The sequence below is a fragment of the Candidatus Carsonella ruddii HC isolate Thao2000 genome (assembly GCF_000287275.1).
Genome location: NC_018416.1, coordinates 57,672 through 166,163, shown reverse-complemented (window position 1 = coordinate 166,163; position 108,492 = coordinate 57,672). Strand labels below are relative to the sequence as shown.

The following is a 108,492-nucleotide window of genomic DNA, read 5'->3' as shown; positions in this document are numbered from 1 at the left end:
ATGTTTTTATTAAAAAAATATAACTTTGAAATAAATAAAAATATTTTAGAAATAAAAAAAAATTATTTAATTTTTATTAAAAAAATAAAAAATAAAATTTTTTTTAAAAAAAAAAAAAAAAAAAATAAAAATTTAATTTTATCATATTTTTGTTCATTTTGTTTTCATAAAAAATTTAATTATTTATTATTTTTGAATTTTAATTTTTTTAATAAAGATTTTGTTTTTTATAAAAAATATTTTTTTAATATTTTATATGAAAAAGATACTTTTATTATTAATTGTTATAAAAATATATTTTTTTTAAAATACTTTATTCAAATAATTAATTATAAATTACATTTTAAAAAATTTTTTTTATTTAATAAATTTTATTCTATTTTTTTTAAAAAAAATTTAATTTTTAATTATAATAAAAGTAATGTTTTTTTTAAAAAAATAAAAAAAGTTAATTTTGTTTTTTTTTATTTAAATTTGAAAAAATACAAAAAAAAATTATACTTTTTTTTTAAAATAAATATAAAAATTATTATTTTTGTTTTTAATAATTTTTTTTTTATTAAAAAAATAAGAAAAAATATTTATGTTAAAACTAAAATTTTTTATAAAATAGGAGAAGATTTTTCTTCTTATATAAAATTTATATATTTAAAAAAAAAATTTATTAATAATAAAATAAAAATTAATTATTGTTTAAAGAATAAAATAATTAAAATTAATACAATTAATAAAAGCGTTTTTAATGAAAAATATTTAAAAATATTTCATTTATTAGAAATCACATTGTAAAACTGTTTTTTTTTTTTTTTATATTTTTAATATAATTATATAAATAAATGTTTTTACAATAATAAAATATGTCAACAGGAACAGTAAAATGGTTTAATGATACAAAAGGATTTGGATTTATATCACCAGATGATGGTGGAGATGATTTATTTGTTCATTTTTCAGAAATTAAATTAGAAGGTTTTAAATCTTTACAAGATGGGCAAAGAGTAAATTTTGAAGTTACTCAAGGTAAAAAAGGCTTACAAGCTTCTAATGTAAAAATTATATAATTTTTGCCTATAGTGTTCTATAGGTTAATTAATTATATAATTTTATTTAATAATATATTATTATAAAATAATATTTTATTAAAATTTATATTTTTTTTTAATAAAATAAAATTAATATTTTTTTTAATTAAATAATAATTTAAAATAAAATAATAAGAAAAAAAAATTACTTTAGAAGTTTCTAAATTATTAAAATTTTTTTTATAAAATCTTTTATTTTTTTTTTTTGAAATTTTAAAATTTTTTAAAAATATAATATTATTAAATTTAATTTTATAAAAATAATTTATTATTTTTTTAAAAAATTTAAAATAATTATTTAAATAATTTTTTTTATTTTTAAAATTAAAAAAATTTTTAATTATATATAATTTAATATAATATTTTAAAAAAAAAATATACAATATATATAAAAAATTTTTTTTATTATTAAGGAAAAAATATTTTTTATATTTAATGTTAAATAATTTTAAATTATTATTTTTTTTAATTTTTATTTTCAAATTTATAATTTTTAATTTAAAATAAATATTAAAAAAAATATTTTTTTTAAAAATTTTTCTTTTAATAAAATTTTTTAACATATTAAATTAATAATTTTTTCTGAAATTTTTTTCAAAATATTTATAATTTTTATTCTATTATAATTATTGTTAAAATAAAATTCATCTAATAAATTGAATATATTTGTAATTTTTACATATAAATAATAAGAAATTAAAAAATTTTTTTTTTTTAAATTTAAATAACACAAAAAAAATAAAAAAATCATTTTTTTAAAATTTATTTTTAAAAATAAATTATTAATAGCATTAAATTTTTCATAAATAAAATTTATTATTTTATTTTTTTTTATTCTTTCTAAACCATAAGTAATTTCTAAAATTGGATTATACAATTTTTTATTTCCAAAATAATTAAATAATGTTATTTGACTAATTTCTATATTTAAAAATAAACATTCATATCCAATTCCTTTTGCTCCTAAAAGAGGTGATTTCCAGTTATCTTTTTTAAAAATAATTTTATTTAAATAAAAAATTGATTCTTTATATAAATTTAAAAAATTAATTGATATTGGATTACAAATAACTTGTATTTGTTTATGTATTGAAAGTTTATTTTTTTTTTTTATATAAGAATCAAATTGTCTATAACAATCTTGAATAAAAAATAAGTAAAAATAATTATTTTTTAATAAAAATTTAACATTTAATAAATTATATGTTGCTGCACCTGAAAAATTATTTTTACAATATATTTTTAAATAAAATTTATTTTTCCAATAAAAAAAAATTTTATTAATTATATTCATATTTTACCAAAAAAACAAAAATTAACTTTTCCATATATTGATATAAATTTTTTAATAAAAATAGTATAACATTCTCCTCCGATAGAATTTATTTTATAATTATTTTTTAATAATTTTTTTTTTATACAAAAAGAAGAACTAATTATTCCTGATCCACATGAATATGTTTCACCTACACCTCTTTCAAAAATTCTAATAAAAAAATTATTTTTGTTTAATAATTTTAAAAATTCAATATTATAACAATCACCGAAATATTTTTTTATTTTTATATAAATTTTTTTTAAATAAATAGAATTAATGTTTTTTATAAATAATATAATATGTAAATTTATTAAATTAACAAAATAAACTTTTAAAAAAAAATTTTTTATTTTAATAAATAAAAATTTAATTTTTGAAATTTTATAAATCGTGTAAATATTTTTACTTTTAAAAGAATAAATATAATTTTTTTTTAATTTAAAATTTAAAAAAAAATTTTTTTTTTTAATTAAAAAAAACCAAGACAAACATCTTATACCGTTTCCACAATTTAATGCTTCTGAAAAATTATTATTAAAAATTTTTATATTTATTATATAATTAATAAAATTTATATTTTTTATAATTAAAATTTGATCACAGTTTAAATTTACTTTATTTAATATTTTTTTAAAAAAAATTATTTGTTTATTTTTAAAAAAAACTAAAAAATTATTACCACAAGCATGAATTTTAAAAAAATTATTCATAATTATTTATTAAATTTTTAAATTTTTCTTTTTTAAAAATTATTTTTATTTTATTATTACAAATAATTACTTCAAAAATTTTTTTTTTTGAATTATAATTGTTACTCATTGTTTTACAATAACTTCCCATTGAATAAAATATTAATAAAGAATTATTTTTTACTTTTATTTTTTTACTTAAAAATTTATCACTTGATTCACATATTGGACCAAAAAAAAATGATGTATTTTTACCTAAATTTAAAGATTCAATTTTATGAAATGAATTATACAAAGAAGGTCTTAAAACATCATTCATTCCTAATTTGTTAATACAAAAAAAAATTTTTTTATAAAATTTTATATAATTTGATTTAGAAATAATAACACATGAATTACAAAAAATATATCTTCCAATTTCAATAATAATTTTAGTTTTTAAATTATATTTTTTAATTAATAAATATATTTGATTATAATATTTATAAAAATTAATAATATTTTTATTAAAATAATAATTAACGCCTAACCCACCACCTATATCTAAATATTTATATTTTTTATTTATATATAAAATATTAATTAATTTCAATAATTTTTTTAAAGGGTTTATTTTTGTTAATTGTGATCCAATATGAAAATCATATCCTAAAATATTAAATTTTAATATTTTATTTAAATAAAATAAATTTTTTAAATGAAATAAATTAATACCAAATTTATTTAAATTGGTTCCAGTAGTTATTTTTTTATGAGTTTTTGCATCAATATTAGGATTAATTCTAATCATTATATTAATATTTTTTTTATATTTTTTTTTTAAATAATATAATTTTAAAATTTCTTGAATTGATTCTATATTAATACTAAATATTTTTAAATTTAAAGAAATTAAAATTTCTGATAAATTTTTACCACTACCAGAAAAAACAATAAATGGTTTTTTTTTTGAAATTAAAATTATTTTTTTTAATTCTTCAATTGATACAATATCAAATTTAAAAAAAAAATTATTTATTAATTTTAATAAAAAAATATTATCATTAGATTTTACAGAATAAAAAAAAAAAAATTTTAATTTTTTTATAAAAAAAAAGTTAAAAATTATTTTTTTATAATTATAAATATATAAAGGTAAATCAATTTTTTCTAAAAAAAAATTTAATTTTACTTTATCAAAAAAAATATTTTTTTTATATTCAATCATTAAATTTTAAAATTATATTATTTAAAAAAAATTTTGCTCTTTGTATAGCTTTTATTACTTGTTTTGGGTTAGTAAACCCATAAAAATTATTTTTATTTATAGAACCTTCTATTGAAATATAATAAAAAATATCATTTTGAAATAAATAATTTATTGATTTTAATTCTTTTAATGAAATATTAAAAAAATTTATTTTATTTTTTTTACAATAAATTTCGCAATTTTTAAAAATTAAATAAGAATTTTCAAAATTTAAACCTTTTTTAATTAAATAACTTATTATATCATTTTTAACACAATAATTTTCTAACATATATATATAAATATATCTTTTATTAAATTTTAAAATGGGTAAAATAATTCTAAAATAATTTAAAATACTTTTAATTGTATAAATATTATCAAACAAACTTTCTTTATCTTCTTGATAATTGTTATAAGAAATAGATTGAGATTGTAATATTGTTAATATATTTATAGAATTTCCATAAATTCTACCTATTTTTGATTTTATTAATTCTAAAATATTTATTTTATTATATATTATATTATTGTAAAAAATAGATAATTCTGATAAAATTATAAATTTATTTTTTTCGTTATTAAAAAATATTAAATCTTCGCAAATTTTTGATAAATGTATTATTAAATTATTACAAAAAAAAAAAAAAAAAATTATATAATCCTTATTATTTACTGAATCAATATAATTTTCTGTTAAATATTTAAAATTTAATATTTTTTTAAATATATGTTTATTTATATTATAACTATAATTAGTTAAAAAATTTATATCTATAAATAAATTATTGCAATTTTTTTTACAATTTAATAAATTATCATGATCTCTTTTAAACATTTCATTCCATGATAACAAATAATGACCTATTGTGATTGGAATATTTTTATTTATATAAATTAATCCTAATAAAGGTATATCGAAAAATTTTTCTGATAAAAAAATTATACATTTTCTAATAAAGATTAATAGAATATTAATTTTATTTATTTCTTCTTTTAACATTATTTTTATAACAATATTTTGAAAATTTTTATTTTTTTTAAAATAAATTTTATTTCCTAAATCACCATTAAACTTTATTATTTCATTTTCTATAAATAAATGTATATTTTCAATATTTAAATTAAATTTTTTTTTTATTAAATACAAAGAATTTAATAATTGTTTTTTTTCTAAATTATTTATATAATTTATTAAATATAAACTTTTAATATATGAAGTAATTACTTTTATTTCATAATTAAATAAAAAAATATTAGTATTAAATAAATTTAAATGTACTTTTATATTAAAATTAATTTTTGAAAAAAAATTTTTCATTTTATTATTATATTATAATAATCTAAAATTAAAATTCCAAATAAATGATCTATTTCATGTTGAATACATCTTGAAATTAAATTATTAAAAATTTTTTTTTTAACAATATTATATAAATTTATATATTTTAATAATATTTTTTCTGGTCTAATCATGCTTGAATAAAAATTAGGAATTGATAAACATCCTTCATTACTAATAGTACATAATTTACTTTTTTTTAAAATTAATGGATTTATTATAATTATAGGTTTATTTTTTTTTATACTTAAAATAATAATCATATTGTTAATATTTAATTGTCTTGAAGATATACCTATTCCATTTTTTTTATACATAATAATTATCATTTGTTTAATAAAATATAATTTTTTTATTTTATTATAATTTAATTTTTTTTTACAATTAATTCTTAATCTTTTATCATTAATTTTAATAATTTTAAACATATTTTTTTATAAAAAAATGTAATAATTTATAAAAAAAATTTTTTTTATATTTTAGAATTTTATTTTTATATAAAATTAAATTTATTATTTTATAATAAGCTGCTGTTCCGCAAGAAATAATTTTTTTTGAATTATTTATTTTATTAAAATTAATATTTAATTTAAAAATTTTTTTTTTAAATTTTAAAAAATATAAAAAAAAAAATTTATTTATTCCAGGTAATATATTTTTATTATTAGGAGATAATATTAATTTTTTTTTATAAATTATAAAATTAGAAGTACCAATTTCTTCAAAAAAAAAATTATTTACATGTATATAATCATCAAAATTATATTTTTTAATATAATAATTATTAATTATATTAATAATATAGTTACTTCCTATTTTATAATTTCCGTAATTATCTATTATTCTTTTAGAAAAAACAGATTTTATATTTAAAAAAATATTTTTAGTAAATAAAGGAGTACAAAATATTGTTAAAAAAAATTTTTCTGAAGTTTTTACACCAATATTTTTACTAATTCCTAAAATAAGAGGTCTTAAATATAAGTAACCTATTTTAATATTAGGAATATATTTAAAATTTAATATAGATAAAATTTTTATTATATTTATAAAATAAAATAAATTTATAATAGGAGACATTATTAATTTACAACTTTTTTGAAATCTGTTTGAATTTATATTAATTTTTTTTATTTTTATTTTTTTTTTTTTTAAACAAACTTTTATTCCTTCAAAACATTGTTGAGAATAATTAATACATGTTGCTCCTTCATTTATATTTATATTATTATTTTTTATAAAAAAACCTAAACACCATTTTTTTTTCCAAATTTTAATAAATCTATATTTTAATTTTTTATATTCAAATTTTTTCATTTATAAAAAAATTTTTTTAAATAATTTTTATAACTTTTTGTTTTTTTTATAATTTTTTTTTTATTTTTTCTTAAAATTAATATTTTTATAATATAATTATAAATATTTATTATAAAAAATTTATTTTTTATATAATTATTTTCTAAAATTAAAATTTTTTTATAAAAAAAATTTTCTGTTTTTTCTAAAAATAAATTTGATAAATCATTATTATAACTAAAAAATGAAAAATTATTAAAATCGATTAAACTTGTAATAAAATTACCATTAATTAAAATATTATCTTTAAATATATCATTATGAGAAAATATTTTTGAATTATGTTTATTAATTATAAAAAATTTAATAAAATTTTTATTTTTAAATAAAAATAATTTCAAAATATTTTTTATTTTGTTTTTTATTTTTAATTTTGAAATTATAAAAGATAATTTTAAACAAATATTAAATTTTGTAAAAAAAAACATAACACCATTTATTTTTTTATATAATAAAACATTTTTATGATTAAAAATTATCTTAGTTATATAATTAAAATTATTTTGTATAATTTTTATATTATTTAAAAAAAAATTATTAATAATAGAAAAAAAAAAGGTATTTTTTTTTTGAAATAAAAAAAAATTTTTACTATTAGTTCCAAATAAAATTTTTTTTATTTTATTAATAAAAAAATGTTTTTTAAAAATCATATAAAAATAATAAATAAAATACATTTTTTAGGATTAAATAGAATTTTAGAAAATAAACTATTACTAAACACTATTTATTTAGTTTTAATAATTTTAGTATTTATATTAATAATATTTAATTATATATATAAAAATAAAAAAAATACAATTTTTTTAGTTGATTCATTAATAATAGAAAATATAGTTTGGATTTTTCCAACTATAATAATATTATTATTAAGCATTTATACTATTAAAAGTTGTTTTTTTTTAAACCCTTTTAAAAATATCTATTTAAATATAAAACCTTTAATAGTTGAATGTATTTCTTTAAATTGGAAATGGTGTTTTATTTTTCCAAAACAAAAAATTTTAACAATTAATGAAATTTGTTTACCAATTTGTGTTCCAATAAAAATATATTTATTATCTAATAATGTAATGAATTCTTTATGTATTCCAAAAATTGGTTATCAAATGTATTGTATGAATAATTGTATTAATTATTTTTATTTTATAATATTAAAACATGGTTTAGCACATGGTTTAAATACAAATTATAATGGTATAGGTTATAATTATATGAGATTTAATTTATTTTTTGTTATTAAAAAAACATTTTTTGAATGGGTTAAAAATATTAACAAGTCTTTATTTATAAATATTTTATTTTTTAATAAAATTATAAAAGAAGGTTATTTAAATTTTTCTAAATTTTTTAATATAAGAAACAATAAAATTTTTTTTTCAATAATAAAAAAAAAATGATTTTAGGAAGATTAAATTTTAATGTAATTCCAATTAAAGAAAGTATAATTGTTGGTTTAATCATTATTATTATAATAATAATAGGAATTTTTTTTCCTTTTTTAATTTCTTTTAAAAAAAAAATTAAAAAATATTTTATTTCGTATGATCATAAAAAAATAGGTAAATTATATTTGATTATTTCTTTTATAATGTTAATAAGAGGATTTACAGATGCTGTAATGATGAGATTACAACAAATTTTAAGTTATAATCATAATGGATATTTATCTTTAAATCATTATAGTCAAATTTTTACAGCTCATGGTGTGATCATGATTTTTTTTGTTGCAATGCCATTTATGATAGGAATAATGAACATTATTATTCCTCTTCAAATAGGTTCAATAGATGTAGCATTTCCATCCTTAAATTTATTAAGTTTTTGGTTAACTTTTTTTTCTATAATATTAATTAATATTTCTTTATTATTTGGAGAATTCTCGAAAATAGGATGGTTATCATACCCACCATTATCAGAAATTACATTTAGTCCATGGGTTGGAGTTGATTATTGGATTTGGAGTTTACAAATATCAGGTATTTCAACATTATTAACATCAATAAATTTTATTACAACTATAATTAAATGTAGAAAAAAAAATATTACTTTTTTTAAATTACCAATATTTATATGGACTTGTTTTTGTTCTAATATATTAATTTTAATTTCATTTCCAATATTAAATATATTAATTACATTATTATTTTTAGATAGAAATTTTAATTTTCATTTTTTTTCAGCATTTTATGGTGGACAACAAATATTATATTTAAATTTAATTTGGGCTTGGGGGCATCCTGAAGTATATATATTAATTCTTCCTTCATTTGGAATTTTTACAGAAATATTATCAAATATTTGTAAAAAAACTATATTTTCTTATAATTCTTTAATATATGCAACAATATCAATAACAATATTATCATTTATAGTTTGGCTTCATCATTTTTTTACAATGGGTTCTGGGTATAGTAATAATATTTTTTTTAGTATATCAACAATGATTATTGCAATTCCAACAGGTGTTAAGATTTTTAATTGGATTTTTACTATATTATATAGTAAGAATAAATCTTCTCCATTATTTTTTTGGTTTATATCTTTTATAATTATATTTTCAATTGGTGGTTTTTCGGGGATTATTTTATCTATACCTAATTTAGATTACATATTTCATAATTCAATGTTTTTAATTGCGCATTTTCATTCTGTTATAATAGGTGGTGTTTTATTTGGTTATTTAGCAGGTTTAAATTATTGGTTTCCAATAATATTTAATAAACAAAATTATAATTTTTTATCATACATTAATATTTTTTTTTGGTTTATTGGAGTTATATTAACTTTTTTTCCATTTTATTTATTAGGATATTTAGGAATGTATAGAAGAAATTCTATTTCCTACAATTTAAATTGGTATAAATTATTATTATTATCTTTTATAGGAAGTATTTTTATATTAATTTCTATAATAACACAAATTATAAATTTATTATTTAATAAAAAAAATTTATCATTAAATAATTATGAACAATTATTTATAAATAATCATATATTAAATAATAATAATTTTTTTTATAAAAAATATTTTTTAAAAAATTATTTTTTTAAAACAAAACATAAAGAAAGTTATTATCCTTTTTTAATTTCTTTTATTTTATTTCTTTTTTCTTTTTTTATTATTTGGTGGATTTGGAAATTTGTTTTAATTTCATTTTTATTTTTAATAATTTTAATAATTTTATACTTATATGAATAATATTAATAAAAATATTTTAGGATTTTGGTTATATTTAATTAGTGATTGTATAATTTTTTCAATATTATTTATTTCATATTTAAATTCAAATGATTTTTTTTATAAACATATAATATATAATTATAGAATTATTTTAATAGAAACAATAATATTATTAATTTGTAGTTATTTATCTATTTTAATAATGAAAAAAAAAAAAATTAAATATTGTTATTTAAATTTAATATTTTCAATATTATTTTTATTAATAGAGTTTAAAGATATATATCATTTAAATTATATAAATATAAATTATAAAACAAATAATTTTTTGTCAAATTATTTTTTTATAATTTTTTTTCATGGAATTCATGTTATAATTTCAATTTTAATATGTATAAATTTAATTATTTTAAAAAAAAATAAAAAAAAATTTAAATTAATCAATATTTATTATTCTTTATTTTGGCATTTTATTCACATTGTTTGGTTATGTTTAATTTTTATAATTTACATAAAAAAATAATTTTTAAAGAGAAAATTTTTCTTTTATCATCTTTATTAACGATTTTTTTTTATTTTTATAAAAATATAATTAATTTTTTTTTTATAATTCATTTTTTTATTCAAATAATATATTTTTTAAAAATAAATTCTTTTAAAAAAAAAATAAATATTATTATTATTTTATTTTTTTTTTTTATATTTTTTATATTGTTTTTAGGAATAAAATGGATTTTAATTAATTCATTAAAATAACGCTATTTTTTAATATATATTTTTTTGAAAAAGATAAAATTTTTCTTTTTATTTTTAGAAGGGATTCCTGAGTGGTCAAAAGGAACAGACTGTAAATCTGCTGCGAAAGCTTCAGAGGTTCGAATCCTCTTCCCTTCAATTTTCGCGAAAGTAGTTTATTGGTAAAATATTATCCTTCCAAGTTAATGTAAAGGGTTCGATTCCCTTTTTTCGCTATTATTTTTTTTAAGTCAATAACTTAAAGGTAAAGTAATAATTTCCAAAATTATAAATAGAGGTTCAATTCCTCTTTGACTTGAAATAACTTAAAAATAAATGATTATTAAATGTAAATTAAAATTATTATTAAAACCAGGTAAAGCAACACCAACACCACCTATCGCTCCAATATTAGGTCAATATGGTATAAATTTAATGAATTTTTGTACAAAATTTAATAATTTATCTAAAAATATAAAATTAGAAATAATTCATGTTAAAATAATATTATTTAATAATTTAAATTATGAAATAATTTTAGGAAATGAATCTTTAACTAAAAATATTAAAAATTTTTTAAATATAGAAAAATTTTCTAATAAACCAAAATTAGAAAATAAACATTTTATTGATTTTGATAAAATAAATATTATTTCTTTAAATAGAAATAATTTTGAAAAAAAAAAAATATCATCTGTTAGAAAAATGGTATTAGGAACATTAATTAGTGTTGGTATTAATTATGAATAATATAAATGAAATTATTAATTTATTATTTAATAAATTAATTAAATTTAATGAATCTATAGATATAAATATAAATATAATAAATAAAAAAAAAAATTTTTTTAGTTATATTATAAATTTAGATTATTCTATTAATTGTAATAAAAAATTTTTATTTTTAACAAATTTTAATAAAATTGAAAATAATATGTATTTTGGAGAATTGTATTTTGAAAAATTTTTAAAAAAAGAAATTTTTTTTGATAAAATATATTACAATAATAGTTATGAAAAATATATAATAAACAATAATTTACAAAAAAAATTTTCTAAAAAAAAATTTTTATTAAATAATTATAAAAGTAAAATAAACGAAATTAATTCCAATTTATTAAAAATAGTTATAAATAAAAATAATTTTATTAATTTTAAAATTGGTAATATAAAATTTAATAAAAATATGATCAAAATTAATGTAATAAATTCACTTAATTCTATTAAAAAAATATTATTTCTTAATAATATTATTATAAAAAATATATATATAAGTACAACAATGGGAAAAGGATATTTAATAAAATGAATAATTTTTTTATAAAATATAATAATTTAAATATATTATTAAAAAATAATTATTCTTTTATATGTTATGATATGGAAAAAGTAAATTATTCTTTAATTAATTTAATAAAAAATAATTTAAATATAAAAGTAATTTATTTAAATAAAAAATTATTAAAACATTTTAATATAAAATATTCTAATAATTTATATTTATTATTGATACAAAATAATTGTATAAAAGTTCAAAATAGTATAATATATATTTTTAATCTATTAAAAAAACAACCTTCTTATATTATTTATAAAAATATAAAATTAAAAAAAATACCAATTTCAGAAATTTCAAAATTATCAAAACAAAATTTAATTTTAGAAATTATAAATTTTTTTAAAATTAAAATTACAAAATTAATAAATTTATTAAAAAAATATGGAAAAAACATTAATTGAAAATATTTTAGATTTAATTTCTAAATTAAATTTAATAGAATTAAGCGATTTAATTTTAAAAATGGAAAAAAAATTTAATTTAAGTTCTAATATTGAAAAACAAGAAGAAAAAAAAAATAATTTTAGTATTTTTTTAAAAGAAATAGGAGATAAAAAAATTAATTTAATTAAACTTATTAAAGAATTAACAAATTTAAGTTTAAAAGAATCTAAAGATTTAATAGAAAAAAAAGATGCTTTAATAAAAAGTAATTTAAATAAAGAAGAATGTGATTCTATGGTTAAAAAAATAGTTGGATTAGGTGCTAAGGTGGAAATTAAATGATAAATATTTTTAACTTTAATAGATATTGTTTATCTAAAAAGTTTTTTTTTCATGAATGTTTTAAACCTTACTTAGTTCATATTCAAATAAATTCTTTTAATAATTTTTTAAAATATAATAAAAAAAATTATTCTATAAAAAATATAATAAAAAAAAATTTTCCAATTATTAATAAAAAAAAAGAAATTTTTTTAAAATTAAATAAAATTTATATTAAAAAACCTTTTTATAAAGAAGAATATTGTATTAAAAGAAATATACATTATTATACAATAATTTTTATAAATTTTAAAATTTATTTTATAAAAGAAAAAAAAATTTTTAATAAAAAATATAAATTAGGTTATATACCATATTTAACTAATAAAGGAAATTTTATTATTAACGGAACAAATAGAGTTTTAATTTCTCAATTTTTTAAATGTTATGGTATTTATTTTTTTAATAATAAAAAAAAATATTGTAAAATAATTCCTTATTATGGTAATTGGATAGAAATTTTTTATGATAAAAAATTTTTTTTTGTTTTTGATAAAAAAATTTTTTTTTTAATAAAAAATTTATTAATTAGTTTAGGGTTAAATAAAAAATTTTTTTTTAATTATTTTTTTTTTAATATAAAAATAAAAATTATAAAAGGAAAAAAAAAAAAATTTTTTATTATAAATAAAAAATTTTTTTTTTACAAAAAATATAGAAAATATTTTTGTTTTTCAATTAAAAAAATAAAAAATTATTATTTAGGAAATAATTTAAAATTAAAAAAAATAAAATTAAAAAAATTTATTTTAATCAATATAAAATTATTAAATTTAATATTATTAAATAAATTTTTATTTATTAATTTTATAATTTTAAAAAAAAAAATGGAATATAATATTGTTGAATTTTATAAAGATTATTTTTTTGAATTTGAAGATAATAATTTTTTAAATAAAAAAGGAAAATTTTTTAATTTTTTTAAAAAAATTTTTTATCATAAAAAATTTAATTTTTCTTTAATAGGCGTTAAAAGAATTAATAAATTATTTAATTTTAATAAAATAAATATTTTTACAATATTAGAAATTATTAAAAAATATTTGAAATTTTTAAAATTTGATATATTAGAAGATAGTTTAGATAGTTTAGAGAATAAATTAGTATTTAATTCTGGAAAATTATTATCTATTAAATTTGAAAAAAGTTTTAATAAAATATTAAAAAATATAAAATATAAAATTAAAAATTTTAATCATATAAATGATTTAGAAATTTTAATTGATTATAATATTATTACTATAGAATTAAGAGATTATTTTTGTAATAATGAATTATCACAATTTTTAGATCAAAATAATCCTTTATCAGAAATATCACATTTAAGAAAAATTTCATTAATTGGTAATAATATTAAAAAAGAAAATTGTGGTTTTGAAATAAGAGATTTACATATTTCTCATTATTGTAAAATTTGTCCAATTGATACACCTGAAGGTCATAATATAGGATTAATTAACTCTTTTTCTTTTTATTCAAAAATAAACAAATATAATTTAGTATCAACTATATATAAAATTTGTATTATAGGAAAAATTTTTGGTTTAATGTATTTAGATTATAAAGAAGAAAAATTAAAAAATATTTCTAATTTTTTATCAACTATAAAAACTATATATGGAGAAATTTTTATTAAACCATTTTTAAATATTAGAAAAAAAAATCATTTTAAAAAAAAAAAATTTTTTTTCGTTGATTTAATAGAAATTTCTGGAGATCAGATTTTTTCTTTAGGAGCATCTTTAATACCTTTTTTAGAAAATAATGATGCAAATAGATGTTTAATGGGGAGTAATATGCAAAGACAAGCCGTACCTTTATTTATATCAGACAATCCTATAATAGGTACAGGGAATGAGTTAGTTATTGGTAATAATTCTAATTATAATATTAATAGTCATATTAATGGTTTTGTTTTATATTTAGATAATAATTATATTATTATAAAAAATAAATATAAATTAATAAAATACAAAATAAAAAAATTTATTAGAACTAATCAAAATACTTCAATTATACAAAGACCTGTTATAAATTTAGGTAATAATATATTAAAAGGAGATTTATTAGTTTGTAGTAATGTTACTAATAATGGTGAAATTAGTTTAGGAAGAAATTTAAAAGTAGCTTTTATGAGTTGGTATGGGTATAATTTTGAAGATTCTATATTAATATCTAATAATATAATTAAAAAAAATATTTTTTGTTCTTTTCATATTTATGAATATATTTGTGTTTTAAAATATAATGAAAATGGTATTGATATAATTTCAAATGAAGTTTTTAATAAAGAACAAATATTAAATAATAAGATTAAATTTGGAATAATAAAAATTGGTGAATTTGTTAAATCAAAAGAAGTTTTAATTGGGAAAATGTGTCCTAGAAAAAAACAAAATTTTTCTCCTGAAGAAAAATTATTTAAAATAGTTTTTTCTGATAACAATTTTAATTATTATGAACAACCTTTATGTTTACCTAAAAATATTAATGGAACTGTTTTAAGTATTGATGATTTAAAATTATATTCTTTTGATAAAAATATTTTTAAAATTTTAGATATTGAACAAATTTGTTATTTAACAAAAAATTTAAATAATTGTTTTTATGAATTATTTTTTTGTTTGATAAATAATATTTTTAATTTTTTATATAATAATAAAGTTTTATTAAATAAAAAAATTTTTATTTTTAATAAAAATAATTTAAATATTTTATTAAATTTAAAATGTTTTAATAAAAAAAATAATTTTAAATTAAAAATTTTTAAAAAAATTATTTTTAATGTTGTTTTCATTAAAAAAAAAAATTTTAAAATATTAAAAAATAATATTTTAAATTATGAAGATTTTGATAAAAATATAATTAGAATAATTAAAATAAAAATAATTACAAAAAAAAATTTAAAAATTGGAGATAAAATGTCTGGTAGACATGGTAATAAAGGAGTTTTATCAAACATTATTGATAGCATTAATATGCCTTATGATAAGTTTGGAAATCAAATAGATTTAATTTTAAATCCTTTAGGAATACCTTCTAGAATGAATGTAGGTCAATTAATAGAAGTTTATTTAGGTTCTGCTATTCAAGAAATAAAAAATTTTTTTAAAAAAATAAATTTTATAAATTTTTCATTTTATAAATTAAAAATGATGTTAAAGTTAATTTTTAAAATTATATTCAATAAAAATATTAATACTTTTAATTATAATAATAATGATTGTTATATTATGTTTATTAAATTTAAGAAAAAAATTTCAATTTGTGTTCATAATTTTAAAAAATTAGAAGATATTGTAATTAAAAAAATTATTAATAAATTAAATTTTTCAAAAAATGGAAAAATAATTTTATTTGATGGTATAACAGGAATAAGATTCATTAAAAATATAAGTGTTGGAAATATATATTTTATGAAATTAAATCATTTAGTTTCAGATAAAATTTATGCTAGATCTATTGGTCCTTATTCAATAATAACTCAACAACCATTAGGAGGAAAATCAAATTTTGGTGGTCAAAGATTAGGAGAAATGGAAGTATGGGCATTAGAAGCATATGGCGCCGCTCATATATTAAAAGAAATGTTAACAGTAAAATCTGATGATTTAATAGGAAGAACTCTAATTTATAAAAACATTATGAACGGAATAGAAAATGTAGAGTCAGGAATTCCTGAATCATTTCAAATATTAATTAAAGAAATACAATCATTATGTTTTGATATAAAAATTATATAAAAAATGAAAAATATTTCAATTAAAATAGCTTCACCTAATAAAATTATTAATTGGTCATATGGTGAAATAAAAAATTCTAATTATATTGATTACAAAAATTTAAAACCTGAAATTAATGGATTATTTTGTTTAAAAATATTTAGTATATATAATATATGTTGTGATAAAAAAAAATGTGAATGTAATAAAAATAATAAATTTTTAAATTTAAAAAAATCTCATTCTTCTTATAGATTTGGTCATTTAAAATTAAATTATCCTATTATTCATATATGGTTTTTAAAAACTATATCTAATAATATTACTAATGTTATAAATATTAATAATAAAATTTTAGATAAAATAATATCATTTAAAATTAAAATTGTTATTAAATCTTTTAGTAAAAAATTTAAAAAATATTCAATTTTATTAAATAATAAAAAAAAATATAATGTTTATTGTTTAACTGGAGTTAAGGCTTTAGAAAAATTATTATCAGATAATGAAATTTTATTAGATTGTAAAATAATTAAAAAAAAAATCATTAATTGTAATTCTATATATAAATTATTTATTTATTTACAAAAAATAAATAAAATATATATATTTTATTTATCTGGAAATAAACCAAATTGGTTTTGTATAAAAATTTTACCTATAGTATCTCCTAAAATTAGACCTTTAATTCCTTTAAGTATTGGAAAATTTGCAACTTCAGATTTAAATGAATTATATAGAAAAATAATAAATAGAAATTTAAGATTAAGAAATATAAAATTATTAGGTATTCCTAAACAAATTTTAATTAATGAGAGAATTTTATTACAAGAATCAATTAATGCTTTATTTGATAATGAAAAAATTGAAAACCCAATTTTAACTTCTTCAAAAAGAATATTAAAATCATTTTCAAGTTCTATTAAAGGTAAATATGGTAGATTTAGACAAAATCTTTTAGGAAAAAGAGTTGATTTTTCTGCTAGAAGTGTTATATCAGTAGATCCTAATTTATTTTTGTATCAATGTAGTATACCTATTATAATTGCATTAGAATTATTTAAACCTTTTATTTATTTTGAATTAAAAAAAAAAAAATTAATTTCAAATATAAATTTTATTGATGATTATTATAAAAATAATAAAAAAAAAATTATAAAAATTTTAAAAAAAATTTGTAATAAAAAATCCATTCTTTTAAATAGAGCTCCTACTTTACATAGAATGGGATTTCAATCATTTAAAATTTTATTATCTCAAGATAAAACAATAAAATTACATCCTTTAGTTTGTTTAAGTTATAATGCAGATTTTGATGGTGATCAAATGGCAATACATTTACCTTTAACTATTAATTCTCAAATTGAATCTAATTATTTATTATTATCTATAAATAATATAATATCACCATCTAACGGTGAACCTATAATTATTCCAACTCAAGATATTGTTATGGGAATTTATTGTTTAACTTTAAATTATAATTATAAAGAAATATTTTTTTTTAACATTCATGAAGTATTAAATTATTTTAATATAAATAATAATAATTTTTTAAAAAATATTATTTTAAAAATAAATAAAAAAAGAATTAAAACTACTGTTGGTAGAGTTATTTTTTATTATTCATTATTAAAAGATATAAATATTAAATTTTTAAATAAAAAATTAAAAAAAAAAAATCTATCATATATAATTAAATATTATTTTGATTTTTTTAATTTAAAAAAAACTATTAAAATTTTAGATAAAATAAAAAAAATTGGTTTTTTTTTTTCTACATTTTTTGGTATTTCTATAAGTTATTATGATTTAATTTCAATTAAAACAAATTTTTGTATATTAAAAATAATAAAAAAAATAAAAATAAAAAAAAATATTTTTAATATAATAAATACTATAGAAATTTTGTTTTTAAATTTGTTAATTAAAAAAATTTCCCCAAAAAAAAATAAAAATATAAATAATTTATTTATTATGTTAGATTCTGGTTCAAGAGGAAGTATGCTTCAAATAAAACAAATACTTGCTTTTAGAGGATTTTTTTCAAAATCAAATGGTGATATAATAATAGATCCTATTTTAGATAATTTAAAAAATGGATTAACAATGAAAAATTATTTCATTTCTTCTTTTGGAGCAAGAAAAGGTTTAACCGATACTTCATTAAAAACTGCAAATTCAGGATATTTAACTAGAAAATTAATAGATGTTTTACAAGATGTTGTTATTTATAAAATGAATTGCAATACAAAAATAGGTATAAAAATATTAATATTTAATTATAAAAAAATGCATTTATTATATAAAAAAATTTATGGAAGAGTTTTAATAAATGACATTATAATAAATAATAAATTAATAATTAAAAAAAATACATTTATTAATAATAAAATTTTATTTTTAATTATTAAAAAAAATATAAAAAAAATTTTTATTAGAAGTTCTATATATTGTATATCTTTAAGAGGAGTTTGTTGTTTTTGTTATGGATCTGATTTATCAACTAATAATATTGTTCAAATTGGTGTACCAATAGGTATTATAGCAGCGCAATCTATAGGAGAACCTGGAACTCAATTAACTATGAGAACTTTTCATACTGGTGGAGTTGCAAGCATTAGTTTTAATAATTTTTATTTATCAAATAAATATTTTGGTTATGTTATATATAAAAATTGTAAATGTTTATTAAATATAAAAAGTGAAATTTTAATATTAAATAATAAAAGTAGTATTAATATTATTAATAATAATAAAAATGAAATTTATAAATTATTATATGGAGAAAAAATTTTAATAAGAAATGGAATATTTATAAAAAAAAAAATTAAAATTAAAAAATTAGAAAATATTTTTTGTATATTTTCAGAAAATTTTGGGTATTTTTTTTTTAATGATATTTTAAAAAAATTTTTTCATGAAACAGATCAAAAATATTATTATAAAACATTAAAAAAAACAATTTTTTATATAAAAAATAAAAATAAAATAAAAAAATATTTTATTCCTAAAGATTTTTTTATTATAAAAGAAAAATTTGATTTTATTATGCCTGGAGATATAATTGCAAAAATTCAAATTATTTTAAAATTAAAATCTAGTATAATAGGAGGTTTACCTAGATTAAGTGAATTATTTGAAGCTAGAACACCTAAAAAAAAATCTTTATTATGTGAAATAGATGGTTATGTTAAAATTAATAATTTTAAAAAATATGTTATTATTAATATTATTACAAAATATAATTTTTATAAACAATACTTTTTAGAAAATTTTAGAAAAATTTTAGTAAATAATGGAGATTATGTTAAAATAGGAGATATAATCTCTGATGGAAAACCAGATTTAAACGATATTATTAAATTAATAGGAATTGAATATTTAATAAATTATTTTATTAAAGAAATTAATGATATTTATCAACCTCAAGGTATATATATAAATGATAAACATATAGAACTTGTTTTAAAACAAATGATAAAAAAAGTAAGAATTCTTTATTCTGGAGATTGTTTTTTTATTCAAAATGATATTTTATATTTAGAAGATGTTTTAACAGAAAATATTAATACTTTAAAATTTTCAAAAAAAATTTCACTTTATGAAAGAGTTGTTTTTGGAATAACAAAAGTTTCTTTAGATTCATCATCATTTTTTTCTGCAGCATCTTTTCAAGAAACATCAAAAATTTTAATTGATTCTGCAATTAGAAATAGAATTGATTATTTATTAGGATTAAAAGAAAATGTTGTAATAGGAAGATTAATTCCTGCAGGTACTGGTTTAATTAATCATATATATTTTTTAAAAAATAATTTAGAAATTAACAATAAGAAAAAAAATTTAAAATTTTATATAAAAAATGACTTTAAATCAAATAATTAGAATTGGAAGAAAAAAATCAAAAAAAAAAATAAAAACACCTGCTTTAGAATTTTCACCTCAAAAAAAAGGTGTTTGTATTAAAGTTTATACAACAACACCTAAAAAACCTAATTCAGCATTAAGAAAAGTATGTAGAGTTAAATTGTCAAATAAAAATGAAATTACTGTTTATATTCCAGGAGAAGGACATAATTTACAAGAACATTCTAATATTTTAGTTAGAGGAGGTAGAGTTAAAGATTTACCTGGTGTAAAATATCATGCAATAAGAAATGTATATGATTTATCTGAAGTTACAAATAGAAAAAAATCAAGATCAAAATATGGAACAAAAAAATGTCTAGAAAAAAAAGATATTTAAAAACAATAATTTTTACAGACCCTCGTTATGGAAGTTATTTAATATCAAAATTTATAAATTATATAATGAAAAACGGAAAAAAACAAATAGCGCAAAAAATTTTTTATTATAGTATAAATTTAATTTCTATAAAATTAAAAAAAAAATGTTTTTTTTTACTTAAAAAAATTTTGTTTAATGTTATTCCTTTATTTGAAATAAAAAAAAAAAAAATTGGTGGTGTAAATTATAATATTCCTTTTAAAATTAATTTAAAAAGAGGTTTAATGTTTGCTATGAAATGGATAATTATTAATGCAAAAAAAAGAAATGAGAATGGTTTTAAAAATAAATTAGTTGGTGAATTTATTGATACTTATTATAATAATTCATCTTCTATAAAACAAAAAGAAAATATTATTAAAATATCTGAACAAAATAAAGCATATTCTAATTTTAAATTATGAATAATTTATTATATTTTAGAAACATAGGTATTATAGCTCATGTTGATGCTGGAAAAACAACTACTACTGAAAGAATTTTATTTTATTCTGGTATATCTCATAAAATTGGAGAAGTTCATCATGGAAATACTGTTACTGATTGGATGCCTCAAGAACAAGAAAGAGGAATTACTATAACTTCTGCTTCAGTAACAATATATTGGAATTTAAATAATATTAATTATAATATAAATATAATAGATACACCAGGTCATGTTGATTTTACTATTGAAGTGGAAAGATCTTTAAGAGTTTTAGATGGTGCAATTATTGTAATTTGTGCATCATCAGGGATTCAACCTCAAACTGAAACTGTTTGGAATCAATCTCAAAAACATAAAATACCAAAAATAATTTTTGTTAATAAAATGGATAGGGTTGGTGCAAATTATGAAAAATGTATTATAAGTATTAAAAATAAATTTAATTGTAATTTATTACCTATAAATATAAATATTGGAGAAGAAGAAAATTTTTCTGGATTTATAAATTTAATAAATATGAAATTTTATAATTGGGACAATAATGTTTTATGCATTAAAAATATTGATGAAAATCAAAAATCATTATTTAATAAAAATAGAGATTTTTTATTAGAAACTTTATCAAATAATGATGATACTTTTTTAGAAAAATATATAAATAATAATTTTAATGTTAATGATATTATAATTTCTATAAGAAAATTAGTTTTAAATAATAAAATTATACCTATAATGTGTGGAACTTCTTTAAAAAATAAAGGTATTGAATTTTTATTAGATTCGATTTGTAACTTTTTACCTTCTCCATATGATGTAAAAATTAAAGATTGCAATAATGATAATTTTAATATTGATAAAAATAAAAAATTTTTATCTTTATTATTTAAAATATATAATGATCCATTTTTAGGATCTTTATCTTTTATAAGAATTTATTCAGGTACAATAAAAGTTGGAGAAATTATATATAATTCTACAAAAAAAATAAAAGAAAAAATTTTTAGAATTTTAAGAATGTTTGCAAATACAAAAAAAGATTTACAAGAAGCAAGTGCTGGTGATATTGTAGTAATAGTAGGATTAAAAGAGTCTTCTACTGGAGATACATTAATTTCAATTGGAGAAAATTTACAATTAGAAAAAATTTCTATACCTATACCAGTAATTTCAATTTCTATAGAACCCATTATTAAAAATGAACAAGAGAAATTAATAAATTTATTACATAAGTATTGTAAAGAAGATCCTTCATTATTATTAAATATTAATAATTCTACAGGAGAAACAATATTATCTGGTATGGGGGAATTACATTTAGAAATAATTGTTGATAGAATCAAAAAGGAAAATAATTTAAAAACTAAAATTAGCAAACCTAAAGTTTCTTATAAAGAAAGTATTAAAAAAGTTGTAATTCAAGAAGGTAAATATATTAAACAATCTGGTGGAAAAGGACAATATGGTCATGTTGTATTAAAAATAGAACCTATTTTATTTGAAAATAAAGAAAATTTTATATTTAAATCAGAAATTATAGGTGGTTCAGTTCCAAAAGAATATTTTACTCCTATCGAAAAAGGAATAATTCAACAATTGTTGCAAGGTGTTATATTAGGATACCCTGTAATAAAAATTAAAGTATCATTAATAGATGGATCATTTCATTCAGTTGATTCAAGTGAATATGCGTTTAAAAATGCAGCAATGATTTCAATTAAAGAAGGTTTAAAAAAAGCAAATTCTTATGTATTAGAACCAATAATGAAAGTAGAAATTAATACTCCAAATGAATATTTAGGTATAATTGTTTCAGATATTAATAAAAAAAGAGGAATAATTAATAACGTTTTAGACTATAATAATTTTAAAATTATCAATTCACTTGTTCCTTTAAGAGAATTATTTGGTTATTCAACTGAATTAAGATCTAATACTAAAGGTAGAGCAAGTTATAATATGGAATTTCATAATTATAATGAACTTCCAAATTATATAATTGAAAAAATTAAAGAATAATATGGCTAAAGTTAAATTTAATAGAAATAAAGTACATATAAATGTTGGAACAATTGGTCATGTAGATCATGGTAAAACTACATTAACAGCAGCTTTAACTAAAATTTCATCAGAAATATATGGTTGTGAAAGTAGAGCTTTTGATAGTATAGATAATGCCCCAGAAGAAAAAGAAAGAGGTATTACTATTTCTACTTCACATGTAGAATATGAATCTGAAAATAGACATTATGCTCATGTTGATTGTCCAGGTCATGCTGATTATATAAAAAATATGATTACTGGTGCAGCACAAATGGATGGTGCTATTTTAGTATGTTCTGCTGTTGATGGACCTATGCCACAAACTAGAGAACATATTTTATTAGCAAGACAAGTAGGTGTTCCTAATATAGTTGTTTTTTTAAATAAAGCAGATTGTGTTCAAGATAAAGAATTGCTTGATTTAGTTGAAATGGAAATTAGAGAATTATTATCAGAATATGATTATGATGGAAATAATACTCCAATTATTATTGGATCAGCTTTATTAGCATTAGAAGGAAAAAATGATAATAATTTAGGAATTGATTCAATTAAAAAATTATTAAATACATTAGATAAATATATTGATTTACCTAATAGAATTATTGATAAACCATTTTTAATGCCTATAGAAGATGTTTTTTCTATTTCAGGAAGAGGAACAGTTGTTACAGGAAAAGTTGAAAGAGGTGTTATAAAAAATGGAGAAGAGATTGAAATAGTTGGAATAAAAGATTCTATTAAAACAACAATTACTGGAATTGAAATGTTTAAAAAAACTTTAGATGAAGGTATAGCTGGTGAAAATATTGGTATTTTATTAAGAAGTATTAAAAGAGAAGATGTTGAAAGAGGACAAGTAATAGCAAAAGTTGGAAGTGTTAAATCTTATACAGATTTTGAATGTGAAGTTTATATATTATCTAAAGAAGAAGGTGGTAGACATACACCTTTTTTTAATGGATATAAACCTCAATTTTATTTTAGAACAACTGATGTTACAGGAATTTGTAAATTACCAGAAAATATTGAAATGGTTATGCCTGGAGATAATGTTAAATTGAAAGTTAATTTATTATCATCTATAGCTATTGAAAATGGTTTACGTTTTGCTATTAGAGAAGGAGGAAAAACTGTTGGTGCAGGTATAATAATAAATATATTATGATAAAAATTACTTTAAAATCTCATTTTATAATTGAAATAAATTCTTTTTTATATTTTTTTATAAAAAATTTAAAAAAAAAATATATATATATAGGTCCTTTTTTTATGCCTAAAAAAATAGAAAAATTTACAATTTTAGTATCTCCTCATGTTGATAAAAATGCTAGAGATCAAATTCAAATTAATTATTTTAAAGTTATTTTTTATATTAAAAATTTTGATATTAATTTATTAAATTTTTTAATTAAAAATAAAAATATTGATGGAGTTGAAATTAATTATTTTTTTTTATGATATTTTTAAATAAAGGCACAAAACATTTTTTTTATAAAAAAAAAATTTTTTTATTTAATATTATAAAGTATATAAATTATAATAATTTTTTTTTAAATTTTAATTTTAAAAATATGTTAATAAATTCAATTAGTAAAGGAAAAGGTTTTCAAGGTGTTATAAAAAGATGGAATTTTAGAACAAAAGATAAATCTCATGGCTGTTCATTATCTTATAGAACAATGGGATCAACAGGTCAATGTCAAGATCCAGGTAGAGTATTAAAAGGAAAAAAAATGCCAGGAAGAATGGGGTTTAAAAAAATTAGTATTTATATAAATTTTTTTTTAAGAAAAAAAAATTTTTTTTTTATAAAAAAAATATTACCTGGAAAAAAAAATGATTATTTAAACGTTAAAATAATATGAAATTACCTATATTTTCAAAAAAACCTTATTTTTTATATATATATAAAAATATAATTAATATTGATTTTATATATAAATTTATAAAAATAAAAAAAAAAATTGTTTTTAAAAAAAATAAAAGATTAATTAGAGGTAGTGGAATTAAACCGTGGCCTCAAAAAGGAACTGGTAGAGCTAGAGCAGGAGATAAAAAATCTCCAATTTGGAGAGGTGGAGGTGTTACTTTTTCTAATTATGTACTTCCAAAAATAATAAAAAAAAAATATATATTAAAAAGTTTATTTTTTTTATTTTTAATAAATAATAATATATATATTTATGAAAAAAAAAATTTATTTTTTTTAATTTTGTTAAAAAATAAAAATAATTTGTTTTTTGATATAAATAATTTTTTTTTTATTAAAAATATTAATAAAATTAATAATAAAGATTTTTTTTTATTTAAAAATTTTTTTTTTAGTATTGAATCAATAATATTTTTAATAAATAATATTTTAAATGAAAAATAAAACTTTTTTTTGTTTTAAAAAAAAATCAGGTAGAAGTCATGGTAAAATTTCTGTTAGACATAAAGGAGGTGCTCATAAAAAAGTATATATAAAAGTAGATTTTTTTAGAAAAAAAGATAATATTTTAGCTAAAATAATTAATTTTATTTATGACCCTTATAGAAATGTAAAATTAGCTTTATTAAATTATATAGATGGTGAAAAGAAATATATAATAAAAACAAACGAATTAAAAATTAATTCTTTTATAATATCTAGTAAAAATAATATAAATTTATTTAATGGTAATAACACATTAATAAAAAATATTAATATAGGAACAATAATTAATTGTATAGAAAAATTTCCTAATTCTGGTGCAATTTTTTCTAGAAGTTCTGGAGTTGGAAGTCAATTAATATTTAAAGATAATAATTATGCTATAATAAAATTACCTTCTAATAAAAAAATTAAATTATCTTTAAATTGTAGAGCGACAATTGGAAAAATATATAATGAAAATAAAAAAAAATATTATAAAGCTGGTCAAAAGAGATGGAAAGGGGTAAGACCAACTGTAAGAGGAGTAGCAATGAATCCTGTAGATCATCCTTTAGGAGGAGGAGAAGGGAAAACTAGTGGAGGAAGACATCCTTGTTCACCATTTGGTCAAAAATCTAAAGGTTTAAAAACTAAAAAATGACAAGATCAATTAAAAAAGGTTTTTTTATTCATAAATCTGTTTATAAAAATTTTAATAAAAAAGAATTTAAAACTTGGTCTAGAAATTCTACTATAATTCCAGATATGATAGATAATTCTATTTTAGTACATAATGGTAAAAAATTTATAAAAATTTATATAAATGAAGATATGATAGGACATAAATTAGGTGAATTTTCACTTACAAGAAATTTTAAATCTCATACAAAAAAAAATAAAAAAAAAAATGCAAAATAATTTTATTTTTAGAAATATTCCTATTTCATATAGAAAAATGTATTTTTACTCAAAAATTTTATCAAATAAACCAATTTTATATTATTATAAATTATATTTTCATAAAAAAATAGATTTTTATTTAATTAAAATTTCAAATACAATTATTAATTCTTGTAAAACAAGTAATATTTTTATTAAAAATTTTTTCGTTGGTAAAGGAAAAATAATTAAAAAAATTAATTTCAGAGCAAAAGGTAGAATAAATTTTTTAGAAAAAAAATTTTGTAATATAAAAATTATTATTTTATATGGGTAAAAAAATACATCCAATTTTTTTTAGATTAGGGAAATCTTCATATTATCATAGTTTTTGGTTTATTAATAAAAAAAAATATTTTTTTTTTTTAAAAATTGATATTTTAATAAGAGAAATTATAAAAAAAAACTTTTTTTTTATTAATATAATTGATATTGATATAATTATTTCAAATTTTCTAAAATTAAATATTTATTTTAATGATTTATTAAAAATAGAAAATTTTGTTTTTTTTATGGATCCAATAATTTTAGAAATTTCTAAAATTTTAAAAAAAAATATAATAATAAATTTTATTTTAGAAGAAAATGTTAATTCTAAATCATTATCTTATTTAATAATTAATCAAATAAATAATAAATCTTCTTTAAAACGTATAATAAAAAAAGAGATTTTAAAATTATTAAATAAATTTAATGGTTGTAAAATACAAATAAGTGGTAGATTAGAAGGTGTTGATATTGCTAGAAAAGAATGGTATTTATTTGGTAGTATCCCTTTACACACTATAAGAAATAATATTGATTATTATTTTAATGAAACAATTACTCAATATGGTATTTTAGGTATTAAAATTTGGATATTTAAAAAAAAATATGAAACAAAAACCTAATCAATTAAAATTTTTAAAATATCAAAAAAAAAGAAATATTGGTAATTCTTATAAAAGAAATTATCTTATTTTTGGAAATTATGGTTTAAAATCAATTGAAAATGGTTTTTTAAATTTTAAACAAATTGAATCAGCAAGAAAATCTTTAATACATAATTTTAATAATAATAATTTAATTTTAATAAGAATATTTCCTGATAAAGTTTTAACAAAAAAACCATTAGAAGTTAGAATGGGGAAAGGGAAAGGGGCAATACATGATTGGGTGTCAGTTATAAAACCTGGAATAATAATTTTTGAAATTAAATCTTTAAATTTTGAAATTGTTAAAAAAGCATTTTTTAGCGCATCACAAAAACTTTCTATAAAAACTGAAATTTGTTATGAATAATTTATATGGTAGAGTAATTAAAAAAAATAAAAAAAAAATAATTGTAATAATAAAAAAAAATTTTATTTTACCTGTTTATAAAAAAAAAATTTTTTATTATTCTAAAGTATCAGTTTATGATATGTATAATGAAAGTAATTTAGGAGATTTAATTTTAATTAAAAAAACTAGACCATTATCAAAAACAACTTTTTGGATATTATCAAAAATTATTGAAAAAATAAGATTAATATGATTCAAGAACAAACTTTATTAAAAATTATTGATAATAGTGGTGCTAGAGTTGCAAAATGTATAAAAATTTTAAAAGGGTCAAAAAAAATATATGCAAAAATTGGTGATTTAATAAAAGTTGTTGTTAAAAATTCTAATATTAACTCTAAAATTAAAAAAGGACAAATTTTTAAAGCTATAATTGTTAGAACAAAATTTCCTTTTAAGAGAAATGATGGCACATCATTATCTTTTAACGATAATGCTATTATTTTGTTAAATAATCAAAATCAAATGATAGGAACTAGAGTTTTTGGTGTTCTTGCTAAAGAAATAAAAAATGTTTATTTTAATAAATTAATTTCATTATCTAATGAATTAGTATGAAATTGTATAAAAATAAAATTAATTTATTTTTAAAAAAAAATAATTATTTTGATGTAAATTTAAAAAAAATAATAATTCATTCTGGATTGGCAAAAAATAATAATAATAAAAATTATTTAAAAAATGCTTTTGATACTATAAAATTTATTTCTGGTCAAAAACCAATATTTTCCAAAATAAAAAAATCTATTTCAAATTTTAAATCTAAAATAGGTGAAATAGGGGGTGTTTATACAACTTTAAGAAAAACAAAAATGTGGGATTTTTATCATAAATTAATTTCTATTGTAATTCCAAGAATTAAAGAATTTAAAGGTTTTAATATTAAATCTTTAGATAGATTTGGAAATTTTAATTTAGGAATTAAAGATGTTAATGTTTTTCCTGATTATTTAAATGATTTTAAAATTGGTATAAATATTAATTTAATTATAAAAAATTTATATAAAAATTATAAAGAATTTTACGAAATTATTAATTTTCCTATCAAATAATTTTATGGCTAAAAAAAGTTTAATTTTAAAAAATATAAATATTTATAAAAATAGTTTATTATATGTAAATGTTATAAAACAAATAAAAAAAAAAATAAATATTTTAAAAAATTTATTTAAATTATCAAAAATAAAAAAAAAAAATTTTTTTATAAAATTTAATAATAGATGTTATATTAGTGGTAGAAGAAGAAGTTATTATAATAAATTTTCTTTAAATAGAAATTTTATTAGAAAAATTGGTTATATAGGAAATATAGTAGGATTAGAAAAATCTAGTTGGTAATGAAAAAATATTATGATAATATAAATAGAATTTTTAATTCTTATAATTCTGGTAAAAAAATAAGTTTATGTAATTATTCTAATTTTACTATGTTAATATTTAATATTTTTTATGAAAATAATATATTAGAAAATTATTTTTTATTGATAGTTAAAAAAAAAAAATTTATAATTGTTTTAATAAAAAATATTTTTTTTTTTAAATTTTTTTCTAAACCTTCAAAAAAATATTTTATTAAAAATAAAGAAATAAATTTTTATTTTTTAAATTTAGGAATAGGAATTATTAATACTAATTATGGTTTAATGACAATTAAAGAAAGTAAAAAATTAGGAATAGGTGGTGTATTATTATTTATTTTATTATGAAAATTATAAATATTAATAACAAAATTTTAATTAAAAACAATTATTTATATTTAAAAAATAAATACTATTGTTTTATTAAAATACCAAATTTCATAAAAATAAAATTTATTAATAATTTTTTATTTATAAACTCAATTTATTATAATAAAAGCATAGAAATTACTTTTGAAAAAATAATAAAAAATTTATTATTAGGAATAAATAATTTTTGGTATATTGAAATTTTAATTTCAGGAATTGGTTATAAAATTTATTTAGAAAAAAATAAAATTTTTTTAAACTTAGGATTTACTAAAGCTAAAAATTTTATTATACCAAATTATATAAATATTGAATTAAAAAAAGAAAAAATTATTTTAAAATCTGTTTTTAAAGATAAATTAGGAGAATTTTCTTTTAAAATTTTAAAATCAAAAAAATTTGATCCTTATAAAAAAAAAGGTATTTTTATTGAAAATAAAGTAATTTTAAAAAAATCATCTAAAAAAAAACAATGAAAATAATATTAAAAAAAACAAATAAAAATTATTTTATTTATTTTATTAATAATAATAAATTAATATATTTTATAAAAAATAAAAAAAAAGATTTTTCTTATTTTTTTCAAAAAATAAAAAATATTTATTTTTTTTTTAAAAAAAAAGTAAAAAAAATAATTGGAAATTATAAAAATAAATTTAAAATAATTATAAATTTTTTTTATGAAAGATAGATTAATTAAAATACACAGAGTTACAAAAGTAGTAAAAGGAGGAAGAATTTTCTCTTATACTTCTACATCAATATGTGGTAATAAAAAAAATTTAATAGGTTTTGGAAGAGGTAAATCAAAAGAAGTTTTAGAATCTATTAAAAAATCATATTTAAAATCTAGAAATAATATATTTAAAATTAATATAAAAAAAGAAACAATTCCTTATTGTTTATATGCAAAACATTCTGCAACTAAAATAATTTTAATACCAGCTTCTAAAATAATCGGTTTAATAGCAAATTTTATTGTTAAACAAGTATTAATGTTTTCTGGAATTAAAAGTATTTTTTCTAAAATTCATGGATCTCATAATAGTATAAACACAACAATATGTGTTATTAAAGCTCTTAATTATTTAAAATGAATTTAATTTTTTTAAATTTTTTTAATAAAAAAAAAAAAAGAAAAGGAAGAGGGATTTCTTCTGGAAATGGTAAAACTTGTGGAAGAGGTCATAAAGGACAAACTTCTAGATCAGGTTATAATATACCTAATTTATTTGAAGGTGGACAAACAACTTTTTTTAAAAATAAACCAAAATTAAAAAAAAAAAAAAATATAAAAAAAAAAAAAATATATATTATTTATGAAAATAAAAAGTTCAATTAAAAAAATTTGTAATAAATGTATTATAATAAAAAGAAAAAGAAAAGTTTTTGTTTTTTGTTATTATAAAAAACATAAACAAAAACAATTATGAATTATACAATTTGTGGGGTTAAAATTTTAGAAAAAAAAAATATTTTATATAGTTTAACTAAAATTTATGGAATAGGAATAAAATTATCAAAAAAAATTTGTGAAAAATTAAAAATAGATAATAAAAAAAAAACTTTTAACTTAAAAGAAAGTGAATTTATTTTATTAAATAATTTTATTAAAAAAATAATTATTGAAAATGATTTAAAATTATTAATAAAAGAAAATCTAAAAAGAATTTTGAATTTAAACAATTATAAAAGTTATAGACATAAAAAAAAGTTACCTTGTAGAGGACAAAGAACTAAAACAAATGCAAAAACTAGAAAAAAAATGAATCATGAAAAAATATAATAATTTTCAAGGAATTATTTATATATATTCTACTTTTAATAATACAATATCTACATTAACAGATTTAAATGGAAATACAATTAGTTGGATATCATCAGGTGTTTTAGGATTTAAAGGACCAAAAAAAAATACTTCTTTAGCATCACAATCTATTAGTGAAAAAATTTCTTTTTTTGCTATTAATAAAAATATTAAAATTGTTGATATATATATAAAAGGTATTAGTATAGGTAAAGAAATTTTATTAAGAATAATAAATAATTGTGGTATCTATATTAGAAGTATTACAGATATAACTCCATTACCACATAATGGATGTAGAAAAAAAAAAAGAAGAAGAGTCTAATGAAAATTAAAAAAAATAAAATATGTAGAAGAGAGGGAGATAATTTTGAATTTTTTACAGAAAAAAAATTTTTTTCAAAAACAAGATCATTGTTAACTCCTGGAGAGCATGGTATAGAAAAGGGTAAAATTTCTGATTATGGAATGTTATTAAGAATTAAACAAAAAATAAAAAGATATTATATTTTAACAGAAAAAAAATTTAAATTAATTTATAAAAAAATTTCTAAAAAATTTTTTTATTGTGAAGATTTAGTTAATTTTTTAGAAAGAAGATTAGATAATATATTATATAGAATGAATTTTTCATTATCAAGAAAAAATTCTAGGCAAAAAATTTTACATGGATTTGTTTATGTTAATTTTAAAAAAATAAAATTTTCATCATTTATATTATCTCCAGGAGATAATATTTATATAGAAAATTTTTTAAAATTAAAATTTTTTTACGATTATAAAAATTTTTTTAATTTTAATTGGATATATTGTGATTATTTTAATGGTTTTGGAATAATGAAAAATTTACCTAATTATTTTAAATTTAATTTTAATAAAAATATTATTTTAGATATATATAAATGAATGAGTTTAAAAAAAAATTATTTTTAATAAATAAAATTAGTTATAAAAAAATAAATTTTAATAGAACAATTATTAAAATTGAACCTTTTTTTAATTCTTATTGTGATTCTTTAGGAAATTTTATTAGAAGAAATATTTTTTTAACAAATTATAATTATCAAATTTCTTTTATAAAAATTTATAATATAAATTCTGAATTTTCAAGTTTAAAAGGTGTAAAAGAAAGTGTGCAAGAGATAATTATTAATATAAAAAAAATTATTTTTAAAATTGATGATAATTATATAGCTTATTTAATAATTAAAAAAAAAGGTCCATGTGTTGTTAAAGCTAAAGATATTTTTTCAGATAAAAAAATTTTTATATTTAATCCTAATATAGTAATTGCTAATGTTACTAAAGAAATAACTTTTTTTTTAATTATGAAATGTAATTATTCTGGAATAAAATTAAATTCTAATTTTAATAATTTTTTTTTTAATTCTAAAATAATAAAAATAATAAATAATAACAATATAATTAAAAATATAAATTATTTTATACATCAAAAAATTATTAACAAAAAATTAAAAATATTATTTATAGATATAGAAACAAATGGTTCTGAATTAGCAGAAACTTGTTTTAAAAATTGTATATTTTATTTAAAAAAATATTTTTATTTATTATTTTCAATTATAAATATAAAAAAAAAGAAAAAGATTAAAGAGAGTAATTTTCTTTATATAAATCCTATAATGATAAGATCAGTTGATAATTTAGAGTTAAGTATAAAAACTTCAAATATATTAAAAAAAAATAATATATTTTTAATAGGAGATTTGATAAAATTATCAGAAAATATTTTATTAAATTTAAAAAATATGACAAAAAGTGTTTATTTAGAAATATTATCAGCATTAAAAAATAAAAAATTAACATTAAATGTAAAAATTGATTATGAAATACAATTTTAATTTTTTTAAAAAAGAATGTATAAAAAATATAATTAAATATGGAAAAATAAAAAGTAATTATAAAAGATTAAAAAAAGTTTTTTTTTTTTTAAATTGTTATTTAATTAAATATTTTAATAAAAATATAAAAACTTATTTAGTAAAATTATATTATAAAAAAGGTGATAATACTTTATTGGGAGAATTTGGTGTTTTATTTTTTTATAAAAAAAAATTTTTAAAATGAAAAATACAAATTTAATTTTTAAAATAAATAAAAAAATTTATTTTTGTGAGAAAAATAATTATTTAATTATTGATTATTTAAATTTTAATATAGGGAAAAAAATATTATTAAAAAATGTTATTTATTGTTTTGATAAAAAAATTTTTTTTAATAATTACGGATTAAATTATAATGTTTGTATTATTATTTTAAAACATTTTTATATTAAATCATTATCAATTAAAAAAAAAAAAAGAAAAAATATTATTAAAAAAAACACAACTTATAAAAAAAAAAGTTTAATTTATATACAAAATATTATTTAATATGGCTCAAAAAAAAGCAGGTGGTAGTTCAAAAAACGGTAGAGATTCTAATTCAAAAAGATTAGGAGTAAAAGTTTATAATAATAATTATGTAATTAAAGGTTCTATTATAATAAAACAAAATGGTTTAAAATTTAATTCTGGTGAAAATACTTATTATTCAAAAAATTATAGCATTCATTCATTAATTAATGGTATAGTTATTTTTTATAAAAAAAAAAATAAAATTTTTATAGAAGTAAAAAATGTTTATTAGTAAAAAAATTTTATTAAAAAGCGGAAATGGTGGAAATGGTAATATTAGTTATTTAATATTAAATAATAAATTTTATGCTAATGGTGGTAATGGTGGTAATGGTGGAGATGTTTATTTATTTTTTAATAATAATTTTAAATTATTAAATATTAATTTGTATATAGCAAAAAATGGTTTAAATGGAAAAAATAAATTAAAAAAAGGAAAAAAAGGAGAAGATGCTATATTAAATTTTCCTATAGGAGGTTATTTAGAATATTGCAAAAAAAAAATATATATAGTTAAAAATAATTATTTTATAAAAATTTTAAAAGGAGGAAAAGGTGGATTAGGAAATTATTTTTATAAAAATTTTTATAATTCTAAAATAGCAAATTATGGTCAAAAAGGTAAAATTATTTTTATTAAATTTTGTTTTTTTTTTTTTTTAAAGAAATGTTTTATAAATATTAATTTTAATTTTTTTAATATTAACAATTTTTTTTATAAAAATAATTTTATTTCAAAAATATATATTTTTTTTATAAATTTATTATTTTTTAAAATTTTATTTAAAATAATAAAATTTTTTTTATATTTTTTATATTTAAAAAATTTTAATTATAATAATTATTGGTTAATAATTGATGGTATAGAAAATATTAATTTTTTAAAAATTATTAAAATTAAATTATTAAATACGATTTATTTTTTATTATCAAGTATTTTTTATATAGGTGTAAAAAAATTTTTTCATTATATTAAATTATGGAAAAATTCTTAATAAAAAAATTTTTTAGAAAAATTGATAAAAATAAAGTAAATATTGATAAAATATATTCTTTTATTGATAAAAATAAAAAAATTAAAAAAAATAAATCTTCTAAATTAAAATCTAAATTTTCAAAATTATGTTAAATTTACCAAAAAAAATATATTTTATGAAAGCAAATATAAAAAATAAAAAAATTATTTTTAATAATTATTTTTTATTAAATAATAAAATAATAAATATATTTTTATTAGATGGTCCACCATTTGCAAATGGTGATTTTCATATAGGACATATTTTAAATAAAACTATTAAAGATATATTAATTAAAAATTTTATTATAAACAAATATTTATTATTATCAAATAATGGATCAGATTGTCATGGATTACCAATTGAACAATTAAATAAAAATAACTTTTTGTTTTTTTTAAATTGTAAAAAAATTGTATGTAAAAATATATTATTACAAAAAAACAATTTAAAAAATTTTTTATTTTTAAATTATTATTATAAATATAATACTATGGAACCCAAATACGAATCTTTACAATATAATTACTTTAATTATCTACTTATAAAAAATGTTATTATTGTTGAAAAAATTCCTATTTTATGGTGTTTTAAATGTATATCTTCTTTATCATATTCAGAAATATTATATAAAAAAATAAATTCTTATTCTTATTATATAAAAATTAAATTTGAAATTTATTACATAATTATATGGACTACAACTATATGGTCGATAATAAATAATCAAGCTATTTTTTTTAAAAATAATCAAATATATATTATTTTTAAAACTAAAAAAAATTTTTTAATTTTTTCAAAAATATTATTTTATAAATTGATAAAAAAATTAAAAATTAAAGGAAAAATTTTTTCATTTTTGTCAGGAATTTTTTTTTATAATAAAAAATATAATTTATTTTTTAAAAAAATAATAAATTATTATAAAAAAAAAAATTATTTTTTAAATAATAATTATATAGATTTAAATATTGGTACAGGTTTTATCCATTGTTCTCCTTCAAATGGTGTAGAAGATTATGAATTTTATAAAAAAAAAAATATAGTAAATTTTTTTAATAAAAAATATTTTATAAATTGTTTAAAATTATTTGATAATATAAATTTATTTTATTATAGCAAAATTATTTATTTATTTTTAAAAAAAAGAAAAATATTAATTTTTAAAGAAAAAATAATACATAATTTTATGTTTTGTTGGAGACATAAAAATCCAATATTTTTTTATTTAAGTAAACAAATATTTATAAATTTAAATTTTTGTTTTAAAAAAATAAACATAAAAAATATAATAATAAATTTAATTAAAAAAATAATTTTTTTTCCAAAATTTATTAAAAAAAATTTAATTAATATGATATATAATAGAAATAATTGGTGTATTTCTAGACAAAGATATTGGGGGGTGCCAATAATTTTAGATAATTTAAAAATTTCTTTATATAAAAATATTACAAAAACTTTTTCTTCACATATAATTTTTTATTTAGAAAAAAAATATAATATATTTGATGTATGGTTAGATTCTTCTATTATTTCATTATTATTTAAAAATAAAATTATTATAGAAGGTAAAGATCAAATTAGAGGATGGTATCAATCTTTAATTATTATTAATTTATTAATTTTTTTTTCTATTAACATTAAAAAAATAATTTCTCATAATTTTTGTATTGATAAAAATGGAAATAAATTATCAAAATCTTCAAAAAATTATAAAAGTTTAAATTTTATATTAAAAAATAATAGTAGTGAAATCATAAAATTATATCTATTAGAACATGATTTTAAAAAAAATATTATTTTTGAAAATAATAATATAAAAAACAGTTCTTTTACTTATATTATTATAAGAAATTTTATAAAATTTTTAATAAATAATTTTTATGAATTTAATTTTAATAAAATTTTTTTTTTAATATTTGATTATTGGATAATTTATAAAAAAAATTTAATAGAAAAAAAAATAAAAAAAATTTTATTGAATTTTAATTTTTATCAAACAATAAAAATTATAAAATTATTTATTAATTTTATAAACTTAAATTATTTTAATTATTTAAAAAATAATATTTATATATGCAAGAAATTTTCTTTTATTAGAAACAGTGGTTTATTTACTATCTTTAATATATTATCTTTTTTAAAAAAAAATTTATTTCCAATATTAATTCTTACTTCTAAAGAATTAAATATTTATGAATTAAATTTATCATTTTTAAAAAATAACTTTTCTTTTTTTTTAAAAATTAAAAATTTTATTAATAAAAAAATTTTTTTTTTTAAAAAATTTAACATATTAAATAAATCTAAAAATAATTTTATATTGTTTTATAAAAAAATATCTTTTTTAAATTATTATTGGAAATGGTTTACTTATAATTTTTATTTTAAAAAAAAAAATATATATAATTATTGTGATTTATCAAAAAATTATATTTTTAAAAAAGATTTTTTTAAAAAAAAAAAAATTTGTAATTTTTGTTTAATAAATATATTTCATAATTATGAAGAATTAAAATTTTATGTATAATTAAAATTTTATATTATGACAAGAATATAATTATATTAAATAAACCATTCGGTATAGAAATAAATAAAATAATAAAAAATATAAATTTTAAAAAAAAATTATTTAAAAATATATTTTATAATTACAAAGAATTTAATTTTTTATGCAAAATATTAAAATTTTATATTATGACAAGAATATAATTATATTAAATAAACCATTCGGTATAGAAATAAATAAAATAATAAAAAATATAAATTTTAAAAAAAAATTATTTAAAAATATATTTTATAATTACAAAGAATTTAATTTTTTATGCAAAATATTAAAATTTTATATTATGACAAGAATATAATTATATTAAATAAACCATTCGGTATAGAAATAAATAAAATAATAAAAAAAAAAACTAATAATAATTTACCAAATAATGGTTTATTAAACAGATTAGATAAATATACTTCTGGTATTATAACAATTGCTAGAAATAATTTATTTTATTTTTATTATAAAAAATTATTATTATCAAATTACATTAAAAAAAAATATATCGTTTTCACAGAAAAAAAATTTTTTAAAGGATTTATTAATTTATCTATTAAAAAAAAAAAAAATATTTTAATTAAAAAAAATTATAAAAAAAGTTTATCCTTTTATAAAATTATTAAAAAAAATAATAATAATAATTTTTTATATATTTACATAAAAACAGGAAGAACACATCAAATTAGAAAACATTTATATCATTCTAAAATTTTTATAAAAAATGACTTTTATTTAAAAAAAAAAAAAAATACTTTTTTAAATAATCTTCATTTTAAAACTATTTCTTTTTTTTATCCTTTTATTATGAAAAATTTTTCTTTATCTTGTAATTTAACAAAAGAAATAAAAAAAAATTTTCTTATAAATTTTTTAAAATGAAAATTTCTTCTTCAAGATCTATTATTGAATCATTATTATATGAAAATGTAGAATTTATATTTGGTTATCCAGGAGGGGCAGTTTTACATATATATGATGAAATATTTAAATCAGGAATAAAACATATTTTAGTTAGACATGAACAAGCAGCGGTTCATTTAGCTGATGGATATTCAAGATCTTCTAATAAAATAGGAGTTGTGTTAGTAACATCTGGACCTGGTTATACAAATTGTATTACAGGGATATCAACTTCTAATTTTGATAATTCTTCTATTGTAATATTATGTGGTCAAGTAATTAAAAAATTAATTTCTCAAAATTCTTTTCAAGAATTAGATAATATGAATATTTCTTCTACTATAGTAAAAAATTTTTTTTCATTAAATTGTTATTTTAATATACAATATTTATTATCTAATTCATTTAAAATTTCTAAATTAAAAAAAGGTCCTGTTATTATAGATTTTCCTAAAAATTTAACAAATAATGATTTAAAAATAAGAAATAAATATCCTTATTTAAAAAAAAATTTTTTTAAAAAATATTTAATTAATATTATTTTTAATTTTAAAAGACCGATTTTTATTATTGGTGGAGGTATTAAAAATAATTTTAATAAAAATATATTTGATTATTTTATAAAATTTATAAAAATTCCATTTATTTCTTCTTTTATGGGGTTAGGTGGATTTAATTATAAAAATTTATATTATCTAGGATGGTTAGGTATGCATGGTGATGCTTGTGTTAATAATATTATACATTTTTCTGATTTTATAATTTGTATAGGAACAAGATTAGATGATAGAATAACAAATACAAATAATTTATTTTCTCCGTATGCAAAAATAATACATATTGATAATGATAAAAATTCTATTTCTAAAACTATTTTTTGTGATAAATTTTATATATTAGATTTAATAAATTTTATAAAAAAAAATATTAAAAAAAAAAATATTTTATTATGGTGGAAATTTATAATTTTTTTAAAAAAATTTTTTAAAAAAAAATATAAAAATGATTTTAATTTTTGTAAACCTCAACAAATAATAGAATTAATTTTTTTTTTAAGTAAAGGAAAAATGTTTATTTCCACAGATGTTGGACAACATCAAATGTTTACTGCAAAATATTATAATTTTAATTATAAATGCTTTATATCATCAGGAGGATTAGGGACAATGGGTTTTGGGTTTCCTGCTTCAATAGGAATAAAATTTGCAAATAAGAATAAAAAAGTTTTATTAATTACTGGTGAAGGAAGTTTTCAAATGATGATGCAAGAATTATCAACATGTAAACAATATAAAATAAATATAATTATAATTAATTTAAATAATCAAAGTTTAGGTATGGTTAAACAATGGCAAGAATTAAATTATAATAATAGATATTCTAATTCATACATAAATTCTTTACCAAATTTTAATAAATTAATCAATTCTTATAAATTTTATTCATTTAGTTTTTGTAATTTAAAAAAATTTTATTATTTATTTAGTAAAATATTATTTATTGATATATTTTGTTTTATTAATGTTTATATTAATCAAAAAGAAAATGTATTTCCAATACAAATTTTTAATAAATCTATGTGTGAATTTATTAGTTTTTTTTCTATTAAAAAATATGATAAAAAATTTAATTTTAGTTATTTATAATAAAATCAATAACGCAAATAATTTTTTTAATTATTTAACTCAAATAAATATAAAAATTAAAATATTAAAAATTAAAAATTTTTACAAAAATAATATTAAAATTTTAATTTTAAAAGATTCTTTTTATAAAATCAATCAATTTATAAAATCTTTATCTAAATGTTTATTTATAAAAAAAATATTTTCTTATAATAAAATAAAAATAATAAAATATAATAAAATTTTAATAAATAATGTAAAATTTTTTAAAAATTTTATTTTAATATTATATATAAAAAAATATATTTTTTTTTTTAATTTAAAAAAAAACAATTATGTTAAAAGTATAATGAATATTTTTAACAAAAATTTATATATTTAATGTTTTACGATAAAGATTGTGATAAAAATTTATTAAAAAATAAAATAGTTACCGTTATTGGATACGGATCTCAAGGACATGCTCAAGCACAAAATTTAAAAGATTCTGGAATTAAAACTTTTGTTTGTTTAAAAGAAAATTCTAAAAAAATAAATAAAGCAATAGAGGATGGATTTGAAGTTATAAATATTGATAAAACAATATTAATTTCAGATATTATTGTTATTTTAATTCCAGATGAAGATCAAAGAGAATTATATTATAATTATATAGAAAAAAAAATAAATTCAAATAAAACTATTATTTTTTCTCATGGTTTTAATATTCATTATAAACAAATAATACCAAGAAATGATCTAAATATAATTTTAGTAGCTCCTAAAGCTCCGGGTCATACAGTTAGATCAACTTTTGTTGAAGGAAGTGGTGTTCCTTCTTTAATTGGTATATATCAAGATTACAATAAAAATTCATTAAGAATTGCATTATCTTATGCAATGTGTATTGGAAGTGGAAGAGTGGGTATTATTGCTACAAATTTTAAAGAAGAAACAGAAACGGATTTATTTGGTGAACAAGCAGTTTTATGTGGTGGGGTTAGTTCATTAATTATATGTGGTTTTGAAACATTAGTTGAATCAGGATATTCACCTGATTTAGCATATTTTGAATGTTTACATGAAATGAAATTAATTGTTGATTTAATTTATGAAGGTGGTATTAAAAATATGAGATTTTCTATATCTAATACAGCAGAATATGGTGATTATTATGTTTTAAATAATTTTTATTATTCTATATTTAAAAAAAAAATGAAAAAAATTTTAAAAAATATTCAAAATGGAGATTTTTCTAAAAGTTTTATATTAGATAAAAATAGTAATTTTATTAAATTAAATTTATTTAAAAATTATTATTCTAATCATTTAATAGAAATAGTAGGTAATAAAATTAGATCTTTATTTAATTGGAAACATAAAAAAATAATTAATTAATTTATTTTTTTTGCGAAAATTGGATTTGAACCAATGTCCTTCGGATTATGAGCCCGACGAGCTACCAACTGCTCTACTTCGCAAATAATTAAATTATGTTGCAATATTTTTTTTTAAAATAATAAAAATATATGGTAGTTATCAGATTATCAAAAGTAAAAAAAAAAATTTTTTTTATTAATGTTATTTATAAAAAAAAATCAGTATTTGGAAATATTTTAAAAAGATTAGGATATTATGATCCTTTTATTAATTATGGAAAAAGTTTTTTTATAAATTATAAATTATTATTTTTCTATGTTAAAAATGGAGCAAAAATTAGTAAAAGAATTTATTTTTTTTTAAAAAAATGATTTTAATAAATAATATTTTGTTTAAAAAATACTTAATTATTAATTACAAAAATAATAATTTTTTTTTTATTGTAATAAATTTCAGTTTTAAATTTATTATTTTTAAAAAAAATATTATTTTTAAAAATAAAATTATATATATTGCAAATTTTAATTTTAAAAAAAAATATAATTTATGGAAATTATAAAAAAAAATAATAACGTAATTATTACTTATATAATAAATAATAAAATAAACATTTTTTTTGGAAAAATTAAAAAAATAAAAAAAATAACTTTTCAAATAATAAAAAAAAATCAAGAAATTATAATTAAAAAAATTTTTTTTGTAAAAAATCCTAATTTTATATCATTTAAAAAACAATAAATATGAATTTTTCAATTTTTGGTCTAGGAAATGTAGGTAGTGTTTTTTATAATAATTTTAGTAAAAAAAATAATTTTTTAACATTTTCAAAAAATAATAAGTTTAATTGTAATATTAATAATAATAGTAATAATTATATAAATTTATTTAAAAATAATCATTTATTTATAGAATTAATTGGAAATATTGAAATTTCAATAGAAATTATTTTAAATTCTATAAAAAAAAATAATAATTTTATTACTGCTAATAAAGATTTAATATCTAAATATATATTTTTAATTAATTTTTTATTTAAAAAAAATAAATTAAAAACTTATTATGAAGCATCTACATGTGGTGTTATTCCAATAATAAAATTATTAAATAATTTTTACTTTAAAGATAAATTTTTATATTTATTTGGAGTTTTAAATGGAACTTGTAATTATATATTAAGTAATATTAAAAATATAAATTTTTTAAATTTAATAAAAATTTCAATTAAAAAAGGAATAGCGGAAAAACAATATTCAAATGATATATTTGGAATAGATACAGTTTTTAAAACTTCTATCATAATATCAAAAATAAATAATTATAATATTTTTTATTACAATATATATTTAGAAAGTATTTTTAATATAAATAAATTTGTAAGAAAAATTTTTTATTATAAAAAATTTATTTCTTATTATTATAATTTAAATAATTATATATTTTTAAATATTTCTTTATTTTTTTTAAAAAACAAAATATTAAAATATATAAATAATTCATATAATTTTTTAATTTTAAACGGAATTTATTCAAAAAAAACTTTATTATTAGCAAATGGAGCTGGAGGATTACCAACATCATATTCAGTTTTTAGTAATTTACATTATTCTTTTAAAAAAAATTTTTTTTTAAAAAAAAAATGTAATAATATTATTATTATAAATAAAAATTTTTTTTGTTTTAATTTTTTATTAAAAATTAATTTTTGTTATAATATTTTTTATTATTTATTTATTTTAAAAATTATTTATTTAAAAATATATTATAAAAAATATATTTTAATAAAAACAAAAAAAACTTATTATAAAAAAATATTGTTTTTTTTATATTTTTTTAAAAACAAAAAATTTTTTTTTAATAAAATATTATAATGTATTATAACAGTATAAATAATAAATTAAATATTAAACAATTTTGTAATATTTTTTTTTCTAATATACCAAAAAATAAAACTTTGTTTTTTCCTTTTAAATTACCATTTTTTAATAATAAATATTTAAATTATTTAAAAAAATTAAATTATGTTAATTTTTCTTTTGAAATTTCAAAATTATTTTTAAATAATATATCTGATGAAGATCTTTATAAAATTTTATATAATAGTTATAACAATAAAAAATTTATAAAATTAGAAAAAATTAGTAACGAAAATCATTTATTAAATTTAAATAATGGATTTACTTTAACTTTTAAAGATATAGCAATGATTCCTCTGTCAAATTTAATAAATTATTTTTCTTTTAAAAATAAAAAAAAATTTATTATTTTTTGTGCAACATCAGGTGATACAGGTGCATCAGCAAATAATTCTTTTAAAAATATTAAAAATGTTAAAATTTTTACATTTTATCCGTTTAATATGGTTTCAAATATTCAAAGAAAACAAATGAGTACTTTAATTTCTAAAAATATTTTAAATTATTCAATAATTGGAAATTTTGATATTAGTCAATATTTTGTTAAAAAAATATTTGAAAATATTAAAAATAATGAAAAAATTTTTTTATTATCTGTAAATTCTATTAATTGGTTTAGAATTATAATGCAATTAATATATTATTGTTATATTTCTATTAAAAATTATAATGAAAAAAAATTTAATTTTATTATCCCTTCAGGAAATTTTGGTAATGCTCTATCTGCTTATTTATCAAAAAAAATAGGTTTCCCTATAAATAAAATTATACCTTGTACAAATGATAATTTTTATTTAGATAATTATATTAAAAATAATAAAATTGAAAATATTCTTTTAAAAAGAACTATTTCTCCATCAATTGATATATCTATTCCTTCAAATTTTATTAGATTAATTAATAAAAATTTTTTTAAAAAAAAAATTATAAATGAAATTAATAATGATATATTTTCTGATAAAATTTATAATAAACATATTATAAATTCTATAGAATATTTTTATCAAAAATATAATAAAATTTATGATCCACATACGATTACTTCAATAAGTTCTTTTTATAAAGATAATAATGATAATAACAATAACAATAATAAAATAGTTGTATCAACATCTTATCCTATAAAATTTATTTTTTCGATAAAAAAAATTATTCCAAATATTAAAATTAAATTTAATATTAAAAAAATTTTTTCTTTAAAAGAAAAATATAAATTATTTTCTCAAAATTTTTTAGTTTTAATAAATTCTATAAAAAAAAATATAAATGTATAATGAATTAATTAACAATAATTATATTAAAAAAAAATTTATTGAAAATTTAATAAAAAATAACGAAGATTTAATAAATAGTAAATTTAATTTAAATTTAAAAGTATACGATAAATATAATTGTTATATAGAAATATATCAAAATGTTGGTGGTATAGAAACTCATCAATTAATAAAAATTTTCACTGATTTTTATTTAAAATGGTTAAATAAACAAGATTTAAATACATATTTAATTTTCAAAGAAATTAGTGATTTTGGTTATAAAAAAACTTTAATTTATATAAAAGAAAAATTTTCTTTTTTTTTGTTAAAAAATGAATCTGGTATTCATAGAATTATAAGAAAAAATCCTTTATTAAATAGCAATAAAGTACAAACATCATATTTAAATATTAAAATAATACCAGAATTAATAGAAATTAATGAAAATTTAAATAAAAAAGAAATAATAGTAGAGTCTTTTAGATCAAGTGGATCTGGGGGACAACATGTTAATAACACAAATTCTGCTATAAGAATAACTCATATCCCAACTAATATAATTGTTAATTGTCAATTTGAAAGATCTCAAAATAAAAATAAAATTAATGCATTTAAAATATTAAATTATAAGTTATTATTAAAAAAAAAATTAGAATTTAAAAATTTTTTAAAAAATATTAATGATAATAAAAAATATATTAAAACTTATTATTATAATAATAATTTAATTATAGATCATATTAATAATAAAAAATACAATTTATTTGAATATTTTAAATTAAATATTGATTTTTTAAATTTATGATAATAAATTTTAAAAATTACAAAATAATATATGGTAAAGTTATTAGAATAAAAGAACCTTTTTTAGAAATAAAAGATTATTCAGGTAAAATTCAAATTTACTCAAAAAAAAAATTTTTTTTAGGAGATATAATATTAGTTTACGGAAAAATAAAAAAAACTAAAAAAAAATCTTATTATATTTTACCATTTTTTATAAAATTAATTATAAAAAATTTAAATTATATTAATAGTAATTATTATTTTAAAAAAAATTTTTGTATATATAATTTTTTTAATAATTATTTTAAAAAATTTATGTTTATTTTTGCTAATTCTAATAATATCTGCAAATATAAATCAAATTCAAATTCTAATATATTTAAAACATATATTTTTTGTAAAAAAAAATTTTTTTTTTTAAAAATTTCTCCTGAATTTTATATTAAAAAAATATTATCTAATAATTATAATAGAATATTTGATATAACAAAATGTTATAGAAATGAAGGTTGTTCAAATATACATTATTTTGAATTTAATATGTTAGAATATTATTCTTTAAATTTTAATTTTAAAAATTCTATTTTTTTTTTAGAAAAAATAATAAAAAATTTATTTTTATGTATGAATAAATTTAATGTAGAAATTTATAATTTTATTTTTAATATAAATACTTTATTTAAAAAAATATCTTTAATTGAAATTATATATATTTTTTTTTTAAAAAAAAAATTTTTGTTTAAAAAAAAATTTTTTTTTATTTATTGTTTATTTAAATGTTATAATTTAAAAAATTATTTTTTGTCAAATATTTTTTTTAAAATTTTTGATAAAAAAATAAAAAAAAAAAAATATTTTCCATATTTTTTATTATTTTTTCCTAGAAATAATAGTCCTTTAACAAAAATTTTTAATTTAAATATAAATTTTTTAAAAAGATTTGAATTATATATTTCTAATATTGAAATTTCTAATGGATTTGAAGAATTAAATGATTATTTTTTACAAAAAAAAAATTTATATAAAAAAAATAAAGATTTTTTGTTAAAATTAAAAAATGGTTTTAATTATACTAATGGTGTTGGAATTGGTATAGATAGAATATCTATGATTTTATATAAAATAAAACATATTAAAAAAATTTTTAATGAATAATTATTTATTAAATTTAAATTATTATATTTTTAATAAAGAAATTTTTTTTAATAAAATAATATTTAATAATATTAAAAAAATAAAATTTAATAATGAATTAAATATTATTTATTATTATAATAATTTAAAAAATACTTTAATTTATTATAATCCATTTTATGGTATAAAAATTAATTCTTTATTAGAAAGTATAAAAAAAAATAACAATAATAATAATAAAAAATATTATAATGAAATATTTCTTTATAGAAATTTTAAAGAATATGTTATACCTTATAAAGATTTAACTTATATATTTAATTTATCTATTGAAACATTAAGAAAAATATTAAAAAAAAATGTCTAATATTTGTATTTTAACAAAAAAAAAAAAAAATTTAAATAATAAAATTTCACATTCAAATATAAAAAGTAAAAGTTTTAATAAAATTAATTTTAAAAATATTTTTATTTGGATTAAAAAAAATTTTAAAAATTTAAAAATATCAACAAAATCTATAAAAATTATTAAAAAATGTATATTTTAATAAAATTAAAAAGTAGTAAAAGTTATTTTTTTTATTTAAAAAAAAAAAATAAAAAAAATAATAAAAAAATAAGTTTATTAAAATTTGATCCTATTATTAAAAAAAGAATTATATTTAATGAAGAAAAAATATGATTTTGTTAGGTATTAATTCTAGTGGAATTGTTCATTTTGGTAATTATTTAAGTTTAATTAAACCAGTAATAAATTATAATTTAAAAAGAATTTTTTTAGCAGATCTTCATTGTTTATCTAAAAAAATTTCTTTTAAAAAAATTTTAAATAATAAAATATTAATAATTTTAACATTTTTAAGTTTTTTTAAAAATATTTATTTTTATCAATCTTATAATTTAAATATAATTAAATTATTTTGGTTAATTTTATGTTTTTATAATAAAAATAAAGTAAAATTTTTTAATATTTTAAATAATAAAAAATATTTTTCTTTAGGAAAAATTTGTTATCCTTTATTAATGACATCAGATATTATAAATAATAATAATAAATTTTTGTTTGTTGGGTTAGATCAAATTCAACATATAGAAATTTATAAAAAAATTATAAAAAAAATAAATAATTTTTTAAATATAAAAATTTTAAAAAAATGTATTTTTATAATTAATAATAAAATAATATATAGTTATGATAAAAAAAAAATGTCTAAATCTAATAAAAATGATTTATTTATTTTTTCTAATTTAAAAGAAATTGATTTTTTTTTAAAAAAATTTAAAAACACAAAAAAAAAAAAAAAATCAGTTTTAAATTTTATTTTAAATATTATTAATAATAATTATATTATAAATTTTTTTTATAAAAATAATAAAAATATGTTTATAAATAAAATAAAAGAAATTTTATTTTTTTATTTTTTACCATTTAAAAAAATATTTCATTATAATATTAAAAATCTAAATTTTATTGTTAAAAAAATTAATTTTTTTAATAATTATAATAAACAAATTATTAATAATAATTGTAGTATTTTATATAATAAAATTAATTTATAATGTTAACTTTATTTTATTATTAAATAAATAAAAATTTAATTGAAATAAATTATTTATAATAATTAAAAAAGTTTTTATGAGTTTGATCATAGCTCAGATTGAACGCTAGCGACAAGCCTAACACATGCAAGTTGTGCGAATTATTTTATTAAAAAAAGTAATTAGCAGCGAACGGGTGAGTAATGTATAAGAATCTACCTTTTAGTATTTTGAAAAGTATATAGAAATGTATAGTAATTCAATATATATCCTAATGGATAAAGTATGAGATAGTCATACGCTAATAGAAGAGCTTATATCGAATTAGTTAGTTGTTAAAGTAAAGGTTTAACAAGACCATGATTCGTAGTTGATCTTAGAGGATGAACAACCACATTGGGACTGAGACACGGCCCAAACTTTTAAGGAAGGCAGCAGTGGGGAATATTGGACAATGAGCGAAAGCTTGATCCAGCTATGTCGCGTGTGTGAAGAAGGCCTTAGGGTTGTAAATCACTTTCAGCAAAGTAAGAAGAAAAAATTAAATAATATTTTATTTTTTTTGACGTTTTTTGTAAAAGAAGCACCGGCTAACTTCGTGCCAGCAGCCGCGGTAATACGAGGGGTGCAAGCGTTAATCGGAATTATTGGGCGTAAAGGGTGTGCAGGTTGTTTTTAAAAATTAATTTTTAAATATATTAAAGTAATTTAATATGGAAATTAATACTTATAAACTTGAGTATAAAAGAAGAAATTAGAATTTCAAGAGTAGCAGTGAAATGCTTAGATATTTGAAAGAATACTAGTGGCGAAGGCGTATTTCTATTTTATTACTGACACTAATACACGAAAGCATGGGGAGCAAACAGGATTAGATACCCTGGTAGTCCATGCAGTAAACGATGTCAACTATTTATTAAATATCATAATAATTAATTTTATGTAAAAAAATTATGTATTTTTAGTGAAAAAGCTAACGCGTTAAGTTGACCGCCTGGGGATTACGGCCGCAAGGTTAAAACTCAAATGAATTGACGGGGGCTCGCACAAGCGGTGGAGCATGTGGTTTAATTCGATACAACACGAAAAATCTTACCTACTTTTGACATCCAAAGAATTTATTAGAAATAATAACGCTTTTAAAGCTTTGAGACAGGTGCTGCATGGCTGTCGTCAGCTCGTGTTGTGAAATGTTGGGTTAAGTCCTATAACGAGCGCAACCCTTATCTTATTTTACTAAAATTATCTTAGAACTAATAAGAAACTGCCAATGATAAATTGGAGGAAGGTGAGGACGACGTCAAGTCATCATGGCCCTTATAAGTAGGGCTACACACGTGCTACAATGAGTATAACAAAAAGTATACGCTATATGGTAACATAATGCTAATCTTATAAAAATATTCTTAGTTCGGATTGAAATCTGTAACTCGATTTCATGAAGTTGGAATCGCTAGTAATCGTAAATCAGAATGTTACGGTGAATACGTTCTCGAGCCTTGTACACACCGCCCGTCACACCATGGAAGTAACTTGTATCATAAGTAATTTTATTATTACAACGGTATGATTTATAACTGGGGTGAAGTCGTAACAAGGTAGCTGTAGGGGAACCTGTGGCTGGATAAAAATATATATTTCTAAAAAAATAATTAATTCTTGATTATTGAAATTATAGTTTTAAAAAAAAAAATGTATATAATGGATGTCTTGGTAACTATAGGCGATGAAAGACGCTAAAATGCGATAATCTTTAATGGTATCTGAATGGGGCAACCTACTAATGCAATATTAGTGTATAGTTTTACGCAAACTGGATGAACTGAAACATCTAAGTAATCCAAGGAAAAGAAATCAAATGAGATTCCCATAGTAGTGGCGAGCGAAATGGGAATAGCCCAAAAAAAAAAAAAAAAAAAAAATTATAATTTTGAATAATTTACAAAAAAAGTAATAGTCTTTTTTATTTTTTTAAATTTTTTTTATTATGAGTATGTTTAGACACGTGAAATCTTAACAGAAGAAAGGGGGACCATCCTCTAAGGCTAAATACTAATAGTTAACCGATAGTGAACTAGTACCGTGAGGGAAAGATGAAATAGAACCTTTTATTAGGAGTGAAATAGAACCTGAAATTATATACATAATAGCAATAGAAGCTGAAAAGTAACTATATACCTTTTGTATAATGGGTCAGCGACTTATATTTTTAAGCAAGCTTAACTTAGGTAGGCATAGAGAAATCAAGTCTGAAAGGGCGAAAGTTTAAAAATATAGACCCGAAACCGAGCGATCTATCCATAAACAGGTTGAAGGTAAAATAAAAATTACTGGAGGACCGAACTGGTTTCTGTTGCAAAAGATTCAGATGATTTGTGGATAGGGGTGAAAGGCTAATCAAGCTCGGAGATAGCTGGTTCTCCTCGAAAGCTATTTAGGTAGCGTCTTATAAATATAAATTAATGGTAAAGCACTGTATTGATTAGGAATTTCTGAATCATAACAAACTATGAATATTAATTTATTTATTATAGGAAACACACAATGGGTGATAACATCAATTGTGGAAAGGGAAACAACCCAGATCATAAATTAAGGTCCCAAAATCTTATTTAAGTGGAAAATGAATTTTATAATCCTTTACAATCAAAAGGTGGGCTTAGAAGCAGCCATCCTTTAAAGAAAGCGTAATAGCTCATTGATATAGATGATAAATTCAAAAAATTTAACGGGGCTAAAATAAGTACCGAAATTATGAACATTATTTTTGTGGTAGAGGAGCGTTGTGTAAATCAAAGAAGATTTATTAAAAAAAAAATAAATTGGAGATATCACAAGTGCGAATGCTGACATAAGTAACAATAAAAAGTGTGAAAATCACTTTCGCCGAAAAATTAAGGTTTTCTATTCAACGATGATCGAAATAGAGTTAGTCGTAACCTAAGATGAGGTTGAAAAACGTAATCGATGGAAAAAAGATTGATATTTCTTTACCATTAATATTGTGATGAAATGTTTCGATAAGTTTTTTAAATCTAGTAAAGGAAAATTAGATTAATAATAAAAAAAATTATAACCAAGTAAATCTAGTTATATTATTTAATTATTTAATAAAATATTAATAAAATTATATCGACAAGAAAAGTTTCTAACATAAAAAATATTAATGTACGTACCGTAATCCGACACAGGTAATTAAGTAGAAAATACTAAGGCGTGTGAGATAATCTAAGTGAAGGAACTAGGCAAAATAGTATCGTAACTTCTGGAGAAGATACACTAGAATATTTATAAATTCTTTATAAAGAACTAGTCTAAGATGTAAGGTGGCTGCAACTGTTTATTAAAAACACAGCACTCTGCTAACGTGTAAACGGATGTATAGGGTGTGACGCCTGCCCGGTGCTGGTAGGTTAATAAAGAATGTTAATTTAAAAAATAAAGCATTTAATAAAAGCCCCAGTAAACGGCGGCCGTAACTATAACGGTCCAAAGGTAGCGAAATTCCTTGTCGGGTAAGTTCCGACCTGCACGAATGGCGTAATGATGGCCACGCTGTCTCCATTTAGAACTCAGTGAAATTGAATTTGCTGTGAAGATGCAGTGTATCTACGGCTAGACGGAAAGACCCCGTGAACCTTTACTATAACTTCACATAGAATATTGGGAATTTTTGTGTAGGATAGCTGGGAGATGATAATCTATAAATGCTAGTTTATAAGTAGTCAACCTTGAAATACCAGTCTAAAATTTTTGATATTCTAATATATAATGTAATCCATTATGTAAAAAATGTGTAGTGGGTAGTTTGACTGGGGCGGTCTCCTCCTAAAAAGTAACGGAGGAGTACAAAGGTACTCTCAATACGTTTGGAAATCGTATGTTGAGCATAAGAGCATATGAGTGCTTAACTGTAAGATAGACATATCAAACAGATACGAAAGTAGGTTCTAGTGATCCGATAATTCTGTATGGAAAGGTTATCGCTCAACGAATAAAAGGTACTCCGGGGATAACAGGCTAATATTGCCCAAGAGTTCATATCGACGGCAATGTTTGGCACCTCGATGTCGGCTCATCACATCCTGGAGCTGGAGTTGGTTCCAAGGGTATGGCTGTTCGCCATTTAAAGTGGTACGCGAGCTGGGTTTAGAACGTCGTGAGACAGTTCGGTCCCTATCTACCGTAGATTAAGAGATTTTGAAAGAATCTGTTTTTAGTACGAGAGGACCAAAATGGTCAAACCACTGGTGTTCCGATTGTTATACCAATAGCATAGTCGGTTAACTAAGTTTGAAATGATAACTACTGAATGCATATAAGTAGGAAGCATATCTTAAAATAAATCTCCAAAGAGTATGTTGCTCTTCTTAAAATAACTTAAAGAACATAAGTTTGATAGATATGATGTGTAAAAACAGCAATGTTTTAGCTAACATATACTAATTTATTATGAGTTTTAAAACTATATTTTTAAATAATAATATCTAATTATTATAGCAAAGTAAGAAACACGTGATCTCTTTCCGAACTCAATTTGTGAAATTATTTTGCGCTTATGGTAGCATTTAATGTGAGAGTAAGAAATAATTAGATAATTTTTTTATAAAAAAAATAATAATGAATATTTTAACATTTTTAAAAAAAAATACAAAAATATCTATAGATAGCGCTGATATAAATTTAATTAAAAATTATAATTTTGATTCAATAACTAGTAATCCAAGTTTAATATTATCTTCAATAATAAATAAATCATATAATTTAATTTTAAAAAAATTTTTTTTAAATTTTAATAAAAATATTTTATTAGATTCCGATGAATCTATTAGTTTTTATGATAATTTATTAATATATATAATTTGTAATTTAATAAAATTTATAAATGATAAAATTTCAATAGAAATACCAGCAAGAATTTCATATAATTATAATAAAATTATAATTTATTCTAAAAAAATTATATATTTATGTGATTTTTTTGGTATTGAAAAAAATAAAATATTAATAAAAATTCCAGCAACAGATTCTGGAATTAAAGCAGCATCAAAATTAAAAATTTTTGGTATTGAATGTAATTTAACTCTTATTTTTGATATGAATCAAGTTAAAAAATGTTTTGATAATAATATATATATAATTTCTCCTTTTGTTGGAAGAATAAGTGATAGTTTATATTGTAAATATGATTCAGGAGTAAACTTTGTAAAAAATATATACAATTATAAAAAAAAATATAATTATAAAACAAAAATTATGGCGGCAAGTTTTAGAAATTTAAATCAAATTATAAATTTATCATTTTGTGATTATATAACAATTTCTCCTATTTTTTTTAATAAATTAATAATGAAAAATATAAATTTTAATATAATTAAAAATAATAAATTTGATTGTTTTAATTTAAATTTTTTAAATAAAATTTCTTCTAAACTTTTATTAAATGGAATAAAACAATTTGATAATGACCATAATAAAATGATAAATTTATTATCTTTTTTAATTAATAATTTTAATTAATTTTTATAGGGATATTATTATAATTCCAATCATATGAACAAAGAGTATTTTCATTTGTATTTATAAAATTCAACATTTTTATTTTTTTTATTATTTCAATAATAGATCTACCAATATTTATATCAATAATTTCTATACTTCTAATTATTAAATTAGGATCAATAATAATTGTTGCTCTCAAAGAATTTCCATCTTTTTTATTTAAAATATTAAAATTTTTTGAAATATTATGGTTAAAATCAGATATAAAAGGAAAATTTATAAATTTTAATTCATCAATCCATTTTTTATGTGTATAATGACTATCTGTTGATATAGCATAAATATTAGTATTATTAATTTTAAATTCATTAATATTTTTTGAAATATCTTTTAATTCTATTGGACATATAAAAGAAAAAGAATAAGGAAAAAAAAAAAAAACATTCCATTTATTTTTTAAATCTTTTTCTTTTAATTCATAAAATTTCTTTTTATAATATGAAATATTTTTAAATGGTTTTATTCTTGTATTTAACATATAATATTTTTTTAATTTTAAAAAATATTTCAAAATAATTTTTTTTTTTTATAATTATAAATTTATTTTTTATTTTTATTATAAAAATATTTTTAATAACAATGTTTTTTATATAAAAATTAATTAAAAAATTCCATTCTTTTGATAATATAAAATTTTTTATAGGAAATAAAATTTTTGTTAAATAAATAAATATTTTTTTTGAAAAAAAATTTTTTTTTATTTTTTTTTTTTTTTCAAAATTAAAATTTTTTAAATAAAATATTAAAATTTTTTTTTTATTTTTATAATAATTATATATATTTATTTTATTATTTAAATAATTTTCTTTTTTTAAAATTAAAAAAGATTTTTTATTATTAATATTAAAAATTTTATTATCATTAAAAATATTTTTTATTAAAACAATTCTAATTTTATTAATATTTTTTTTAATTTTATTAAAATTAATAATATTATTAGTTTTAGAAATTTTTTTATTAAATTTATCTTTAATTAATCCATGAATAATAATTTTTTTAATTAAAATATTTTTTTTTAATAATGTATTTATAATAATCATTTTTATCAACCAATAAAAAATAATATCAAATCCAGATAAAATTAAATCTAATTTTTTATTATGTTTTATATAATTAAATATAATCCAAAATGAAGAATTAAACCATGTATCAAAAACATCTTTTATTTTAAAAAAAATAATATCTCTATTTTTTTTATATAAATAAACATTTTTATTATTATCAACAAAAATTGGAATTCTTGTACCCCAATTAATTTGTCTTGAAATACACCAATTATCTATATTTTTTATCCAAACAAAAAAAATTTTTTTATATTTATTAGAACAAATATAAATTTTTTTTATTATTTTTTTTAAAAAAATTATATTTTTTATTTTAAAATACCATTGATCAAATATTTTATTTTTTATAATTTTTTTATTGTATAAATATTTATAAGAATAATATTTTTTAATAGATATAATATAATTATTTTTTTTTAAATAACAAAAAATATTTTTTTTAATTTTTTTTTTATAAAAAAAAATTTTTTTCTTAGTTCTAATAAAAAAATTTTTTTTAATTTTATAAAAATTTATTTTTTTATTTTTTAATATTATTTTTTGTTTGTTTTTAAAAAATATTAAATAATCAAAATTATTTATATTAGGTGAAATGTTTAATATTTTATTTTTTAAACAATAATAACTTATAATAAAATTTATTTTAATTTTAAAAGGAGATAATAAAAAAAAATTTTTTTTATTTTTTATATTTAAATATAAAAAAGTATTATATAATAAAGATTTTAAATTTGATGTTTTTGAAATTAAAAAAAAATTTTTTTTTTTATATTTTAAAAAAAAATTTGTTTTATAAAAAATTTTTTTTTTTATTTCAAAATCAGATATAATTTTTTTTTTATAAAAATTTTTATGTTGTTTTTTTATAAAAATTAATTTTTTTTTATAAAAAAAATAAAAAAATTTTTTAATATAATTTTCATATTTTTTATTAATTGTAAATTCAATATTTTTATTTATTATATAAAAATTTATAAATTTTAATTGATAAAAAAATTTTTTTTCTAATTTTTTTTTTTTTTTTTTAATTATATTTTTTTTTTTAAATTTTATTAAAGCAGATATTCCTGCATGATCAAAACCAAATATATATTTTATTTTATAACTTAATAAAATTTTATATTTTATAATTATATCAATAATAAAATATTGAAAGAAATGCCCAATATGCATTTCTCCAGTTATATTAGGAGGTGGAAGAACAATTTTAAAAATTTTTTTTTTACAAAAATTATGAATATTGAACATATAAAAAAAATTGAATGCTTATCAACTGGTTCTTTAAACTTAGATAATGTTTTAGGATTAGGTGGTTTACCTTATGGAAGAATAATTGAAATTTTTGGTCAAGAATCATCGGGAAAATCAACATTATCGTTTTCTATAATAAAAGAAGCACAAAAGGTTGGGGATATATGCGCATATATAGATGTTGAACATTGTATAGATTTAAATTATTTAGAAAATTTAGGAATAAATATAAATAAATTATTAATATTTCAACCTAATAATGGAGAACATGTTTTTGAAATTTGTTATAAATTAATAAATACAAAAATGATAAATATAATTATTATTGATTCTATAGCTGCTATTGTATCTCAAAATGAAATAAATTTTTCAGATAATTGTATAGGATCTCATGCAAGATTAATTTCAAAAGGTTTAAAAAAATTAATTTCTATTATTAGAAAAAATAATATTTTATTTTTATTAATTAATCAAGTAAGAACAAAAATAAATAATTTTTTTTCTAAAGAAATTTCTACAGGAGGTAATGCAATTAAATTTTATTCATCTATTAGAATTGAATTAAAAAAAATAGGTTTTTTAAAAAATGAAAATAATATTATTGGTCAAGAAGTTAAAATTATTATATTAAAAAATAAATTATCTAAACCATATAGAGAAACAAAAATACAAATAATATTTGGATATGGTATTTATAAAATAAATGAGATTTTTAATTTTTCTATTAAATTTAAGATATTTAAAAAATATAAAAATAAATTTTTATTTGAAAATACTTATTTTGATAAAAAAGAAATTATTAAAAAATTATTATTAGAAAAATATTTTTATAAAAAAATAGAAAATTTAATTAAAAAATGTTTAATTTTATAAAATATTTTAATATTTATAATTTTTTAATAATTGGAACACAGAATGTTATTTCAAAAAATAATAGTTTATTATTTAATAATTCTGGTTTTTCATCAATTAAAAAATTATTAATAAATAATAACAATAATATTGTTTCTTATCAATATTGTATAAGATTAAAAGGTATTTTTAATGATTTAAAATATAATAATGATGGTATACATCAAACTTCTTTTTTAATGTTAGGAGTTTTTAAAAAAAATAAAAATTTATTTAAATTATTATTTTTATCATTAAATTATATTTATTATATAAAAAAAATAAAAAAAAATAAAATTTTTTTTACTGTTAATAAAAATGATTATTTTAATATAATAATTTTATTATTATGTAAAATTAATGTAAAAAAAATTATTTTTACAAAAAAAAATATATGGAAAATTAATAAAAAAGGTTATTTAGGGTTTTGTATAGAAATATATATACTTAAAAATAAAAATTTAATTGAAATTTGGAATTTTGTTGACATTAAATTTATAAAATTTAATAAAATAATAAAATTAAAAAATAATATAATTGATTCTGGTTTAGGGTACAATAGAATTTGTAATTTTAAAATTTATAATTTAAGATTAAATGATATTTGTAATACTATATATTTAATAATAAATAATATTTGTTTAAATTTTACAAAAAATCATATTTTTATTTTAAACAAATTAATTAAAATTATTATTAAAATAATCTTAATAAAAAAAATAAGTATTTTTAAAATATTTATTTTATTTTTTTTAATTAAAAAAAAATTTTTTTTTAAAAACAATATTTTTTATTTTTTAAATTATATTATTAAAAAAGAATTTTTTTTTTTATTAAATATAAAAAAAATTAATATAAAAAAAATAAATATTAAAACATTAAAAAATATGAATGAGACATTTGGTATACCATATAATTATATTTATAAAATTATAAAAAATATTTATAAATGATAATAATTCAAAAATTTGGAGGTACTTCTGTAGGTTCAAAACAAAGAATTAAATTTTTAAAAAATATAATAAAAAAATATAAAAATTTAAAAATATACACTGTAATGGTTTTATCTGCTATGAGTGGAGAAACTTCGAAAATGGTATTTTTAGCTAGATATTTTTTTTATAAAAAAATTAAAGAATTAGATTGTTTATTATGTGTAGGAGAACAAATAAGTATTTCTTTATTTAGTATATTATTAAATAGTATAAATATTGATTCTAAACCATTAACAAGTATACAAATTTGTTTATTAACAAATAATGATTATAATAACGCTAGAATAATTTGTATTAAAAATTTTTTATTAATAATTAAAAATTTAAAAAAAAATAAAATACCAGTATTAGCTGGTTTTCAAGGAGTAACAAAATCTGGTAATTTTACTACTTTAGGAAGAGGTGGATCAGATACATCTGCTGTAGTTATTACTTTATATTCAAATGCAAAAGAATGTCAAATTTATTCTGATGTAGAATCAGTATTTTTTTCAGATCCAAGAATTTGCAAAAATATAAAAATGGATTTTGCTTCTTTTGAAACAATGTTAGAACTTTCTAGTTTAGGATCTAAAATATTATTTGTTAGATGTGTTGAAATAGCAAGAAAATATAATGTTAACATTAGAGTATTATCTTCTTTTTTAAAAAATAAAGGAACTTTAATTTCAAATAAAAAATATTTTTCTAATTCTATGGAAAGAGTATTAATATCAGGGATAACTCATTCTAATAATGAATCAAAAATAACTGTAAAAAATATTCCAAATACATACGGAGTATCATCTAAAATATTAGGACCATTAATTTCTAATAATATTTGTATTGATATGGTTGTTTATAATTCTGTAATTGGTGAAAAAAAAACAAATTTTACATTTTTAATTGAAAATAAATTTTTAAAAAAATCTATTTATTTAATAAATAAACATATAATTTTAAAATTAGGAGGAAAAATAGAGTTTGAAAGTTCAATTACTAAAATCTCAATTGTAGGAATTGGTTTAAGAACTCATAATAATGTTATAGATAAAATTTTATTTTGTACTTCAAAGCTTCAAGTTAATATTATTTTAATTTCCACTTCTGAAACTAAAATTTCTATATTAATTAAAGATTTTGATACAATTTTATTAATAAAAGAATTATATTCTTTATTTAATTATAATAATATGTTTAGGAGAAATGGTCGAGTGGCTTAAGACACTCCTCTGCTAAAGGAGTATATTTATTTATCGTAGGTTCGAATCCTACTTTCTCTATTATATTTGTAACTCATCGGATAGAGTTTTTGATTACGAATCAAAATGAAAAAGGTTCAATTCCTTTCAAATATAATAAATAATTTAAAATTTTTGTTTTTTTATTAATATTTTTTATATTAAATAAAAATTTTTTAGGAATAAACACCCAATTCTTTAATAATTTAAAGATTATATCTACAACTATTGATGCTCCTGGTGATGCACCCATTAAAAATGCAATTTTTTTATTTTTATTAAAAATAATTTTTGTTCCAAATGTTAATTTTAAAATTTTTTTTTTTTTTAAAATTTGTAACCTTTTACCTGCTTTTTTAATATAACTTTTTTTTAACAATTTTGTAAAATTAAATAAATCAAATATTTTTTTTTTTTTAGTTTTAAAATTTTCTTTAATTAAATAATTTATTATTGAATAATTTTTAATAGTAAAAAAAATAAAATTTAATATAAATTTTAAATTTATATTTTTAAAAATAGTTTTATTATTATTAACTAGTACTTTAAATGTTAAACCTGCAAATGGACCAAATAAAATTTTCTTTTCATTAAAAATAGTTCTTATATCTAAATGTGGAATACTCATTGGTGGATTATTTTTTAAAGTTTCGCTATAAATTTTTAAATTATGTTTAATTATATTACTTTTTTTTTCATTTATTAACCAACTACCGTTGACTGGTAATTCAAAATATTTTCTAGATATAAATTTATTAAATTTTTTTAAAAGTAATAAAGTACTTCCTCCAGCACAAACAAATATATAATCTACTATTATTTTAAATTTTTTTAATTTAAAAAATTCAATTAAAAAAAAATTTTTAATTTTTTTAATTTTTTCAATATTGCAAAAAAAATATAAATTAATATATTTTTTTTTTGTTAAAAAATAAAATATTTTTTTTGATAAATATTGATAATTGATATCAAACCCATTTTTATAATAAGTAATACTATAATTTTTTTTTATTTTTTTTTTTTTAATTAAAAGTGGAAATATTTTATTTAAAATGAATATATTATTTGTAAATTTAATAGATTTATTATAAAATCTAATTTTTTTAAAAATGTTTTTTAATTTATTATTTTTTTTTAAAAAAAAAAATGATACATGTGGGGTATTAGAAATTATTTTTTTAAAATTAAATAAATTAAAAATTTTTATCCAAGAAAAAAAATTCTTTGTTAAATTAAATTTACAATAAATTCTAATATTTTTTTTAATAAAATAATTATTATTAATTATATAAACGTAATTATTTTCACACATTCCTGAATGTCCAGTACCAGCATTATTAATTGCTTTAGAATTTTCTAAAGAAATATTATTATTTGTTTCAAATACTAAAATTTTATTTTTTTTATTTAATAAATATAACATTAAATTTGTTATAGCACTGATTATACCAGAACCAATTATAGCTATATTATATAACATTTTTTTAATTTTAAAATTTGTCTTTTTTTTAAGAAAAGTATATAAAATATGTAAACAGGGTTGTTAGCTCAGACTGGTAGAGCACTTGGCTTTTAACCAATTGGTCATAGGTTCAAATCCTATACAACTCATATATTAATATAAAATATGTTTAATATAGTAGCGTTAATAACTCCATATAAAAAAAATCATAATATAGATTGGTTAAATTTAAATTTTCTTATAAATTTTCATATAAATAACAAAATTAATTTAATATTATTATTAGGTACAACCGGTGAAGGTCATAATTTTGATATTTTAATGTTTTTTAATATAATAATTTTTGTTAAAAAATTTAAAATAAAATTTATTTTTAATATATTTGATGTTAATATAAAATTAATTTTTAAAAAAATTTTTTTTTTAAAAAAAAATTTTTTTTTTATAATTTTAATATCAATTCCAAAATATATATTACCAAATAATGTTAGCATATTTAAATATTGTAAATCAATAAATAAATTTGGTATAAAAATTATATTTTATAATATTCCTAAAAGAAATTCAAAAAAAATTTCTTTTTTATTATTTAAAAAATTAATAAAAAAAAAATTTTTTTTTTATATTAAAAATTCTAATAATAATATAATTAATAATATTTTTTTTAAAAAAAATAAAATATTAATATTATTTGGAGAAGATAAAAATTTATTTTTTAGATCTTTTTTTTTTGGAACTATATCTGTATATAATAATTTATTACCAAAAATTTTTTTTAAATTAAATAAAAATATTATTTTATATTTTAAAAAAAATAATTTTGAAATAAATCCAATTTTAATAAAATTTTTTTTATCTAAAAGTTTTTTAATAAAAGGTATATTTAATAATTTATTATTTGGAATAAATCCTTTTTTTTTTACCCAAAGTCAGACTTGAACTGACACGTTTATAAAACCAGGGATTTTAAGTCCCTTGCGTCTACCATTCCGCCATATGGGCAAAAAAAAAATAAAATAAAACCAAAACTGGAATCGAACCAGTTTATATGGGTTTGCAACCCACTACATAACCAATATGTTATTTGGTTACAAAATAAAAATATATTATTTATAATTTGTCAATATGAATAAAAAAAAAATTGTATTAGCATATTCTGGAGGGTTAGATACTTCTGTTATAGTTAAATGGTTACAAAAAAATAAATTTGAAGTTATTACTTTTACAGCAGATATTGGTCAAGGAGAAGAAGTAATTTTTGCAAAACATAAAGCTAAAAAAATGAATGTTAAAAGAATATATATCAAAAATTTAAAAAATGAATTTATTAAAAATTATATATTTCCATATTTAAGATCTAGTATAGAATATGAAAATTTTTATTTATTAGGAACTGCATTATCTAGACCTTTAATTTCAAAAGAATTAATGAAAATATCATATTATGAAAAAACAAATTATGTAGCACACGGATCTACTGGAAAAGGTAATGATCAAATTAGATTTGAATTAGGATTTAAATATTTTAACCCAAATATAAATATAATAGCTCCTTGGAGAGTATGGGATATTAATACTAGAGATAAATTATTAAATTTTTGTATAGAAAATAATATTAATATAAATAAAAAAACAAAAAAATTTTCTATAGATAAAAATATTTTTCATAATTCTTATGAAGGAGGTGATTTAGAAAATATTTTTTTTGAACCAGAAGAAAATATGTGGGAAAATACATTATCTAATCAAATTAGTATAGATTATCCTATATATTTTACATTAACATTTAAAAATGGAGATTTAATAAAATTAAATAATAATTTTTATAATATAGAAGAATTATATTTAAAATTAAATAAACTAGGTTCCATTTCTGGTATTGGAAGAATTGATATAATAGAAAATAGATATATTGGAATAAAATCAAGAGGATGTTACGAATCACCTGGTGCTACTATAATAATGTTTGCTCGTAAACATTTAGAAGATTTAGTTTTAGATAAAAAAATATTTGATTTAAAAAAAAAAATTTCTTATGATTATTCATTATTAGTATATAATGGATATTGGTGGTCACCTGAAAGAATTATGCTTCAAAATATTATTGATTATACACAAAAATATGTTAACGGTGTTATAAAATTAAAAATTTATAAAGGTGTTATTACTATTATAAATAGATTTTCTAATAATTCATTATATAATTCTAAGAATTCTTCTTTTAATGAAATTTCAGAAAAATTTTCACAATTTGATTCTAGTGGTTTTATAAATATTAATAGTTTAAGAATAATTATTTAATGCAATTATTTTTACAATTAATTTTACAATAATTACATATATTACATTTAAAAAAAATTTTTTTTTTTTTAATAAATATTTTATCTTTTGGGCAAAAAATAATACAATAATTACATTTTATACAATTTAAAGTTTTTTTTTTAATATTATATAATAAAAAATTTTTAACTTTCATATTTTTTTTATTTTAAAAAAAGTATTATTTTTAAATATTTTTTTTTTTATTTTTTTGTTCAAAATTTTTAAAAAAAAATTAATTATTTTTATATATATAAAAAATATTTTTGAATTATAATTATAAATTAAAAAAAAATTTTTATTTTTCCAAAATTTATTTAAATCAATAATTTTATTTATTTTATAAATAATGTTTAAATTATTTTTAATTATATTATTTAAATTAATTTTTTTTAATAAAAATAAATTAAATTTATTTTCTTTAAAAAAAAAAAAATCACTTATTTTATTATCAAAAAAAAGAAAAAATTTTTTTATTCTAAAATAAAAGTTTATTATTTTATTTAAAAAAATTTTTTTATAAAATAATTTTATATTATTTATATCTAAATTTATATCTTTTATATCATTTTTTAAGTTTATTAAAAAAAAAAATTTAATTAAATTTTTGTTTAATATTGGGATTTTAATTTTACTTGATTTTGATATTTTTTTATTATAATTTATAAAACCATGTAAAAAAATTTTACTTTTATTAAAATTTAATATTTTTAATATTATATTAAATATTTTATGAAAATAAATAATATCTTTACCAATAAAATTTGTAATTTTTTTAAATTTATTTAAAAATAAAATATTATTAGAAATATAACTTATAATAGCATCATACCATACATAAAAATATGTTTTATTTTTTGATATAACACGAATACCACAATAAATTTGATTTCTAGTAAAATCCCAATCATTAAAAATATAATTTTTAAAAAAATAACTATTAATACGTTTAATAATAATATTTTTAAATTTTTTTATTTTAAAATAAAATATATTTTTATTACATTTTATACAAAAAAAAAATTCAATTTCAATTTTACATATTTTACATATTTTTTTTATGTATTTATCAGGGATAAAAAAATTTTTTTTTTTATTAAAAAATCTAAAAATAGATTTATTATAAATTTTATTATTATCACATAAATATATAAAAATCCAATTTGTAATTCTTTTATTAATAAAAGTATTTGTTTTTTTTTGAGAAAAAAAAAAATTGAAATATTTAATTTTTTTTTTATTTAAAAATTCTATTTTTAAAATATTATTTTTTTTTATTAAACCATGACAATCTAATCCTGTAAAAATTTTACATTTAAAATATTTTTTTAATAAAATATAGTATATATTAGAAATATACATTTCATAAATATGTCCAACGTGTAATATATTATTAATATATGGTAATGCTATTGTAATTAACATTTTTGATAACAATATTTTTTATTTTTATCATTAGAAAAGTTAAAAACCTTTAATTTATATTTTTATAAAAATAGGGTTTATAACTCAATGGTTAGAGTATAGGACTCATAATCCTCTAGTTGTAGGTTCAACTCCTACTAAACCCAAAAAAATAATGAATTTTAATAGAATAGCTATTACACCAAGTGGTGTACCTCATTTAGGTAATATTTATATTTTTTTTATTAATTATATTTTAAAAAATAAAATTTTAAATAATTTATTTTTAAGGATTGATGATACTAACAAAAAAAATAATAAAAATATAAATATATTTTTTATTATAAAAAATTTAAAAAAAAATGGTATTTTTTTTAAAAAAATATTAAAACAAACTAATTTTATAAATTATTATATAAAAAAAAATTTTTTTAAAAAAAAAAATTGTTATAAAAAAATATTTATTAATAATAAAATAAAAAAAAAAAATTTATCTTATTCAATAAATATTATTATTAATAATTCTAAAATTTTTTTTTTTGATAATAATTTTAAATTATTAAAATATAAAATTTTTTTTCATAATTTTGTTTTTATTAGATCTAATATGATACCAATTTATCATTATTCATCAATAATAGATGATAATTATAATAATGTAAACTTAATTTTAAGAGGGAAAGAATGGTTAAATCAAATTCCTTTTCAATTAAATTTAATTAAAAAAATAAAATTAAAAATTAATTTTCATCATATTTCTAATATAAATAATTTAAATAATAAAAAATTATCTAAAAGAAATTGTTCAAAAAATACATTAAATAATATTTTTTTTTTTAAAAAAAATAAATTAATGTTTTTTAACAATAAAGATTATAAATTTATATCATTAGAAAAAAAAAAAAAAACAAAAACAAAAATAAACAATTATATTATGATAAATTTATTATATTTTATAAAAAACATAAATATAGAAAATTTTTCTTTATTTTTAAAATCAAAAATATTATATTTAAAAGATGCAAAAATAGAAATAAATTTTTCAAATTTAAATTTTTTTAGTAAAATTTTTAAAAATTTAAAAGAATTAGATTTAAACAATAAAATTTTATTATTTATAAATAATATTAAAAAATATGAATTTATATGAATATGAATCTAAAAAAATATTAAAAAAATTTAATTTTTTAATATTAAATTCTTATTTAACAAAAAAAATATTTTTTATAAAAAATAAAATATATAAAATACAAGTACATTCTGGTTATAGAAAAAAAAATAACGGTGTTATTTTAATAAAAAATTATAATCAATGTTATTTTTTTTTTAAAAAATGGAAAAATTCTTTTTTATTTAAAAAAAAAATAAAAAATTTTTTAATAGAAGATTATTTATTATATGAAAAAGAATTATATATAACTTTTTATATAAATTATAATTTAATAAATTTTATTATTTCTCATAAAGGTGGAATTGATATTGAAAATGAATTAAAATTAAATTTTTTAAAATTAAAATTTAATTATTTGATTATTAATTATTCTATATTTGATTATTTATCAAATTTTAATTTTAAAAATTCTATAATAAAAAAAATAATTAAAATAATTTATAAATTATATAAATTTATTATATTAAATGATATAAATTTAATAGAAATTAATCCATTAGTTATTAAAAACAATAGTTTATTTATATTAGATTGCAAAGTAATTTTAAATAAAAAAAAAAATATTTTTTTTTCTGATAAAATTTCTAATTTATTAAAAATTAATTATATTCAATTAAAAGGAAAAATTTGTTGTATTGTTAATGGTGCTGGTTTAGCATTAAATACATTAGATTTATTTAATTATTATAATGAAAATTGTTTTAATTTTTTAGATTTAAGTGGAAAAATAAAAAAATATAATTTATTCATTTTATTTAATTTTTTAATAACAAAAAAAATATTAATTTTATTTATAAATATATTTGGTGGGATTGTTTCTTGTAAAAAAATTCTTTTTTCTATTTTAAATTTAATGTATTTTGATTTTAAATTTAAATTAATAATAAAATTAGAAGGAATGTTTTCTAATTATTCAAAAAAAATTTTAATTAAATATAAAAATTTAATAATAATTGAAGAATTTATAAAATGTATTAAAAATAGTATAATTTTTTTAAATGTTAAATAAAATTCTTTCATGTGGTTTAACAGGAAATTTTGGATATTTTCATACAAAAATTTCAATTTTATATGGTACTAAAATTGTAAGTGGTGTAAATTATAAAAAAAAAGGACATTTATGTTTAAATTTACCTATATATTCTTCTTCTTTTAAATCAATAAAAACAACAAAATGTAAAATTTCAATAATTTTTATACCATCTTATTATTGTAAAAATATTATTATTGAAAATATTTATTCTGGAATAAAAATTATTATATGTATATCAGAAGATATAAATATTTTTGATATGTTAAAAATAAAATTTTTTTGTCAAAAATATAAAATTTTATTTATAGGTCCTAATTCTCCAGGAATTGTTATTCCTTTTTATAATATTAGACTTGGAATTTTTCCAATTAAAAATATTAAAATAGGGGAATTATTTATTCTTTCTAGATCTGGTACTTTATCTTATAAAGCAATAAAAGTAGCAAATAAATTAAAAATAGGTCAATCTATATGTTTAGGAATAGGAGGAGATTTAATTATAGGATTTAATATAAAAAAATTTTTTCCTTATTTTATAAAATTAAATTTAACAAAAAAAATTTTAATAATTGGTGAAATAGGTAGTGAATTAGAAAGTCAATTTTTAAAATATAAAAAAATAAAAATTTTTTTTTTAATTTCTGGTATTTTTTCTCCGTTAAAAAAAAAAATGGGTCATGCAGGAGCAATAAATAATAAATTAAATGATATATTAAAAAAAATAAAAAAAATTAAAAAAAAATTTTTAATTTTAAATAATTTAAATGAAATTATTTTAATAAAATAGAAATTTCATCCATAGATATAATAATTTTTTTAATAAATAGAAAAGTAAATTTTAAGTTTTTTAAATTTATTTTTTTTATTTTTTTTATAAATTTTTTATTATAAAATAAATTAAAAAAAAAAAAAGAAATATTATTTATTAAAAATTTTTCAATAGGATAATAATTTCCTATTTTAAACCATAAAATTTTAGAAATATTTGGTATAATTGGGTATAACCAATAAATTATAATTTCTAATTGTTTAATTGAATTATTGTTAAATAAAATTTTATTTATAATTGACATTATATTATGTATTTTTTTTATATTTAATATATTTTTAATACTAATAATTTCTTTATTGTTTTTAATATTTAAAATAATTAAATTATTTATTTTTAATATAAATTTTTTATAAATTAAAAAATTATTTATATTCCAAATAATATTTTTATTTATTGGTTTTTGTGTTATAATTAATAATCTTAAAATATCTGATCCATAATTATTTATTATTAATAACGGATTAATCCCATTTTTTTTTGATTTTGACATTTTTTCTACTTTTAAAAAATAACTTTTTTTATTTTTTTTACAAAAAATTTTTTTATTATTTTTTATTTTATAATAAACATTATTTAATATCAATCCTTGATTGATTAAATTAAATATTATTTTTTTATTATTCAAAATTTGAAAATCATAAAAAATTAAATTAATAACTCTTAAATACAATAAATGTATATTTGCATGCTCTTCTCCACCAACATAATATTTAATAGGAAACCAATCATTTTTTTTAATATTATTTATATTTTTTGTTTTAAAATAATTTAAATAATACCATGATGATTGAAAAAAAGTATCTATAGTTGATTTTGATTTAAATTTTCTATTTTTATTTTTTTTAAAAAAAAATGGAGACCCCCATAATCTATATCTTTCAAAAGCCCAATTTTTTAAGTTACTATTTTTAATTAAAAAAATTCTTTTTTTATTTATATATAAATTTATTTTTTTTTTTGAAAAAAAAATATTTTCTAATTCAAAATTAGTAATTATTATTTTTTTATTTTTTTTTTCAATATTATTAAAAAAAAAAATTTTTATTTTGTAAATTTTCTTAAAAATATTTTTTATTTTTAAAAATAAAATTTTATTATTTAAAATAAAATTAATATTTTTTATATTTAAATAATTTTTATTATAATTTAAATATAAAAAGTTTATTTTTTTTAAAAAATATAATTTTATATTAATCCATTTTTTTTGAATTTTTTTTATTTTATTAGACCATTTAATTTTTTTTAAATTAAAAATTAATCTTTTAGTATATTTTTTTATATTAATAAACCAAGTAAAAATTTTTTTTTTTTCAGCAATTAAACCTGATCTCCAACAAATATTATTATTTATTTGTTCATTTGATAAAATACATCCTTCTTCATTATCCCAATATATTTTTTCAAAATTTTTATATAAAAGATTATTTTTTAAAAATAATATTAAAATTAAAAATTCCCATTTATAAAAATTAAAATCACATGTTAAAAATTCAAAATTTTTATTTATATTTATACTTAAATTTTTAATTTGTTTTCTCATTAATTTAATATTTGATAAAGTCCATTTTAATGGAGAAAGATTATTTTTTTTTGAAGCATTTTCTGCAGGTAAACCGAATGAATCCCAAGCTATTGGGTGTAATACTGTTTTTTTTTCTAAAAATTTAATTCTATTTATTATATCAGTTAAAACATAATTTCTAACATGACCTAAATGTAATTTTCCACTAGGATAAGGAAACATTGGTAATATAAAAATTTTATTTTTATTATTTTTATTTATGATTTTATTATTTATTTTTTTTTCTATAAAATAAGGATTTTTAAAATATTTCATTTATTTTATTTTCTAGTATAGAATTATGATTTATTTTTATAAAATGTTTAAAACTGTGTTTAATTAGAGGTAATCTGCATTTATGAATTAATAATAATAAATTATTTTTATTATTTTTATAAAATAAATTTTTTTTTATTTTAAAATAATATAATATTTTATTTTTAATAATAATAAATAATTTAATTTTTTTTTTTATTTTAAAATTAATAAAAAAAAATATTTTATATTTACTAAATATATTAATATATATTTTCATATATTCCTAAAAAAAAATTTTTTTTATGTTTTATAATTTTTATATTTATAAAATTTCCTATTATAGTATAGTCATAAAATTCAAAAAATACTAATTTAAAATTATCCATTTTTCCAATAAATATATTATTTTTAATATATCCAATTACTAAAATTCTAACTATTTTATTTAATAAAGAATATTTATTTTTTATTAAAAATTTTTGAAATAAAAATAATTTAAATTTATTATTTTTTGTATAATTTTTAAAATTATAAGAAATTGTGTTAATTCTTTTTGAATATGAAAAAAAAAAGATTTCTAAAAAATTTACTTTTTTTAAAATTTTTAAAGATTTATCATAATCAAAAAAATTTTCTTCTGGAAATGATAATATTATATCAGATGAAAATGTTGTTTTTTTTATTTTTTTAATTTTTTTTAAAAAAAATAAATATTCAAATAAATTATATTTTCTATTCATTTTTTTTAAAATTTTATTTGATGCAGATTGTAATGGTAAATGGAAATGGTTTGAAATTTTAATTATATTTTTATATAAATAAAAAAAATTATTATTAAAATCTTTAATATTTGAAGATAAAAAATTAATTCTTTTAATATTTTTAATTTTTGATATATTAAATATTAAAGAATTAAAATCAATTTTTTTATAAAAATATGAATTAACATTTTGTCCTAATAAAGTAATTTCGCAAAAAAATTTTTTTATATTTTTAATTATATTAAAAATAATATAATTATTAGAATAATAATATTCTTTTCCTTTTATTTGTGGTATTACACAATAAGAACAATTATGATTACAACCTTTCATTATTAAAAAAAAATTATTTATTTTATTTTTTAAAAAGTAATTTATTTTTTTTTTTATAAAAAAAATTTTTTTTTTATTTTTTATAAAAAAAATAATTAATTTATTAATATAAATATTACATATATTATTAAATAAAATATCAATTTTTAATAATTTAATTTTTTCAAAGTTATTAAATTCAGTTAAACATCCTGTTAATAAAATTAAATTTTTTTTATATTTTTTTAAAAAAAACCATTTTTTTAATTCTTTAAAAATTTTTAATTCTGGGTTATTTCTAATAACACAACTATTTAATATTAATAAATCACAAAAAAAAAAATTATTTTTTATTTTTACTTTAAAATATTTTAAAAAATTAAAAAATTTTTCTGATTCTAAATTATTTATATTGCAGCCTAACGTTTTTATAAAAATTTTAATAAATTTATACATGGCGGTACAAAAAAGTAAAAAATCTAAAAGTAAATCAAGAATTAAAAAAAATAATATTTTAAAAAAAAAAATATTAAAAATAGATAATTATTATAATATTAATATTAAATATTTATGTTTAAAATAATAAATATAAAAAGATTAAAAAAAGATTTAATTAACTATAATAAAATAAATATAAAATTTTTTAAAGAAATTATAAAAAATAATTATAAAAAAATTATAATTATTCTAGGACCTTGTTCTTTATCTAATATTAAAGAATTTATTTTTTATTTAAATAATATAAAAAAAATTAATTTAAATTTAAAATATATAATTAGAATTTATTATGAAAAACCAAGATCAAATATTGGTTGGAAGGGTTATATTTATGATCCATATATAGATAATAGTAATTCTGTCATTGATTCTTTTTATATAATAAGAAAATTAATGATAAAAATTTTAAATTTAAAATTTCATTTAGCAACAGAATGTTTAAATTTTTATTTTTTAAATTTTTTTATTGATTGTATAAGTTGGGTTTGTATTGGTGCAAGAACTATGAATTCTCAATTACATAGAGAATATTGTTCTAATATTAATAGTATAATTGGAATTAAAAATGATTTATCTGGAAAATTGTCATTTTTGAACGATTTTAAAATTTCTTTAATTAATAAACATTTTTATATTTGTTTCGATTTTTATAAAAAAAAATTTAGTAAAGGAAATAAAAATTTTCAATTTGTTTTAAGAGGAGAAAATTTACCAAATTTTAATTATTCTATAATAAAAAAAATAAAAGAATCAATAATTATTGATTGTTCTCATTCTAATTCTTTTAAAAAATCTATTTTTCAAATTTTTGTTTTTGAAAATATATATAATCAATTTAAGTATTATAAAAATAATATTAATGGAATTATGTTAGAATCTTATATAAATTTTGGTAATCAAAATATTTTTAATAAATTTAAAAATTTATCTATAACTGATTCGTGTATAAGTTTTTATTTATTAAAAATTATTTTGTTTAAATTAAATGAATTTAATAACGATTAATATATCAATAATTGCTCATGTTGATCACGGAAAAACAACTTTATTGAACTCTATATCAAATTTTTGTAAAAATTTTTTTAATTATAAAAAAAAATTTTTTCTAAAAAATAATTATTTATATACTATAAAGTTTAATTTTATTACAGTGTTATATATTAATTTTTTATTAAATTTTATAGATTGTCCAGGACATTTTGATTTTATTAATGAAATTTATAAAATAATTTTTTTTTGTGAAATATCATTTATTATTATTGATATAAATAAAGGTATTGAAACACAAACTTTGTTTTGTTATAATTTATCAAAAAAATTTAAAAAAAAAATTATTATTTATTTTAATAAAATTGATATATTTTTAAAGTATAATTTATTAAAACAAAAATTTTTTTTATTTAATAAAAAACAAAAAATTAATTTTATAATATCTAAATATAGTATTGGAATAGAAAAAATTTTTTTTTTTAATTTTATAAAAAAAAAAATTAAAAAAAAATCTTTTTTTATATTAGATAAAATTTCCAATATTAAAAATGAAAATATATTTATAATAAAAGTAATATCTGGAATAATAAAAATTAATGATTTATTAAAAAATAAATTTAACGAAATATTTGAAATTTTAAAAATAGGTATTTTTTTACCAAAAAATTTTTTTTTAAAAAAAACTTTTAATAATTGTATACATTTTTTTTTTTCAAAAAATAATTTTAATAATAATTATTTTTTTGAAAAAAAAAAAAAAATTTTTTTTCAAAAAATAAATCCAAATATATATTATAATTTATTTATAGAAAATAATTTTTTTTTAATAAAATTAATTGAAAATGATTGTTCTATATATTTTGAAAAACAAAATTCTATTTTATTAGGAGAAAATTTTTTTTTAGGTTTTATTGGGTATTTACATAGTGAAATTTTTTTTAAAAAATTAAAAATATATAATTTATTTTGGGTTTCAAATCCTAAAATTTTTTTTTTATTTAATTTTAAAAATATTTGGTATTTTGATACGTTTAATAATAATAATTATTTAGAATATGAACAAATAATGTTTGTTAATTTATATATTTTAAAAAAAAATTTTTTTAAAATTATTCAATTTATATTTAATAATAATTATTATAAAATAAAAATATTAAAATTTAAAAATTTAATTATAATTAATTTTTATATTAATTTATTTAAAATTATTAATGGATTTTTTTTAGAATTAAATAAAAATATAAATGGTTTTATTTTTTTTGAATTTATTTATCATCATTTTTTAAAAAGTTATTTATATTTTATAAAAATTAGTATAAATAATAAAATAATTAAAGAATTAAATTTAATTTATGATAAAAATATTTATAAAAATTGTTATTTATTTTTTAATAAAATAAAAAATAATATAAATTATAATTTAATTGATATAAATATTAAATTTATTAATAAAAAACAAATAATTTTTTCTAAAAAAATATTTTGTTATAAAAAAAATGTTATAGAAAAATGTTACGGTGGGGATATAACTCGTAAAATGAAATTAATTAATAAGCAAAAAATTGGAAAAAAAAAAATGTTTTTTTTTTCAAATTTAGAAATTAATAAATTTAATATAATTAATATTATAAAAAATGAATTTTCAAATATTTAAAAATTTAATAATATTAGGTAATAAAATTTTTAATTTTAATTTAATAAATATAAATAAAAATTTTTTTTTTAATAGTATTTTAAAAAAAATAAAAAAAATTTTTTTTTTAAAAATAATTTCAAATTTTTTTAGTTTTTTTTTTTTTATAAGTATTAAATATATAATTTATGGAAATAATTTTATTTTTTTTTTTTTACTTTATTATTTAAATAAATATTTTTATAAAAATTTAAATTTTTTTTTAAAAAAAAAAATAAAATTAATTAATATTTTTAAAATTAATAAAATAATATTGTTTAAAATTTGTTATAAAATAAAAAGAAATATAATTAAAAAATATAGTTTAAATTTAACAAGAAAAATATCAGAAAAAACATCTTTTAAAAAAATATTAAAAACTATTTTATTGTAATAGTTTTTTTAATTATAATAATAATAAAAAAAAAAAAATGATAAATTTAAAAATAAAAAATTACAAAAAAAATATTTTTTTAAGTGAAAAACAATTTAAAAATCATGAATTTATTTTTTTAAATTATATAAAAAAATTAAATAATTATTTAATAAAAAATAATATTAATGTTAAAAATAAATTTGAATTAATAGATTTTTTATATGATTTACCAGAATATGAAAAAAATATTTTTTCTCAATTAATAGGAGGATATTTAAATCATGAATATTATTTTAATAATATTACTTTTGAATTAATTAATTGTTTTGGAGAAATTAAAAAAAATATAATTAAAAATTTTAAAAATTATGAAAATTTTAAAATTAATTTTATTAAAAATTTTATAAATTTTAATGGTTGGGGTTGGGTTGTTATAAATAATAATAAAATTTTTATGTTAAAAACTTATGAAAACAATAATCCTTTGTTTTCAGTAAATTTAGGTGGTTATAATAGTATTCCTTTACTATGTGTAGATTTACATGAACATTCTTATTATTTAGATTATTTAAATAATAAAGAGCTTTATTTAAAAAATTTTTTAAATTATATTAATTGGTTTGAAGTAGAAAATAGATTACAAAATTATTTTTTAAATAAATAATTAATGTTTAAAAAAATTTTATTAAAAAAAAATTTTTTTTTAGAAATAAAAATTTTAACTTTTACATTTTTTTTTATAAATAATTTTTTTTTTATATTTAAAAAAAACAAAAAAAAATTTTTTTTTTATTTTAATTTAAATAAAAAAAATTTTTTTTTTATATTTAAAATTAAAAAAAGAATAAAAAAAAAAAAAATTAAATCTAAAATAGGAAAAGTAAAAGAAATAAGAATTAGTATTAATATACATAATAGAGATTATTTAATTAAAATTAAAAAAGCAAATATTTTTTTGTTAGAAGGATATAATGTTAAAATTACTGTTTTTTTTAAAGGTAGAGAAATTATATTTAAAGAAAAAGGTATTGAGCTTATATTAAGATTTCAAAATAATATAAAAGGTGTTTTTTTTAAATTTTCTGATATAGAATTTGAAGGAAAATATATATATTCAATATTTATTCCAAAAATTAAAAATGAAAATAAAAAAAAAAAAATTAAAATTAATACAAAAAAGGATTATAATTAAAAAAAAAATTAAAATAAAATCTTCTAATAAACATCATTTATTAATAAATAAAAAAAATAATTATTTAAATTATAAATATTTAAATAATATAAATATAAAAAAAATAAAAAAAATTTTATGACTCGTTCAAGTAAAAGTTTACAAATAAAAAAAAGAAAAAAAATTTTATTTTATACTAAAACTTATTTAGGAAGAAAAAAAAATTGTTTTAAATTATCTAAACAATATTTTATAAAATCTTTAGAAAAAAAATATAAAAATATAAAAATCAAAAAAAGAATATTAAATAAAAAAAAAACTACAATTATTAATATTCTTTTTAGAATATATTTTGGTATATCTTATAATAAAGTTATTTGTTTATTAAAAAAAAATTATTGTATAATAAATAAATTAAAAATAATATTTTTATTATTAAAATTAATTATTTAAATAATATAAAAATTAATAAATATTATATTAATATTAATAAAAAAAAATATATTTATAATAATAAATATTTTAATTTTATTAAAAAATCAAAAAAATTTTTTTTAAAACAAAAATTTATTTTATTAAATACTCCAGAATTTGAAAATTATCATTTAAATTTTAAATTATTAAATATTTATAAAAAAGATATTAAAGGATCTTTTTTTTTAAAAAAGAAAATTTTAAGAACTCATACTTCTTGTTTACAAAATAGAATATTAAAAAATTATTTTTTAAAAAAAAAAGTTTTTAATATTGGTAAAGTATATAGAAATGATATTGATTCAATTCATTTACCAATTTTTTTTCAAATAGATTTTTTTATTAATAATTATAAAATAAAATATATTTTAAATAATATATTAAAATTTTTATCTTATATATTAAAAAAAAAATTTTATTTTAAAATAAGGAAAACAAAATTTCCATTTACTATTAATTCTTTTGAGATAGATATTTTAAAAAATTTAAATTGGTTAGAATTAGCAGGATTCGGACAATCTAATAAAAATATAATTTTAAATAATTTTTTAAAAACAAAATATATTGCTGGTGGAATTGGTTTAGATAGAATATATTATGTTTATAAAAATATAAATAATATAAATAATATATATGATTAATTTTTTTTTTTTAAAAAAAATTTATAATTTTTTATTATTTTTTTTTATAAAAAAATATATGTTTTTTTTTGAATTTTTTTTTATAAAAAAAAATAAAAATATTAATAAATTTTTTTTATTTAATATTTTTAAAAAAAAATATTTTAATATATATTTTTCAATTTCAAAAAAAAAATTTTTTATATTTTTATTTTTTTTTATAAAAAAATTTTTTTTTAAGAAAAAAAAAAAAATTATTTTTAAAAATTATATTGTAAAACTTAAAAAAAAAGAATTTTTATTTTTTTATTCTTATTATAATAATTTTAAATTTATTTTTTTAAATATATGTTTTTTTAATATAAAAATATTAAATTTTAAAAATTATTTTCAAAAAAAAATTTTTTTTAAAAAAAAAAAAAAAATTAAATTTAAAAATAATTTTTATTTTAAAAAAAAAATTAAAATTATTGGTTTTATTTTTTTAAAAAAAAAAATTTTTTTTTTATATAAAACACCTTATTGGTTTAGTTTTAATAAAAAAAAAATAAAAAAATTTATTAATTTTTATTATTTTAAAAAAAAAATTTTTTTAATAAAAAGATATTATAATTTAAATTTTTTTTTTAAAAAATATAAAAAAAAAATATTTTCAAATTTTAGTTATATTAAAAATAAAAATAAAATTTTAAATAAAAATTATTATTATATTATATATAATAAATATAATAAAAAAAATAATTATTTTGAAATAAATTTTATTAAAAATTTTATTTTATTAACTTCTATAAATTATATTAACTTAAAAAAAAATATTTTTTTTTATTTGAAAAAAAAAAAAATTATATTTGAAAAAATAAATTTTTTTTTTAAAAAAAATTATTTTTTTTTCAATAAAAAAATATTTTTAATAGGAGTTTTAAAAAAAAAGTTAAAAACAAATAATTTTAAATTGTTTTATAAAAATATAAAAAAAAATTATTTTTATAAAAAAATTTTTTCTATAAAAATAAAAATAAATTATATTAAATATATAAATTTTTTATTTAATAATGAAAAAATTTTTTTTTTAAAAATAAACAAATTTAAAAAATTTTATTTAAATGGGTATTTAAACATTTTATTAAATTATAATAAAATAAATATAAATTTGTATAAAAAAAAATTTTTTATTTATAATTTAATAATTAATATATGAGAAGATATATATTTTTAGATGTAGAAACTACTGGACTATCACCACATAATGGTGATAGAGTAATAGAAGTTGGATGTGTTGAAGTAATAAATGGATTTATTACAGGAAGAGTATTTCATTCATATTTTAATACTAATGCAGAAATAAGCTCTGATGCTTTTCAAATTCATGGTATAAATAAAAATTTTTTAAAAAATAAACCTTTTTTTTTTGAAAAAATTGATGATTTTTTAGGATTTATAAATAAATCAATTATAATTGCTCATAATGCAAAATTTGATATTAATTTTATACATTATGAAATTAATCAATGTGGAGGTGATTCTAGTTTTTTTTATAAAAATAATTTTTTTTTAGATTCATTAGAAATAGCTAGAAAAATGTTTCCAAAAAAAAGAAATGATTTAAATTCTTTATGTAAAAGGTTTAATTTAATTAATAGTAAAATTAGATTTAAACATAATGCTTTAATTGATTCTTGGTTGTTATCATTAGTAGTAATAAAAATGGGATTTTTTAAAATAAAATGAATATTATAAAAATTTATAATTATTGTATTTATATAACAGATTCTTGTTATAAATATTTATATTTAAATATTAAAAAAAATTATTTTTATAAATTTTTTATAAAAAATAAAGGAAATTTATTTTCTAAAACTAAAATTTATTATTCTTTTTATAAAATAAATTATTTTAATAAAATTATTAAAATAAAAAAAATATTTATTATAATTGATATATTAAGTTTATGTTTTTTAAATAACTCTTGTTTTCATTATCAAAAAAAAATTATTATTAATTCTCCTAATTCTTTTTTAAATTTATTTTTAGAAAATAAAATTTTAAGTAAAATAATTTTTTTATTAAAATTTATAATTAATAAAAAATTGTTATTTCATAATGGTTATTTAAAAATTAAATATTTAAATTATAAATTAAAGATTTTATCTTTATTTTTTTTAGGAAATTGTAAAAATTGTAATTTTACAAAATTAACTTTTAACAATTTTATTTTAAAAATATTAAAAAAAATTAAATTAATAAAAATAATAAAATTAAATGAATAAATTAATTTATAAAATTTTATTTTTAATAAAATGGAAAAAAAAAATTTTTCCTGTTATAATTCAAGATTATAATAAAAATAAAATTTTAATGTTATCATGGATAAATAAATGGAATTTAATAGAAAGTTTTTTTTTTAAAAAAACTTGTTATTGGTCAAGAAGTAGAAATAAAAATTGGAGAAAAGGTGAAATTTCAATTAATATACAAATTATAAAAAAAATTTTTTTTGATTGTGATATTGATTCTTATTTATTTTATATTAAATATAAATTAAATAATTGTCATTATAATTTAATTAGTTGTTATAATTATAATTTATAAAAGTATATATATAAATAAATATATTTTTAAATGAATTTAATTTAAAGTTACTTATATTTTTAATTTTTAAAATTTTTAAAAAATTAAATTTATAAAAAATATTTATATTTATTAATTTATTTTTATTAATAATTTTTAAAATAATTTTTATAATTCCTGAAATTAATAAAGAATTTGAATATCCAAAAAAAAAAAAAAAAAAATTTTTTTTTATAATTTTTATCCAAGTATTAATAATACAATTTTTTAATAAGTAATTATTATTTAAAAATTTTTTTTTTTGAAATCCTATTTTTATTAAATAAATATAAATATTTTTTATGAATTTAATTTTTTTTTTAATTTTTTTTATTTTATTTATCATTGTTTTAAAAAAAAAAAAAAAATACCGAACAGGGGACTTGAACCCCTAAGCTTTCGCTCAAGATTCTAAATCTTGTATGTTTACCATTTCAACAGATCGGTTAAATATTTATTTAATATTTTTGGAATTTTTATTAAAAAATTATTTATTCTATAATATAAAAAAATAAAATAAATTAATCTTCCTAAAGGTAAACATGATGCATTAATTGTATAATTATTTTTTTTAAAATATAATAAAAAAGGATTATTTAAACAAAGAGAAATTGAAGATATTTCTATCCAAATATTATTAAAATAATCCCAAATTTCAAAATCAAAAGATAAATAAGAATTTTTATTCAATTCTAAATTATTTATTTTAATTATTCTGAATTTTATTTTAAAATTGTTTAAGATAAAAATTATATTACTACAAATAGAATAAATTCTTTCTAAAGAATCATTTTTTAAAAAAAATTGAAATATTTCAATTTTTTTAAATTGTTGTTGACGTTTTAAACCTGAATTTTCTTTACCAAATTTTCCAATTTCTTTTCTAAAACAATAACTATTACAAATTAATTTAATCGGAAAAAAATTTTTTTTATTAAAAAATAACAAAGAATTTAAAACAACTTCTGAAGTTGGTATTAAAAATTTTTTTTCTTCTATTTTGAATAAATTATTATAAAAATATGGTATTTGACCTGAATATAATAAATTTGAATAATTTATTATTATAGGAATTGTTATTTCTTCATAAAAAAAATTTATTGTTTGAATTTTTAATATATAATTTTCTATAATTCTTTCTAAACAACAATAAATTTTATCTAATAAAGTTGATTTTATTGAACTTATTATTTTATCTATTTTACAATTTTTATTAATAAAAGGAATTTTTAAATTTAAAAAATAAATTTTATTTTTTTTATAATAAATAATTTTATTATAATTATTATAAAAATTTTTAATAAAAATTAAATTAAAATTATTATTTATTATTTTACATATGTATTTAAACATTAAATTAAATTTTGTATTAAAATTTCTAAAAATCTTTTTAAAGGTTCAGCAGCACCCCATAGTAATTGATCACCTATACTAAACATAGTAAAAATTTTATTATTAAAAGTACTTTTTTTTATTCTACCAACAAAAATATCCAAACTACCACTTATATTATATGGGGTCAAATTATTTACATATTTTTCGTTATTTTTTATAATCTTAATAAAATCATTATTTAATAAATAATAAAAATCATTTAAATTTATATTTTTTTTTAGTTTTAAAATAAAGTATTGTGAATGACATCTTAAAGATGATATTCTTACACAATTAGAATCAATTTTAATATTTTTTTTTAAAATTTTATTTGCTTCTGATTGAGATTTCCATTCTTCTTTAGTTTGACTAAAATTTACTTTTTTATCAATCCAAGGAATTGCATTAAATAATAATGGATTTTCTTTAAAAAAATTAATTTTATTATTTTTTTCAATTTTAATTAAATCATTTTCTAAATTATTTGAATTTTTTATATTTTTAATTAATTTATTTATTAAATAAGATCCTGCTCCAGATACAGCTTGATAACTTGAATTCGCAATCCAATCAATAATATCAATTTTTATTAATTTTTTTAATAATATTAACATTAAACTTACAGTACAATTTACTCCAGAAAAAATTTTTTTTTTTTTAATATTATTTAAAATACTTTTTTTATTTATAGGATCTAATATTAATTCACATTCATTATACATACGTAAATAACTAGATGCATCAATCCAATATCCTTTCCAATTTAATAATAAAATTTTTTTTAAAATTATTTTTGTATATTCACTTCCTTGACAAGATATAATAATATCCATATTATATAATAATTTTATATCAAACGCGTTGTATATATTATAATTAAAAAAAATTTTTTTAGTTGAAAATAAATAAAAATTACTGTACTTATTTATAAAACTATTTTTTAATCTATTTATTAAAACAGATCCAACTAAACCTCTCCAACCAATTATTCCAATTTTAATCATAAAAAAAATAATAATTTACTAAATCACCAAATTCATTAGTATTTACTAATTTAAAATTTTTTATATATTTTTTCATATCTAATGTACAAAATCCATATGATAAAACTTTATATATTGAATAAAATAATTTATTTGATAAAAAAATGTTATTAAATAAATATTCTAACATAATAACTAAAGATAATAAAATACCAATAGGATTTGCTATATTTTTACCGGCTATATCTGGAGCACTACCGTGACAAGGTTCAAATAAACTTAATGATTTATTATTTAATGATATAGAAGGTAACATTCCTAATGAACCAGTTAATAAACTACATTCATCTGATAATATATCTCCAAAAATATTATTAGTAATTACTATATCTAAATTTTTAAAATTCTTAATTAATTCAATAGTTGCATAATCTATAAAAATATGATTAACTAAAATTTCTTTATATTGATTTGAAACAAAATTTACTATTTTTCTCCATAATTTAGAAGAATTCAATACATTAGATTTATCTATTGAAGTAATTTTTTTTTTTCTATTTAATGATAAATTAAATCCAATTTTAACTAATCTAATTATTTCTTGTTCATTATATAATTCTGTATCATATGAATACCAAGATGGGATTGAATTTATAATTTGTTTTGAAATTCCTTTTGGTTTTCCATAATAAATTCCACCATTTAATTCTCTTAATATTAAAAAATCAATATTTTTAAATGGACATTTAATTGGTCTTATATTAGCAAAAAAATTCATTTTTTTTCTTAATAATAATAATCCTTCTTCAGGTTTAATAGGATTATTATTCCATTTATACCCACCAACACATCCTAAAATAATAGCATCCGATTCTTTACAAATATTTAAAACGTTTTCATTTAAAGGTAATTTGTATTTATCAATAGATATACCTCCAATATAATTATATAAAATATTAATTTTATAACCATAAATAATACAAGTTTTTAAAATTTTAACCAATTGTAAACTTATTTCTGGACCTATACCATCTCCTGGAAGAATCAAAATATTCATTTATTTAAATAATTAATAATTTTTTTTTTTTTTTTTAAAACAAATTCAATAATAGAAAAATTATTAATAAAAATTTTTTTATATAAATTATTTAAATAAAAATAATAGTAATTATTATTATTATATCTAATAAATTGATTATAAATATTTATATATAAAAAATTATATTTTATTATATTATTTATTTTATATAATTTTAAATTTATTAATAATAAATTATTTTTCATAGAATTATCATAAAATATATTACTATAACTTTCTGCAATAATTATTTTATATCCAAAATCTTTAATAGCCCAAACAGCATGCTCTCTTGAACTACCACAACCAAAATTTTTATTTGTAATTAAAATTTTTGATTTTAAAGTATTCATTTTAAAATCATAATTTATTTTTATTTTATTATTTAGTATAATATATCTTAAATCAAAAAATAAACAATTGGAAAATCCTTTTTGTTTCAATGTGCTAAGAAATTGTTTAGGAATTATAATATCGGTATCTATATTATTAGTATTTATATATATATAATTAGAAATTAATTTCATTTATTATGTTAAAGTAATTTTTATATGATATAAATTCTCCATATATGGATACAATAATAGACATTACAGGACTAACTAAATGTGTTCTTCCTTTATAACCTTGTCTACTTATAAAATTTCTGTTAGATGTTGATACACATCTTTCTTTTGGTAACAATTTATCTTCATTCATTGCAAGACACATAGAACATCCAGAGTTTCTCCAACTATAACCATAATAATTATAAATTTTATTTATTCCATAAAATTCTGCTTTTAATCTAATAGTTTCAGTACCTGGAACTATATATCCTACAACATTTTTTGAAATTTTTTTATTTATTTTTAATAACAATATAGCACAAATTAATAAATCTTCTAATCTAGAATTAGTACAAGAACCAAAAAACATTTTATTAATTTTTTTATTTATTAAAGTATCATTATTTTTTAACCCCATATAATTTAACATATTTAAATCGTTACTAATTATTTTTTCATCAATTTCAATTATTGTATCTAAATTAGTTCCCCATGTTATATGTGGTTTTATATTTAAAACATTAAATATATATTTTTTATGATAAAAAGAATTTTTTTTAGATTTAATTTTATCAATATAATTTATAAATTTTTTTATATTAAAAATTTTTTTTTTATAAAAATTAATTATTTTTTTATCAGGTGAAATTAAACTTATTTTTGAACCAGCTTCAATAGACATATTACAAATAGTCATTCTTTCAGAAATAGAATATTTTTCTATTTTTTCTCCATTAAATTCAATACAAAAATTTACACCACCTTTAGAAGAAATATTTTTTATAATAAATAATATTAAATCTTTAGAAAATAATTTTTTATTTTCATTTAACAATAAAATATTTAAATTTTTTAATTTTTTTTGAATAATACATTGAGTAGATATTGCAATACTTAAATCAGTAGTACCAATACCGTTAGCAATTAAAGAGATTGCTCCATTTGTTGTTGTATGAGAATCACCACATACTATTATCATACCAGGTAATAAAAATGAATTTTCAACAGCAATAATATGAATTATACCTTGTTTTGGATTATTTAAATCAAAATATTTAAAAAAGTATTTTTCTTTATTTTTTTTTATACAATTTAATTGTTTTATTTTTTTATTAAAAAAAAATCTTTTTTTAATATTAGTAGAAACATTATGATCAGATGTTGATAAAATACTTTTATTATTCCATATAAATTTATTAGAAATTATTTTAAAAGATTGAGGTGATGTAACTTCATGTAATAAAATTTTATCTACATATAATAAATATAAATCATCATAAATATTTATTGTATGATTATTTATTATATTATCATATAAAGTATTATTCATAAATTTTTTTTATAAAAATTTTATTTATTATAATAGTAGATAGCATTGATTCTATAATTGGAATTGCTCTTAAACCAACACATGGATCATGTCTTCCATAAGTTTTAGACAAAACTTCTTTAAAATTATCATTTATAGTTCTGATATTTTTAGATGTACTAGAGGTTGGTTTAAATAAAATTTTTATTATTAATGGTTGTCCATTACTTATTCCACCTAGTATTCCACCATTATTATTAGATAAAAACCCAAATTTTGAGATTTCATCTTTTATAAAATATGAATTTTTATTTTTTAAATTTATACCAAAAAAAATACTTTTAACAGCATTTATACTTAATATATAATTAGAAAATAATGATTCTATTTTTTTATAAATAGGATCTCCTAATCCAAATTTTAAACCATTTATAATAGTAACTATTTCTGCACTAACTGAATTGGATGTATTTTTAATATTATTTAAATATTCTTTTAATTCTTTTAAATAAAATATATTAATAAAAAATCTATTTAAAATATTTTTCCAATAAAAAAAATTTATTTTTAAATTTCCAATTTTTTTTATATAAGATCTTATTAAAATACCTTTAGATAATAAATAATTATTAAAAATAGCTCCACTTGCTACTCTACAAGTAGTTTCTCTTGCGCTTGATCTTCCTCCTCCTCTAAAATCTCTATAATTGTATTTTAATTGATAAGTTATATCAGCGTGACCGGGCCTAAAATTTTTTGAAATATTATTATAATCTAAACTTTTATTATCATGATTTTTTATTAACAATAAAATTGGTGAACCTGTTGTTATATAATTAAAAACTCCAGTAAATATTTTAACTTTATCTAATTCTTTTCTTTGTGTTGAAAAAAAAGAAGTAAATGGTTTTCTTAAATTTAATTTTTTTTGAATAGTATTTTCAAATAAATATTTATTACTTAAATAACCATCTATTATTGCTCCAATAATTAAACCATGACTTTCTCCAAAAGTAGTTATTTTTATAATTTCACCATAAGTATTATTCATATTTTAAAAAAATAATTTTAAAAATTTTTTTTTTATTTTTTTTTATAATAAAAATTGTTATTTTAAAATTTAAAATTAAAGAATATATAATTTTTAATATTTTAAAATTTAATATTTTAATAAAATTTGATCTATTATAAAATATAACAAATAATAAGTTATTATGTAATTCACACATTAAATTTTCTGATATATCTTGAGAAATATTATAAATTTTATTTATTATTATTTTATTAAGTAAAATATTATAATTATACCAAAAAATAAATTTTAACCCACCTCTTCCAGATTGAGAATTAATTTTTATTATATTTTTATATTTAAAATTATAAATTTTAGGATTTAATGGTAAATATATAATTTTCCATAAAAATTTTTTTTTTTTAAAAAAAGATTTAAAAATTGCATCTTGATGACTTCCAGAAAAAGCTGTATAATTTAATCTACTATACCAAGACATTCTATTTAAAAAAGAAATTTTTTCATTAAAAAAAATTTTTAAAAAATTTTTATTAAAAAAATTTATTTTTGGATTAATTCCTAAATTATAATAATTAGAAGCTAAAATTAAAAGAGAAGTGTTTCCTGATCTTTCACCATTCCCAAATAACGTTCCTTCAATTCTTTTAATATTTATTAATGTAGATAATAATGAAGTTGAAGTTGAAAAATTCATATCATTATGAATATGAATTGATAACATTGTATTAAAAATATTATTTTTTATATAATTTATAGAATTTAAATAATTATTAGATAAACAGTTTTCAACTGTAGCAGGTAAATTTAAAATTGATTTTATTTTATTAATATAACAAATATAAGTATAATAAAAACATATTTTTTTAGAAAAAAATAATTCTGTATCTGAAAAGCTTTCAGGAGAGTATTGAATAAAAAAATTTTTTTTTTTTATTTTTTTTATTAAATATTTTATATTATTAATAGTAAAATTTAAAGTTTTTTTTTTATTAAAATTAAAAACTTTTTTTCTTTGAATTTTAGATACAGAATTATATAAGTGAAAAATAACATTATTTATATTTTTAACACATTCGAAACTTAAATCTATTAATTTTTTTTTACATGGCATTAATATTGATACTATTATATCATTAGGAATTAATTTATTTTTAATTAAATAATTAATAAAATTATAATCATGTTTATTTGAAGAAGGAAATCCTAAAACAATCTGTTTTATACCTATTTCTAATAATAAATTCCAAATTTTAATTTTTTTTTTTATATCATATCCATTAATTAAAGATTGATTACCATCTCTTAAATCTTCACTTACCCATATAGGTGGTTTATGTATGTAATTACAATTCCAATTTAACATTTTTTTGTAATATGATTTTTAATTTTTTATTAAACATTGTAAGTAAACATTATATAATTGATGAAAATATTTATTTATTAGAAATTTTAAAAAATTGTTTTTTTAAATGGAGTTTTTTTAAAAAAGTAGAAAGTTTTTCTAATAATTTAATAAATAAAAGTAGAGAAAAAATTTTATTAGATAATGTAGATAATATTTTAAATGAATATAATTTAAGTAATAAAGAAGGTATACAAATGATGTGTTTAGCTGAATCTTTATTAAGAATTCCTGATATATTTACAATAAATTCTTTTATTAAAGATAAAATTTTTTTTCAAGAATGGGAATATTATTATTCTTCAGATTATTTAAAAATAATTGTATATAATTTAGCAATTGATTTAGTTTCTAATTTATTTTATAATAATAATAATGATATAATAAATGATAAAAAATTTTTTTTATATATTTTTAGAAAAGTTATTTCTTTATTTGCAAATCATTTAATGAAAAATATTGGAAAAAAATTTGTTTATTCTAATAATTCTAAAAAAGCTGTTCAAAAAGCGTTATTAGATAAAAAAATTTTTTCTTTTGATATGTTAGGTGAAGCTGCTATAACATTTTATGATGCGAATAAATTTTTTAATCAATATATAAAATTAATAAGTAATATTAAAAAAAATTTTATGGGATGTTCTAGAAATAAAATACCAACAGTATCAATAAAATTATCTGCTCTTCATCCTAAGTATTCTTTTTATAATAGAAAAGATGTATTTAAAAAATTATCATTAATTTTAAAAATTTTGATTATAAAAGTTAAAAAAGCTAATTCTTTATTAACAATAGACGCTGAAGAGTGTGATAGAATGGAATTAAATTTAGAATTATTTAATACATTATTTTATTCTGAATATTGTTTATATTGGAATAATTTTGGTTTAGTTATTCAAGCATATTCAAAAAGAGCTCTCCCTGCATTATATTGGTTAAGAACTATAGCATTTATGAGACAAACTAAAATTCCAGTAAGATTAGTTAAAGGTGCATATTGGGATTACGAAATAAAATTTATTCAATCTTTAAATATGAATTTGTATCCAGTATATATTAAAAAATTTTGTACTGATTTATCTTATTTATTATGTACTTGTTTTTTATTATCAAATAAATGTAATAATATAATTTTACCACAATTTGCAACACATAATATACAAACTATATCTTTTATAGTAGTATTAAGTAAAGGTAGACATTTAGAATTTCAAAAATTGTATGGAATGGGTGATAATATTTATGAAACTTTAAAAAATATGCATAAAATAACTTGTAGAGAATACGCACCTATTGGAACTTATAAAGATTTATTACCATATTTAGTAAGAAGATTACTTGAAAATGGAGCAAATTCATCATTTGTTAATAAACTTGTTAATAAAAATTGTAATATAATTAAATTAACAAATAATCCTTTATTAAAAAAAGAAGTAAAATATAATAAACTTTTACCTTCTTCAATTGATTTATTTGGCGGAGTAAGATTACCACATTTATTTTATAATTTAAATATTTCATTTCATTATTACAATTTTTATAAAAAAATATGTATTTATGATAAAAAAGTTTGGATAGCTTATTCTTTTAATAATTCTATAAAAAACAATATAAAAATTTATTCTCCTATAAACAAAAAAATTTTTTTAGGAATAGTTAAACAAGATATTAAAATTAATTTTTCAATAAAAATTTTAAAAAAATCATTTATTTTTTGGAAATTAATTAGTATTAATAAAAAAATTTTTATAATAAAAAATTTTATTATTTTATTAAAAAAAAATTTTATTGAAATGATTATTTTATGTTGTAAAGAAGCGGGTAAAACAATTTTAGATTCAATTTCAGATATAAAAGAGGCTATTGATTTTTGTAAATATTATTCTAATCAAGCTTTATATATTTACAATAAATATAATTTACCAAATTACACAGGAGAAAACAATATTTATTATTTAGAAGGAAAAGGGGTTTTTGCAACAATTAGTCCTTGGAATTTTCCAGTTGCAATTTTTTGTGGTCAAACTATATCTGCTTTAATATCAGGAAATGTAGTTTTAGCTAAACCTGCAGAAAGTACTTCTATAATAGCATATAAAATTTTTCAATTATTATACAAATCTGGTTTACCTATTAGTGTATGTCAAATAATATTTGGTTCTGGTTCAAAAATTGGAAATAGAATTTCTTTTCATAAAGATATATATGGTGTAATTTTTACTGGTTCAAATAATGTTGCTAATACTATTAATAGAAATTTATTAATGAGAAATAATAGACCTATTCATAAATTAATAGCAGAAACTGGTGGTATAAATGCAATGATTGCTGATTCTTCCACTTTAATTGAACAATTAATATCAGATGTTTTAGAATCATCTTTTAAAAGTTGTGGTCAAAGATGTTCAGCATTAAGAATGTTATATTTACATGAAGAAATTTATGAAGAATCATTAAAATTAATATTTGGCGCTATTAGAACATTTTCTTTAGGAAACGTTTTAAATATTTCTAACGATATAGGTCCAGTAATAAGTAATAAAAATAAAGTTAAATTAGTTTCTTATTTAAAATCCTTAAACAAAGATGATGTTTTTTCTGTTAATAATTATAAATATGATAATGATAATAATTATATTTTTCCTCATGTAGTAAAAGTAAATGGTATTTCAGATTTAAAATCGGAACAATTTGGTCCAATTTTACATATAGCAATGTTTAATAATTTTCAATTAAAAGATATAATTAATGATATAAATAACTCAGAATTTGGTTTAACATTAGGAATACATAGTAGAAATGAATCTTTTTACAAATATGTTGCTAATAAATTGAATATAGGTAATGTTTATATTAATAGAAATACAATTGGTGCTATTGTAGGTATGCAGCCTTTTGGTGGATGTAATTTTTCTGGTACAGGACCAAAAGCAGGTGGACCAAATTATTTAGTATCATTAATTAATGAAAAAACAGTTACTATAAATACTACTGCTCAAGGAGGGAACGTTGAATTATTAAATGAATAAATTAAATTAAATTAAATTAAATAATTATTTTTATTATAATTATAATAAAAATATGTAATTTTTTTTTTAATTGATATTAAATCAGAACCAATAATTATTTTATTAAAATAATTTTTAATTAAAAAAAAAATTTTTTTTTTAATACCTCCATCTATATTAGAATCTTTATTAAAAATAAATTTAGTTTTAAACAAAAATTTTTGATTGCTAAAACCTGGTATAACTGACATTATTAATTTTTTTTTTTTTTTAAAATAAAATATATAATTATGACAAAAATTATTTCCTATAGAAAATATATTTTTTTTTAAAATATTGTTTTCAAAATGATTAATATTGTTTTTATAATTTTTAAAAAATTTACTCATTATATGTATTTCTATTAAAAAATTAATTTTTTTTAAAAAAAATAATATTTTTATAATTTCATAATAATTAAATGAAATATTTTTTACATAGCTAAAATCCATACAATCTATATGTATTTTATTAAAATTTGAAGATATAATTTTTAAAATCTCATATTTTATATAATTTTTTTTTATTGATAATATTGATAAATAAATTTTTTTGGAAAGACAGGGATTCGAACCCTGGAAAGAATTAACTTTTTCGGTTTTCAAGACCGATACAATAAACCACTCTGCCATCTTTCCTAATATATATATATTATACATTTTTTTAATTTAAAATTTTATATTTAAAAATTATTAATTTTAGAAGAAATTATAATTTTTTTATATTTGTTATATGTTATTGAATTTTTAATATTTATATTACATATTAAACTTAAAAATCTTTCTATACCAATTGCAATTCCACAATGTTGTGGTATACTTTTTTTATAAAAATTTAAAAATTTTGATTTTTTTTCTTTTAAAAAAAAAAAATTTTTTTTTTGAATATAAAAATTTATGTTTCTAATTGAACCACCACCAACCTCTATACCGTTTAAATTTATATCATATGATAAAGATTTAGAATTATTAATATTATAAAAATTATTTTTATATGATGTAAATTGATGATGTTTTATGTTTTTATTTTTAAAATAATAAAAATTTACATACCAAATAAAAATTAATTTTAAATTTAATAAATTATAATATTTTAAAAAAAAATCTAAATAAAATGATAAAATAAAATTTATTTTTTTTTTAACTAAAATAAAAATATATTTTTTTATTTTTATAAATATTTTTTTAAAAATAAAATTAAATTTTATAGTTTTAAAAATAAAAATATTTTTTTTATTAATTAAAATTTTTTTATATAAATAAGGAGTTTTAAAATTTTTTTTTTCAAAAAAAAAATTTTTTATATATTTATATTTAATAGTTAAAAAATAAATTTTTTTTTTTATATAATAAAATATTAATGTTTTAAATAATAAATTTATTATTTTTTTTATAATTAAAAAATTTGAAAATGAAATTTCTATATCTAATTGTAAAAATTCTTTAATTCTATTTGATCTTTCATCTTCATCTCTAAAACAATTTATAATTTTAAAATATTTTTTAACATTATTAAACATATAATATTGTTTAATACATTGAGGAGATTGAGATAAAGAAAAAAATTCTTTTTTTTTATTTTTATTAATTATTAAAAATTGCTTTGATCCATTTTTTGAATAATTTTCTATTAATGGTATATCTAATTCAAAAAAATTTAAATTAAAAAAAAAGTTTTTAATAAAAAATATTACGTTAGATTTAAAAATATAAAAACTATTAAATTTATTTATAATATTTTTATAATAACAAATTTCAAAAACAAAATTATTATTATTTAAATTTAAATAATAAACACCTATTAAAGAAGGTTTTATTTTAAAAAATAAATTTTTTAAAATAATATTTAAATTATTAAATAATGTTAAAAAAAAAATTTTTCCTATTATTTTTATTTTTTTTATTATAAAAAATGATATATAAAACATTATTGGATAAAATAATTTAAAAAAGATACAATATAAATAATTTTTAAAGAAAATAAATTTTTTTTATTACTTATAAATATCGGAAAAAAATTTTTTTTAACATTATTAATTACTTCATTTAAAAAAAAAAAATTTTTTATTATAAAAATACATTCTTCATTTATATATAATGATCTTATATCAAAATTCATAGAACCAAAACATACATAGATGTTGTCTATTATATATATTTTTCTATGATAAAATCCTATTCTTAAAAAAATAACTTCTACATTATATTTTACTAAAAATTTTAAAAAAATTAAAGAAGAAAAATGAGTAAAATAATTATCTGTTTTGTAAGAAACAATAAATTTTATTAAAATATTTTTATTTATTAAAATTTTTATAATTTTTATTAAATTTAAATCTAATATAATATAAGGTGACATAAAAATTATATTTTTTTTACAAAAATATATAATTATATTTATAAAATTAATTAAATCATATTTTAAAAAAAAAAATTTTTTACAAATTTCAATTTTTTTTATAGTAAAATTATTTTTTATTTGTTTAAAATTAAAATTTTGAGGTATAAAATTAGGATAAACATTTCTAATTAAACAGTGGAAATCATTCCAATATTTTATATTTGGATTCATATTAATATATTCTTTACCAACATTATTACCTCCAATCCATAAATTTTTATTGTCTATAAAAACTATTTTTCTATGATTTCTAAAATTAATTGAAAAATGATTTTTATTATATATTAACAAAAAAATTTTTTTAATATTTTTTGTATATATATTTGTACCAATATAATCAATAGATAATAAAATTAAATTTTTTATTGATTTATATATTAATAAATTTATCATTTTTTTTCCTAAAAAATCATTTTTTATAATATAAAATTCTAAATATATATTTTTTTTAGAAAGAATAATAGAATTAAATAAAGATTTAAAAAAACAAGTTCCATTAAAAAATAAATTATATTTAAATTTATTATTTTTTTTTTTTTTACTTAAACATATTAAATTATTTTTATTATTTTTTTTTAATAAAAAACAAATTACAAAAAATGTGGTATCAATAAAAAAATCATTTATATATAAATATAGGTTTTTTATTATTAATTATAACTTCTTTATAAATTATTATAAATTTTAAATTTTTTTTTGAAGGAAAAACAAACATTGTATTTAATAATACAATTTCAAGAATAGATTTCAATCCTCTTGCTCCTATTTTTTTTTTTATTGCTATATTTGCTATTTCTTTTATAGAATTAAAAGTAAATTTAATTTCAACACCTTCAATTAAAAATAAATAACAAAATTGTTTTAATAAAGAATTTTTAGGTTTAGTAAGAATATAAATTAATTCAGATTGATTTAATTCTTTAAATTTAGCAAGAATTGGTAATCTTCCTAAAAATTCAGGAATAATACCAAAATTAATTAAATCTTCAGAATTAGTTTTAAATAATAAATTATTATTATCAACTGCTTTATCTATAAAAGATGTTTCTTTACTTATTCTATCAAATACAAAATTTTCAATTCCTGAAAAAGCACCACCTGCTATAAATAATATATTAGTTGTATCTAAATTAAATGTTTGATTATTTTGTTGTTGATTTTTTTTGTCTAATAAAGAATTAATAGTTAAATTTACACCTTCAATTAATTTTAATAAGGATTGTTGAACACCTTCTCCAGAAACATCTTTACCTGAATTATAATCTGTTTTTTTTGAAATTTTATCTATTTCATCTATATATATAATACTTTTTTCTGCTAATTCTACATTATATTCACATTCATGTAGTAATTTTTGAATTATTGATTCTACATCATCTCCTACATATCCAGCTTCTGTAAAAGAAGTTGCATCTACTACTATTATTGGAACATTTATTATTTTTGCTAAAGTTTTAACCATTAAAGTTTTTCCACATCCAGTAGGACCTATTAATAGTATATTACTTTTTTCTAAATATATATTTTTTGTTTTTAATAAATGTAGTTTTTTATAATGATTATAAACACCAACTGAAATTATTTTTTTTGTTTCATGTTGACCTACTATATATCTATCTAATTCTATTTTTATTCTTTTTGGATTTAAATAATTTAAAAAATTTAAAATATTATTTTTTATATATAACATTATCTATAATTCCATATTCTAAGGATTTTTTACAATCCATAAAGTTATCTCTATCGGTATCTTTAAAAATTTTATTTATATGATTTAATGTATGAACTGATAATATTTCACATAAAATTTTTTTTATAATCATTATTTCTCTTGCATGAATTTCGATATCAGTAGCTTGTCCTTGAGCATATCCTAAAGGTTGATGAATCATTATTCTTGAATTAGGAAACGCAAATCTTTTTCCTTTTGCCCCAGATGCTAAAAGTACTGCACCCATACTTGCTGCTTGACCTGTACAAATTGTTATTACTTTAGAATTTATAAATTGAATAGTATCGTATATACTTAATCCAGATGAAACTACACCACCTGGTGAATTTATATACATAATTATATCTTTATTGTTTTCTGAATCTAAAAACATTAATTGAGAAACAATTAATGAAGATAAATTATCATCTATAGCGCCATTTAAAAAAATAACTCTTTCTTTTAACATTTTTGAAAAAATATCTAAATATCTTTCTCCTTTTATATTTTTATCAATTACAGTAGGAATATAAAACATTTTTTTTTTTTTTTTAAGGGTAAATAAAGGGAATTGAACCCTTGACAAATGATGCCACAAATCATTACTCTACCAACTGAGTTATATTTACCATACGTTTAGTAAGAATTGAACTTACAACCTTTGACTTAGAAGGTCACTGCTCTATCCTTTTGAGCTATAAACGCTCGGAATAAAAGGATTTGAACCTTTGATCACTTACTCCCAAAGTAAGTACGTTACCAAACTTCGCCATATTCCGTTTTATTTATTTATTAATTTAATTTTATTATAAAATAAATTATTTTCATATAAACAATGTTTTTTTTTTTTTAAATTTATTTTTTTTTTTTTTAATGTGATTTTTATTAAAATTATAATTTCATTTATTGAATTATATTTAAAAAATTTTTTTTTTTTTGAAAAAAAAAAAAAAAAATTGTTTAAAAAAAAATTAATATACATTAAATTAATTTTAATATTTTTTTTTATTTTAATAATATTTAAATTTAAATTTAAATTATTATTATTATTTAAAATTGATAATAATATATATTTTTTGATATTTAATAAATATTTATATATAAATAAATAACATTTTGAAAAAAAAATATTTTTTTCTAATAATATTGAATTAATAATAATTTTATTTTTAATAAAAGATGTTTTTTCAGTACATCCTATAAAATTACATAAAAATTTTATATTTTTTTGATTTATTTTTATTTTTCTAAAATAAAATATATTTAAAAAAAAAATTTTTTTTAATTTTTTTTTAGATATTATTTTATTTTTTATTTTTTTTTTTTCAAATTCAATTTGAATTGGTTTAAATTTTATATTTTTTAATAATAAATTATATATTTTAGAATTTAATTTAAATTCTTTAGTGCATATTGAAGTTTTTATATTATTAATATAATCATTATAACATTGTGAAAAATCATAAGTAGGGAAAAAACATATATTTTTTTTTTTAGTTTTTTTTCTATAAACAATTTTTTTTTTTTTAAAAAATCCAATTTTTTTTTTTTTAAAAAAATTTATACTTATAATATAAAATATATTTAAATAATTTAAATAATTAAATAATATTCTAAATATAAAACATTTTTTTTTAAAAAAAATTTTTTTTTTTTTAAATAAATAAATTAAAATAAAAAAATATTTTTTAATTTCATTTAAAAAATATTTAATTTTATGCCATTTTATACCTAACCAAATTAAATCATATAATATAAAATAATAAAAATTAATTTTTTTATTTGATAAATTAGAATTATCAAATCTAATTATAAAATTACCATTTTTTAAAAATGATAAATAATAATTTATTATTATACTAAAACTATGACCAATATGTAAATACCCATTTGGATCAGGAGGAAATCTAAATATTGATTTTTTTTTAGATAATTTTATAATTTTATTAATCATAAATATAAATTATTAAATTTTTAAAAAAATATTTATGTTTTTTTAAAATAAAATTTTTTATAACGATTTTTTTATTTAAAATAATTTTTTTTTTATATAAATAGTTATTAAATAAAAATTTATTAAAATTAAATATGTTTTTATATAAACAACTAATAAAAATTTTTTTTTTAAAAAAAACATTTTTTTTATTTTTTTTAAAAAAAAAATTAAAAAAAATGTTTTTTTTTTTAAAATTAAATATATAGTTTTTAATATTAAAAAATACTATTTCTAATAAATTAATATCAATATTATTATTATTTAAAAAATATTCATTATTTGATTTTGAAATTTTTTTATTATTTTTTTCTAATATAAAAATTAATATTGAATTTTGTTTTTTTTTTTTAAAAATTTTTTGTAAAAATCTTCCACAAATACAATTTAATAATTGATCAATACCTCCTATTTCAATATTTGAATTTATAATTAAAGAATCGTAAGCTTGAAAAATAGGATAAATTATATTGTTTATATCTATTTTGTTAATAATTTTTTTTTTAAAATTATTTTTTATAAATTTATTTATATTTAATATTTCAAATATTTTTAAAAAAAATAAAATTTTATTTTTATTTATCCATATAGAATTAAAAAAAATAAATATTTCACCAATAATATTATTCAATTGAGATTTTAAACATATAGAATTTAAAATTAAATTTTTTTTTTCAATATTTTTTTTAACAATTGTAGTAAAATCACCAATAATTAAAATTAAATTAAATTTTTTTTTTATTAAAAAAAAAATAAAATTTATTAATAATAAATGTCCTACATGAATAGAATAATAAGTTGGATCTATACCAAATTTTATTTTATTAAATGAATAATTAAAATTTCCAACAATTTTTTTAAATAAATAAAAAAAAAAATTCATATATAAATTATATATTTTTTTTTATAAAATTAATATTTTTTTTTATTTTAGAAATAATTTTACTTATTATTATTTTACATTTTAAATCTTTTTTATTATTTATAAAATGAAATTTTATTTTTTTTAATCTTTTTATTAAAAAATAATTCTGTATTTTATTATTACCAATATTTTTACACATAAATTATTGAAATAATTTTCATATTAATTTCGATATCGTTAAAATTTTTAATATTAATACCACATTCTTCATTTAATTTAACAATATTAATTAAATTATTATTTTTTTTTAAAGAATTAATTTTACCTTGAAATATTAATTTTAAATCTTTATATATTTTAATTGGGTTATTTATATCTACATATCCAAATGTGTTTAAACATCCAGCAATTTTTTTATTTTTTCCACAAGGAAAAATTTCTTTTATTAATAATTCACCAACTTTAATTTCTGTTTTATTAATATTATAATTGTTATTAAAGTATTCAATAATATCATTTAAAAAAATAAATTCTTTAAAAAAAATATTTTTTTTAAAAATTTTATTCTTTAAAAAAGAATTTATTTTACTATTTATAAGTATAACTCTATAATTAAAATTTAAACTTTTTTTAAAATCTTGTTCAGTAAAATTTCCTAATTCAATTTTAATACTAATTTTATTATTAAATTTAAGATTGTTATAATAATCAAGTAAAGATATACATATTGTATGATTATTAGATTTAATAAAATAATTATTTAATTTATTATTATTATTATTATTATTAATATCTTGTTTTTTATAATTATCATAATTATTTTTATTTATACTAAAAAAAAATTCAATTGGAAAATATATATTTTTTGTTTTAAAAATACAAGGAGAGATACAAGAATCTTTTTCTATATTATTTAAAAAAATTTTATCAATAAAAATTTTTTCATTTTTAAAATAAATATACTGTTTTGATTTAAAAGTATTATTTAACAAAAAAAACGTTACTATAAAATCATTATTTTCATAATAACTATTAACTAATATACCATTATAATTGTTATTTAAAAAATTTACTTTTTTTAATAAAGAAAAATATATTATTGATTCTTTAATTAAATTTTTAATTCCATAACCATTAATTGATGAAATTTTGAAATTTTTATAATTTTCAAAATAAATTTTTTTATTTTTATTTTTATCTATTTTATTAATACAAATTATTAAATTTATATTTTTATTTTTTATAATACTCTTAATATTCTCGTAAATATCATCATTTTCATTTTCTATTGAAATAATTAAAAAAATAAGATTACTTATTTCAACATAAGTTTCTATTACTTTATTAAAAAATTTATGCCCAGGTAAATCAAAAAAAAAAATTTTTTTTTTATAAAAATAAAATTCAAATATACTAACATTTTGTGTTATTTTCCCTATTTCTTTTAAAGAAATATTATTTTTAAATATAAAATCTATTAAAGTTGTTTTACCAGAATTAACATTCCCTATTATAGAAATATATAAAAAATTATTCACATTATCACTTAAATTAATATTATTTTTTTTTAAAATATTTACGTTAAATATTTCATAACATAAATGTTTAACATTTTCAAATTTTAAAATTTCATTTTTTTTTATTATTATTCCTTTAGCAAAAGTTAATTTTATAAATTCAATTTCTTTTATTTCTAAAAGATTTACTAATTCTTTTAACGATATAAATTCATTTATATAAATATTTTTCATAATTTTTTTTTGTACCGAAAACGGGATTTGAACCCGTATGGAAATTCCATTACTCTCTCAAAGTAACGTGTATACCATTTCACCATTTCGGTTATAAACTATTAATTTTTCTTATAATAGAATAATTTTTATTTATTGAAGAAAAAAATAACTTAATTATTGAATGAGTTGTAAAAGAGTATTTATTAAATATTTTTTTAAAATTATTTGATAATATATATTTTTTTTTTTTTTTTTTTGAAACATAAGAATTTATATTTAAATCAAAAAAAATTTTTTTATAAAAACTATTTGTATAAATTTTTTTTATTTTTTTTAAATATTTTAAATATAAAAAAAATTTTTTTATATTGAAAAAAATATTTTTTTTTTCAATATTATAAATTTTAATAAAACATTCTTGAATAGATAATCCAAAACTAATTTTTTCTCCAGTTGATTTCATTTCAGAAGAAATTTTCTTAATTAAAAATTTATTAAAAGAAAATATTGATTCTTTTAAAAAATAAAAATTATTTTTATTATTTTTAAAAATAACATTATATCCAAAAAAAATAGTAATATAATTATATATTAAAGAAGTTTTTGTAATTTTTGATATAAAAGGTATAGATCTAGATGCTCTTGGGTTACATTCTATTATATAAATTTTATTTTTATAACAAATTTGAAAATTAATAATACCATTAATTTTTAATTTAAAACAAATAAAAGAAATATAATAATAAATTTTTTTAATAGTAATTTTATTAATACTAAAACAAGGATAAATAATCATAGAATCACCAGAATGTATACCTGCATTTTCAATATGTTCAGAAATAAAAAAATGAACAATGTGTCCATTTTTTGTTAATAAATCAATATCAAATTCTTTATATTTTAATAAAAATTTTTCTATAAAAATATTAATTTTTTTTTTAATTAAAAAAATATATTTTATTAAATTAATATTATTAAATAAAATTTTAATATTCATACCACCAATTATATAAGATGGTCTTAATATTATTGGTTTTTTTAAAATATTTGAAAAAAAAATTATATCATTAATATTTTTAGAAAAAAAATTTTTAAAAATATTTAATTTATATAATTTTAAAAAATTATTAAATTTAATTTTAGAATTACATAAAATATTTATATAATTTGTAATTGACATTTTTTTTATAAAAAAATTATATTTAACAATATTTAATGAAGTTTGTCCTCCTAATTGAGATATTATTAATATTGGTTTAAAAATTTTTATAATATTAAATATATTATTTTTTGTTATAGGATCAAAAATTAATTTATTACTAATATCTTGATCAGTAGAAACTGTTTCTGGATTGCAATTTAAAATAATTGAATCAAATCCTATTTTTTTAATAAATTTAGATGCTTTAACACAACTATAATCAAATTCAATACTTTGTCCAATTCTATTGCTTCCACTTCCTATTATTAAAATTTTTTTATTTATTGATAATGTTAATTCATTATTATTACTAAAAGTAGAATATAAATAAGAAGTTTTACAAACAAATTCATTTGAACAAGAATCTATTTTTTTAAAATTATTGTTATTTTTTTTTAATAAATAAAAAAATTTTTTTTCAAAATCAATTATTTCTTTAATATAATATAAAAACCAAGGATCAATTTTAGATAAAATAAAAATGTATTTTATATTAAAATTAAGTCTAAAAGCATCTAAAATAAAAAAAATTCTTTTACTATTTGGTATTAAAATTTTTTTTATTAATTTAAATTTATAATTATAATATTTTTTTTTTTTTAAAAAAGATGGAATATAATCTTGTTCTAAAATAGAATAAATTCCTTTTAAAAAAGATTCTTGAAAATTTTTTCCAATACTCATTATTTCACCAATTGATTGCATTATAGTATTTAAAAAATTTAAATTATTAAATTTTTCAAAATTAAATTTAGGAAATTTAATAATTATATTATCTATAGATGGTTCAAATGCAGCAGAAATATTTTTAGAAACATTATTAATTAAATTAATTAAATTATAACCAATTGCTAATTTTGTAGCAATTTTAGCAATAGGATAACCTGTAGCTTTTGATGCTAAAGCAGAAGATCTTGACATTCTTGGATTAATTTCAATTATTAACATATCACCATTAATAGGATTAATAGCGAATTGTATATTCATCCCCCCACCTTTTAATCCAATAGATTTTAAAATAATAAATGAACAATCTCTTATATTTTGATATTCCTTATCAGATAATGTTTGAGCAGGAGTTATTGTAATTGAATCACCTGTGTGAATCCCTATTGGATCTATATTTTCTATACAACATATAACTATAATATTATTATAATTATCAATTAATAATTCTAATTCATACTCTTTCCATCCTAAAATAGATTTATCAATAATAATTTCATTAGTAAATGAAAACGCTTTTTTTATTAATGTTAAAAAATTTTTTTTATTATAAATAATATTACTACCTAATCCACCTAATGTAAAAGATGATCTTATAATACATGGAAAAAAAATTTTTTTTTTATTCAAATTAAAATTTTTATTAATAATAATAGAATCTGGACATTTTAAACCAATTTTTTTAATTAACTTATAAAAAGAAGATCTACTTTCTGCATTAATTAAAGTTTTTTTATTAATACCTAAAATATTTTTCTCTGGAAAATTATAATTTGATTTTATTAAATCTAAAATACAATTTAATGCTGTTTGTCCACCCATTGTTGGAAGAATAAAATTTGGTTTTTCTTTATTTATAATTTTTATTAAATTTTTTAAATTTATATCTTCAATATAAATTTCATCTGCTATTTCATAATCAGTCATTATTGTTGCTGGATTAGAATTTAATAAAATAATTTTAAAATTTTCTTCTTTTAAAACTTTACATGCTTGAGTTCCAGAATAATCAAATTCACACGCTTGCCCAACTAAAATTGGCCCTGCTCCTATTACTAAAATTTTATTTTTCATATATATTATAATAATAATTAAAAATTTTTTTTAAATCATTAGAACCTGATTCTCCTTCTGGATGATTTTGAAATCCTATTAAAGGTTGAATTAAAGAATTTATATTTTGAAGAGTATTATCAAATAAAGAAAAAAATGTGTTATTAAAATTTTTTATTTTATTATTTTTTATGTTAAAATTATGATTTTGAGAATTTATAATTAAACAAAAATTACTTTTATCAATAATTGAATGATTAAATCCATGAAAACCTATTTTTAATTTAAAAAAATTAAATTTATTTAAAATACTTATAATTTGATACCCTAAACAAATACTTAAAATTGGTATTTTTAAAAACATAAAAAATAATATTAAATTAAAATATTTTTTATAAAAAAAAGGATTTCCAGGACCATTTGATATAAAAATTCCATTAATTTTTGATAAAAAAAATATATTATTATTTTTATTAAATTCATAAATAAAATATTTTTTTCTTATTAGATTTTTTAAAATACTTATTTTACAACCTATATTAATTAATAATATTTTAATCATAAATAATTTTTTGATAATTTAAAAATCTTAAATATTTTATAATTTTTTTATTATTTTTAAAATTAATATTTAAAAATGCATTTTGATTACCTATAATTTTAATAATTGAAATTAAAAATCTAGTATCAATATTAAATATTATTGGTGTGTTTTTTTTTTTAAAAAATGATTTTAAAAATATGTTTTTTCTAAAATTACTAGAAATTGAATAATTTCTTATTATAATTGAATTTAATTTTATTTTAAAAAATTGTAAATCTTGTTTTATAACACCTATATTTCCTAAATGTGGATTAGAAAAAATTAAAAATTGAGATTTATAAGATGGATCTGAAAAAATTTCATTATAACCATAAATAGAAGTATTAAAAACAAGCTCCCCAAAAGTATTTTTTTTATTTAATATTTTACAATAAAAAATTATACCACTTTCTATAATTAACATTTAAAATATATATCGTACATTGAATACAATCCATTTTTTTTATTCAATAACCATAATATTGAATAAAATACTCCAATTATAAAAATAATTCTATTTAATACAATATGTTCAATTTTTATAATTTCATTATTTGAAATAAAATAAACAATATGATTACCTATAATAGATTTTATTCTAGCACTAAAAATTTTTTTATTAATATTTTTTATTTTTGAATATAAAATTAATGAAGTTCCAGATGGTGAATCTTTTTTTTTATCATGATGTATATCTATAATAAAAGATTCAAAATTATATATTTTTAAATAAAAATTTATATTTATAAAAATTAAATTTAAAATATTTATACCAATACTCATATTATAAGATAATAAAATGCAATTTTTTTTTGATACATAAAAAATAAAATTTAAATGAATAATGTTTAAACCTGTAGTACCAATTATTAATGGTATATTAAATTTTAAAGATAAAAATAAAATTTTTTTTAAAATTTTTAAATTAGAAAAATCTAAAAAAATACTATTTTTTTTCATTTTTAAAAAAATTAAATTATATTTATTATTAAATAATTTAAAAAAATTTTTTTTATTTATACCTCCTAATAAAATAAAATTTTTATTTAATTTTAAATAATTTATAATAGATTTACCAATTTTTCCTGTGATTCCAAAAACAAAAATTTTAATCATAGTACGCTGCCATTAAATAATTAATGGCAGCGCGTGAAAAAAATTATTTTTTTATAATATTTTCACTTAATTTTAACAAATCTTCATTTCCTTTTTTAATAGATTCAATATCTTCTCCTTTTATTAATAATTCTAAATTTGAAATAGATTTTTCAATAGTTATTTTTTCTTCATCAGAAATTTTAATTTTTTCATCTTTTAAATTTTTCTTTACAATTGAAATTGTGCTATCAGCTTCATTTTTACATTTTACTAATTCTTCAAATTTTTTATCTAATTCAGAATTAATTTCTGCATCTTTTATCATATTTTCTATTTCTAATTCTGATAAACCTCCAGAAGATTTTATAATAATAGATTGCTCTTTTCCAGTTTTTTTATCTTTTGCTGTAACGTTTAAAATACCATTTGCATCTAAATCAAAAGATACTTCTATTTGAGGAACCCCTCTAGGAGCTGGTGAAATATCATTTAAATCAAATTTTCCTAAAGATTTATTTTGAGATGCTTTTTTTCTTTCCCCTTGAAGAGTATGAATTGTAACTGATGTTTGATTATCTTCTGCTGTTGAAAATATTTGAGTTTTTCTTGTTGGTATAGTAGTATTTTTTTCTATTAAAGGTGTCATTACACCTCCCATAGTTTCTATACCTAATGTTAATGGTGTTACATCTAATAAAAGAACATCTTTTACTACACCACTTAACACTCCAGCTTGCACTGATGCACCTACTGCAACAGCTTCATCTGGATTAATATCTTTTTTTACTTCTTTTTCAAAAAAATCACTTACCATTTTTTGAACTAACGGCATTCTAGTTTGACCACCAACTAATATTATTTCATCAATTTTATTTTTATCTATTTTGGCATCATTTAATGCTGTTTCACAAGGTTTTAAAGATTTTATAATTAAATCTTCAACTAAAGATTCTAATTTAGATCTTGTAATTTTTATATTTAAATGTTTTGGTCCGTTTTTATCAGCAGTAATATATGGTAAATTAATATCAGTTTGTTCTGCATTTGAAAGTTCTATTTTTGCTTTTTCAGCTGATTCTTTTAATCTTTGCATTGCTAACGAATCTCCACTTAAATCAACTCCATTTTCAATTTTAAATTCATATATTAAATGATTTATTATTCTCATATCAAAATCTTCTCCTCCTAAAAAAGTATCTCCATTAGTTGATAAAACTTCAAATTGTGTTTCTCCTTCTACATTTGCTATTTCAATAATAGATATATCAAAAGTTCCACCACCTAAATCATATACAACAATTATTCTATCTTCTTTTTTTTTATCTAATCCATATGCTAATGCTGCAGCTGTTGGTTCATTTATAATTCTTAAAACCTCTAATCCTGCTATTTTACCTGCATCTTTAGTTGCTTGTCTTTGAGAATCATTAAAATAAGCTGGAACTGTTATTACAGCTTTATTTATTTTTTCGTTTAAATAAGTTTCTGCTGTAGATTTCATTTTTTTTAATATTTCTGCACTTATTTGAGGAGGAGCTAATCTTTTATCTTTTATTTCTACCCATGCATCACCGTTTTCAGCTGAAATAATTTTATAAGGAACCATTTTAATATCTTTTTGAACAATATCATCTAAAAATTTTCTTCCAATTAATCTTTTAATAGCATATAAAGTATTTTTTGGATTTGTTATTGCTTGTCTTTTTGCAGGTAAACCTACAATAATTCTATTATCATCAGTATATCCAACTATTGAAGGTGTTGTTCTTCCTCCTTCAGAATTTTCTATTACTTGAGGTTTTCCATTTTTTAATACTGCAACACAAGAATTAGTAGTACCTAAATCAATACCTATTATTTTACTCATATTTTTTTTTTATTATTATAATTTTTTTTTTTCTTATTTTCAATATATAATTGTTAATTATAAATTATTACTAATGCTGGTCTAATTAAAATATTATTTCTAACATATCCATTTTGTAAAACAGATTTAACAATTCCTTTTTTTTTTTCGTTATTAGAAAACATTCCAATTGCTTCATGTAAGTTAGGATCAAAAAAAATTCCTGTTTTAGAAATTTGTTTTATATTAAATTTTTTATAAAATTTTTTTATTAATTTAAAAATTAATACTAAAATTTCTATTTCTTTATTTTGATTATTAAAATCTTTAACAAAATTTTCTATAGAATCTGTAATAGGTATTAATTCTAATAAAATATCATTTATTAATAACTCTTGAATATATTTTAAATCTTGAATTTCTGTTTTTTTTATTTTTTTTGATTCATAAACAAAAGAAAAAAATTTTTCTTCTAAAAAAATAATTCTTTCTAAAAATTTTATTAAAGAAAACTCTTTTTCCATATGTATAAATTAAAAAAAAAATATTTAGAAAAGTATTTTATTATTAAAAATTTTATTTCAGGAATAAAATTAGAAGGAAATGATATTTGTTTTTTTTTAAAAAATAAATTAAATTTAAAATTTTGTTTTATTAAATCAGATAACAATAATTTATTATTATTTTTTAATAATAAAAAAAGAATTCTTTTATTAAAAAAAAATGAAATAAAATTAATTTTAAGTTTTTTAAATTATAAAAAATATAATTGTTTACCAATAAAAATTTTAAAATTAAATTCTTTTTTTAAAATAAAAATTTCAATTGTAAAAAAAAGGGATGAAAGGTGTTGACGTTATAAATAAAAAAAATATATATTTAGACATGAATTTAAAAAAAACGTAAATAATATAAAAAAAATTTATAATATAATTTAAAAAAAAAATAAATAACTAATTAATCATGTATTTTTTTATTTTTTAAATAACGGATATGGGTTCAATTCCCATCATCTCTACTTCTGCCAGGAATTGAACCCGGAACAATTGATTACAAATCAATAGCTTTACCAATTAAGCTACAAAAGCAATAACTGAGATACTAGGAATTGAACCTAGGATTTTTGGTATCAAAAACCAATGCCTTACCACTTGGCTATACCTCATAGCTAAAGGTGGAATTGAACCACCGACACAAGGATTTTCAGTCCTTTGCTCTACCAACTGAGCTATTTAGCCATTTTTTTTAAAAAAAAATGAATATTTTTCAAATTAGAAGAAAAACTTTAGAAACAGATATAGAAATAAAAATTAATTTTTTTGGTAACGGATTTTTTAAAATTAAAACATTTTTATTTTATTTTGATCATATTTTTTCTCAATTTATAAATTATAGTTTATTTGATTGTTATTTAAGATGTTATTCAGATCTAAAAATAGATTCACATCATGCTATTGAAGATATTTCTATTTGTTTAGGAAAAATATTAATAAAAAAAAAAATTAACAGATATAATACAAATTTTATTATTATGGATGATGTTTTTTTATTAATTAGTATTGATTCATGTAATAGAATTTTTTATTATGATAATTTTTTAAAACTAGATTTTGATATTCAATTAGTTAGAGAATTTTTTTCATCTTTTTCAAAAAATTTTAAATGTTGTTTATATATATATTGTTTTAATTATTTTAATAAACATCATTTAATAGAATCAATTTTTAAATTATTTGGTATAATTTTTAAAAAAGCAAAAAATAAAAAAAAATTATATTCAACAAAAGGAATATTATGAATGTATTATTAATAAATTATGGAACTAGTAATATAAATTCTATTTATAATTCTTTAAAAAAAATAAAAAAAATAAAAATTTTTATTAATAATTTTAAAAATAAAAAATATGATAAAATTATATTTCCTGGGCAAGGACATATTAAAAATAGTAGTGATTTTATTTTTAAAAACAACATAAATAAATATTTAAATAATACTCATATATTAGGTATATGTATAGGATACCATATTTTTTTTAATAAAAGTGAAGAAAATTATTCTTCAAAATGTTTAAATATTTTTAATGAAAACATTAATTTATTATCTAATAATTGTTGTACAAATAATTTTATACCAAATATTGGTTGGAAAATAGTAGAAATAATAAAATATCATAAAATTTTTAAAAATATACCTAAAATGTTTACACAATATTTTATGCATAGTTATTCATCAATATTTAAAAATAATACATATTCTTATGCTATATCAAAATTTAATAATAAAATTTTTAATTCTATAGTAATAAAAAATAATTATTTTTTATTTCAATTTCATCCAGAAAAAAGCGGTAATATTGGTTATAATATTATAAAAAATTTTTTACAATTATGATAATACCATCTTTAGATATTTATAAAAATAAAGTAGTTAGATTAATTAAAGGTAATTTAAATAATTTAATTTTTTTTGGTTATTTTAAAGAATATATAAATTTTTATAATTTATTAAATATTAAAAAAATTCATATAGTATTATTAGAAAATGTTTTTTTTTTAAAAAAAAGTAACATTAAAATTAATAAAAATTCTATTTATCAATTAGGTGGAGGTATAAGAAATTATAAAGAAATTTATTTTTATAAAAAAAAAAATTTTAATAAATTTATATTAAGTAGTATAATATTTTTAAATAAAAAAGAATTTAAAAAAATAATTTCTATTTTTAAAAAAAATATAATTATTAGTTTAGATTGTTTTAAAAATAAAATTACTATTAATGGTTGGAAAACTATAACAAATATTAATTTTGAAAAATTTTTTATTTATTTATTTGATTTAAATATAAAATACATTATATATACTAATATTGAAAAAGATGGAACATTAACAGGATTAATTAATAAAGATTATTTATTTTTAAAAAATAAAATTTTTTTATGTAAATTTTGTATTTCTGGTGGAGTAATAAATTTTAATAATTTAATAAATATAAAATTTAATTTTGATTACATTGTTGGAATTTCTTTATATAAATTTACAATTAAAATTAAATATTTATGTTAAGAATAATAAGTTGTTTAGATATAAAAAATAATTTTGTAGTAAAAGGAGTAAAATTTAAAAAATTAACATTAATAAATTCACCAATAAAATTATGTAAAAAATATAATAATAATAAAATTGATGAAATTACTTTGTTAGATATTACTTATAATTATACAAAAAAAAGTTTATCTTATTCTATTATAAAAAAAATATCAAAAAAAATAAATATACCAATTTCAATTGGAGGAGGAGTTAAAAATATTATTAATATTAAAAAATTATTAAAAATTGGCGCAGATAGAGTAATTTTAAATTCAATTTGTTATAATAATATAAAAATTTTAAAAAAAATTTCAAATTATTTTGGTTCTCAAAGTTTAATAATAGCTATAGATATAAAAAAAAATAAAAAAAAATATTTTACTTATAAAAATAGTGGATATATAAATACAAATTTTTTAATTTTTGATTGGATTATTATTATAAAAAAAAATGGTTGTGGGGAAATTTTATTAACATCAATAGATAATGATGGAAAAAGAGAAGGATATGATAATGAAATATTTTTTTTAATAAAAAACAGAATAAATATATCAATAATACCATCTGGTGGTATTGGTAGTATAAATGATATTTATTATTTATATAAATATTGTAATATAAATAGTTTTTTAATAGCTAGTTTATTTCATTATAATTATATAAAACCATATTTTTTTAAAAAAATTAATTTTTTATGATTTA

128 protein-coding genes, 16 tRNA genes and 3 rRNA genes (1 of these 147 cut by a window edge) are annotated in these 108,492 nt (G+C 14.8%); 97 read left to right on the top strand and 50 right to left on the bottom strand.

What is annotated here, in order from left to right:
- Both A353_RS01040 and A353_RS01035 read left to right on the top strand, forming a co-directional pair.
- Nucleotides 1-789 (top strand): hypothetical protein, encoded by a 789-nt coding sequence (locus A353_RS01040; RefSeq protein WP_014887347.1) that lies wholly within the window; start codon nucleotides 1-3, stop codon nucleotides 787-789.
- 68 nt (nucleotides 790-857) lie between these two features.
- Nucleotides 858-1,061 (top strand): cold-shock protein, encoded by a 204-nt coding sequence (locus A353_RS01035; RefSeq protein ID WP_014887346.1) that lies wholly within the window; start codon nucleotides 858-860, stop codon nucleotides 1,059-1,061.
- Between the two features lie 32 nt (nucleotides 1,062-1,093).
- Here A353_RS01035 and A353_RS01030 read toward each other — a convergent pair whose 3' ends face one another.
- Genes A353_RS01030 through A353_RS00995 form a run of 8 tightly spaced genes read right to left on the bottom strand, consistent with a single transcriptional unit; the run spans nucleotide 1,094 to nucleotide 7,668 of the window.
- Nucleotides 1,094-1,645: a hypothetical protein gene (locus A353_RS01030; protein ID WP_014887345.1), complete on the bottom strand. Its 552-nt coding sequence runs from the start codon at nucleotides 1,643-1,645 to the stop codon at nucleotides 1,094-1,096.
- Nucleotides 1,639-2,376, bottom strand: a complete 738-nt coding sequence (locus tag A353_RS01120) for a glycine--tRNA ligase subunit alpha (protein WP_014887344.1) — start codon at nucleotides 2,374-2,376, stop codon at nucleotides 1,639-1,641. The genes A353_RS01030 and A353_RS01120 overlap by 7 nt, the downstream gene beginning before the upstream one ends.
- Nucleotides 2,373-3,110: a diaminopimelate epimerase gene (locus A353_RS01020; RefSeq protein ID WP_014887343.1), complete on the bottom strand. Its 738-nt coding sequence runs from the start codon at nucleotides 3,108-3,110 to the stop codon at nucleotides 2,373-2,375. Before A353_RS01020 ends, A353_RS01120 begins: the two co-directional genes overlap by 4 nt.
- A complete protein-coding gene (locus A353_RS01015) occupies nucleotides 3,103-4,296 on the bottom strand; it encodes a type III PLP-dependent enzyme domain-containing protein (protein WP_014887342.1) in 1,194 nt (397 codons plus the stop codon). The genes A353_RS01020 and A353_RS01015 overlap by 8 nt, the downstream gene beginning before the upstream one ends.
- Nucleotides 4,289-5,638: a lyase family protein gene (locus A353_RS01010; protein WP_014887341.1), complete on the bottom strand. Its 1,350-nt coding sequence runs from the start codon at nucleotides 5,636-5,638 to the stop codon at nucleotides 4,289-4,291. The genes A353_RS01015 and A353_RS01010 overlap by 8 nt, the downstream gene beginning before the upstream one ends.
- Entirely contained in the window at nucleotides 5,635-6,087 is a 453-nt protein-coding gene (def, locus tag A353_RS01005) for a peptide deformylase (protein ID WP_014887340.1), read from the bottom strand. The genes A353_RS01010 and def overlap by 4 nt, the downstream gene beginning before the upstream one ends.
- Nucleotides 6,080-6,976 (bottom strand): aminotransferase class IV, encoded by an 897-nt coding sequence (locus A353_RS01000; protein ID WP_014887339.1) that lies wholly within the window; start codon nucleotides 6,974-6,976, stop codon nucleotides 6,080-6,082. The genes def and A353_RS01000 overlap by 8 nt, the downstream gene beginning before the upstream one ends.
- The gene (locus A353_RS00995; RefSeq protein WP_123912607.1) at nucleotides 6,973-7,668 is read right to left on the bottom strand and encodes a hypothetical protein; all 696 of its coding nucleotides are present in this window, start codon (nucleotides 7,666-7,668) and stop codon (nucleotides 6,973-6,975) included. Before A353_RS00995 ends, A353_RS01000 begins: the two co-directional genes overlap by 4 nt.
- On the opposite strand from A353_RS00995, the gene A353_RS00990 reads away from it, so the two are divergent.
- From A353_RS00990 to ilvC, 49 genes are all read left to right on the top strand, one after another.
- Nucleotides 7,651-8,415, top strand: coding sequence for a cytochrome ubiquinol oxidase subunit II (locus A353_RS00990; RefSeq protein WP_014887337.1), 765 nt, complete (start codon nucleotides 7,651-7,653; stop codon nucleotides 8,413-8,415). The two genes, A353_RS00995 and A353_RS00990, sit on opposite strands and share 18 nt — an antisense overlap.
- Entirely contained in the window at nucleotides 8,412-10,217 is a 1,806-nt protein-coding gene (locus A353_RS00985) for a cbb3-type cytochrome c oxidase subunit I (protein WP_014887336.1), read from the top strand. Before A353_RS00990 ends, A353_RS00985 begins: the two co-directional genes overlap by 4 nt.
- Nucleotides 10,210-10,722: a cytochrome c oxidase subunit 3 family protein gene (locus A353_RS00980; RefSeq protein WP_014887335.1), complete on the top strand. Its 513-nt coding sequence runs from the start codon at nucleotides 10,210-10,212 to the stop codon at nucleotides 10,720-10,722. Before A353_RS00985 ends, A353_RS00980 begins: the two co-directional genes overlap by 8 nt.
- Nucleotides 10,689-10,955 carry a hypothetical protein gene (locus A353_RS00975; protein ID WP_014887334.1) on the top strand — a complete coding sequence of 89 codons (267 nt, stop codon included), beginning with the start codon at nucleotides 10,689-10,691 and terminating at the stop codon, nucleotides 10,953-10,955. Before A353_RS00980 ends, A353_RS00975 begins: the two co-directional genes overlap by 34 nt.
- A 57-nt stretch (nucleotides 10,956-11,012) precedes the next feature.
- Nucleotides 11,013-11,093: transfer RNA gene (locus tag A353_RS00970), tRNA-Tyr, on the top strand.
- Between the two features lie 6 nt (nucleotides 11,094-11,099).
- A tRNA-Gly gene (locus A353_RS00965) sits at nucleotides 11,100-11,170 on the top strand.
- Between the two features lie 100 nt (nucleotides 11,171-11,270).
- On the top strand, nucleotides 11,271-11,684 hold the full coding sequence (locus tag A353_RS00960) for an uL11 family ribosomal protein (protein ID WP_014887333.1): 414 nt from the start codon (nucleotides 11,271-11,273) through the stop codon (nucleotides 11,682-11,684).
- A complete protein-coding gene (locus A353_RS00955; protein ID WP_014887332.1) occupies nucleotides 11,677-12,243 on the top strand; it encodes a hypothetical protein in 567 nt (188 codons plus the stop codon). The genes A353_RS00960 and A353_RS00955 overlap by 8 nt, the downstream gene beginning before the upstream one ends.
- On the top strand, nucleotides 12,240-12,674 hold the full coding sequence (locus A353_RS00950) for a hypothetical protein (protein ID WP_014887331.1): 435 nt from the start codon (nucleotides 12,240-12,242) through the stop codon (nucleotides 12,672-12,674). The genes A353_RS00955 and A353_RS00950 overlap by 4 nt, the downstream gene beginning before the upstream one ends.
- Nucleotides 12,655-12,999 carry a ribosomal protein bL12 gene (locus tag A353_RS00945; protein ID WP_014887330.1) on the top strand — a complete coding sequence of 115 codons (345 nt, stop codon included), beginning with the start codon at nucleotides 12,655-12,657 and terminating at the stop codon, nucleotides 12,997-12,999. The genes A353_RS00950 and A353_RS00945 overlap by 20 nt, the downstream gene beginning before the upstream one ends.
- Nucleotides 12,996-16,781 carry a DNA-directed RNA polymerase subunit beta gene (gene rpoB / locus A353_RS00940; protein ID WP_014887329.1) on the top strand — a complete coding sequence of 1,262 codons (3,786 nt, stop codon included), beginning with the start codon at nucleotides 12,996-12,998 and terminating at the stop codon, nucleotides 16,779-16,781. Before A353_RS00945 ends, rpoB begins: the two co-directional genes overlap by 4 nt.
- A 3-nt stretch (nucleotides 16,782-16,784) precedes the next feature.
- Nucleotides 16,785-20,648 carry a DNA-directed RNA polymerase subunit beta' gene (gene rpoC, locus A353_RS00935; protein ID WP_014887328.1) on the top strand — a complete coding sequence of 1,288 codons (3,864 nt, stop codon included), beginning with the start codon at nucleotides 16,785-16,787 and terminating at the stop codon, nucleotides 20,646-20,648.
- Nucleotides 20,626-21,009 carry a 30S ribosomal protein S12 gene (gene rpsL, locus A353_RS00930; protein ID WP_014887327.1) on the top strand — a complete coding sequence of 128 codons (384 nt, stop codon included), beginning with the start codon at nucleotides 20,626-20,628 and terminating at the stop codon, nucleotides 21,007-21,009. The genes rpoC and rpsL overlap by 23 nt, the downstream gene beginning before the upstream one ends.
- Nucleotides 20,985-21,455: a 30S ribosomal protein S7 gene (gene rpsG, locus A353_RS00925; protein WP_014887326.1), complete on the top strand. Its 471-nt coding sequence runs from the start codon at nucleotides 20,985-20,987 to the stop codon at nucleotides 21,453-21,455. Before rpsL ends, rpsG begins: the two co-directional genes overlap by 25 nt.
- Entirely contained in the window at nucleotides 21,452-23,494 is a 2,043-nt protein-coding gene (gene fusA, locus A353_RS00920; protein WP_014887325.1) for an elongation factor G, read from the top strand. The genes rpsG and fusA overlap by 4 nt, the downstream gene beginning before the upstream one ends.
- Nucleotide 23,495: 1 nt before the next feature.
- Nucleotides 23,496-24,686 carry an elongation factor Tu gene (gene tuf / locus A353_RS00915; RefSeq protein WP_014887324.1) on the top strand — a complete coding sequence of 397 codons (1,191 nt, stop codon included), beginning with the start codon at nucleotides 23,496-23,498 and terminating at the stop codon, nucleotides 24,684-24,686.
- On the top strand, nucleotides 24,683-24,979 hold the full coding sequence (locus tag A353_RS00910; protein WP_014887323.1) for an uS10/mL48 family ribosomal protein: 297 nt from the start codon (nucleotides 24,683-24,685) through the stop codon (nucleotides 24,977-24,979). The genes tuf and A353_RS00910 overlap by 4 nt, the downstream gene beginning before the upstream one ends.
- Nucleotides 24,976-25,386 carry a 50S ribosomal protein L3 gene (gene rplC / locus A353_RS01200; protein WP_014887322.1) on the top strand — a complete coding sequence of 137 codons (411 nt, stop codon included), beginning with the start codon at nucleotides 24,976-24,978 and terminating at the stop codon, nucleotides 25,384-25,386. Before A353_RS00910 ends, rplC begins: the two co-directional genes overlap by 4 nt.
- On the top strand, nucleotides 25,383-25,895 hold the full coding sequence (gene rplD / locus A353_RS01115; protein WP_014887321.1) for a 50S ribosomal protein L4: 513 nt from the start codon (nucleotides 25,383-25,385) through the stop codon (nucleotides 25,893-25,895). Before rplC ends, rplD begins: the two co-directional genes overlap by 4 nt.
- Nucleotides 25,885-26,577, top strand: a complete 693-nt coding sequence (gene rplB, locus A353_RS00895; protein ID WP_014887320.1) for a 50S ribosomal protein L2 — start codon at nucleotides 25,885-25,887, stop codon at nucleotides 26,575-26,577. Before rplD ends, rplB begins: the two co-directional genes overlap by 11 nt.
- Complete coding sequence (gene rpsS, locus A353_RS00890; protein ID WP_014887319.1) at nucleotides 26,574-26,834, top strand: 30S ribosomal protein S19; 261 nt, start codon at nucleotides 26,574-26,576, stop codon at nucleotides 26,832-26,834. Before rplB ends, rpsS begins: the two co-directional genes overlap by 4 nt.
- A 37-nt stretch (nucleotides 26,835-26,871) precedes the next feature.
- Nucleotides 26,872-27,132: an uL22 family ribosomal protein gene (locus tag A353_RS00885; protein WP_211118347.1), complete on the top strand. Its 261-nt coding sequence runs from the start codon at nucleotides 26,872-26,874 to the stop codon at nucleotides 27,130-27,132.
- Nucleotides 27,125-27,745, top strand: a complete 621-nt coding sequence (gene rpsC / locus A353_RS01110) for a 30S ribosomal protein S3 (protein ID WP_014887317.1) — start codon at nucleotides 27,125-27,127, stop codon at nucleotides 27,743-27,745. The genes A353_RS00885 and rpsC overlap by 8 nt, the downstream gene beginning before the upstream one ends.
- Complete coding sequence (gene rplP / locus A353_RS00875; RefSeq protein ID WP_014887316.1) at nucleotides 27,729-28,136, top strand: 50S ribosomal protein L16; 408 nt, start codon at nucleotides 27,729-27,731, stop codon at nucleotides 28,134-28,136. The genes rpsC and rplP overlap by 17 nt, the downstream gene beginning before the upstream one ends.
- Nucleotides 28,129-28,371 carry a 30S ribosomal protein S17 gene (gene rpsQ, locus A353_RS00870; protein WP_014887315.1) on the top strand — a complete coding sequence of 81 codons (243 nt, stop codon included), beginning with the start codon at nucleotides 28,129-28,131 and terminating at the stop codon, nucleotides 28,369-28,371. Before rplP ends, rpsQ begins: the two co-directional genes overlap by 8 nt.
- On the top strand, nucleotides 28,368-28,736 hold the full coding sequence (gene rplN, locus A353_RS00865) for a 50S ribosomal protein L14 (protein ID WP_014887314.1): 369 nt from the start codon (nucleotides 28,368-28,370) through the stop codon (nucleotides 28,734-28,736). Before rpsQ ends, rplN begins: the two co-directional genes overlap by 4 nt.
- Entirely contained in the window at nucleotides 28,733-29,230 is a 498-nt protein-coding gene (rplE, locus tag A353_RS00860; protein ID WP_014887313.1) for a 50S ribosomal protein L5, read from the top strand. Before rplN ends, rplE begins: the two co-directional genes overlap by 4 nt.
- Nucleotides 29,231-29,234: 4 nt before the next feature.
- The gene (locus tag A353_RS01105; RefSeq protein WP_014887312.1) at nucleotides 29,235-29,516 is read left to right on the top strand and encodes an uS14 family ribosomal protein; all 282 of its coding nucleotides are present in this window, start codon (nucleotides 29,235-29,237) and stop codon (nucleotides 29,514-29,516) included.
- Entirely contained in the window at nucleotides 29,516-29,884 is a 369-nt protein-coding gene (gene rpsH / locus A353_RS00850) for a 30S ribosomal protein S8 (RefSeq protein WP_014887311.1), read from the top strand. Before A353_RS01105 ends, rpsH begins: the two co-directional genes overlap by 1 nt.
- Nucleotides 29,881-30,381 carry a 50S ribosomal protein L6 gene (locus A353_RS01100; RefSeq protein ID WP_014887310.1) on the top strand — a complete coding sequence of 167 codons (501 nt, stop codon included), beginning with the start codon at nucleotides 29,881-29,883 and terminating at the stop codon, nucleotides 30,379-30,381. The genes rpsH and A353_RS01100 overlap by 4 nt, the downstream gene beginning before the upstream one ends.
- On the top strand, nucleotides 30,378-30,596 hold the full coding sequence (locus tag A353_RS00840; protein ID WP_014887309.1) for a hypothetical protein: 219 nt from the start codon (nucleotides 30,378-30,380) through the stop codon (nucleotides 30,594-30,596). Before A353_RS01100 ends, A353_RS00840 begins: the two co-directional genes overlap by 4 nt.
- The gene (locus A353_RS00835; protein WP_014887308.1) at nucleotides 30,586-31,002 is read left to right on the top strand and encodes an uS5 family small ribosomal subunit protein; all 417 of its coding nucleotides are present in this window, start codon (nucleotides 30,586-30,588) and stop codon (nucleotides 31,000-31,002) included. The genes A353_RS00840 and A353_RS00835 overlap by 11 nt, the downstream gene beginning before the upstream one ends.
- Nucleotides 30,999-31,247, top strand: coding sequence for an uL15 family ribosomal protein (locus tag A353_RS01175; protein ID WP_014887307.1), 249 nt, complete (start codon nucleotides 30,999-31,001; stop codon nucleotides 31,245-31,247). Before A353_RS00835 ends, A353_RS01175 begins: the two co-directional genes overlap by 4 nt.
- Nucleotides 31,225-31,338, top strand: a complete 114-nt coding sequence (gene rpmJ / locus A353_RS00825) for a 50S ribosomal protein L36 (protein ID WP_014887306.1) — start codon at nucleotides 31,225-31,227, stop codon at nucleotides 31,336-31,338. Before A353_RS01175 ends, rpmJ begins: the two co-directional genes overlap by 23 nt.
- On the top strand, nucleotides 31,335-31,691 hold the full coding sequence (locus tag A353_RS00820) for a ribosomal protein uS13 (protein ID WP_014887305.1): 357 nt from the start codon (nucleotides 31,335-31,337) through the stop codon (nucleotides 31,689-31,691). The genes rpmJ and A353_RS00820 overlap by 4 nt, the downstream gene beginning before the upstream one ends.
- Nucleotides 31,678-32,037 (top strand): 30S ribosomal protein S11, encoded by a 360-nt coding sequence (gene rpsK / locus A353_RS00815; RefSeq protein ID WP_014887304.1) that lies wholly within the window; start codon nucleotides 31,678-31,680, stop codon nucleotides 32,035-32,037. Before A353_RS00820 ends, rpsK begins: the two co-directional genes overlap by 14 nt.
- The gene (gene rpsD / locus A353_RS00810) at nucleotides 32,037-32,618 is read left to right on the top strand and encodes a 30S ribosomal protein S4 (RefSeq protein ID WP_014887303.1); all 582 of its coding nucleotides are present in this window, start codon (nucleotides 32,037-32,039) and stop codon (nucleotides 32,616-32,618) included. The genes rpsK and rpsD overlap by 1 nt, the downstream gene beginning before the upstream one ends.
- Complete coding sequence (locus tag A353_RS00805; protein ID WP_014887302.1) at nucleotides 32,615-33,574, top strand: DNA-directed RNA polymerase subunit alpha C-terminal domain-containing protein; 960 nt, start codon at nucleotides 32,615-32,617, stop codon at nucleotides 33,572-33,574. The genes rpsD and A353_RS00805 overlap by 4 nt, the downstream gene beginning before the upstream one ends.
- Nucleotides 33,558-33,800, top strand: a complete 243-nt coding sequence (locus A353_RS00800) for a hypothetical protein (protein ID WP_014887301.1) — start codon at nucleotides 33,558-33,560, stop codon at nucleotides 33,798-33,800. Before A353_RS00805 ends, A353_RS00800 begins: the two co-directional genes overlap by 17 nt.
- On the top strand, nucleotides 33,797-34,105 hold the full coding sequence (locus tag A353_RS00795; protein WP_014887300.1) for a bL21 family ribosomal protein: 309 nt from the start codon (nucleotides 33,797-33,799) through the stop codon (nucleotides 34,103-34,105). The genes A353_RS00800 and A353_RS00795 overlap by 4 nt, the downstream gene beginning before the upstream one ends.
- Before the next feature lies 1 nt (nucleotide 34,106).
- Nucleotides 34,107-34,361: a 50S ribosomal protein L27 gene (locus tag A353_RS00790; RefSeq protein ID WP_014887299.1), complete on the top strand. Its 255-nt coding sequence runs from the start codon at nucleotides 34,107-34,109 to the stop codon at nucleotides 34,359-34,361.
- A complete protein-coding gene (locus A353_RS01095; RefSeq protein WP_014887298.1) occupies nucleotides 34,351-35,124 on the top strand; it encodes a GTPase in 774 nt (257 codons plus the stop codon). Before A353_RS00790 ends, A353_RS01095 begins: the two co-directional genes overlap by 11 nt.
- Nucleotides 35,109-35,258 carry a hypothetical protein gene (locus tag A353_RS01150; protein WP_014887297.1) on the top strand — a complete coding sequence of 50 codons (150 nt, stop codon included), beginning with the start codon at nucleotides 35,109-35,111 and terminating at the stop codon, nucleotides 35,256-35,258. The genes A353_RS01095 and A353_RS01150 overlap by 16 nt, the downstream gene beginning before the upstream one ends.
- Nucleotides 35,252-37,678: a class I tRNA ligase family protein gene (locus A353_RS00780; RefSeq protein ID WP_014887296.1), complete on the top strand. Its 2,427-nt coding sequence runs from the start codon at nucleotides 35,252-35,254 to the stop codon at nucleotides 37,676-37,678. The genes A353_RS01150 and A353_RS00780 overlap by 7 nt, the downstream gene beginning before the upstream one ends.
- A gap of 142 nt (nucleotides 37,679-37,820) precedes the next feature.
- Nucleotides 37,821-38,012 (top strand): hypothetical protein, encoded by a 192-nt coding sequence (locus A353_RS00775; protein WP_045118181.1) that lies wholly within the window; start codon nucleotides 37,821-37,823, stop codon nucleotides 38,010-38,012.
- Nucleotides 37,973-38,581 carry a pseudouridine synthase gene (locus A353_RS00770; RefSeq protein WP_014887295.1) on the top strand — a complete coding sequence of 203 codons (609 nt, stop codon included), beginning with the start codon at nucleotides 37,973-37,975 and terminating at the stop codon, nucleotides 38,579-38,581. Before A353_RS00775 ends, A353_RS00770 begins: the two co-directional genes overlap by 40 nt.
- Nucleotides 38,578-40,248 carry a thiamine pyrophosphate-dependent enzyme gene (locus A353_RS00765; protein ID WP_014887294.1) on the top strand — a complete coding sequence of 557 codons (1,671 nt, stop codon included), beginning with the start codon at nucleotides 38,578-38,580 and terminating at the stop codon, nucleotides 40,246-40,248. The genes A353_RS00770 and A353_RS00765 overlap by 4 nt, the downstream gene beginning before the upstream one ends.
- Complete coding sequence (locus tag A353_RS00760) at nucleotides 40,217-40,609, top strand: hypothetical protein (protein ID WP_014887293.1); 393 nt, start codon at nucleotides 40,217-40,219, stop codon at nucleotides 40,607-40,609. Before A353_RS00765 ends, A353_RS00760 begins: the two co-directional genes overlap by 32 nt.
- Nucleotides 40,609-41,604: a ketol-acid reductoisomerase gene (gene ilvC / locus A353_RS00755; protein ID WP_014887292.1), complete on the top strand. Its 996-nt coding sequence runs from the start codon at nucleotides 40,609-40,611 to the stop codon at nucleotides 41,602-41,604. Before A353_RS00760 ends, ilvC begins: the two co-directional genes overlap by 1 nt.
- Before the next feature lie 10 nt (nucleotides 41,605-41,614).
- Here ilvC and A353_RS00750 read toward each other — a convergent pair.
- Nucleotides 41,615-41,687, bottom strand: a tRNA-Met gene (locus A353_RS00750).
- Nucleotides 41,688-41,735: 48 nt separating this feature from the next.
- Here A353_RS00750 and A353_RS00745 point away from each other — a divergent pair.
- The 15 genes from A353_RS00745 (at nucleotide 41,736) to A353_RS00680 (ending at nucleotide 53,734) form a co-directional block, all read left to right on the top strand.
- On the top strand, nucleotides 41,736-41,957 hold the full coding sequence (locus A353_RS00745; RefSeq protein ID WP_014887291.1) for a 30S ribosomal protein S16: 222 nt from the start codon (nucleotides 41,736-41,738) through the stop codon (nucleotides 41,955-41,957).
- Nucleotides 41,954-42,145, top strand: coding sequence for a hypothetical protein (locus tag A353_RS00740; protein ID WP_014887290.1), 192 nt, complete (start codon nucleotides 41,954-41,956; stop codon nucleotides 42,143-42,145). The genes A353_RS00745 and A353_RS00740 overlap by 4 nt, the downstream gene beginning before the upstream one ends.
- Nucleotides 42,133-42,324 (top strand): hypothetical protein, encoded by a 192-nt coding sequence (locus A353_RS00735; RefSeq protein WP_014887289.1) that lies wholly within the window; start codon nucleotides 42,133-42,135, stop codon nucleotides 42,322-42,324. The genes A353_RS00740 and A353_RS00735 overlap by 13 nt, the downstream gene beginning before the upstream one ends.
- A gap of 2 nt (nucleotides 42,325-42,326) precedes the next feature.
- On the top strand, nucleotides 42,327-43,454 hold the full coding sequence (locus A353_RS00730; protein ID WP_014887288.1) for a homoserine dehydrogenase: 1,128 nt from the start codon (nucleotides 42,327-42,329) through the stop codon (nucleotides 43,452-43,454).
- Nucleotides 43,454-44,773: a threonine synthase gene (gene thrC, locus A353_RS00725; RefSeq protein WP_014887287.1), complete on the top strand. Its 1,320-nt coding sequence runs from the start codon at nucleotides 43,454-43,456 to the stop codon at nucleotides 44,771-44,773. The genes A353_RS00730 and thrC overlap by 1 nt, the downstream gene beginning before the upstream one ends.
- Nucleotides 44,766-45,560, top strand: a complete 795-nt coding sequence (locus A353_RS00720) for a peptide chain release factor-like protein (protein ID WP_014887286.1) — start codon at nucleotides 44,766-44,768, stop codon at nucleotides 45,558-45,560. The genes thrC and A353_RS00720 overlap by 8 nt, the downstream gene beginning before the upstream one ends.
- Nucleotides 45,557-46,696, top strand: a complete 1,140-nt coding sequence (locus A353_RS00715) for an amino acid--tRNA ligase-related protein (RefSeq protein ID WP_014887285.1) — start codon at nucleotides 45,557-45,559, stop codon at nucleotides 46,694-46,696. Before A353_RS00720 ends, A353_RS00715 begins: the two co-directional genes overlap by 4 nt.
- Nucleotides 46,689-47,042: a hypothetical protein gene (locus A353_RS00710; protein ID WP_014887284.1), complete on the top strand. Its 354-nt coding sequence runs from the start codon at nucleotides 46,689-46,691 to the stop codon at nucleotides 47,040-47,042. Before A353_RS00715 ends, A353_RS00710 begins: the two co-directional genes overlap by 8 nt.
- Nucleotides 47,035-47,223 carry a L28 family ribosomal protein gene (locus A353_RS00705; RefSeq protein ID WP_014887283.1) on the top strand — a complete coding sequence of 63 codons (189 nt, stop codon included), beginning with the start codon at nucleotides 47,035-47,037 and terminating at the stop codon, nucleotides 47,221-47,223. Before A353_RS00710 ends, A353_RS00705 begins: the two co-directional genes overlap by 8 nt.
- Nucleotides 47,211-47,357, top strand: coding sequence for a 50S ribosomal protein L33 (gene rpmG / locus A353_RS01090; protein ID WP_014887282.1), 147 nt, complete (start codon nucleotides 47,211-47,213; stop codon nucleotides 47,355-47,357). Before A353_RS00705 ends, rpmG begins: the two co-directional genes overlap by 13 nt.
- Entirely contained in the window at nucleotides 47,354-48,235 is an 882-nt protein-coding gene (locus A353_RS00700) for a nucleotidyl transferase family protein (RefSeq protein WP_014887281.1), read from the top strand. The genes rpmG and A353_RS00700 overlap by 4 nt, the downstream gene beginning before the upstream one ends.
- 70 nt (nucleotides 48,236-48,305) lie before the next feature.
- Nucleotides 48,306-49,850: ribosomal RNA gene (locus A353_RS00695) — 16S ribosomal RNA — on the top strand.
- 42 nt (nucleotides 49,851-49,892) lie between these two features.
- Nucleotides 49,893-52,681: ribosomal RNA gene (locus A353_RS00690) — 23S ribosomal RNA — on the top strand.
- A 19-nt stretch (nucleotides 52,682-52,700) separates the two neighbouring features.
- Nucleotides 52,701-52,810, top strand: a 5S ribosomal RNA gene (rrf, locus tag A353_RS01190).
- Together the 16S, 23S and 5S rRNA genes form the textbook arrangement of a ribosomal RNA operon.
- Nucleotides 52,811-52,834: 24 nt before the next feature.
- A complete protein-coding gene (locus A353_RS00680; RefSeq protein WP_014887280.1) occupies nucleotides 52,835-53,734 on the top strand; it encodes a transaldolase family protein in 900 nt (299 codons plus the stop codon).
- On the opposite strand, the gene A353_RS00675 is transcribed toward A353_RS00680, so the two are convergent.
- Nucleotides 53,727-54,254, bottom strand: a complete 528-nt coding sequence (locus tag A353_RS00675) for a redoxin domain-containing protein (RefSeq protein ID WP_014887279.1) — start codon at nucleotides 54,252-54,254, stop codon at nucleotides 53,727-53,729. The two genes, A353_RS00680 and A353_RS00675, sit on opposite strands and share 8 nt — an antisense overlap.
- Entirely contained in the window at nucleotides 54,226-56,088 is a 1,863-nt protein-coding gene (locus A353_RS00670; RefSeq protein ID WP_014887278.1) for a class I tRNA ligase family protein, read from the bottom strand. Before A353_RS00670 ends, A353_RS00675 begins: the two co-directional genes overlap by 29 nt.
- On the opposite strand from A353_RS00670, the gene A353_RS00665 reads away from it, so the two are divergent.
- The 4 genes from A353_RS00665 to A353_RS00655 all read left to right on the top strand — a co-directional run bounded on the left by A353_RS00665 (nucleotide 56,074) and on the right by A353_RS00655 (nucleotide 59,239).
- Entirely contained in the window at nucleotides 56,074-56,964 is an 891-nt protein-coding gene (locus tag A353_RS00665) for a P-loop NTPase family protein (protein WP_014887277.1), read from the top strand. The genes A353_RS00670 and A353_RS00665 overlap by 15 nt on opposite strands.
- A complete protein-coding gene (locus A353_RS00660) occupies nucleotides 56,949-57,935 on the top strand; it encodes an alanine--tRNA ligase-related protein (protein ID WP_014887276.1) in 987 nt (328 codons plus the stop codon). The genes A353_RS00665 and A353_RS00660 overlap by 16 nt, the downstream gene beginning before the upstream one ends.
- Complete coding sequence (locus A353_RS01085) at nucleotides 57,932-59,179, top strand: aspartate kinase (protein WP_014887275.1); 1,248 nt, start codon at nucleotides 57,932-57,934, stop codon at nucleotides 59,177-59,179. The genes A353_RS00660 and A353_RS01085 overlap by 4 nt, the downstream gene beginning before the upstream one ends.
- Nucleotides 59,157-59,239: transfer RNA gene (locus tag A353_RS00655), tRNA-Ser, on the top strand. Before A353_RS01085 ends, A353_RS00655 begins: the two co-directional genes overlap by 23 nt.
- A gap of 40 nt (nucleotides 59,240-59,279) precedes the next feature.
- Here the strand turns inward: A353_RS00655 and A353_RS00650 are convergent.
- Nucleotides 59,280-60,677: a malate:quinone oxidoreductase gene (locus A353_RS00650; protein ID WP_014887274.1), complete on the bottom strand. Its 1,398-nt coding sequence runs from the start codon at nucleotides 60,675-60,677 to the stop codon at nucleotides 59,280-59,282.
- A 57-nt stretch (nucleotides 60,678-60,734) separates the two neighbouring features.
- Between A353_RS00650 and A353_RS00645 the strand changes: the two genes are divergently transcribed.
- Both A353_RS00645 and A353_RS01080 read left to right on the top strand, forming a co-directional pair.
- A tRNA-Lys gene (locus A353_RS00645) sits at nucleotides 60,735-60,808 on the top strand.
- A gap of 16 nt (nucleotides 60,809-60,824) precedes the next feature.
- Nucleotides 60,825-61,598: a dihydrodipicolinate synthase family protein gene (locus A353_RS01080; RefSeq protein WP_014887273.1), complete on the top strand. Its 774-nt coding sequence runs from the start codon at nucleotides 60,825-60,827 to the stop codon at nucleotides 61,596-61,598.
- Here the strand turns inward: A353_RS01080 and A353_RS00630 are convergent.
- Nucleotides 61,580-61,661, bottom strand: a tRNA-Leu gene (locus tag A353_RS00630). The two genes, A353_RS01080 and A353_RS00630, sit on opposite strands and share 19 nt — an antisense overlap.
- 123 nt (nucleotides 61,662-61,784) lie before the next feature.
- Between A353_RS00630 and A353_RS00625 the strand changes: the two genes are divergently transcribed.
- Nucleotides 61,785-62,960: an argininosuccinate synthase gene (locus tag A353_RS00625; RefSeq protein ID WP_014887272.1), complete on the top strand. Its 1,176-nt coding sequence runs from the start codon at nucleotides 61,785-61,787 to the stop codon at nucleotides 62,958-62,960.
- Here A353_RS00625 and A353_RS00620 read toward each other — a convergent pair.
- Nucleotides 62,953-63,135 (bottom strand): hypothetical protein, encoded by a 183-nt coding sequence (locus A353_RS00620; RefSeq protein ID WP_014887271.1) that lies wholly within the window; start codon nucleotides 63,133-63,135, stop codon nucleotides 62,953-62,955. The two genes, A353_RS00625 and A353_RS00620, sit on opposite strands and share 8 nt — an antisense overlap.
- Entirely contained in the window at nucleotides 63,132-64,403 is a 1,272-nt protein-coding gene (locus A353_RS00615) for a class I tRNA ligase family protein (protein WP_014887270.1), read from the bottom strand. The genes A353_RS00620 and A353_RS00615 overlap by 4 nt, the downstream gene beginning before the upstream one ends.
- Nucleotides 64,404-64,476: 73 nt before the next feature.
- Between A353_RS00615 and A353_RS00610 the strand changes: the two genes are divergently transcribed.
- The 4 genes from A353_RS00610 (at nucleotide 64,477) to A353_RS00595 (ending at nucleotide 67,373) form a co-directional block, all read left to right on the top strand.
- Nucleotides 64,477-64,549, top strand: a tRNA-Ile gene (locus A353_RS00610).
- An 8-nt stretch (nucleotides 64,550-64,557) separates the two neighbouring features.
- Nucleotides 64,558-65,532: a glutamate--tRNA ligase family protein gene (locus tag A353_RS00605; protein ID WP_014887269.1), complete on the top strand. Its 975-nt coding sequence runs from the start codon at nucleotides 64,558-64,560 to the stop codon at nucleotides 65,530-65,532.
- A complete protein-coding gene (locus A353_RS00600; protein ID WP_014887268.1) occupies nucleotides 65,519-66,562 on the top strand; it encodes an ATP-grasp domain-containing protein in 1,044 nt (347 codons plus the stop codon). The genes A353_RS00605 and A353_RS00600 overlap by 14 nt, the downstream gene beginning before the upstream one ends.
- The gene (locus A353_RS00595) at nucleotides 66,552-67,373 is read left to right on the top strand and encodes a succinyl-CoA synthetase subunit alpha (protein ID WP_014887267.1); all 822 of its coding nucleotides are present in this window, start codon (nucleotides 66,552-66,554) and stop codon (nucleotides 67,371-67,373) included. Before A353_RS00600 ends, A353_RS00595 begins: the two co-directional genes overlap by 11 nt.
- On the opposite strand, the gene A353_RS00590 is transcribed toward A353_RS00595, so the two are convergent.
- Genes A353_RS00590 through A353_RS00580 form a run of 3 tightly spaced genes read right to left on the bottom strand, consistent with a single transcriptional unit; the run spans nucleotide 67,357 to nucleotide 70,766 of the window.
- Complete coding sequence (locus A353_RS00590) at nucleotides 67,357-69,255, bottom strand: class I tRNA ligase family protein (protein ID WP_014887266.1); 1,899 nt, start codon at nucleotides 69,253-69,255, stop codon at nucleotides 67,357-67,359. The two genes, A353_RS00595 and A353_RS00590, sit on opposite strands and share 17 nt — an antisense overlap.
- Entirely contained in the window at nucleotides 69,242-69,514 is a 273-nt protein-coding gene (locus A353_RS00585; RefSeq protein ID WP_014887265.1) for a hypothetical protein, read from the bottom strand. Before A353_RS00585 ends, A353_RS00590 begins: the two co-directional genes overlap by 14 nt.
- The gene (locus tag A353_RS00580) at nucleotides 69,498-70,766 is read right to left on the bottom strand and encodes a MiaB/RimO family radical SAM methylthiotransferase (RefSeq protein WP_014887264.1); all 1,269 of its coding nucleotides are present in this window, start codon (nucleotides 70,764-70,766) and stop codon (nucleotides 69,498-69,500) included. The genes A353_RS00585 and A353_RS00580 overlap by 17 nt, the downstream gene beginning before the upstream one ends.
- Here A353_RS00580 and A353_RS01170 point away from each other — a divergent pair.
- From A353_RS01170 to A353_RS00530, 13 genes are read left to right on the top strand one after another with little or no spacing between them, the layout of a single operon-like run.
- A complete protein-coding gene (locus A353_RS01170) occupies nucleotides 70,765-70,893 on the top strand; it encodes a hypothetical protein (protein WP_014887263.1) in 129 nt (42 codons plus the stop codon). The two genes, A353_RS00580 and A353_RS01170, sit on opposite strands and share 2 nt — an antisense overlap.
- Nucleotides 70,881-71,813, top strand: a complete 933-nt coding sequence (locus A353_RS00575; protein WP_014887262.1) for a 3-deoxy-7-phosphoheptulonate synthase — start codon at nucleotides 70,881-70,883, stop codon at nucleotides 71,811-71,813. Before A353_RS01170 ends, A353_RS00575 begins: the two co-directional genes overlap by 13 nt.
- Nucleotides 71,794-73,452, top strand: a complete 1,659-nt coding sequence (locus A353_RS00570; RefSeq protein WP_014887261.1) for a GTP-binding protein — start codon at nucleotides 71,794-71,796, stop codon at nucleotides 73,450-73,452. The genes A353_RS00575 and A353_RS00570 overlap by 20 nt, the downstream gene beginning before the upstream one ends.
- Complete coding sequence (locus A353_RS00565) at nucleotides 73,433-73,864, top strand: hypothetical protein (protein WP_014887260.1); 432 nt, start codon at nucleotides 73,433-73,435, stop codon at nucleotides 73,862-73,864. Before A353_RS00570 ends, A353_RS00565 begins: the two co-directional genes overlap by 20 nt.
- Nucleotides 73,865-73,901: 37 nt before the next feature.
- Nucleotides 73,902-74,510: a superoxide dismutase gene (locus A353_RS00560; RefSeq protein WP_014887259.1), complete on the top strand. Its 609-nt coding sequence runs from the start codon at nucleotides 73,902-73,904 to the stop codon at nucleotides 74,508-74,510.
- Between the two features lie 3 nt (nucleotides 74,511-74,513).
- Nucleotides 74,514-75,038 (top strand): translation initiation factor, encoded by a 525-nt coding sequence (locus tag A353_RS00555; RefSeq protein WP_014887258.1) that lies wholly within the window; start codon nucleotides 74,514-74,516, stop codon nucleotides 75,036-75,038.
- On the top strand, nucleotides 74,986-75,159 hold the full coding sequence (locus tag A353_RS01145; protein ID WP_014887257.1) for a hypothetical protein: 174 nt from the start codon (nucleotides 74,986-74,988) through the stop codon (nucleotides 75,157-75,159). The genes A353_RS00555 and A353_RS01145 overlap by 53 nt, the downstream gene beginning before the upstream one ends.
- A complete protein-coding gene (locus A353_RS00550; protein WP_014887256.1) occupies nucleotides 75,156-75,470 on the top strand; it encodes a 50S ribosomal protein L20 in 315 nt (104 codons plus the stop codon). The genes A353_RS01145 and A353_RS00550 overlap by 4 nt, the downstream gene beginning before the upstream one ends.
- Entirely contained in the window at nucleotides 75,431-76,132 is a 702-nt protein-coding gene (locus A353_RS01185; protein WP_123766423.1) for a tRNA ligase subunit PheS family protein, read from the top strand. The genes A353_RS00550 and A353_RS01185 overlap by 40 nt, the downstream gene beginning before the upstream one ends.
- Entirely contained in the window at nucleotides 76,125-77,309 is a 1,185-nt protein-coding gene (locus A353_RS00545) for a hypothetical protein (RefSeq protein ID WP_014887255.1), read from the top strand. Before A353_RS01185 ends, A353_RS00545 begins: the two co-directional genes overlap by 8 nt.
- Entirely contained in the window at nucleotides 77,306-77,839 is a 534-nt protein-coding gene (locus A353_RS00540) for an exonuclease domain-containing protein (RefSeq protein WP_014887254.1), read from the top strand. The genes A353_RS00545 and A353_RS00540 overlap by 4 nt, the downstream gene beginning before the upstream one ends.
- A complete protein-coding gene (locus tag A353_RS00535; protein ID WP_014887253.1) occupies nucleotides 77,836-78,378 on the top strand; it encodes a hypothetical protein in 543 nt (180 codons plus the stop codon). Before A353_RS00540 ends, A353_RS00535 begins: the two co-directional genes overlap by 4 nt.
- Nucleotides 78,371-78,700 carry a phosphoribosyl-AMP cyclohydrolase gene (locus tag A353_RS00530; RefSeq protein WP_014887252.1) on the top strand — a complete coding sequence of 110 codons (330 nt, stop codon included), beginning with the start codon at nucleotides 78,371-78,373 and terminating at the stop codon, nucleotides 78,698-78,700. Before A353_RS00535 ends, A353_RS00530 begins: the two co-directional genes overlap by 8 nt.
- On the opposite strand, the gene A353_RS00525 is transcribed toward A353_RS00530, so the two are convergent.
- From A353_RS00525 to A353_RS00490, 9 genes are all read right to left on the bottom strand, one after another.
- Nucleotides 78,675-79,064, bottom strand: a complete 390-nt coding sequence (locus A353_RS00525) for a SufE family protein (protein ID WP_014887251.1) — start codon at nucleotides 79,062-79,064, stop codon at nucleotides 78,675-78,677. The two genes, A353_RS00530 and A353_RS00525, sit on opposite strands and share 26 nt — an antisense overlap.
- A gap of 22 nt (nucleotides 79,065-79,086) precedes the next feature.
- A tRNA-Leu gene (locus A353_RS00520) sits at nucleotides 79,087-79,165 on the bottom strand.
- Entirely contained in the window at nucleotides 79,145-80,071 is a 927-nt protein-coding gene (locus A353_RS01140; protein ID WP_014887250.1) for an aminoacyl--tRNA ligase-related protein, read from the bottom strand. The genes A353_RS00520 and A353_RS01140 overlap by 21 nt, the downstream gene beginning before the upstream one ends.
- Nucleotides 80,071-81,096, bottom strand: a complete 1,026-nt coding sequence (locus tag A353_RS00515; RefSeq protein WP_014887249.1) for an aspartate-semialdehyde dehydrogenase — start codon at nucleotides 81,094-81,096, stop codon at nucleotides 80,071-80,073. Before A353_RS00515 ends, A353_RS01140 begins: the two co-directional genes overlap by 1 nt.
- Nucleotides 81,089-82,132 (bottom strand): 3-isopropylmalate dehydrogenase, encoded by a 1,044-nt coding sequence (leuB, locus tag A353_RS00510; RefSeq protein WP_014887248.1) that lies wholly within the window; start codon nucleotides 82,130-82,132, stop codon nucleotides 81,089-81,091. The genes A353_RS00515 and leuB overlap by 8 nt, the downstream gene beginning before the upstream one ends.
- The gene (leuD, locus tag A353_RS00505; protein WP_014887247.1) at nucleotides 82,129-82,680 is read right to left on the bottom strand and encodes a 3-isopropylmalate dehydratase small subunit; all 552 of its coding nucleotides are present in this window, start codon (nucleotides 82,678-82,680) and stop codon (nucleotides 82,129-82,131) included. Before leuD ends, leuB begins: the two co-directional genes overlap by 4 nt.
- Nucleotides 82,664-84,031: an aconitase family protein gene (locus A353_RS00500; protein WP_014887246.1), complete on the bottom strand. Its 1,368-nt coding sequence runs from the start codon at nucleotides 84,029-84,031 to the stop codon at nucleotides 82,664-82,666. Before A353_RS00500 ends, leuD begins: the two co-directional genes overlap by 17 nt.
- Nucleotides 84,024-85,061 (bottom strand): chorismate synthase, encoded by a 1,038-nt coding sequence (gene aroC / locus A353_RS00495; protein ID WP_014887245.1) that lies wholly within the window; start codon nucleotides 85,059-85,061, stop codon nucleotides 84,024-84,026. Before aroC ends, A353_RS00500 begins: the two co-directional genes overlap by 8 nt.
- On the bottom strand, nucleotides 85,054-86,406 hold the full coding sequence (locus A353_RS00490; protein ID WP_014887244.1) for a 2-isopropylmalate synthase: 1,353 nt from the start codon (nucleotides 86,404-86,406) through the stop codon (nucleotides 85,054-85,056). The genes aroC and A353_RS00490 overlap by 8 nt, the downstream gene beginning before the upstream one ends.
- Nucleotides 86,407-86,417: 11 nt before the next feature.
- Here A353_RS00490 and putA point away from each other — a divergent pair, with 11 nt between their 5' ends.
- Nucleotides 86,418-89,474: a bifunctional proline dehydrogenase/L-glutamate gamma-semialdehyde dehydrogenase PutA gene (gene putA, locus A353_RS00485; RefSeq protein WP_014887243.1), complete on the top strand. Its 3,057-nt coding sequence runs from the start codon at nucleotides 86,418-86,420 to the stop codon at nucleotides 89,472-89,474.
- An 11-nt stretch (nucleotides 89,475-89,485) separates the two neighbouring features.
- Here putA and A353_RS00480 read toward each other — a convergent pair whose 3' ends face one another.
- From A353_RS00480 to grpE, 20 genes are all read right to left on the bottom strand, one after another.
- The gene (locus A353_RS00480; RefSeq protein WP_279358710.1) at nucleotides 89,486-90,028 is read right to left on the bottom strand and encodes a beta/alpha barrel domain-containing protein; all 543 of its coding nucleotides are present in this window, start codon (nucleotides 90,026-90,028) and stop codon (nucleotides 89,486-89,488) included.
- A 17-nt stretch (nucleotides 90,029-90,045) separates the two neighbouring features.
- A tRNA-Ser gene (locus tag A353_RS00475) sits at nucleotides 90,046-90,130 on the bottom strand.
- A 44-nt stretch (nucleotides 90,131-90,174) separates the two neighbouring features.
- A complete protein-coding gene (locus tag A353_RS00470; protein ID WP_014887241.1) occupies nucleotides 90,175-91,419 on the bottom strand; it encodes an amino acid--tRNA ligase-related protein in 1,245 nt (414 codons plus the stop codon).
- The gene (locus tag A353_RS00465; RefSeq protein ID WP_014887240.1) at nucleotides 91,419-92,285 is read right to left on the bottom strand and encodes a phospholipase D-like domain-containing protein; all 867 of its coding nucleotides are present in this window, start codon (nucleotides 92,283-92,285) and stop codon (nucleotides 91,419-91,421) included. The genes A353_RS00470 and A353_RS00465 overlap by 1 nt, the downstream gene beginning before the upstream one ends.
- 226 nt (nucleotides 92,286-92,511) lie before the next feature.
- Nucleotides 92,512-93,582 (bottom strand): ATP-dependent Clp protease ATP-binding subunit ClpX, encoded by a 1,071-nt coding sequence (gene clpX / locus A353_RS00460; RefSeq protein ID WP_014887239.1) that lies wholly within the window; start codon nucleotides 93,580-93,582, stop codon nucleotides 92,512-92,514.
- Entirely contained in the window at nucleotides 93,563-94,141 is a 579-nt protein-coding gene (locus A353_RS00455) for an ATP-dependent Clp protease proteolytic subunit (protein WP_014887238.1), read from the bottom strand. Before A353_RS00455 ends, clpX begins: the two co-directional genes overlap by 20 nt.
- 18 nt (nucleotides 94,142-94,159) lie before the next feature.
- Nucleotides 94,160-94,232: transfer RNA gene (locus A353_RS00450), tRNA-His, on the bottom strand.
- A gap of 2 nt (nucleotides 94,233-94,234) precedes the next feature.
- Nucleotides 94,235-94,308: transfer RNA gene (locus tag A353_RS00445), tRNA-Arg, on the bottom strand.
- A tRNA-Pro gene (locus A353_RS00440) sits at nucleotides 94,309-94,382 on the bottom strand.
- A 2-nt stretch (nucleotides 94,383-94,384) separates the two neighbouring features.
- Nucleotides 94,385-95,557, bottom strand: coding sequence for a glutamate--tRNA ligase family protein (locus A353_RS00435; protein ID WP_014887237.1), 1,173 nt, complete (start codon nucleotides 95,555-95,557; stop codon nucleotides 94,385-94,387).
- Entirely contained in the window at nucleotides 95,550-96,479 is a 930-nt protein-coding gene (locus A353_RS00430) for a nucleotidyl transferase family protein (RefSeq protein ID WP_014887236.1), read from the bottom strand. The genes A353_RS00435 and A353_RS00430 overlap by 8 nt, the downstream gene beginning before the upstream one ends.
- Before the next feature lie 7 nt (nucleotides 96,480-96,486).
- Nucleotides 96,487-96,660, bottom strand: coding sequence for a hypothetical protein (locus A353_RS01070; protein ID WP_014887235.1), 174 nt, complete (start codon nucleotides 96,658-96,660; stop codon nucleotides 96,487-96,489).
- Nucleotides 96,653-98,212: a GTP-binding protein gene (locus A353_RS00425; RefSeq protein WP_014887234.1), complete on the bottom strand. Its 1,560-nt coding sequence runs from the start codon at nucleotides 98,210-98,212 to the stop codon at nucleotides 96,653-96,655. The genes A353_RS01070 and A353_RS00425 overlap by 8 nt, the downstream gene beginning before the upstream one ends.
- A 12-nt stretch (nucleotides 98,213-98,224) precedes the next feature.
- Nucleotides 98,225-98,304, bottom strand: a tRNA-Leu gene (locus A353_RS01135).
- Entirely contained in the window at nucleotides 98,304-101,195 is a 2,892-nt protein-coding gene (gene carB, locus A353_RS00420) for a carbamoyl-phosphate synthase large subunit (protein WP_014887233.1), read from the bottom strand. The genes A353_RS01135 and carB overlap by 1 nt, the downstream gene beginning before the upstream one ends.
- Nucleotides 101,185-101,736 (bottom strand): glutamine amidotransferase-related protein, encoded by a 552-nt coding sequence (locus A353_RS00415; protein WP_014887232.1) that lies wholly within the window; start codon nucleotides 101,734-101,736, stop codon nucleotides 101,185-101,187. The genes carB and A353_RS00415 overlap by 11 nt, the downstream gene beginning before the upstream one ends.
- On the bottom strand, nucleotides 101,729-102,181 hold the full coding sequence (locus A353_RS00410) for a carbamoyl-phosphate synthase domain-containing protein (RefSeq protein WP_014887231.1): 453 nt from the start codon (nucleotides 102,179-102,181) through the stop codon (nucleotides 101,729-101,731). The genes A353_RS00415 and A353_RS00410 overlap by 8 nt, the downstream gene beginning before the upstream one ends.
- Nucleotides 102,175-102,873: a 4-hydroxy-tetrahydrodipicolinate reductase gene (locus A353_RS00405; RefSeq protein WP_014887230.1), complete on the bottom strand. Its 699-nt coding sequence runs from the start codon at nucleotides 102,871-102,873 to the stop codon at nucleotides 102,175-102,177. The genes A353_RS00410 and A353_RS00405 overlap by 7 nt, the downstream gene beginning before the upstream one ends.
- Nucleotides 102,874-102,916: 43 nt before the next feature.
- On the bottom strand, nucleotides 102,917-104,722 hold the full coding sequence (gene dnaK, locus A353_RS00400; RefSeq protein WP_014887229.1) for a molecular chaperone DnaK: 1,806 nt from the start codon (nucleotides 104,720-104,722) through the stop codon (nucleotides 102,917-102,919).
- 53 nt (nucleotides 104,723-104,775) lie between these two features.
- Complete coding sequence (gene grpE / locus A353_RS00395; protein WP_014887228.1) at nucleotides 104,776-105,225, bottom strand: nucleotide exchange factor GrpE; 450 nt, start codon at nucleotides 105,223-105,225, stop codon at nucleotides 104,776-104,778.
- On the opposite strand from grpE, the gene A353_RS00390 reads away from it, so the two are divergent.
- Nucleotides 105,226-105,555 (top strand): SsrA-binding protein, encoded by a 330-nt coding sequence (locus A353_RS00390; protein WP_014887227.1) that lies wholly within the window; start codon nucleotides 105,226-105,228, stop codon nucleotides 105,553-105,555. It abuts the gene before it with no gap.
- A 162-nt stretch (nucleotides 105,556-105,717) separates the two neighbouring features.
- Here the strand turns inward: A353_RS00390 and A353_RS00385 are convergent.
- From A353_RS00385 to A353_RS00375, 3 genes are all read right to left on the bottom strand, one after another.
- A tRNA-Thr gene (locus tag A353_RS00385) sits at nucleotides 105,718-105,789 on the bottom strand.
- 5 nt (nucleotides 105,790-105,794) lie between these two features.
- A tRNA-Gln gene (locus tag A353_RS00380) sits at nucleotides 105,795-105,866 on the bottom strand.
- A tRNA-Phe gene (locus A353_RS00375) sits at nucleotides 105,867-105,939 on the bottom strand.
- A gap of 17 nt (nucleotides 105,940-105,956) precedes the next feature.
- Here A353_RS00375 and A353_RS01065 point away from each other — a divergent pair.
- The 5 genes in view from A353_RS01065 to A353_RS01060 are tightly spaced (each overlapping or abutting the next) and all read left to right on the top strand, a layout consistent with a single transcriptional unit that may run on beyond the window.
- Nucleotides 105,957-106,499, top strand: coding sequence for an imidazoleglycerol-phosphate dehydratase (locus tag A353_RS01065; RefSeq protein WP_014887226.1), 543 nt, complete (start codon nucleotides 105,957-105,959; stop codon nucleotides 106,497-106,499).
- Nucleotides 106,496-107,095: an imidazole glycerol phosphate synthase subunit HisH gene (gene hisH / locus A353_RS00365; RefSeq protein ID WP_014887225.1), complete on the top strand. Its 600-nt coding sequence runs from the start codon at nucleotides 106,496-106,498 to the stop codon at nucleotides 107,093-107,095. Before A353_RS01065 ends, hisH begins: the two co-directional genes overlap by 4 nt.
- Nucleotides 107,092-107,766: a HisA/HisF-related TIM barrel protein gene (locus A353_RS00360; RefSeq protein ID WP_014887224.1), complete on the top strand. Its 675-nt coding sequence runs from the start codon at nucleotides 107,092-107,094 to the stop codon at nucleotides 107,764-107,766. Before hisH ends, A353_RS00360 begins: the two co-directional genes overlap by 4 nt.
- Nucleotides 107,760-108,488: a HisA/HisF-related TIM barrel protein gene (locus A353_RS00355; RefSeq protein WP_014887223.1), complete on the top strand. Its 729-nt coding sequence runs from the start codon at nucleotides 107,760-107,762 to the stop codon at nucleotides 108,486-108,488. Before A353_RS00360 ends, A353_RS00355 begins: the two co-directional genes overlap by 7 nt.
- Nucleotides 108,485-108,492, top strand: the start of a protein-coding gene (locus tag A353_RS01060; protein WP_014887222.1) for an aminotransferase class I/II-fold pyridoxal phosphate-dependent enzyme. It continues 928 nt past the right edge of the window; the window shows 8 of its 936 coding nt (coding positions 1-8); it begins with the start codon at nucleotides 108,485-108,487; the stop codon falls past the right edge of the window. The genes A353_RS00355 and A353_RS01060 overlap by 4 nt, the downstream gene beginning before the upstream one ends.

Coding starts and splice junctions, on each gene's coding strand:
- A353_RS01040 (WP_014887347.1), top strand. CDS start 1: ATGTTTTTATTAAAAAAATATAACTTTGAAATAAATAAAAATATTTTA.
- A353_RS01035 (WP_014887346.1), top strand. CDS start 858: ATGTCAACAGGAACAGTAAAATGGTTTAATGATACAAAAGGATTTGGA.
- A353_RS01030 (WP_014887345.1), bottom strand. CDS start 1,645: ATGTTAAAAAATTTTATTAAAAGAAAAATTTTTAAAAAAAATATTTTT.
- A353_RS01120 (WP_014887344.1), bottom strand. CDS start 2,376: ATGAATATAATTAATAAAATTTTTTTTTATTGGAAAAATAAATTTTAT.
- A353_RS01020 (WP_014887343.1), bottom strand. CDS start 3,110: ATGAATAATTTTTTTAAAATTCATGCTTGTGGTAATAATTTTTTAGTT.
- A353_RS01015 (WP_014887342.1), bottom strand. CDS start 4,296: ATGATTGAATATAAAAAAAATATTTTTTTTGATAAAGTAAAATTAAAT.
- A353_RS01010 (WP_014887341.1), bottom strand. CDS start 5,638: ATGAAAAATTTTTTTTCAAAAATTAATTTTAATATAAAAGTACATTTA.
- def (WP_014887340.1), bottom strand. CDS start 6,087: ATGTTTAAAATTATTAAAATTAATGATAAAAGATTAAGAATTAATTGT.
- A353_RS01000 (WP_014887339.1), bottom strand. CDS start 6,976: ATGAAAAAATTTGAATATAAAAAATTAAAATATAGATTTATTAAAATT.
- A353_RS00990 (WP_014887337.1), top strand. CDS start 7,651: ATGTTTTTTAAAAATCATATAAAAATAATAAATAAAATACATTTTTTA.
- A353_RS00995 (WP_123912607.1), bottom strand. CDS start 7,668: ATGATTTTTAAAAAACATTTTTTTATTAATAAAATAAAAAAAATTTTA.
- A353_RS00985 (WP_014887336.1), top strand. CDS start 8,412: ATGATTTTAGGAAGATTAAATTTTAATGTAATTCCAATTAAAGAAAGT.
- A353_RS00980 (WP_014887335.1), top strand. CDS start 10,210: ATGAATAATATTAATAAAAATATTTTAGGATTTTGGTTATATTTAATT.
- A353_RS00975 (WP_014887334.1), top strand. CDS start 10,689: ATGTTTAATTTTTATAATTTACATAAAAAAATAATTTTTAAAGAGAAA.
- A353_RS00960 (WP_014887333.1), top strand. CDS start 11,271: ATGATTATTAAATGTAAATTAAAATTATTATTAAAACCAGGTAAAGCA.
- A353_RS00955 (WP_014887332.1), top strand. CDS start 11,677: ATGAATAATATAAATGAAATTATTAATTTATTATTTAATAAATTAATT.
- A353_RS00950 (WP_014887331.1), top strand. CDS start 12,240: ATGAATAATTTTTTTATAAAATATAATAATTTAAATATATTATTAAAA.
- A353_RS00945 (WP_014887330.1), top strand. CDS start 12,655: ATGGAAAAAACATTAATTGAAAATATTTTAGATTTAATTTCTAAATTA.
- rpoB (WP_014887329.1), top strand. CDS start 12,996: ATGATAAATATTTTTAACTTTAATAGATATTGTTTATCTAAAAAGTTT.
- rpoC (WP_014887328.1), top strand. CDS start 16,785: ATGAAAAATATTTCAATTAAAATAGCTTCACCTAATAAAATTATTAAT.
- rpsL (WP_014887327.1), top strand. CDS start 20,626: ATGACTTTAAATCAAATAATTAGAATTGGAAGAAAAAAATCAAAAAAA.
- rpsG (WP_014887326.1), top strand. CDS start 20,985: ATGTCTAGAAAAAAAAGATATTTAAAAACAATAATTTTTACAGACCCT.
- fusA (WP_014887325.1), top strand. CDS start 21,452: ATGAATAATTTATTATATTTTAGAAACATAGGTATTATAGCTCATGTT.
- tuf (WP_014887324.1), top strand. CDS start 23,496: ATGGCTAAAGTTAAATTTAATAGAAATAAAGTACATATAAATGTTGGA.
- A353_RS00910 (WP_014887323.1), top strand. CDS start 24,683: ATGATAAAAATTACTTTAAAATCTCATTTTATAATTGAAATAAATTCT.
- rplC (WP_014887322.1), top strand. CDS start 24,976: ATGATATTTTTAAATAAAGGCACAAAACATTTTTTTTATAAAAAAAAA.
- rplD (WP_014887321.1), top strand. CDS start 25,383: ATGAAATTACCTATATTTTCAAAAAAACCTTATTTTTTATATATATAT.
- rplB (WP_014887320.1), top strand. CDS start 25,885: ATGAAAAATAAAACTTTTTTTTGTTTTAAAAAAAAATCAGGTAGAAGT.
- rpsS (WP_014887319.1), top strand. CDS start 26,574: ATGACAAGATCAATTAAAAAAGGTTTTTTTATTCATAAATCTGTTTAT.
- A353_RS00885 (WP_211118347.1), top strand. CDS start 26,872: ATGTATTTTTACTCAAAAATTTTATCAAATAAACCAATTTTATATTAT.
- rpsC (WP_014887317.1), top strand. CDS start 27,125: ATGGGTAAAAAAATACATCCAATTTTTTTTAGATTAGGGAAATCTTCA.
- rplP (WP_014887316.1), top strand. CDS start 27,729: ATGAAACAAAAACCTAATCAATTAAAATTTTTAAAATATCAAAAAAAA.
- rpsQ (WP_014887315.1), top strand. CDS start 28,129: ATGAATAATTTATATGGTAGAGTAATTAAAAAAAATAAAAAAAAAATA.
- rplN (WP_014887314.1), top strand. CDS start 28,368: ATGATTCAAGAACAAACTTTATTAAAAATTATTGATAATAGTGGTGCT.
- rplE (WP_014887313.1), top strand. CDS start 28,733: ATGAAATTGTATAAAAATAAAATTAATTTATTTTTAAAAAAAAATAAT.
- A353_RS01105 (WP_014887312.1), top strand. CDS start 29,235: ATGGCTAAAAAAAGTTTAATTTTAAAAAATATAAATATTTATAAAAAT.
- rpsH (WP_014887311.1), top strand. CDS start 29,516: ATGAAAAAATATTATGATAATATAAATAGAATTTTTAATTCTTATAAT.
- A353_RS01100 (WP_014887310.1), top strand. CDS start 29,881: ATGAAAATTATAAATATTAATAACAAAATTTTAATTAAAAACAATTAT.
- A353_RS00840 (WP_014887309.1), top strand. CDS start 30,378: ATGAAAATAATATTAAAAAAAACAAATAAAAATTATTTTATTTATTTT.
- A353_RS00835 (WP_014887308.1), top strand. CDS start 30,586: ATGAAAGATAGATTAATTAAAATACACAGAGTTACAAAAGTAGTAAAA.
- A353_RS01175 (WP_014887307.1), top strand. CDS start 30,999: ATGAATTTAATTTTTTTAAATTTTTTTAATAAAAAAAAAAAAAGAAAA.
- rpmJ (WP_014887306.1), top strand. CDS start 31,225: ATGAAAATAAAAAGTTCAATTAAAAAAATTTGTAATAAATGTATTATA.
- A353_RS00820 (WP_014887305.1), top strand. CDS start 31,335: ATGAATTATACAATTTGTGGGGTTAAAATTTTAGAAAAAAAAAATATT.
- rpsK (WP_014887304.1), top strand. CDS start 31,678: ATGAAAAAATATAATAATTTTCAAGGAATTATTTATATATATTCTACT.
- rpsD (WP_014887303.1), top strand. CDS start 32,037: ATGAAAATTAAAAAAAATAAAATATGTAGAAGAGAGGGAGATAATTTT.
- A353_RS00805 (WP_014887302.1), top strand. CDS start 32,615: ATGAATGAGTTTAAAAAAAAATTATTTTTAATAAATAAAATTAGTTAT.
- A353_RS00800 (WP_014887301.1), top strand. CDS start 33,558: ATGAAATACAATTTTAATTTTTTTAAAAAAGAATGTATAAAAAATATA.
- A353_RS00795 (WP_014887300.1), top strand. CDS start 33,797: ATGAAAAATACAAATTTAATTTTTAAAATAAATAAAAAAATTTATTTT.
- A353_RS00790 (WP_014887299.1), top strand. CDS start 34,107: ATGGCTCAAAAAAAAGCAGGTGGTAGTTCAAAAAACGGTAGAGATTCT.
- A353_RS01095 (WP_014887298.1), top strand. CDS start 34,351: ATGTTTATTAGTAAAAAAATTTTATTAAAAAGCGGAAATGGTGGAAAT.
- A353_RS01150 (WP_014887297.1), top strand. CDS start 35,109: ATGGAAAAATTCTTAATAAAAAAATTTTTTAGAAAAATTGATAAAAAT.
- A353_RS00780 (WP_014887296.1), top strand. CDS start 35,252: ATGTTAAATTTACCAAAAAAAATATATTTTATGAAAGCAAATATAAAA.
- A353_RS00775 (WP_045118181.1), top strand. CDS start 37,821: ATGCAAAATATTAAAATTTTATATTATGACAAGAATATAATTATATTA.
- A353_RS00770 (WP_014887295.1), top strand. CDS start 37,973: ATGCAAAATATTAAAATTTTATATTATGACAAGAATATAATTATATTA.
- A353_RS00765 (WP_014887294.1), top strand. CDS start 38,578: ATGAAAATTTCTTCTTCAAGATCTATTATTGAATCATTATTATATGAA.
- A353_RS00760 (WP_014887293.1), top strand. CDS start 40,217: ATGATAAAAAATTTAATTTTAGTTATTTATAATAAAATCAATAACGCA.
- ilvC (WP_014887292.1), top strand. CDS start 40,609: ATGTTTTACGATAAAGATTGTGATAAAAATTTATTAAAAAATAAAATA.
- A353_RS00745 (WP_014887291.1), top strand. CDS start 41,736: ATGGTAGTTATCAGATTATCAAAAGTAAAAAAAAAAATTTTTTTTATT.
- A353_RS00740 (WP_014887290.1), top strand. CDS start 41,954: ATGATTTTAATAAATAATATTTTGTTTAAAAAATACTTAATTATTAAT.
- A353_RS00735 (WP_014887289.1), top strand. CDS start 42,133: ATGGAAATTATAAAAAAAAATAATAACGTAATTATTACTTATATAATA.
- A353_RS00730 (WP_014887288.1), top strand. CDS start 42,327: ATGAATTTTTCAATTTTTGGTCTAGGAAATGTAGGTAGTGTTTTTTAT.
- thrC (WP_014887287.1), top strand. CDS start 43,454: ATGTATTATAACAGTATAAATAATAAATTAAATATTAAACAATTTTGT.
- A353_RS00720 (WP_014887286.1), top strand. CDS start 44,766: ATGTATAATGAATTAATTAACAATAATTATATTAAAAAAAAATTTATT.
- A353_RS00715 (WP_014887285.1), top strand. CDS start 45,557: ATGATAATAAATTTTAAAAATTACAAAATAATATATGGTAAAGTTATT.
- A353_RS00710 (WP_014887284.1), top strand. CDS start 46,689: ATGAATAATTATTTATTAAATTTAAATTATTATATTTTTAATAAAGAA.
- A353_RS00705 (WP_014887283.1), top strand. CDS start 47,035: ATGTCTAATATTTGTATTTTAACAAAAAAAAAAAAAAATTTAAATAAT.
- rpmG (WP_014887282.1), top strand. CDS start 47,211: ATGTATATTTTAATAAAATTAAAAAGTAGTAAAAGTTATTTTTTTTAT.
- A353_RS00700 (WP_014887281.1), top strand. CDS start 47,354: ATGATTTTGTTAGGTATTAATTCTAGTGGAATTGTTCATTTTGGTAAT.
- A353_RS00680 (WP_014887280.1), top strand. CDS start 52,835: ATGAATATTTTAACATTTTTAAAAAAAAATACAAAAATATCTATAGAT.
- A353_RS00675 (WP_014887279.1), bottom strand. CDS start 54,254: ATGTTAAATACAAGAATAAAACCATTTAAAAATATTTCATATTATAAA.
- A353_RS00665 (WP_014887277.1), top strand. CDS start 56,074: ATGAATATTGAACATATAAAAAAAATTGAATGCTTATCAACTGGTTCT.
- A353_RS00670 (WP_014887278.1), bottom strand. CDS start 56,088: ATGTTCAATATTCATAATTTTTGTAAAAAAAAAATTTTTAAAATTGTT.
- A353_RS00660 (WP_014887276.1), top strand. CDS start 56,949: ATGTTTAATTTTATAAAATATTTTAATATTTATAATTTTTTAATAATT.
- A353_RS01085 (WP_014887275.1), top strand. CDS start 57,932: ATGATAATAATTCAAAAATTTGGAGGTACTTCTGTAGGTTCAAAACAA.
- A353_RS00650 (WP_014887274.1), bottom strand. CDS start 60,677: ATGTTATATAATATAGCTATAATTGGTTCTGGTATAATCAGTGCTATA.
- A353_RS01080 (WP_014887273.1), top strand. CDS start 60,825: ATGTTTAATATAGTAGCGTTAATAACTCCATATAAAAAAAATCATAAT.
- A353_RS00625 (WP_014887272.1), top strand. CDS start 61,785: ATGAATAAAAAAAAAATTGTATTAGCATATTCTGGAGGGTTAGATACT.
- A353_RS00620 (WP_014887271.1), bottom strand. CDS start 63,135: ATGAAAGTTAAAAATTTTTTATTATATAATATTAAAAAAAAAACTTTA.
- A353_RS00615 (WP_014887270.1), bottom strand. CDS start 64,403: ATGTTAATTACAATAGCATTACCATATATTAATAATATATTACACGTT.
- A353_RS00605 (WP_014887269.1), top strand. CDS start 64,558: ATGAATTTTAATAGAATAGCTATTACACCAAGTGGTGTACCTCATTTA.
- A353_RS00600 (WP_014887268.1), top strand. CDS start 65,519: ATGAATTTATATGAATATGAATCTAAAAAAATATTAAAAAAATTTAAT.
- A353_RS00595 (WP_014887267.1), top strand. CDS start 66,552: ATGTTAAATAAAATTCTTTCATGTGGTTTAACAGGAAATTTTGGATAT.
- A353_RS00590 (WP_014887266.1), bottom strand. CDS start 69,255: ATGAAATATTTTAAAAATCCTTATTTTATAGAAAAAAAAATAAATAAT.
- A353_RS00585 (WP_014887265.1), bottom strand. CDS start 69,514: ATGAAAATATATATTAATATATTTAGTAAATATAAAATATTTTTTTTT.
- A353_RS01170 (WP_014887263.1), top strand. CDS start 70,765: ATGGCGGTACAAAAAAGTAAAAAATCTAAAAGTAAATCAAGAATTAAA.
- A353_RS00580 (WP_014887264.1), bottom strand. CDS start 70,766: ATGTATAAATTTATTAAAATTTTTATAAAAACGTTAGGCTGCAATATA.
- A353_RS00575 (WP_014887262.1), top strand. CDS start 70,881: ATGTTTAAAATAATAAATATAAAAAGATTAAAAAAAGATTTAATTAAC.
- A353_RS00570 (WP_014887261.1), top strand. CDS start 71,794: ATGAATTTAATAACGATTAATATATCAATAATTGCTCATGTTGATCAC.
- A353_RS00565 (WP_014887260.1), top strand. CDS start 73,433: ATGAATTTTCAAATATTTAAAAATTTAATAATATTAGGTAATAAAATT.
- A353_RS00560 (WP_014887259.1), top strand. CDS start 73,902: ATGATAAATTTAAAAATAAAAAATTACAAAAAAAATATTTTTTTAAGT.
- A353_RS00555 (WP_014887258.1), top strand. CDS start 74,514: ATGTTTAAAAAAATTTTATTAAAAAAAAATTTTTTTTTAGAAATAAAA.
- A353_RS01145 (WP_014887257.1), top strand. CDS start 74,986: ATGAAAATAAAAAAAAAAAAATTAAAATTAATACAAAAAAGGATTATA.
- A353_RS00550 (WP_014887256.1), top strand. CDS start 75,156: ATGACTCGTTCAAGTAAAAGTTTACAAATAAAAAAAAGAAAAAAAATT.
- A353_RS00545 (WP_014887255.1), top strand. CDS start 76,125: ATGATTAATTTTTTTTTTTTAAAAAAAATTTATAATTTTTTATTATTT.
- A353_RS00540 (WP_014887254.1), top strand. CDS start 77,306: ATGAGAAGATATATATTTTTAGATGTAGAAACTACTGGACTATCACCA.
- A353_RS00535 (WP_014887253.1), top strand. CDS start 77,836: ATGAATATTATAAAAATTTATAATTATTGTATTTATATAACAGATTCT.
- A353_RS00530 (WP_014887252.1), top strand. CDS start 78,371: ATGAATAAATTAATTTATAAAATTTTATTTTTAATAAAATGGAAAAAA.
- A353_RS00525 (WP_014887251.1), bottom strand. CDS start 79,064: ATGATAAATAAAATAAAAAAAATTAAAAAAAAAATTAAATTCATAAAA.
- A353_RS01140 (WP_014887250.1), bottom strand. CDS start 80,071: ATGTTTAAATACATATGTAAAATAATAAATAATAATTTTAATTTAATT.
- A353_RS00515 (WP_014887249.1), bottom strand. CDS start 81,096: ATGATTAAAATTGGAATAATTGGTTGGAGAGGTTTAGTTGGATCTGTT.
- leuB (WP_014887248.1), bottom strand. CDS start 82,132: ATGAATATTTTGATTCTTCCAGGAGATGGTATAGGTCCAGAAATAAGT.
- leuD (WP_014887247.1), bottom strand. CDS start 82,680: ATGAAATTAATTTCTAATTATATATATATAAATACTAATAATATAGAT.
- A353_RS00500 (WP_014887246.1), bottom strand. CDS start 84,031: ATGAATAATACTTTATATGATAATATAATAAATAATCATACAATAAAT.
- aroC (WP_014887245.1), bottom strand. CDS start 85,061: ATGAATAATACTTATGGTGAAATTATAAAAATAACTACTTTTGGAGAA.
- A353_RS00490 (WP_014887244.1), bottom strand. CDS start 86,406: ATGTTAAATTGGAATTGTAATTACATACATAAACCACCTATATGGGTA.
- putA (WP_014887243.1), top strand. CDS start 86,418: ATGATTTTTAATTTTTTATTAAACATTGTAAGTAAACATTATATAATT.
- A353_RS00470 (WP_014887241.1), bottom strand. CDS start 91,419: ATGTTTTATATATCATTTTTTATAATAAAAAAAATAAAAATAATAGGA.
- A353_RS00465 (WP_014887240.1), bottom strand. CDS start 92,285: ATGATAAATTTATTAATATATAAATCAATAAAAAATTTAATTTTATTA.
- clpX (WP_014887239.1), bottom strand. CDS start 93,582: ATGTTATATATAAAAAATAATATTTTAAATTTTTTAAATTATTTAAAT.
- A353_RS00455 (WP_014887238.1), bottom strand. CDS start 94,141: ATGTTTTATATTCCTACTGTAATTGATAAAAATATAAAAGGAGAAAGA.
- A353_RS00435 (WP_014887237.1), bottom strand. CDS start 95,557: ATGATTAATAAAATTATAAAATTATCTAAAAAAAAATCAATATTTAGA.
- A353_RS00430 (WP_014887236.1), bottom strand. CDS start 96,479: ATGAATTTTTTTTTTTATTTATTTAAAAAAATTGTTGGAAATTTTAAT.
- A353_RS01070 (WP_014887235.1), bottom strand. CDS start 96,660: ATGTGTAAAAATATTGGTAATAATAAAATACAGAATTATTTTTTAATA.
- A353_RS00425 (WP_014887234.1), bottom strand. CDS start 98,212: ATGAAAAATATTTATATAAATGAATTTATATCGTTAAAAGAATTAGTA.
- carB (WP_014887233.1), bottom strand. CDS start 101,195: ATGAAAAATAAAATTTTAGTAATAGGAGCAGGGCCAATTTTAGTTGGG.
- A353_RS00415 (WP_014887232.1), bottom strand. CDS start 101,736: ATGATTAAAATATTATTAATTAATATAGGTTGTAAAATAAGTATTTTA.
- A353_RS00410 (WP_014887231.1), bottom strand. CDS start 102,181: ATGTTAATTATAGAAAGTGGTATAATTTTTTATTGTAAAATATTAAAT.
- A353_RS00405 (WP_014887230.1), bottom strand. CDS start 102,873: ATGATTAAAATTTTTGTTTTTGGAATCACAGGAAAAATTGGTAAATCT.
- dnaK (WP_014887229.1), bottom strand. CDS start 104,722: ATGAGTAAAATAATAGGTATTGATTTAGGTACTACTAATTCTTGTGTT.
- grpE (WP_014887228.1), bottom strand. CDS start 105,225: ATGGAAAAAGAGTTTTCTTTAATAAAATTTTTAGAAAGAATTATTTTT.
- A353_RS00390 (WP_014887227.1), top strand. CDS start 105,226: ATGTATAAATTAAAAAAAAAATATTTAGAAAAGTATTTTATTATTAAA.
- A353_RS01065 (WP_014887226.1), top strand. CDS start 105,957: ATGAATATTTTTCAAATTAGAAGAAAAACTTTAGAAACAGATATAGAA.
- hisH (WP_014887225.1), top strand. CDS start 106,496: ATGAATGTATTATTAATAAATTATGGAACTAGTAATATAAATTCTATT.
- A353_RS00360 (WP_014887224.1), top strand. CDS start 107,092: ATGATAATACCATCTTTAGATATTTATAAAAATAAAGTAGTTAGATTA.
- A353_RS00355 (WP_014887223.1), top strand. CDS start 107,760: ATGTTAAGAATAATAAGTTGTTTAGATATAAAAAATAATTTTGTAGTA.